We start from the raw sequence: 113,871 nt of genomic DNA on the forward strand, positions 1-113,871 counted from the left end.
CAGGCCGCCGAGGGCACGTACCGCAGGCAGACAGTGTCATTCGTGCGCCGCGGCACGCGGCTGCAGGGCAAGCGCCAGAAAGCCTGGGACGATCACTCCGCTTACCTAGCCGTGGATATCCCCCGCCATATCGCCGACACCTCCGTCCACCCGGAGTACGCCTTTGACGCCGCAGAGGAGTTCGGCCGCACGGCCCCGCTCGTCGTCGAAATCGGCTCCGGCCTGGGTGATGCCATTGTGCACGCGGCCAAGGAGAATCCTGACAAGGACTTCCTCGCCGTCGAGGTTTACACGCCCGGCCTGGCCCAAACCATCCAGAAGCTCGTCGCCAACAAGATCAGCAACGTCCGCGTGGTTCAGGCGAACGCACCCGAGGTCTTGAGGACCATGCTGCCGACAGGTTCGGTGAGCGAAGTCTGGGTATTCTTCCCGGACCCCTGGCACAAGACCAAGCACAACAAGCGCCGCATGGTGAACGACAACTTCGCCCCCCTCGTGGCCCGCGTCCTTGCCCCCGGCGGAACCTGGCGCCTCGCCACCGACTGGTCCTCCTATGCCGAGCAGATGCTCGAAGTTGGCGCGGCGGCGGAGGAGTTCACCAACGTGCACGACGGCGAACACACCGGTTCCGAGAGCCCCCTCACCGCGGCGCGGCTCAGCGGAGTGGACTGCGAACAAAGCGACGAACCCGATGAGGTGGGAGGTTGGGCCCCCCGCTTTGACGGGCGCATCCTGACTAGCTTCGAAAACAAGGCGCACAAAGCCGGCCGGGTCATCTTCGATTTGTCCTTCCGCCGGAACTAAACGCCATGCCCGGCGAGCCACAGTTCAAAACGTGGCAGGAAATGCTGGAGCACAACAGGGGGTTGTTGCTGCGCCGGACCGGCCATGATGTGGCGTGGTGGCTGGCCGAGGCGCGGGCCCAGGCCAGTGCTTCTGAAGCTGACACCCGCCGCTGGTTGGTCGAGAACGGGGTGTCCGGCTATGCCCAAAACCCGATCATGTGGGAGTTGTACGGGTATCCAGATTTTTTCTTGAAGGATGCCGTGGAGCTGCTGGATGGGCAGTATGCCGACCGTCCGGCGCTACGGCCCATAGCCGACGCCGTGATTGCGCTGACGTTGGCGTGGGCCGAAGACGGAACCGCGAACACCCAGATTCAACTGCGGAAAACCTATTTTTCGCTCACCACTCCGCGGCGGAAATTCGCGCAGGTCACGCCGGTGAGTAAATCCGCGGTGGATATTTTCCTGCGCCTGGATGATCCTGCCGCCGGCCGCCTCGAGATCGTCAAGGTCAGGGCCGGCGACCCGTTCCAACGCAAGGTCCGGCTGCGTGAGGTGGGCGATGTTGATGCAAGTTTGGCCGAAATTCTCTTACGCGCCTACGCCGCCAATAGCTAATTTCGCGAGCAATGGCGCCGCCATTGGCCTGTTGGGGCATCTCAACGACTCTAAAAGATGAAAGTGATGCCCAAAGCCGCCTAAGATTGATAGATGTGGTTCGCAATCTTGAGCCGCCCTCAACCGACAGGTGGAAAAGTTCCGTGACGCACTCCTCCGCGGGTTCTCGTTTGCTGACGCGAATCGCCGAGTTCACCGACAATTCCATTGCCGCCGGCCGCGTGTACGCCGACGAGGGCAGGGTCAGCGAAATAACGCTGGAACCGGCCACCGGTTTACTCTCCGGCAAAGTGACCGGCAGCCAGGTCTACCGGTCCACGTCGAAGCTTGTCCGCGAGCACGACGGCGTCATCGCCTGCCGCGTGGGCATCTGCAACTGCCCTGTGCGGCAGAACTGCAAACACGTGGTGGCCCTGATCGCTGCGGCCGAAAGCGACCCCGCGTTCACCGACTTCTTTGTCCCCGAAGAGGCCCCTCGTGAACCAACGTTCCTTGAAACGCTGCTGGCAAAGGCCAAGGACGGCAAGTCCGCAACTGCTGCTCCGGCAAAAACAACAACGGACGAACCCGTTGATTCATGGGAGGCCGCGCTCTCCGCCCTGCTGCCGCCGGCCGCTTTCGCCCCCAGCGCCGACACCCCTGCTTTGGGTCTGCAATTTGAACTTCATGTACCCCCGCCGCGTTTCTCATACCGTGGCCGCGGCAGCACCGTCCCCTCGGAGCCGGTACTGAACGTGCGCCCCGTGGTCATGGGAACGCGCGGAAAATGGGTCAAGACCGGCGTCAGCTGGGCCACTTTGGGCTACCTGACGTACGGTGGCGCGCACGATCGCACGCAGCTGGAATGGCTCAGCGAATTTCTTTCGTCTCACAGCCCCCGCCAGTTCAACCATGGCAATACCGGCTCTTGGCTCTCGCTCAACGACTTTGCCGGGCGCAACCTCTGGCAACTGCTTCATGGCGCTCACAAAAATGGTGTTGCCCTGATCCAGTCAGGCAGCGGAGATCCGGTCCGGGTTGTTGACCAAAACGCCATGTTGCAACTCGATGTCACGCAGGGTGAAGATGGTGGCCTTGATGTTGGGCCGCTAATCGAGATCGACGGCGTGCCCGTCACCGCGGGGATCGTGGGCCGTGTTGGCAACCCCGTCAACGGGCTGTTTTTCTCTGATCAGGCCGAAACCGCAGCGTCCGGGGCCACCGCCGCCCCAGGCAGCAACGCCGTCGTGCGTGGAAACATCACCCTGGCACCCTTGCCGGCCGACGCCTCGACGCAAATGCTCGATTTTGCCCTCCGCAAGGAACGGGTTCACGTGCCGGAGCAGGCGCGCGATAAGTTCCTGACCCAGTTTTATCCGCAGCTCAAGCAGGCCGCCCAGGTGGTTTCGGCGGATCATTCGGTGGAACTGCCGGCCTACGTTGAGCCCACTTTGTCGCTATTGGCGGCGTACGGAACCGATCACACGGTGCGACTGCACTGGGAGTGGCATTACCCTGCTGGCAGCCGGGTGACGTCATTGCCGCTGTGGCCCGAGCTGGGCGAGCACGCCGTGCGTGACACAGGTGCCGAGGCGCGGTTGATCGCCAGTGTTGGCCAGCCGTGGGAAGACATCACTGACATGGGTGTCGCGGCGAACCACGCCTGGGGCGAGCCCTCGCTGGCAGGAACCGCGGCGCTGAGCGGCCTGGACACCCTCACGTTCACCGAGACCGTGCTGCCGAGGTTGCAGAAGCTGCCCGGCGTGGAGGTTGACACCTCGGGTGACATCGCCAGTTACCGCGAGGTCACCGAGGCTCCCATTGTGACCATCTCCACCAAGGCCACCGATGAGCGTGACTGGTTTGACCTGGGCATCGTGATCACGCTCGAGGGCCAGTATGTCTCCTTCGCCGCTGTATTCTCCGCGCTGGCCGCCGGCAACTCGCGCATGTTGCTGCCCAGTGGCGCCTACTTCTCCTTGGATCGCCCCGAACTGCACCAGCTGCGCGCCTTGATCGATGAAGCCCGCAGCCTCAATGACAACAAGGACGGCGAGCTGCGGATCAGCCGCTTTCAGGCCGGCCTGTGGGACGAGCTGGCACAGCTGGGCATCGTTGACGAGCAGGCGCAGGCCTGGCGCAACACAATTTCCGGACTGCTCGACGGCGGACCTCCCGTTCCGCTTGCGGCACCCGTCGGGTTGGATGCAACCCTGCGCCCTTACCAGTTGGATGGTTTTAACTGGCTGCACTTCTTGTACAGCCTTGGCCTTGGCGGCGTCCTTGCTGACGACATGGGCTTGGGTAAAACCGTCCAGACTCTCGCCTTGATGTGTCAGGTCAAGGCAGATGCGGCGGCAGGAGTGGGAACCGACGCCGCTGCCGAAGCAGGCACCGGTGACAGCGTTGGCCACGGCTCGGGGTCTGGCAACAGGCCGTTCCTCGTGGTTGCTCCCACGTCCGTGGTGGGCAACTGGGCCAGTGAAAGCATTAAGTTCGCTCCCGGGCTGAAGGTTGTCACGGTTTCCGAGACGTTCGCCAAGAGTGGGCTGAATTCCGCGAAGTTCTTTGGCGGAGCGGACATCGTCATTACCTCGTACGCACTGTTCCGCATCGATTTTGCTGAATACGGGATGCAGCCCTTTGCCGGGCTGATCCTCGATGAGGCGCAGTTCGTCAAGAACCACCAGTCGAAGGCTTATCAGTGTGCCCGGAAGTTGAAGGCCCCCTTCAAACTGGCTGTCACGGGTACCCCCATGGAAAACAACCTCATGGAGCTGTGGGCCTTGTTGTCCATTGTGGCTCCCGGCTTGTTCCCCAGCCCCAAGCGTTTTGCCGAGTTCTACCAGCGCCCCATTGAAAAGAACGCGGACTCCGAGCTGTTGGCCAAGCTGCGGGCCAGGGTCAAGCCACTCATGCTGCGGCGCACCAAGGAACAGGTTATTGCGGACCTTCCTGCCAAGCAGGAACAGGTGCTCGAAGTTGAGCTGAATCCGCGCCACCAAAAGATCTACCAAACTCATCTGCAACGCGAGCGTGCCAAGATTTTGGGTCTGCTGGAGGACGTGAACAAGAACCGCTTCACGATCTTCCAGTCCCTGACCCTGCTGCGCCAGCTGAGCCTTGATGTTTCGCTGGTGGATGAGGGCCAGGCCGGGGTGCGCTCATCGAAGTTGGACGTGTTGTTTGAACAGCTCGAGGATGTGGTCAAGGAAGGCCACCGTGCACTGATATTCAGCCAGTTCACTGGATTCTTGGGCAAGGTGCGCGATCGCCTCGTCGCCGAGGGCATCGACTTCCAGTACCTTGACGGTGGCACACGCAACAGGGCCGCCGTGGTGGATGAGTTCAAGAATGGTGATTCGCCGCTGTTCCTCATCAGCCTCAAGGCCGGTGGATTCGGCCTCAACCTGACGGAGGCAGACTACGTATTCATCCTTGACCCCTGGTGGAACCCGGCCTCGGAGGCACAGGCAGTGGACCGTACCCACCGCATTGGCCAGAAGAAGAACGTGATGGTTTACCGCCTCGTTGCCAAGGACACCATCGAGGAAAAGGTCATGGCGCTCAAGGCCAAGAAGTCCCAGCTGTTCTCCGATGTGATGAGCGGGGACTCCTTGTCCAGCGGCGCGTTGACGGCCACGGACCTGGCCGGCCTCTTCCGCGACTAAGGGCCTCGCCTGGGCACAGAATCTGCAGAAAACGGCGACCGCTCAGCACTTTCGCTGAGCGGTCGCCGTTTGCTTTGGCCCACACCGGCAGGGTTGCGGCTAGCGCACTGCCCTCAAAGTGCGGACCTCGAAGGGTCGCAGGAACAGCTCGCCACCGATGCGAGCGTCCTCAAGCGGATCCTCAATGAGCGTTGCCTCGCGCAGCTCACGGTGCTCGAAGTCCGCCGTGATGGTGCCTGTGGTGCGACGGCCGAGGGATTCATAGACGCGCACAATGACATCGCCTGAGCCGTCGTCGGCCAGTTTCACGCCCGAGACAATGATGCCTTCACCCTCGAGTGTGAACAATGGGGCGACATCCTGCCCGCCACGCACAGTTGTTGGGGGCGTATTGAGTTCGATGCCCGCACGAGTGGCCTCTGCCGGCCCCGCCCCGATGACCATTCCTGTGCTAATCACGTGCCGGCCGTGATCGCTGTCCGGATCGGGGAAGCGTGGCGCACGAAGCAGCGACAGCCGCACGGTGGTGGTGACCGAGTCGCCGTCGACGTCCCGTGTGGTGTCATATCCGTAGATGGAGTCATTGACGAGAGCCACACCGAAATCATTTTCACGCACCAACACGAACCGGTGCATCGACGTCTCAAATTTCGCAGCCTCCCAGCTGGTGTTCGTGTGCGTCACCCGGGACTGGAAGCCAAACTGTGTTTCGGCCTCGGTATGAGAGGCCTGCACGTCCAGCGGGAATGCCAGCTTGAGCAGTTTTTCCGTCTCCTGCCAGTCAATGTCGTTGACGATGCGCAGGGTTCGCTCCCCCGGGGCCAACGTGAGTGTCTGTGTGACCGTCGATTGGGAGAATGCACGCTCGATGACCACCTCGGCCGTGCCCTCAACCAGACGTGAGCGGATGCCGGTGACTTCGCGCAGGTCGGTGACCCGGTTGCGATAGTAACGGTCGATGTCCCAGGCATCCCACATGTTGGGAAAGTCCTGGTGCAGCTGCAGGAGATTCGCGGCCTGACCCTCGGCCACAGCCTCGCGTCCGGTGCTTCGATCGACGGCGGAGACAATGAGACCCTCGTTCGAGATGCGCACCGTGACCAGCCCGTTCTCCAGGACGAGGTGGTCACCAGAGGTGTCCAGCGAGACCTGATCGGTCGATGCTGCGGGCGCTGTGGCACCGAGGGGTGCCGGGCCCGCCACCGAGACCGGTGAGAACACGAGTTCCCGGTCGCCCTCGCCCGCGAGCGACCGGCGTGCACCATCCGAGATGGCCCGTGCCCGTGCGATGACGTCCTCCAGGACGCTGACAGCTTCACGATGGACCCACGCGATGGAGGTGCCGGGCAGAATATCGTGGAACTCATGCAGCAGGACCTGCTGCCAGAGCTCATCCAGTTCCTCCTGCGGATAGGCGGCACCGTTGCGCACAGCATCCGTGGTGGCCCACAGCTCTGCCTCAACCAGTGCGTGCTCGGCCCAGCGGTGGCGCGACTTGGTGCCGTGCTGGCTGGTGAGCGTGCCGCGGTGCAGTTCCAGGTACAGCTCCCCCACCCAGACGGCGGGATTCGGAAGCTCGGCCTTGGCCGCGTCGAAGAACGTGTCCGGGTGCTCCCATTCGACCCTGGCGCTGCCCTCAAGGTCGTTCATGCGCGCGGCACGGCCAACCATTTCGCGTGTGGTGCCGCCGCCGCCGTCGCCCCAGCCAACCGGGGCAATGGACCTGGTGGCCACGCGGTTTTCCTTGAACTGTCGGGACGCCTTGGCCACCTCCATGCCCGAAAGCTGCGAGTTGTACGTGTCCATGGGCGGGAAGTGCGTGAACATCTGCGAACCGTCGATGCCCTCCCACAGGAAGGTGTGGTGCGGGAAGACGTTTTGCTGGTTCCAGGAGATCTTCTGCGTGAAGAACCATTCAAAGCCGGCTCGACGCATCAGCTGGGGCAGTGCCGGGGAGTAACCGAAACTGTCGGGAAGCCAGACGCCCTTGGACCGGATTCCGAATTCGCGCTCGAAGAACCGCTGACCGTGGGAGAACTGGCGCACCAGCGACTCCCCGGTGGGCATGACTGTGTCGGATTCAACCCACATGCCACCCAGCGGCAGGAAGCGGCCCTCGGCGACGGCTGCCTTGACGCGCTCAAACACTTCGGGGCGGTGCTCCTTGAGCCACGCATACTGCTGAGCACTGGACATGCCGTACTGGAATTCAGGCTGCTCATCCAGGAGTGCAACCATCGACGACGATGTTCGGGCCACCTTGCGGACCGTCTCGCGCAGCGGCCACAACCAGGCCGAGTCGATGTGGGCGTGGCCGATGGCCGAGATGCGGTGGGCGCTGGCGTCGGCCGGGGAGGCGAGCACCTCGACAAGCTGGGCGCGGGCGTCCCCTGCAGTCTCCACAATGCGCTGCAGGTCAAGCTCATCGAGGGCGTTGTCGAGGGCCTGCAGAATGCGCATGCGTCGCGGCGCCGTGGCGGGAAGCTCGGCCTGCAGCTCAAAGAGCACCTCGAGGTCCAGGGCAAGTTCAAAGACCTCGGGCTCGAAGACGGCCAGGTCCATCCGGCGCGCACGGTACAGCTTGTCCTTTGAGGAGGTGAGGATGTCACCCTCCTGTGTGGGGAGGAAGGGGTGGTAGTCAAGCAGCACGGGATTGGCTGCGGCCTCCAGGAAGAATTCCACCAGCTCCTCACCCTCGGCGGCGTCGGCGATGGGCAGCCACTGGTTGCGCGGGTTGAGGCTCTTCACCGGGGTGCCATCGGGCCGGTAGGCAAGCGCCTCGCACTGGAATCCGGTCATGTTGACGTCGAAGCCGAGGTCTATCAAGGCCTCAACGCGGCGCCCGGCCCATTCTGCCGGAACCGCCCCGGTGAGGCGGAACCACGTGGTTCCCCACGCTGGGCCCCAGTCGTCACCCACCCGCGCAGGTGTGTATTCGAGCGCGAGGCCCTCGACAGGGGTGATCGGCTCGCCTGGCAGTTCGTGGCACTCGATCGTCAAGGGCACTGATGCCGAGTGGACGGCAGGGCGGATGCGCTCCTCGAGTACGCGTTTAACGCGTCCGATCGTGAGTGCTGTGTCGTCATGCATGGATGATTCTCCCGGGGCTTGAAAGTTACTAAAACGCTCTAGTAAAAGAGTCTAAAACAATGTCTGGCGGAATCGACACCCGCCGGCGAAACCAAGTGACGGGCCAGGGGAACCGAAGCCCCATCAGCCCTTGACTCCACCTTCTTCCACGCCGCGGAAGAAATGCTTCTGCAGCGCTGCGAACAGCAAAATGATCGGGATAAGTGCGATCATTGTCCCTGCCGCGATGACTCGCGGATTGGCGGCGAAGTTTGAGTTGAGGTACTGCATCCCCACCGTGAGCGTGTAGTTCGCAGGGTCGGAGAGCACCACGAGCGGCCAAAGGAAGTCATCCCATGCACCAATGAAGGAGAACAGCGCCACAACAGAGACCATGCCGCGAATGTTCGGCCATACAATATGGCGCAGCCGCTGCATGGTGTTTGCGCCGTCGATGGTCGCCGCATCCAGCGTGTCCGGATGGATCATCCGGCAGGCCGCCATCATCAAAAGCACATTGATCGCAGCGATTGCACCTGGCAGGAACACGCCCCACAGGGTATTGGCGAGTCCGAGCGATTTGATGGTCAGGTACTGGCTGGTCAACGTTACCTCGCCGGGCAGCAGCAAGGTTGAGAAGAAGATGGCCAGAATGACCCACTTGAAGCGGAACTTCATCGTCCCCAGTGCGTAGCCACCGAGAGTCGCAAACACGACGTTGGTAATAACTGTTCCCACGCCGATGATCAGGGAATGCCACGCGTAGTCGAGCACGGGGATGGTGCGGAAAACCTCACCGTAGTTGGCCAGGGTGGGCTCCGCAGGAATGAGCGACGGCGGAAAGTCGTAGATGTTCTCGCCGGCACCCTTCAGCGATGTCGACAGCTGCCACAGGAACGGGAACACCATGATCACGAGCACGCCGAGCAGGAGCCCGTACTTGCCAATGAGACCACCCAGTGACGGTTTCATGATGTCTGCCGAGCCGCGTGCGCGGTACGCCTTCTCGCGGGGAATCTTCATGTCATGTTTGGACGTCTTGATGGTCATCGCACAAGCTCCTTCAAGTCCTCAACTGCAACTTCGGGCACCGCGGCACCAACCACCGAGGTGGGGGCCGGGGTCCGCTTGGCGAGCCTGGCTGCTCGCCGGCTGGCCAGGGCGTCCCTGATGGTTTCGCCATTGTTGACGACGGCGACGATCGACAGGGGCACGAGCGTCAGCAGGAACAGGACCAGCGAGATGGCTGAGGCGTACCCAACCTGCCCGTTGAGGCCCTTGCCCATTTCCTGGATCATCATGACCATGCTCATTGCCTGGCCACCAGGTCCCCCCGATCCGTGGGAGAGTACATAGAGCTCGGTGAAAACCCGCATGGCGCCCACGCAGACCAGGACCGAAACAAGCATCATCGGCCCGCGCACTCCAGGAACCGTCACCGCCCAGAAGCGGCGCCAGCGTCCGGCACCGTCCATCGCGGCAGCCTCATGCTGCTCTCGCCCGACATTGCCGAGGGCGGCAAGGTAGACCACCATGTAGTAGCCCACCCCCTTCCACACCGTCAGCCCGATTGCACACCCGATCAGCAGCCACCGGTCCGAGAGGAACTCGATGGGACGGTCGGCAAGCCCGAAGTAGCTCAGGGCCGAATTGACGGTGCCGCTTCCCGAGAACAGGAACTCCCAGACAATCGCGACCACTACCGCCGATGCAATCACAGGGAAATAGAAGGTGGTGCGGAAGAATCCGATTGCCGGCACCTTGCTGTTCACCAGGAGCGCGAGGAGCAGGGGCAGGAATGTCAGCAGCGGAACGCAGACGATCACATACACAATCGAGGTAGTCAGCGCGTAGCTGAACCGCTCATCCTCGAACATTTTCTGAAAGTTTGCCAGCCCCACAAACGCTGCGGGACGAAGTGGGCGTGCATCCGTGAACGCGAGGACAATCGTGTTCAGGAACGGCCACAGGGCGAACACAAACACCCAGATCACGCCCGGCGCTACGAGCAAATATGGTGTGTACCAGTTCTGTCGTCTCATGGTTATCTATTGCCCCTTCGTCCGTTGCCGACTATTAGTCGACGACGTTCTGCTCTGCATAGGTCACTGACTTCGTGAGTGCTTCCTCGGCCGAGATCTCACCCTTGACCGCGAGTGCGATCTGCTGCTGGGCGTAGTTGTTCATGGCTTCCGTGAACTGGGGCGCGCCCAACATGCGCGCGTCGCTCATCTGCGACGCTGCCAGCTCGTTCGCCGTCTTCTGCATGTCGTTCTTGGCACTCTCCGCAAACACCGAGACGTCCTTGTTGGCCTCGATGGTTCCGGGGAAGAAGCCGACGGCGAGCTTGACGAAGTCGATCTGGTTCTCCGTGTTGGTGAGGAACTCAGCGAAAGCCAGCGCCGTGGCTTCGTTCTTCGACTTGCCGGACACGCTGATGCCCTGCACAAACAGCGGCGGGTTGCCGAAGCCGTTGGTGACGTCAACATCGGGCAGGAGCTTGGGCGCGTTCACGGCAATGTCCTTGTCGATGTAATTGGGTCCGGCGGTGGCCCAGGCGACGGTTCCCTTGTTGAAGTTGGTGATATTGGAGTTCAGGGTGCCGGCGCCCTGGAGGGCCTCCGGCGAGACGGCGCCAAGCTTGTACAGCTCCGCGTAGCGTTCGATGACTGCCACGGCCGCCGGGGTGTTGAATACGAACTTGCCGTCGACGTAGACGTCCTGGGTGTCGCCGCCGTCCGAGACCAGGCTCTGCAGGGACTTCGGGCTGGGAACGTCGGAGATGGACTGGATGCCGGCACCGGCGAGCTTCCCAGCCGCGTCGAGCATCTCATCCACGTTTGTGGGTGTCTTGTCGACGCCACCCTTGGTGAGCAGTGCCTTGTTCCAGTAGTTCAGTTCGGTGCCCAGGTACCAAGGGAAGCCAAAGGATCCGTCGACCCCGTCGTAGGTGTAGGCGTCCACGCCACCCTCCACATAGTCGCCCAACACCTTTGAGGACTTGGACAGATCGAGCAGCTGCCCTGCCGAGGCCAGCGAGTAGCCGTATTCCGGGGGAAGGTTCAGGACGTCGGGAAGTTCTCCAGACCCGGCCTGCTGCAGGATCTTGTCCTCATACCCGTCAGCGGGCTGGTCGATCCACTTGACGGTGGTGCCGGGGTTTGCCTTCTCAAAGGCATCAACGACTCCTTCAAAGTACGGCGTGAACTTGTCGTTTTTCAATGACCAGGTCTGGAAAGTGATCTCACCACCGATCTTGCCGTCCCCGGCAGCGTCACCAGCTGGTGCGGCTGTGCCGCCCGTGCAGGCACTGAGAGCCAGCACGGTTGCCACCGCGATGCCTGTTGCGAGAATGTTACGAATCTTCATGGACGGTTCCCCTTCGAAGTGGTCCAGGTGCCGCGGCTCTGCCAGAGGCGGCTATCACAATTCATTACTAAAACGATATAGTGAACATAGCATGCCACACCGAACTCCGGCTCGTCTAGTACTGAATGAGACTCGCTCGGCAACGATTCCCTGGAAGGAACACGATGACTCGCCTCACCACCCCCTTGCGCTTCGGCGCCAACTACACGCCAAAAACCGACTGGATGCACGCATGGATGGAGCTGGATCTTGACGAGGTGCGTCGCGACTTCGCGGGGCTGGCCGAGATCGGCCTGGACCATGTGCGACTCTTCCCGCTCTGGACACTGCTGCAGCCGAACCGCACACTGATCAGGGAAAAGGCCCTTGACGATGTCCGCGCCATGGTGGACGTAGCCGCCGAGTTTGGCATGGATGCCAGCGTCGACGTCATTCAGGGACACCTCTCGAGCTTCGATTTTGTCCCCTCCTGGCTGCAAACCTGGCACAACAAGAACATGTTCACCCACCCGGAGGCCCTCAGCGGCCAGGTGGAACTGGTAACCCGCTTGGGCGAGCGGATCGGCGGGGCGAAGAATTTCCTTGGCTTCACGCTGGGCAACGAGACCAACCAGTTCTCGGCGGCGAACCACCCCTCACCGTGGCCTGTGACCCCAGACCAGGCCGCGAACTGGATCACCACCCTGCTGGACGCCGCCCAGGCATCCGCGCCGAACCAGGAGCATGTGCACAGCGAGTATGACGCCGCCTGGTACATGGACGGGCACGGATTCACCCCGGTGCACGCCTCGCGCCTGGGCGCCATGAGCACCGTGCACTCCTGGATCTTCAACGGCACCGCACAACGCTATGGCGGCCGCTCCATCGCCTCAGACCGTCACGCAGAGTACATGATTGAACTTGCTCGAGCATTCGCCACAGACCCGGAGCGCGCCATCTGGCTACAGGAGGTTGGGGCGCCGTCCAACTGCCTCACCTTGGAAGAGACACCAGGGTTTCTGGAGGCCACGCTGCGTTCCGCCGCACAGACAGAGAACCTGTGGGGCGTGACTTGGTGGTGTTCGCACGACGTCAGCCGGAAGCTCGCCGACTTCCCCGAACTCGAGTACACACTCGGACTCGTCGATCAGGACAGCAACATCAAGCCGATCGGCCGCCGCTTCGCCGAACTCATCCCCGAACTGCGCGAGCGGCAAGCGCATCCGGCGCGCACGCTGGGCATCGTCATAGAGATTGACGAAAATGAAACGCCGATCAGTCGAGGCGCCATGAGCCCCGGCGGCTCGATCTTCCAGGCATGGGTGGACGCCTGCACCGCCGGCGCCAACCCGGCCTTCGTCACCTCCCTGGATGCCGAAAAGCCCGAGGCCCTCGCCGCACGCGGCATCACAGAACTACTCCGGCCCGCCGTAACCCGCGGGTTGGAGTACTCCTCCCAGAACACCATCGTCCCCGCCTGACAAAGGGTCCGACCCGCTCAGTGGGGCGTCGCGGAGCACCGCCTCGCCCCACTGTTCGCGGAATATCAGCTCGGCGCTGCCGTGCTCTCACGAACTGTGAGCTGTGGCAGTGCGCCCATCCGATCCGGCAGCACCTCCCCAGCGTCGATTTGCTCCCGGAGGAAGTCCGCCGCATCCGAGCCAAGGCCGAAGGTGTCACGGGTGATGCAGGTAATCGAGGGGCGAACCAGCCCGGCGACTACTGAATCGTCAAAGGAAGCGATGGAGAGGTCCGCCGGCACAGACAGGCGCATCTCCTGGGCAACGCGGAGGCCGGCAATGGCCATCATGTCATTGTCAAAAACGACCGCGCTTGGTCGCTCCGCGCGGCTGAGAAGACGGCGCATGGTCGCTGCTGCCGCCGCTGGAGAGAAGTCCGTCGCGATCACCTCACCACTGACGCCACGCTCACTCAAGGCGGCAAGGACCTCTATGCGCATCCGCGTGTGCTGGAACTCTGCCGGACCGGAGACGAAAGCGATCGAGCGGTGTCCGAGTGCGGCTAAGTAGTCGAAAAGCGTGTGTGCAACCTGGCTGTCATCGAGCCAAATCGTGGCAGGGTGTCCGGGATCGGAGGTATGGCTGCCAATAACCACCGCCGGTAGAGACATCTCTTGCAGGGCCGCGAGCCGGGGATCGTCATCGCGCGGGTCGATCACGATGACTCCGTCCACCTGGTTGGAGCTGCTCCAGTGGCGGTAAGTAGCCACTTCCTCCTCGATGGAGCTGACCAGCACCATCTGCATCGCGATGCGGTACTCAGCCAGAGCGGACTGCACGCCGGCGATGAGGTCGGTGAAGAACGCCTCCGTGCCGAGTGTGCTGGCCGAGCGGTTCACGGCAAAGCCGATCACACCGGCCCGCGACCCAACCAGGGCGCGAGCAGCGGAACTGGGCACCCACTGATGCTCCTGCGCGATACTAAGGACGCGGCGGCGAGTCTCTTCGCTGACACCGGGCCGACCATTCAGGGCGAAAGAAACCGCGCCAGGTGACACTCCGGCCAACCTTGCAATGTCCGTGATGGTCACGCGCTTTGCTTTAGGCATCTGTTGATCCTCATCTGCTGAGGTAATTTCAGCCTCATGCTCCATAAACCGGCTTTCTCCGGTCTTGGAGAAAAACAATAAGTACGCCAACGCGGATACTACAACTGCACCCGACACCACAATATCCGACGCCGCAGATGGTCAAGTCTGGGGCAGCGAACCGCCCCGGACCACATTTAGCGTGAAGGTATCTGAGGTTCCCGCCCGAGCCCGCACTCCGTCAAAATGTCCTCGTTCATGAACTGCGCAACATCGAAGGACTTCGCAGCACCCGAGATTCTGAGTCAAAGCTATCGTTAGCGGACGATCTAGTCAATCGTTTTAGTTGAATGTTCCATGAGGCGAACAAAATACGCCTGCGCCGAGCTGGACAGCCCAATCCTGCACCATGCTAAATCGACACCTATTCCTGCCGTTACCGACACAGGGCCGAGCCAGCCGGCCCGGAGGTCCGTCATGTTCGCTCTCATTTTCCATGTGACCCTTGGCATATCGAAGGTCGCCAACTACCATCGCTATATCGCTTTAGTAAAGCGATACTGCACCCGCACCACTCGGTACTACAACACGACAGGGAAGTCATGTTCACTAAACGCCGCCTCATCGGCTCAGCCGCCATCGTCGCAATATCCGCACTAACGAGCGCCGGGATGCTGACGCCAGCTTTCGCCAAAGACGCCGCACCCTCCACATCAGTGGGCAGCATGGCCCACTGCCAGAGCGATCCGCTCATGATGGCCTACTACCGCACGTGGCGGGACACCACCGTGCCGGAGAGTGCCAACTCCAACCTGCCTGACAAGAACGTCATCTCGATGGACCAGATTCCCAAGGGTGTCGACGTGGCCATGGTGTTTGACGCCGGCGCCACCAAGGACACGGATTACTGGGAAACCCTGGGGAAGCACTACGTTCCGAAGCTGCACAAACAGGGAACACGCGTTGTTTACACGCTGTGGATCGACCAGTTCGCCAAGGCCGATGTGGCGCTCAATGACGAGGCCTACGCCGCGTATGCCCAGTGGATCATGGATACCTATGTCACTCCCTACGGGATCGATGGCATTGACGTCGATGTCGAGTCGTACCCGCAGGGCGACGGTCTCACCCGTTCGATCGGCATCTTCAACGCTCTGGGCAAGCTAATCGGCCCTAAGTCCGGCACCGACAAATTGTTTATCTTTGACACCAACCAGACCGGGTCGACGCCGCTGTTCTCGGCCGTCTCGCACAACTTCTCCTACGTACTGCTGCAGGCTTACGGTCGCAACATCACCGGCATGCAGAACACCTGGAGCACCTTCGCCGACAAGATCAACTCTTGCCAGTTCTTGATTGGTTTCTCCTTCCCCGAGGAGCAGGACCGCACCAACTGGAACGATGCCGCAGGCCCCTTCAGCGAAGAGGCCTTCTCCACCAGCCGGGCACGCGACTACGCGCTGTGGCAGCCAACGGGCGGCCAGAAGGGTGGAGCCTTCGTCTATGCAATTGACCGCGATGGCAAGGCCTGGAACGAGAACACCATCTCGCCCACCAACTTCGCTTGGACCAAGGCAGTGATCAAGGCACAGGATGACGCCGCGGGCATCAAGACCCCCGGCCAGGGCAACAACCCCCACAACAACAACGGCAACGGCAACGGCAACGGCAACGGTCATGATAACGGCCAGGGGCACGGCAACAACAAGTAGATCAGCTGGCCCCTGCAGCACTGGCGAAGGGATGCGGCCGTTCAAGCCCACACCCCTTCGCCAGTGCAGTGCTGGAGGACCGCTTCTGCGGGAGAGCCTCAATAATGTGAATGTCCCGGGCAGACAAGAGGCGGCCCGATATTTTTATCGGGCCGCCTCTTGGACGTTATTTCTTTTTGGGCGATATGGCTTTTGGTCGCCAGACCACCATGGCCTGGCTGCGCGGGCGCGGGCGCTGGCCCCGGGCAAGGGCCACAATGTCCCCGCCCATCAGGCCCGCCGCGAACACGCGGCTGTTGGTGCGTGGCGGCCGCGATTCCATTTCTGCCGTTACGGCTTCAAGCTGTTCACTGAGTTCCATGACCTTTGATCGCAGTGCATCGACCTGGTTCTGAAGCTCCATGATGCGTCGAATACCTTCAAGTGAAACGCCTTCCTGCGAGAGGCGCTGAACTTCTCGGAGCATGCTGACGTCATGCTGCGAGTACCGCCGCGATCGTCCGGGTGCCCGGCTGGGTTTCACAATCCCCAGCCTGTCGTACTGGCGCAGGGTTTGAGGATGCATGTCGGCCAGTTCGGCCGCCACGGAGATCACGAAAATCGGTGAGTAGGGATCGACGATCATGGCGCCTACAACTTAGCTTTGTCCGCCAGCGCAGCGCGGGGGTTGCCGTCTGCCGTAGCTGCCGCAAAGGCACGAACGGCTTCTTCGGCTTCTTGACTGAGCTTTTGCGGAACAGCCACGTCGATCGTGACCAGCAGATCGCCGTCGCCCTTCTTCGTCTTCACACCAGCACCCTTGACGCGCAAGGTACGGCCCGACGGCGTTCCGGCAGGCACGCGGAGGCGCACAGTATCGCCGGCCAGCGTGGGGACGCTGATATCCGCGCCGAGGGCTGCCTCAGGGAAGGAGACTGGTACGTGGACGCGGATGTTGTCGCCGTCGCGGACAAAGAAGTCGTGCGGCTTGACCTTGACCGTAACCATCAGATCGCCGGGGCCTGCAGCGCCGGGCTGGCCCTTGCCCTTGACGCGGACCTTCTGCCCGTCCTTGATGCCTGCGGGAATGCGAACATCGATGACGTCGCCGTTGGGCTCGCGCAGCGCAATCTTGGTTCCGTTGATGGAGCCGCCGAAGGAAATGGTGGTACTGGCGCTACGGTCTGCACCCTTGGTGGGTTGGGGCTGGAAGCCGCCAAAACCGCCTCCGCCGCCACCTCCGCCGCCGAACAAATCGGCAAATTCCGGCGGGAGGCCTGAACCGCTAAAACCGGGGTTGCCACGGGGCGTGCTGCGGCCACCTCCGAAGAGGTCGCCGAAGACGTCCTCAAAGCCACCGCCGCCATTGTGTCCGGTGCCTCCTGCACTGAAGCGGGCACCGCCACCCATGGCGCGGATGGCGTCATACTGTTCGCGATCTTCCTTGCTGGAGAGCACGGAATACGCTTCGGAGACGTCTTTGAAGGTCTTTTCCGCCTGCGCATCACCGGAGTTTGTATCCGGGTGGTACTTGCGGGCCAGCTTTCGGTAGGCCTTTTTGATATCGGCTTCGGTAGCATCCTTGGATACCCCAAGAATCTTATAGAAGTCTTTTTCTGCCCAGTCCTGACTTGCCAAGACGTCTCCTTTCCAAAGTTTGTGGGTGATGCTAAGGGTCGGGCACCCAGTTCCGGGCGCCCGACCCAAGGACTTGTTACTCCGGTACGGCCACGATTACCTGTGCGGCGCGCAGAATACGCTCACCGGACTTGTAACCATTGCGCAGCACCTGGCTGACGGTGTCAATCTCCACCTCTGCCGAAGGCTGCTGGATGAGCGCCTCGTGCACGGTCGGATCGAAAGGAACGCCTGTGGCGTCGATCTTTTCCAGTCCATAGGTGGCCAAGGCTGCTTCCAGCTTGGTTGCAATTGCCGCGAACGGGCCATCGACAATGTCGCCATGGGTACGCCCAGCATCAATGCCGTCCAGGACGGGAAGCAGCGAGTTCAGGACGCCAATGACGGCCATCTGCCCGGCTACTGCCCGGTCCCGTTCAACACGCTTGCGGTAGTTGACGTACTCGGCCTGCAAGCGAAGAAGGTCATTCTTCAACTCGGCGGCCTCATCGACCTCAACACCTTGAGCGACTGACTCGTCGGCCGGAACCTCAACACCGTTGAGAATTTCCTCGGCCTGGGAGAGTGCATCACCATTGGTCTCGGCAGGCTCGGCCGCCGGATCCACTGGATCCACCGGCTTGCCCTCTTCGGGGTTTACGGACTCAGACATGCTTACTTCTTCTCGTCTGCGTCTTCGTCGACAACTTCAGCGTCAACGATGTCCTCGTCGGCAGCGGAAGCGTCGGCACCCTCGGAAGCTCCGGCGTCGGCCGTTGCACCCTCAGCCTGGGCTGCGGCGTAGATGGCCTCACCCAACGTGGACTGTGAAGCCTGCAGCTTCTCGAAGGCAACCTTCACGGCGTCGTCGTCATCGCCGGCAAGAGCGGTCTTGAGCGCTGTGACATCTTCCTTGACGGGGTTCTTGACCTCGTCGGAAAGCTTGTCATCGTTGTCGACCAGAACCTTGTCCACCGAGTAGTGCAGCTGCTCGGCGCTGTTGCGCAGATCTGCTGCCTCGCGGCGGGCCTTGTCCTCGGAAGCGTGCTCTTCAGCATCGCGAACCATGCGCTCGATGTCTTCCTTGGAGAGCGAGGAACCACCGGTGATGGTCATGGACTGCTCAACACCTGTGCCCTTGTCCTTGGCGGACACGTGCACAATGCCGTTGGCATCGATGTCGAAGGTGACCTCAACCTGCGGGACGCCGCGAGGAGCAGGCGCAATGCCTGTCAGCTCGAACGTGCCCAGCGGCTTGTTGTCACGGGTGAACTGACGCTCGCCCTGGAAGACCTGGATGGCCACTGACGGCTGGTTGTCATCAGCGGTGGTGAAGGTCTCGCTACGCTTCGTGGGGATGGCCGTGTTGCGCTCGATCAGGTGCGTCATGACACCACCCTTGGTTTCAATACCCAAGGACAGCGGGGTGACATCGATGAGCAGAACGTCCTTGCGCTCGCCCTTCAAAACGCCAGCCTGCAGTGCGGCACCAACGGCCACAACCTCATCCGGGTTGACACCCTTGTTGGGCTCCTGGCCGCCAGCCAATTCCTTGACCAGTTCGGAAACGGCGGGCATGCGGGTGGATCCGCCGACGAGCACAATGTGATCGATGTCCGAAACCTTGATGCCGGCTTCCTTGATGACGTCCGTGAACGGCTTCTTGGTGCGCTCGAGCAGATCGGAGGTCAGTTCCTGGAACTTGGCGCGGGTCAGCTGCTCGTCCAAGTGAACCGGACCGTCAGCGGTCACGGAGAGGTACTGCAGGGAAACGCTGGTGCTGGAGGCCGAGGAGAGTTCCTTCTTGGCCTGCTCAGCAGCTTCCTTCAGACGCTGCAGGGCGATCTTGTCCTTGGACAGGTCGATTCCCTTGACCTTGAGCTGGTTCAGCAGGTAGTCAACAACGCGCTGGTCCCAGTCGTCGCCGCCGAGGCGGTTGTCACCGGCGGTGGAGCGAACCTGAATGGTGGAGAACTCGTCTTCGTCCTTGCCAACTTCGAGCAGGGAAACGTCAAACGTTCCGCCACCGAGGTCGAATACCAGGATGAGCTCGTCTTCCTTGCCCTTTTCCAAGCCGTAAGCCAAAGCAGCCGCGGTGGGCTCGTTGACAATGCGCAGCACCTTCAAGCCTGCAATTTCGCCAGCTTCCTTCGTGGCCTGGCGCTCAGCATCGTTGAAGTAGGCCGGGACGGTGATAACAGCGTCGGTGACCTTCTCACCCAAGTATGCTTCGGCGTCGTTCTTGAGCTTCATCAAGATACGTGCGGAGATTTCCTGAGCCGTGTACTTCTTGCCGTCGATGTCGACGTTCCAGTCGGTGCCCATGTGGCGCTTGACGGAAGCGATGGTGCGGTCGATGTTGTTGACGGCCTGGCGCTTGGCGATTTCGCCGACCAGTACTTCGCCGGACTTGGAGAAGGCAACGATCGAGGGGGTGGTGCGGCCACCTTCGGCGTTGGCGATAACGGTGGGCTCGCCACCTTCCAAGACGGATACAACAGAGTTGGTGGTTCCGAGGTCAATACCTACGGCACGTGACATAAGTGGTTCCTTTCATGAGCCGCTGCGTGAACTTGTCCGTCACCGGGATGGTGGTCGGGTCGCTCAACCAGCGGTATTGAGCGTTCTGCACTCAACTTTACTCAGGCTCGTTTTGTTGTCAAATGAAGTTGAGCGTAGTTGACTCAACTTTCACGTTGGGCGAACAAGATCGACGCCGGATGGCAGGTTTCAGTGCCCCGCGTCACCTCCCGCGGAGGTGTGTTGGGGACGGACGCGTGGATGACGGCCGTCCACTCTCCAAGAAACTCTGGCCGCTGCCGCTCCGACGGGCGTACGCTCCATGCATGAGCGATCAAACGGGTCAAGAACAAGGCGACGTCTACACACACGGACACCACGAGAGCGTGCTGCGGTCGCACGCCTCACGCACGGCCGTAAATTCCGCGGCATATCTGATTCCGCACCTCAGTCATGGGCTCAAGGTGCTGGACGTGGGTTCGGGTCCCGGCACCATAACGGCCGATTTCGCCCAGCTGGTTGCTCCCGGCGAGGTCCTGGGGTTGGACCGTGCACCCGAGGTGGTGGCCGCGGCAACAGTGCTGGCCAGAGAGCGCCACCTGCACAACCTCAGCTTTGAGACCGGCGATGTCTACAACCTGGACTTCTCCGATGACAGCTTTGATGTGGTGCACGCACACCAGGTGTTGCAGCACCTGACGGATCCGGTGGAGGCGTTGCGTGAAATGCGCCGCGTCGCGAAACCGGGTGGCATCGTGGCCGTCCGCGACGCCGATTTTCATGGCATGTCCTGGTACCCGCAGCTGCCGGAACTCGAGGAGTGGATGGCGCTGTATCAGCAGGTGGCGCGGCACAACCAGGCGGAACCCGACGCCGGGCGACGCTTGCTCCACTGGGCCCAGGCCGCAGGATTCAGCGACGTCACGCCGTCGAGCGCCAACTGGTTGTATGCCACGGAGGAACAACGGGCCTGGTTGGCCGCCGTCTGGGCGGACCGAACCGTGGGCTCGGCATTTGCCGAACAAGCCGTGGCCTACGGTTTTGCAGACGCGGCTACACTGACCAGGATCTCTGCGGGTTGGCGGGCATGGGGCGCCGCCAAAGACGGTTGGTTCCTGATGCCCAATGGGGAGATTGTCGCCCGCGCCTGACACCGCCCTGCACAAACATGCTTTGTCCGCCTATGCGGCTATTGGCATGTGCACGCCCGTAAACTAGGCGGGTGCAATTCTCACTGTGGCTTGCCCTCGCGGGTGCCGGCGCCATGATTAGCCTGACTCCCGGCGCAGGCGCCATCAACACCATGTCCAACGCGCTCTCTTCGGGCTTCCGCCGGTCCATTTGGGGCATCCTGGGCCAGCAACTGGCGCTGGTTGTCCATGTGGTCATCGTGGCGGCGGGTGTGGGCATCATTGTGTCCAATTCACCCTTCCTGTTCATGATGATCCGCTACGTGGGCGCCGCTTATCTGGTGTATTTGGGTGTCCGGAAGCTGCTTGCCAAGGCTGAGAAGGTCGACGCCGGGGACTCGCCTGCCCCTGTTGAGTCCGGCTTCTCGATGTTCCGGCGCGGGCTGTGGGTTAACCTGCTCAATCCCAAGGCGATCGTATTCTTCTTGGCGTTCATGCCGCAGTTCATCCGCCCCAATGAGCCGCTGCTGCCGCAATACGTCATCCTGACAGCCACAGTTGTTGTCATTGACATCATCGTCATGTGGTTCATTTTCGCCGCCGGCGCCAAGCAGCTCAAAAACGTCACGGCCAGTGAGCGCGGCCAGCTGATCTTGAACCGCGTCTTCGGCATCCTCTTCATCGCCGTGGGTATTCTGCTGGCGTTGGCGTAGCGTCTTTTGCCGCCGCGGATAGAATGACCCCCATGAGCAATCCCTACCGGATCATGACCGTTTGCACCGGCAATATCTGCCGCTCCCCCATGGCTGAATTCATGCTGGCGGACGCTGCTGCCGAATCCGGCCTTGAGGTTGAGGTGGACTCTGCGGGAACCACTTCATGGGAGGCGGGGAAACCGATCGACCCACGGGCCAAGGCCGTTCTGGCTCGTCACGGTGTTGCCGCTGGCGACCACGCCGCGCGTAAATTCCAGCCGGCGTGGTTTGCCGAGCGTGATCTGATCTTGGCACTGGACACGGACCACTTCGATGCCTTGATCGCCCTTGCCCCTGACCCGGCGTCGGCCGCCAAGGTGCGCATGTTGCGGTCCTTCGATCCCGCCATGGCTCATGTGGCCACTGCCCAGCAGGGCATTTACGATCCTTGGTACGGCGACTCAAAAGATTTTGAGGCCAGCTGGAAGCTGATCGCCGCCGCCATTCCGGGCATCTTGGCGCACTCCACGGCCAACGGCACCGCGCGTGGCTGATCGTCCCGTCATCATCGCCGTGGACGGCCGTTCAGGCGCCGGAAAGACCACCATTGCGGTAGAGTTGGCGGCCTTGCTGCGCCGGCATCGTGCGGTTTCCCTGTTTCACCTTGAGGACATTTACCCGGGTTGGGATGGTTTGGCCGGCGGCGTGGAGCGCTACATCGACTCCGTGCTGCAGCCGCTGCGCGAGGGCCTTGCCGCCACGTGGACAGCGTGGGATTGGGAGGCCGCGAACGACGGCGCCGCCCGCACCACCGCTGTTGCCCCGGTGGTGCTTGTGGAGGGTGTTGGCTCCTCACATGGGCGTGCTGCCGATTTTCTGGACGCCGTGATTTGGGTGGACACCCCCAGCCAGGCCCGCAAGGCGCGCGCCCTGGCCCGGGATGGCGAAACATACGCACCGTTCTGGGACGCGTGGGCGGAGCAGGAAGAACAGCTGTTGGCCGGCTTGGCCTCGGCAGAGCACGCAGACATCTTGGTGGACGGAACCCACGGCGTGGCCAACGCGCCGGAGTCCGTGCTGGATGCCCTGACGCAACTTCCCGCCATGGAACATGTGCTTGGCCCGGAGCTGGCCAGGCGCCGCGGACTGGAGTTCTCGGCCATCCGCCTTGATGGTCTGCCACCTGCCGAGGACCTCTTCCACGCACTCTACGGGCAGGCTGAAAACGCGGTTTGGCTGGACAGCTCCATGGCAGGCGATGGCACGGCTGCAGCAACCAAGGAAGCGGCGGCTCGATCAAGGTTCTCCATCATGGCCGATAACTCCGGTGGTTTCGGCCAGCTTGCACGCCACAGCCGCGGCCTGACCACGGTGTGTTCCGGTCAGGTGACCGCCCGCATTCGCGGGCCGTTCTTCCGGTGGCTCGATTCGGTGTGGGGCCGCAAAGCCGTGCGGGCGCCACAACACTACCCCGGGGATTTCACCCTAGGCTGGCTGGGCTATCTGGGCTACGAGCTGAAGGCCGAAACCGGCGGCTCAGCTCGAACCGAGGAGAGCACCATTCCCGATGCCGCGCTGCTTTTTGCCGGCCGCGCCGTGGTCATGGACCATCAGGAAAACTGTCTCTACGCCCTGACCCTCAGTGGCCCGCACCAGCCGGGTTCACGCCTTGAAGCCGAAGACTTCCGCACGGCAGTCCGCACGGCCCACGCCGCAACTCAAGGGGAATTGGCCAGCACCGCCGGCCATCCGGCGTCGAGCATTCATGGCGCGGCACCGCATTTCACCGCGTGGGACGGAGAACGCCGCTACAAGGACATGATCGCCGCGTCGCAAGCCGAAATTCATGACGGCAACAGCTACGAGATTTGCCTGACCACGCAGCTCGAGGCGCACACGACTGAACCTGTGGATCCGTGGGTTGCGTACCGAGCCCTGCGGAAGCGGAATCCGGCACCGTTCGCCGCGTTCCTAAGGGTGTCCTCGTTGAGTGTTTGCAGTACCTCGCCCGAACGTTTCCTGCGCATCGATGCGGACGGGCGCATGCGTGCCGAACCCATCAAGGGCACGCGGCGCCGCGATACTGATCCCGGGGTTGATGCCGCGCTCAAGGCTGATCTTGCCAGCTCGCTGAAGGATCGGGCGGAAAATGTGATGATCGTTGACCTGCTGCGTAACGATCTCTCCCACTTTGCCCTGCCGGAATCACTCACGGTTCCGCGACTATGCGCAATCGAAAGTTACGCCACGGTGCATCAGATGGTCAGCACCATCGAGGCGCAGCTGGCGCCGGGCAGCTCCCGCGCGCAAGCCGTGGCCGCCGCATTCCCAGCCGGGTCCATGACGGGAGCCCCGAAGATCAGCACCATGGCCATCCTCGACACCCTCGAAGCAGGCCCGCGCGGCATCTATTCGGGCGCGATCGGCTACTTCTCACTCAATGCGGCCACGGATCTCTCCGTAGTGATCCGCACGCTGGTCCTCCAGGACAAGCACGACGGCGGCACCCACCTTTCCCTGGGAATCGGCGGCGCCATCACGGCCGACTCCGAGGACGAGGCGGAGTGGCAGGAAATTCAAGCCAAGGCCTACGGAGTCCTCTCCACCCTAGGCTCCGACTTCCCGCTGTAATCGGCGGCGGCCCGCCATTTTTCCGGCGACTATCCGACTCCTCGGCCGCGGGCGGCCTGCGGGTCTCCTTTACGTCGCCTACAAAAAATGCCGGCTCCGCCGCCTACTCCGCTCGAAGGCAGCCGAATCCGGTGTTCCCGTAGGTCGCGTAAAGGAGACGCCAAAGGCCGCCCGCGGCCGACGCGTCGGATAGCGACCGAGGGAATGCCGGATTCAGCTGCCACCCGACCACCGCTACTGCAGCGTGGCCGTCAGGCGTGCCACATTGTCCACGTAGCGTGCAAGGACGGGCCGGTTGACCCATTCGTCGAGTTTCAGTTCGCGTGAGACGGCCCGGTAGTGGTCCTCCACGGCGTGCATCTGTTCAACCACTTCGCGGTCGATCATCATGACTGTGACTTCAAGGTTGAGTGAGAAGCTGCGCATGTCCATGTTGGAGGAGCCGATCACGGCCACATCGGAATCCACGGTGAAGTGCTTGGCGTGCAGGACGAACGGCTTGGGGTACAGGTAGATCCGGACACCGGCTTTGAGCAGCGCTTCATAGTAGGAGCGTTGGGCGTGGTGGACCAGGAACTGGTCGCCTGCCTCTGAGACGAAGAGCTCGACTACAACTCCTCGTTGGGCGGCCGTGGTGATGGCGTAGAGCAGGGAATCGTCCGGCACAAAGTAGGGGCTGGAGATCGTGATGCACTCTTCGGCCGAGTAGAGCAGGGTGTTGAAAAGGCGAAGGTTGTTTTCTGTGACGAATCCCGGGCCGCTGGGCACCACTTGGCACAGGGATGCGCCTGCAAATGAATCCCAGTGGTAGGTTGCCAGCTGGTCTTCCAGGTTCTCTTCGGTCTCGGCGGACCAATCGGTGGCAAACATGATGTTGAGCGTTCCAACAATGGGCCCCTCAAGCCGAGACATGAGCTCGACCCATTTCCGGCCAATCTCTTGGTTCTTCTTCTTCCGGTACGAGGGTTCGATGATGTTCTGGGATCCGGTGAAGGCCACCCTCCCATCTACCACCAGGATTTTCCTGTGGTTCCGAAGGTCGGGTCTGCGCCACTGGCCTTTGACGGGCAGCAGCGGCAGCATGCGGCGCCACTGGATCTTGCTGGCCTTGAGTCTGCGGATCATTCCCCGGTAGCCGGGAACCCTGATCGAGCCGATGTGGTCGAAGAGCACGCGCACACGCACACCACGCTCGGCAGCAGCTTCGAGCTCGGTGAAGAGCCGGTCTGTACAACCATCGGAGCTCATAATGTAGAACTCGGCATTGACGAAGTATTCGGCACGGCTGACTTCATCGGCCATGGCGTCCAGTGACTCCTGGTAGCCCTGGATCAGCTGGACGCTATTGGCCCCCAAGGCGGGGAAGGAACCCAGGTTGCGGTTCAGCTCAATGGCGGATTTCACCCAGGCCGGGCCTGCATACTCAGGAACCAGGTCCGCGATCCCGCGGGTCCCTTCCACCACCCGTTGGTTGACGGCGTCCTGTGATTCCCGCCGTCGTCGTGAGAGCCGGAAGTTTCCAAACATCAAGAACAGGACCAGGCCAACATAGGGCAGGAAGAAGATGCACAAGAGCCACGCCATGGCCGTGGTGGGACGCCGGTTTCCGGGGATGATGCCCAATACAGCGATGCGGATGCCCAAATCCACGATCAAGAGAAGCACCGAAAGCCAGGCGCTGCCCGTTGGCAGGCTAAATGCCGTCCAGAACATCCGGTCGTCCCCCTATTTTTACCGGCGCGATGCCAACTCGTAGCTGGAAACCGCAATTGAGAACAGCCTATCGGCATTCCACGCGTCATTGGGGTTCCCCAGACCGCCTGTCATACACCGCACCGGACGGCATTAACCGGTTAGTCTGGGCATTAATTCACCCGCAGATCCGAAGGACATTCATAAATGAGTACTCCCGAAGTCACCATCGACACATTTGCCCTCGATCCTCACAAGCTCACCCAACAAGCCGTTAAGGGGTTGCGCATAGCATTTGCCGTGAGCGGCATTGCCGCTCTGGGACTTGGCGTGGTCCTTTTGCTGTGGCCCACCAAAACCTTGGCAGTTGTCGCCGTGTTCCTTGGCATCAACTTCCTCATCACGGGCGCCGTGAAGGTTGCCGTGGGAATTTTTAGCCACAGCCTCTCAGCAGGCATGCGCATTCTGGACGTGCTGCTTGGCCTGTTCATCCTGGTGGCCGGCATCATCGCCCTGCGTAACTCGGCCGCAACCGGTGAGGCCCTGTTGATCTTCACGGTCATCATGATCGGCATCGGCTGGATCATCGAGGGCGTCATCGCCATGGCTGAGGCCGGCAAGGGCTCCACCCGCCTGTGGGCCATCGTCTTCGGTGCAGTCAGCGTCATTGCCGGCGTCGTGGTCTTGGCAGTTCCCGGATGGACTGCCGCGTGGCTACTGCTCATGACGGCCATCATGCTGATCGTTTTGGGAATCGTGGGGCTGGTGCGGGCCTTCACTTTTGGCAAGCAACTGCTGGCGGGCCGCTAAGCTCTATCGCATGACAGTTTTGGTTTTCCTTGACCCCGCCCACCCCGCAGGCCGTTTGGTCGACGCCTCCTCCCCCGCCATTTTGGCCACGGACCAGGGCGTCACGCGGGGCGACGGGATCTTTGAATCCATGCTTGCCGTCAATGGCGTGCCGCGAAAAATCCAGGCTCACCTTCAACGCCTGGCCGGATCGGCCAGGACCATGGACCTCACCATCCCGCCTGCGGATGTGTGGCAGGCGGCAATTGAGACGGCGGTTGCCGCTTTTGGTGCTGCCGAAGGCCAGCATTCCGGCGCAGCAGTCAACGGCGAAAAGCAGTGCGTCGTCAAGCTCATTGCCACCCGCGGGCCCGAGGGTGGCAACACACCCACGGCATGGGTTCAGGTTTCGGCCATCTCCCCGGCATTGGCCGAACAGCGGGCCAAGGGCTTGGATGTTATTTTGCTCGAACGCGGCTACGACAGCGATATTGCCATCCGCGCACCGTGGCTGCTGCTGGGTGCCAAGACCCTTTCCTACGCCGTGAACATGGCCGCGCTGCGCCACGCACATGAGCAGGGCGCAGACGACGTGATCTTCACCAGTGGTGACTCGCTCGTGTTGGAGGGGCCGACGTCGTCCGTTCTGTTGGCGCATATCTCCGATGACTCGGGCGTCCCTGTGAAAAGGCTCATCACGCCGCACCTGGACACGGGCATTTTGCCCGGCACCACCCAAGGCGCGCTGTTCGCGGCCGCCAAGGAAGCTGGGTGGGAACTCGGCTATGGTCCTGTGACGCCCGCTGACCTGCTCGACGCTGACGCGGTCTGGCTGATTTCCAGCCTGCGGCTGCTGGCCCCGGTGAACACGATCGACGGTGCCGAAATTGGCACGGCCGCCATCCGGGAACGGCTCAGCGAAGAGCTCAGCGCGATACTGGCAACAACACTTTAGGCACGAGTGGGCGTAGCTTGTTGCCCAGGAACATGATGAGCAGAGTCATGGCAACAAATCCAACTGCAATGAGCACGCACGTCACCGCCACCGTGCCATAGCCGCCGTTGGCCGGATTGATGAACGGGTAGGCGTACCAGTTGATGGCCGCCCCGCGGATCAGGGAGTACGCCAGGTAAGCCAGCGGGAACAGTGCCGCCACTCCCACACGTTTGAGCGGGATACTGTGGCGTGGCGGCTGGATGAGCCAGTCTGCCACCACGGCAACCGGCATCACATAGTGAAGCCACGTGTTGATCCACGGCAGCAGTGATCCCAGGTCCACGTCGCGCAGCAGGGTGTTGAAGACAATACCCACCAGCGCCATGCACACCACTGAGATGCAGCGCAGCAACGCCCAGGCAGGGCCGCCCTCCTTGCCGCGCCATGTCAGCACGGACTCCACGAGCAGCACTACGGCGGCGAAAATATTGGAGAGGTTCGTGAAATAGCTGAAGAAGTTCACAATGCTGTAGCCCTCGCCGAGGTGGATGCCGAGCTGGGTTCCCACGGCAATCAGGGTCACGGCACCGAAGATAAAACGGACTGCGGCGAAGGCGCGGCTGAGTGTCATAGCTCCATAATGCCAGCCGCCCGCACTGTACCGGCGTAGCGCCACCACTTTTGCGCGGATCGTCATGTTGCGCCACACACGCATAGTTCCGGGCAGCACTGATGCCGCGTGTGTTATTTTCGAGGGGAGTAATGAGTGCCAGTATCAAGCCCTGACTTGCTGGCCGGCAACCCTCTTCCCGGCGGGGTGCCTCAGGTGAATACTCGGCAAACCCAGCTAACAACGGCTGATATTTGCAAGCGTGAACCCTTCAGCAGCGCCAGATCTGCCCCTTAAGCGCCGCGGCCAGCTCCGCTTGCACATGCCAGCCACGTGCAACGAGGAGACACCATGTCCACGGACGAATCCCCACTGGCTTACCGCCTGATCACCGGCCCCGACGACCGAAGTTTTTGTGAGCGCATCTCCGCCGCACTGGCCGAGGGTTATGTGCTGCACGGTGGGCCCGCCGTGACCGCCAACGGCGGCACCGTGATCTGCGCCCAGGCCGTCATCCTCCCTCACGCCGTGGCCAGCAGCGACGTGGCCGTCGCCAACGCCCTGGACGAGCTCGACGCCGATCTGGAATTCGACGGCGAGGGAATCGCGTGAGCTACGCCGGCGATCTGGCCCCGGCCACAGCATGGGATCACATAGCGGCAGGAGCCGTGTTGGTTGATGTTCGCACGGAGGGGGAATGGACCCACATTGGCGTTCCGGACACGTCTGCGCTGAACACGGAGCCGGTCTTCATCCAATGGAATCTGGCCAACGGCAGCAACAATCCACAGTTCCTGGCCGAGCTGCTTCAAGCAGTGCCTACCGAGAAATCACTGGTGGTGCTGTGCCGTTCGGGCGCACGCTCCATTGCCGCGGCGACGGCCGCAACGGCGGCCGGGTACACGGCGTACAACGTTTTGGAAGGCTTTGAGGGCGAACCTGACCGCTACGGCGACAGGGTGGTCAACGGCTGGAAGAACCGGAAGCTGCCCTGGCGCTAGCCGCTACGCACTTTTTGACGGACATACTGCACCACCAGCGAAAGCCAAGGATACGCAATTGAGTAACTTTAACGAGCATGCAGCCACCTGGGCGCCGGACACGGCGGCCGTGCGCGGCGGGCTTGACCGCAGCAACTTCCAGGAAACCTCCGAGGCACTGTTCCTGAACTCCGGGTTTGTGTACGAATCGGCCGAGGCCGCCGAGCAGGCGTTCACGGGCGAGGTGGACCGCTTTGTCTATTCCCGCTACGGCAACCCGTCCGTGGCAACCTTCCAGGAACGGCTGCGTCTGTTGGAGGGGAAGGAGGCCTGCTTCGCCACGGCCTCTGGCATGTCCGCAGTCTTCACAGCGTTGGGTGCGTTGCTGGCGGCTGGAGACCGGGTGGTTGCCTCACGCTCACTCTTTGGTTCCTGCTTTGTCATCCTGAACGAGTTGTTGCCGCGCTGGGGCGTGGAGACGGTATTTGTGGACGGGCCTGATCTTGATCAGTGGCGCGAGGCATTGTCCGTTCCCACCACGGCTGTGTTCTTTGAATCGCCGTCAAACCCGATGCAGGAAATTGTTGATATTAAGGCCGTCTGCGATCTGGCCCATGCCGCCGGCGCACAGGTGGTTGCCGACAACGTCTTCGCCACGCCGCTCCTGCAGCGGTGCGGTGACTTCGGCGCGGACATCATTGTCTACTCCGGGACCAAGCACATTGACGGGCAGGGGCGGGTCTTGGGTGGCGCCATCCTGGGCAGCAAGGAGTTCATCGACGGGCCGGTCAAGAACCTCATGCGCCACACGGGGCCCGCGCTGTCCGCGTTCAACGCCTGGGTGCTGACCAAGGGTCTGGAAACCATGAACCTGCGTGTGACTCATTCGTGCAACAACGCGTTGGCCTTGGGTGAATTTCTCGAGAAACAGCCGCAGATCGGCCGCGTCCTGTACCCGCATCTGCCATCGCACCCGCAATATGAACTGGCCAAGCAGCAGATGAAGGCCGGCGGAACCGTGCTGACCTTCGAACTGGCCGAGCCTGCTGGCGGAACCACCAAGGATGCGGCTTTTGCGCTGCTGAATGCCTTGCAGATCATCGATATCTCCAACAACCTAGGAGATGCGAAGTCGCTCATTACTCACCCGGCCACCACCACGCACCGCGCCATGGGACCGGAAGGCCGTGCGGCCATTGGGCTCACCGACGGTTTCCTTCGCCTGTCCGTGGGTCTGGAGGACCTGGACGACCTCAAGCAGGACCTCGCTGCCGCACTGGCTGCCATCTAGGGGCGCGACACAGCAGCAATAGCGAGGCCGGCGGCGTGCCAAACCCGCGGGGCGGGTGAAATTACACACGCCGCCGGCGGATTGGCACGCCGCCGGCGTTTGGTTTGTTCCGGAGCACGACAACGGCCGGTCACCTTCCCCTTGGAAGGTGACCGGCCGTTGTCGTGCTTGTTGCAGTTAGTCCTGGAAGTACTCGATCTCGGCGCCAACGGTGTTGAGGCGCTCGGCCAAGTCTTCGTAACCGCGCTCGATGACGTAGATGTTGCGCAGCTCGCTGGTGCCCTTGGCAGCCAGCATGGCCAGCAGGATACACGCGGCCGGACGAAGGGCGGGCGGGCAGCCAATTTCGGCGGCACGCCAGGCGGCGGGGCCCGTGATGTCGATGCGGTGCGGATCCAAGAGGCGGACGCCGGCGCCGAGGCGGTTCAGCTCCGTCAGGTAAATGGCGCGACCCTCGTAGACCCAGTCGTGAATCAAGGTGGTGCCTTCGGCACAGGAGGCGATCACGGCGAAGAAGGGCAGGTTGTCGATGTTCAGGCCCGGGAACGGCATGGAGTGAATCTTATCCGGCGCAGCCTTCAACTCAGACGGCAGCGTGGTGATGTCCACGAGCCGAGTTTTGCCGTTGCGGGCCATGTACTCGGCCGTCTTGAGGTAACGGAATCCCATCTGCTCCAGGACCTTGAGTTCAATTTCCATGAACTCGATGGGGACACGCTTGACAGTCACCTCGGACTTGGTCACGATGCCGGCGGTAATCAGGCTCATGGCCTCGATGGGGTCCTCGGACGGCGCGTACTCGATGTCCACATCAATCCGGGACTTGCCCTTGATGGTCAGCGTGGTGGAACCTACGCCTTCCACCGTGACACCCAGGCCCTGCAAGTAGAAGCAGAGGTCCTGAACCATGTAATTGGGGCTTGCGTTGCGGATGACAGTGGTGCCTTCGCGGTGAGCGGCGGCCATGATGGCATTTTCAGTGACGGTGTCGCCGCGTTCGGTGAGCACAAAGGTGCGGTCTTCGGTATCGCTGACAGGAGCCTGTACCTGGTAGAAACCGTCGTGAGCGTTGACGTTGAGGCCAAACTCGCGCAGGGCCTGCATGTGCGGCTCTACCGTGCGGGTACCCAGGTCACAGCCACCGGCGTAAGGAATGCGGTACGTGTCTTCCTCGTCCAGGAGGGGACCCAGCAACATGATGACACTGCGGGTGCGCTTGGCGGCCGCAATGTCCATGGCGGCCAGATCCAACACGGCGGGGCGGCGGATCTGCAGATCGTTGTCCTCGAGCCAGGTGCACTCGACACCGATCGAGGTCAGCAGCTCCACAATGCGGTTGACCTCTTCGATCCGGGCCAACCGGCGCAAGGTGGTGGTGCCACGGTTCAGCAGGCTGGCGCAGAGCAAGGCCACACCGGCATTCTTGCTGGAATTTACCTCGACACTGCCGGAAAGTTCACGGCCACCATGCACGCGCAGGTGAGTGACGGTGTTCTTGCTGACGGCTCCAACGCTGAACAGGTTGGCTTCCAACAGGGATTCCATGCGCTGGATCATCTTCAGGCTAAGATTTTGCTTGCCCAGTTCCATTCGGGCAACGGCACTCTGACTCGTCCCCAAGTGGGTTGCCAGTTCGCCCTGGGTCCAACCTTTTTCATTGCGCGCATCTCGCACGAGTACGCCAACGGTTTCTGCAGCTACTTGAGTCATAATTCTTTTATATCACGAGATGCATATTTGCAAGGGATGATATGACCTTTCGGACAGTCCTTGCGGAATCCGTGAATAAATAATCGCCACATGCGATAAATTCGGTGGCCAAAATGCGCTAAACACCGAGGTGCCACTTAACGGTACCCCGGACCCGAGGCTGCAGCGTGAACCACGCCCAAAGCGCCATGCCCTGGAGCTTGCGGCCAGCACCGCCTGCAGGCGATAGGCTGACCTCACACGATTTAGGAGGCACCATGGCACGTAAGGCCACTTCTCAGGACGTCGCCGACCGCGCGGGGGTTTCTCGCAGCGCCGTGAGCTTTGTCCTGAACGGCCGCGCCGATGGAAATATTGCCAAGGAGAAGCAGCTGCTCATCCTGGCCGCCGCCAAGGAGCTCAATTACACTCCAAATGCCGTGGCACGCTCACTGCAAAGCCAGCGCACCCACACCATCGGCGTGGTGACCGATGCCATCGCCGGCGGGCCTTTCGCCGGCAAGCTCCTGCAAGGCGCCAGCAGTGCCGCGTTCGATGCCGGATACCTTTTGTTTGCCATCGACACCCAGCGCAACGACGCCCGCGAGGACAAGGCCTTTGGCACCCTTATCAACCGCCAGGTTGATGCCATGATGTTCGCCGCGGAGAGTCTGCGCCCGCATCACCCCCGCCCCGCCATGAAGGGCATTCCGGCGCTGCTGGTTAATAGTTTTGACCCGGCTGGCGCCCAGCTCTCCATCATTCCTGACGAGATTGGCGGCGGCCGCCGCGCCGCCCAAATCCTGCTCGACGCCGGGCACACCTCCATTGCCTACCTCTCCGGCGGACCCGAGTTGGTGGCCACGGAACGCCGCACCCAAGGCCTTGACGCCGCAATTGCCAAGGCAGGGCTGCCCTCCATTGAGGCCATGGAAACCGGCTGGGAGATCAACGATGGATATGCCGCGGCCATGCGCCTCTTAACGGACGACGGCGGCCGCTCGCCAAAGCTTGACCGGCCCACCGGGGTTGTGTGCGCAAATGACAGGGTCGCCGTGGGCTTCATGATGGCCTGCGGACAGTTGGGGTTGCGGGTCCCGCAGGATGTGAGCATTGTGGGCTATGACGATGACGAGCCGCTTGCCAGGACTGTGGTTCCCGGACTGACCACGGTGGCACTGCCCCACCGTGAAATGGGCGAGAAGGCCATTGAGCTGTTGTTGGCGGAGCTGGACCACGGGGCAGCGAATCAGCCTGGCGGAACCATCCTCATTCCCTGCCCCGTGGTGATGCGCGGCTCGGTGGCGGCACCTTCAGGCGGCTCCCACTAAAGGGCCAGTGCGTTGACCACGGCTTCCCCGCGGACTTCAAAGCGCGAGGTAGCCGTGGGGTAGGCGCGAATTGTGCGTGCCGTGCCATCGGCAGCAAAGATCTCAATAAGCGAGCCATCAACGAGAATGCGTCCAGCCGTGATGCTTGCGACGACACGTTCGCTGCCGCCGTCCACCAGCACCAGCTCGGCCACACCGGCAGCCAGCACCTCAAAGGCTCGAGTTTGAACAGGCACGGTAAAGGTTTCAGCACCGTCAGACATGAGCGCTGCACGCAAGGTGTCAACCTCGGCAACCGGCGCCGACACCAGCGCGCCGTCACGGAATGACAGCTCCCTCGCGTACGTCAGCACACCGGCCCAACCGGAGGCGTGAATATCAGCCTCGGGACGGGACTTCTCCCAGCTCCAGCCCCACATGAGCGTTCGGGGCTCGGCTGCGGTCCCGGCAACCACCTGAGGGGCGTAAAAGTCAGGGCCATCGTCGATCAGTCCACCACCTGTAGGTAGGAATTTCAGCCCGGCACCTCCCTCGCTGAGTTCGCCGGTCAGGTAAGTGACCCGGTCCAGGTCATGGTTGTCGAGGTTCCACAGGGACAACATGAGCACCCACTGCCCGTCCACGCGAAACAGCTGCGGGCATTCCCAAATTTGCGCAGGCGCCCATTCGGCCGCGACCCCCGCGCCGCCCGTCACCAACGGGCCCAAGTACTCCCACTGAGTCATGGTGTGGCACCGGTACAGCAGAATCACGGGCGTTCCATCTTTGTACCCGGCACCTTGAATGGCGTATTGGCTGCCGTTGAAGGTGAAGAGGAAAGGGTCCCGTACATCGCCAATGTTTGGCTCCTCCGGCATACCCACTATGCCGTGCTGCTCTTGCTTCCATTCCAGCAAAGCCCTATTCGAAGTTGCTGTCATGACTTGGGACTTATGCTCGGTTTCTGCGATGCCGGTGTAATAGGCGGTAGGCACCTCGCCATCAAGGGCAATGACGCCTGACCAGACTCCTGCCGCGTCGGCGGCCCCCATGCGCGGGAAAAGGGCGGTGGGCTGCTGGGTCCAACGGACCAAGTCCGTCGAGGTGGCATGGCCCCAGTGAATGTTGCCGTGGGTGGGCGCGTCGGGGTTGAGCTGGAAGAACACGTGATGGGTTCCGTCAACGTAGATACAGCCGTTGGGGTCGTTGATCCAGCCCTGGTCCGGGCGGCCGTGCAGTGCCGGGAAGGCGGGGTCGGTGGTGCTCACAGGTAAAGCTCCTAGCTGGTTGACTATTGATGGTGCAGACGTGGAACTCATTTATTGATTCCTGCCGTCAGGCCCTCACGGAGGTAGCGCTGGCCAAAGAGGAAGACGACAAGCGCCGGGATCATGGACAACACCACACCGGCGAGGACTGTCGACACCGAGCCCGTGCCCATATTGCCTTGCAGCGACACCAAGCCCAGTGGCATGGTGAAGTTTTCCTCGCTGATGGTCATGATCAAGGGGCGGAAGAACTCATTCCAGTGGAAATTGAAGGCCAGGATGCCCACAATGGCCAGCCCGGGCCATGCCAGCGGCAGGTATACGGAGCGGAACGTGCGTAGGGGTGATGCGCCGTCGATCGCGGCAGCCTCGGCCAGTTCGCCCGGCAGGCCAATGAAGAATTGGCGCATCAGGAAGGTTCCAAACGCCGTCGGGATGGCCGGCAGGATCAGGGCCAGCAGGGTATCGGAGAGCCCCATGCCACGGATGAGCATGAACACCGGGACGATCGTGACCTGTGCGGGCACCATCATGGTGGCCAGCACAACGCTGAACAGGATGCCGCGGCCCCTGAAGTCGATGCGGGCAAACACGTAGCCGGCGAGCGCCGCAGTGAACATCTGGCCCGCCGCGATGATGCCGGTGACAAGGACCGAGTTCCAAATCAGCAGCCACATGTTTACCTGCTTGAAAACGTCAACGTAGGAACTAAAGTCCAGGCCACCGGAGAAGACGGAGCCACCGCTACCCAGGGATTCAGTGGGCGAGCGCATGGAGGTCATGACCGTCCACACCACAGGTCCAAGGGTGAGGAACGTTGCAACAACGAGGATTGCGGCACGGCCGCCTGTGCGGCCGGTGATGCGGATTTTCTTGCGGCGCGCAGGGGTGGTTTCGCGTCCACCTACCGTGGTGCTTTCTTTCAAGGAGTGAATAGTCATGGCACTGCTCCTAGTTGTAGTGCACGAAGCGTCGTGAGAGGCGGAATTGGATGGCAGTTACCAGCATGATTAACAGGGTCAGCACAATGCCGATGGCAAAAGCACGGCCAAAGTCGAGCTGCTTGAAGGCTGTTTCATAAATGACCATGACGGCTGTCCGGGTGGAGTCCCCTGGACCACCGCGGGTGATGACGTAGGGCTGGTCGAAGATCTGCAGGGCAGAGATGATCGCCATGACACTTGCCACCAGCAGGGTGGGGCTGAGCAGCGGCAGCGTGATGTTCTTGAACTGCTTCCAGCCGGTGGCCCCGTCGATGGAGGAGGCCTCATACATTTCGGTGGGGATGGAGCTGAGGCCACCAATGATGAGCAGGAAGGTGAAGCCGAAGTTCTGCCAAACGTAAACCAGGATGATGACCACCATGGCGCCGGCCTGCGACGTCAGCCACGGTACGGCCGGGATCCCCACCAATCCAATGACCTGGTTGACCAGGCCGAAGTTTTGATTGAACAGGTAGCTCATGATGATGGACACGCTGGAAGCCGAAAGCACCAGCGGAAAGAAGAATGCTGACCGGAAGAAGGTACGCAGCCAGCCCGGCATCTTGGACTGGACCAGCACGGCCAGACCAATGGAGACAGCGAGTTGCAAAGAAACCGCAACTACAACAAATCCCATGGTGTTAAGGAACGCTGTCCTGACGGTTGGATCCGCGCCAATGGCGACGAAGTTGTTCACCCCAACAAATTCCGGGGCACTGATGATGTCCCAGCGGAAAAATGCCAAGGTCAGCGAGGCGACGATGGGGACCAAGGTGAAAATGGCGATGCCGATGATGGTCGGTGCCAGGAAGACAGCTGCAAGGCGCCGGCCACCCTTGTCCTTGGCCTTGCTGGCGTTTCGGGCAGCCAACACCCTGGCTTCGGCGCGGGACTGCTTAAGCGTTGTTGACATTAGACCCTCCTCAGAGCCAGTTCGAGGTCCCGCTGCAGTGTAGACAGGGCCGGCCGGACATTGGCCGCGGAGCCGGTTACGGCGCCAAGGACGTTCTTGATCAAGGCGCTCTCAACGGCGGCCTGCTGGGGCGGGGCGGGGATGGGCCCGGAGCTGGGGAACTTGTCCAGGGTGTCGTAGAAGACCTGCCAGTGGGCTGGCCCCTTGCCCGAGTAGAGGGCCTCGTTCACCATGGACCGGCGGGTCGGCGTTGTGTTTGGGGTAGGGATGGCCAGCTCCATGGCCTCCTTGGAAGCGCAGAATTTGATCCACTCCCAGGCTTCGTCCTTGCGGGTGGAGGTCTTCATGATGGCGTAGCCCGCTGCGCCAAACTGGTGCCTCTGGGTTCGCCACTTGGGGAAGAACTGGACATCAAAATCGTTTTCGCCCATGCCCGCCTCGTGCAGACCCTCGACCCAATAGCCACCCGCCGGGGTTGTTCCAATCAGTCCGGAGGCGAACTGCGCCACGAGCTCGTTGCCGCCGCCTTGGGCGGGGCTGGTGCCAAGACCTTCGGAGACGAGGGTGCGCAGGAATTCAAAGCTCTCCGCCACGCGGGGATCCTCTGCATTGGGTTCCAGCCATTGGTAGCCACCGGAGCGCATGCCGCGCGTGGGGTCATTGGCGTAGAAGGAATCCCAGAACCAATTTCCGCCCGTACTGCGGGTTTCCTTGAGGAAGCTGGTGTCATTGGCGTAGAGCCACGGCACCACGCCGCCGAAGAGCCTGTTGGTCCAGTAATAGGGGACGAATGCCTTGCCGCCGGTCTTCTTCATGGCCGTCAGGGCATTGTAGAAATCATCATGGGTCCAGTTGTCCGCCGGCCGTGCGAGCCCGGCTTTTTGAAAGGCTCCGGTATTCATGTACATGTTGGCGCTATTGAAATCCAGTGGCAGCTGGAAAAGACTCCCCTGGTACATGAACGCCTCAACCAGGGACGGGTGGACGTCGTCGAAGTAGTCCTGCACATCAGTTTTGTCGCGCTTGATGAAGGCGTCCAGCGGTTCAGCTAGGCGTTCGGCGAATAGCTGGGCACCCTCCGTGGCCACCAAGACCACATCCGGCGATGTTCCTGCGGCGACCATGGTGAGGATCTTTGCAAAGAAGTCCCCCCAGTCCGCACCCTGAATGGCCTGAATCCTGACCTTGATGCCTGGATGGGCCGCGGAGAAGGCCTTCACCAAGTTGACCCGGCTTTCGGCGTCCTGGGCATTGCCCAGGATGGCGACATTGAGCGAATTCGTTCCCCGACCGGGGATGTCCGCTCCTGTCAGCCGGGGCCAGCTCGCCCCCACGGCGCCAACAGTGCCAGCGCCGAGTAGACCCAGCATCACCCGTCTTGATACGTCACTCATGTTGCCTCCTTGCAACTACCTAACTCGTGTTAGGAAGCATGACAGACTAGCCTAACGCGTGTCAAGCATGAGGCACGTCACATTTCAACCGGCGAGGTAACGGCCCGGAAACAGCGACGGCCCGCCCCGGTGCTGTATGCACCATGGACGGGCCGCTGCCACCCCGAAAGCCTAGCCAAACGCTGGATTCCACGTACCCAGTACGACGGCGGCACTCACCGACACCGCAGCAATCACCAAGCCCCCGGCCCCCACCCAGAGGTCCTGCCGGGAAAAAGCTGAAACCCGCGCCCAGGTGCGTGGCCCCGCACCGAAACCCTTGGCTTCCATGGTGACAGCCAGCCGCGTGGCACGCCGGACCGCCTGTACAAGCAACGCCATGGCCTGGCCCAGGTGAGCCTTGATCCCGCGAAGGAATCCGGGTTCGCCGCCCACGCCTCGGGCACGCCGGGCCATGCCGAGCGTTTGCCATTCCGCCACCAGGAGGCCGACCAGACGCATCGCGGCAAGCGCACCCAGGACAAAACGGTGCGGCAGGCGCAGCTTCTGCGCCAAGGCATCGGCCAAATCGGTGGGGTCAGTTGAAGCCAGCACAATGATTCCCGGCAACGCGATGGCCAGGCCACGCAGCGCGATGGCGACGCCGGCTTCCACGGATCCCGTGGTGAAGGCAACGGGACCCAGGGATAGCAGGAGTTCGCCCGTTTTGGGGGCCAACAGCGCCGTCCCGTATCCTCCCACAACGGCTGCGATCAAGATGGGCCAGCCCCGCATCAACAACATCCGCGCGCTCAAACCAGCCAAGGGCAACAGGGCAAATTCAAGCACCAAGGCTACGGTTGCCGACACCCAATCCACACTGATCAGCAGCACCAAAGTGACGGCCATGCCAGCCCCCAACTTTGCCAGCGGGTTGGCCCCGGCCAGCCATGCGGTGGAACGGGGTGTGGCAATAATGTCAACGCTCATCGTCGCACCCCCTGCACAACAGCTGCATCAGAGATCCGATGTGCTGCGCCGAGCTCCAGTTGCTTCCCGCCCAGCGCCGCACTGAAGGCGGCATCGTGTGTCACGGAGACAACCGCCGTTCCTGCATCCAAAAGTTCCGTCAGCAACGAGGCCAACTCCGCCCAAGTATTGGCGTCCTGCCCAAACGTGGGCTCATCCAAAATCAAGATCTGCGGACTGGCTGCCAAAACGGTGGCCACGGACAGCCTCCTTTTCTCGCCCCCGGAGAGTGTGAAGGGGTTCGCATCAGCCAGATGGTCAAGACGCAGCCGCGTCAGCAAATCATCCACCGAGTCGGCGCCGTGCCCCAAAAGTTTCGGCGCAAACAACAACTCATCACGGACACTATGGGCCACAAATTGATGTTCGGGCTCCTGAAAGACAGTGCCAATCCTGCTGATCAGCTGCCGACCACGCCATTTCAAGGGCGCGGCTCCCGCCCCGCGCGCCAGCTCCGGCAGCGCAAGCAATTCGCCGCCGGCCGGCGCAAGCAAACCCGCCAACGTCAACGCCAACGTCGACTTGCCCGCCCCATTCGGCCCGGTCACACTCAACGCCTCGCCAGCACGAACCTCCACGGAGGGCACCACGGCAACCGGTGCCACCGGATGGCGCCGCCGTCCCTTGGTGCGGGAGACGGCAAGAGCCGACGCCGTCAGCAAAAGGTGATTCCCGGCGTCGTCCATATCTCCGGATTGAGTTGCCCTGGGCCGGACGTGGGGAACACGTCCCGGCACCCAAATCCCGGCAGCAGCCAACAGCTCCCGGCTTTGCGCCATGACCGTTGCTGGCGGGCCATCGAAGAGGACACCGCCGGGCTCACCCATCCGGGAAGGGGCCAGGACCACAATCCTGTCCACCACCTCAAGCCACACAGAGACCCGATGCTCCACAACCACCAGGGTGGCGCCGGATTCATCCAGGCTGCGGCGCACGGCATCGCGCACCTCCACAACCCCATCCGGATCCAGATTGGCAGTGGGTTCATCCAGCAGCAGCAGTCCCGGGCGCATGGCCAACATGCCAGCCAGCCCAAGGCGCTGCTTCTGCCCGCCGGACAAGGCCGAACTCGGATGATCAAGGGGCAGATCCAAGCCCACGGACTCCAGTGCCGCACCCACCCGGTGCCAAATTTCCTCACGCGGCACGGAGAGGTTCTCCGCGCCGAACGCAACGTCGTCACCAATGCGCGAGAGCACCACCTGGGCGTCGGGATCTTGCTGCATCAGACCGGCCCGGCCACGGGATTCCGCCACAGGCCGGCCATCGATGAGCAATTCGCCCGTCTCATTGGCATCCTCGTCATCACCAAGCACACCCGCCAAGGCGTGCAGTAGCGTTGATTTCCCTGCGCCCGAGGGACCCAGCAAAAGAACCCGCTCCCCCGGTGAAATCTCCAGATCGAGATCCTGCACGGCGCGGCCGCCGCGGCCCGAATGCTGCCAGCCCCAGCCCTTGGCGCTAATGCGCACCGGCGCACCGGCATGCGCCGAACCCACAGTTACACCGCGCGTTCGGTGGCGGCGCCTCGTGATGGCAGGCTGGCAAGGGCGCCCGTCCGGGCCAGGCCACGCACGGCCAGCCAGGAAATCAGGCCGGCAATGACTGCGCCTGAAACCATGGCAAGGAGCACGTAGACGGCCTTCCATTCAAAGGCCCAGGCGACGTTCCAGACAATGCTGTCGTTGATGCCCATGGCCAACCCAGCCAGAGCACCAGCAAGGAGGGCTACGGGCAGGTTGAACTTCCGGTAGCGGAAGATGGCAAAGCCCAGCTCAGCACCAAGGCCCTGCACCAGGCCGGACAGCAGCACGGTGAAGCCAAAGTGTGTGCCCAAAAGGCCCTCGACCGTGGCCGCGATGAGTTCACAGTACAGAGCAGCTCCAGGCTTGCGGATGACCAATGCACCAAGGACGCCGGCGATCAGCCAGCCGCCACCGTACAGGGCTCCCAGTGGAGGGAATGCCACGGTGAGGGCGCTGACGACCCCGTAGCCGGCAGACCAAAGCCAGAAAATGACGCCCACGGCAACGCCAAGGACAGAGACCACAACAATGTCCACCACGCGCCAAGTGGACTTCTTGCTCTTTTGTGTTTCTTGCGCGGCGGATTCGCCCGCGAATGACTTACTCATGTTTCCTCCTTTTCAGGAGGGGCGGCCGCGGCGGTATTTCCGCGCAGCCGAAGAGAACTCGACTCCCTTCGCCGGTACTAGCCGGAGCAGGTTCGAGGGTCTGCGGCGAACCGCACTCTCAGCGCCGGATCCCAAGGTTAGGATGACGCTCCCCTGTCGTGTTTGAATTGCGGCTTAAGTTTACCCCTCGTCGCAACCCGGGAGCTAATGTCATGCGTCATGAGCCGCCGCAGTTTGCTGCAAGTCTCGTTTGCCGTGCAGCCTGTACCGGCTAGGCTGGCCTTAGGTTTCCGCCTTGTGCGGGCCGTGCCAAACACGTTAGGAGTCCTTCATGAACATTGTTTTGAAATTGCTCGGAACCGGGGTGAGCCTGGGTGCCGGGTTTGCTGCCAGCAAGCTCGTGGACACCGTCTGGGAGAAAAGCACCGGGAACAAGCCACCCAAGGACGGTGCCAACCTGGAGAACAGCCTTCGTTCGGCGCTGACGTTCGCACTGGTCTCCTCCGTGGTGGCGGCGATCATCCAGACCATTGCGGGGCGCACCACGCAGAAGGCGATCGCCCGCTTCAACAAACACCCCGAAGAAGTCTAGGCAGCATCACAAAAGGCCCCGTTCCGCGAGCCTGGGTTTTGAATCCCAGAACGACGCCGAACGGGGCCTTTGCGTGCAATCTTCAGTGATGCGGGGCTACTTCCGCGGGGACTCCTTGCGGGTATCGTCCTGGATGGCCGCGCCCACCACTTGATCGAGCTCGTCCACACTGAGCAATTCCGGGCGCCGATGCTTGGTTCGGTAGCCGGCACGGCCAACCATGTGGGCCGAGACCGGCACGGTGAGAAGCTGAAAAAGCCAGGCAACTATCAAGATCGGCAGGAGCGTCCACGAACGCATCTGCAGCCCAATGGCGGTCAGCATCAACAAGAGCCCCAGGACCTGGGGCTTGGTGGCCGCGTGCATACGGCTCATCAGGTCAGGGAACCGCAGCAGGCCGATGGCCGCAGCCAGGCTCATGAAGGCCCCAAGCAGCAATGCAATGGCGGTCAGGACATTGAGAAAAGTGTTCATCCGTCCTCCTTCTTATGTGCCACGAAGCGGGCAACCGTCACCGAGCCAATGAATCCGATCACTGTCAACACCACCAACAGGGCAAGATTGTCGGTGTGCTGATTCATGGCCATTTCGGTGGCCAGTGCGGCGCCGAAGATGGCCAGCAAAACATCGGCGGCAATCACGCGGTCAAGCAGTGAGGGCCCCTTGGCAATCCTGTAGATTGTGCCAGCTGCGGCGAGGGACAACAGAGCGGCAACAATAATGACAACAACACCCATGGCTTTTACTGCACCTCCCCAGTAGTTTCGGCTTTTCCAACAGTGGACTGCGGCGAGGTTGCATAGGTGAGGATGGCGGCTCCCGACCTCTCAGCTTTTACCAGGGCCAACTCTTCTTTTGTCCCCATAACTTGGATCAGCCGTGCCTCAATGTCCTGAATGCCCCTGCGGACCTTGTCCACGCTCTCCGGGGTCGGCGCATTCATGGCGTGTACGTAAAGGGTGGCGCAACCTCGATCGACCTCCACCACCAGCGACCCTGGAATGAGCGAAAGGACGTGGCCAACGGCTGTCATGAGTAGATCAGAGGGGCTTCGCAAGGGCACCGCGATGACGGCATTTCGGATCTTGGGCCCCTTGACCACCGACCAGAAGAGGACCTGGAAACTAGCTACCGTGACTTCCTTCAGGAACCACAGCGCCAACGTCGCTGCACGCAGCACGTTGAAACGGCCGCTCAACTCGATGGGCGGCAGGTAGAACATCTGAAAGACGGCTATGGCAATCAACGCGCCAAAGAGCAGGTTTCCGGCACTAAAATCCTGCCAGAGGGCACCCCACACCACTACCAGCCAGATCAGCAGCGGCAATTTCTGGAGGAAGTTGAGCTTGCGCCTGTAGTTCATGCTCTGACTCATGGAGTCACCGCCCCACTGCCCATCACGGCTTCAATGTACTGGGTTCGCTCGAGCATGCTGGTGGCTGCCTCATGACTGAGATCAAAAAGTGGTCCGGCGAAGAACGTCATGGCCAACCCCAAAAGCACCAGCCCCATGGTGGAGTACACCATCATCTTGGGCAGGATGGGGACCTCATTTTCGCCGGAGAAACGCCCCTCCGTTGCATCCACGTGCTTGCTGGTTCGCAACGCGCGCATGCTCGGTGCGCCCGAGGAATCCGGCGCGGTGGCCAGAAGCACGGGGTCTGGATCCTCGGCGTCAGCCGCACTGCGCCAGAACACGCGGTTCCACACGCGGGCCATGGCCAACAAGGTGAGCAGGCTGGCTACCACCCCGCCCACCACAACCGCGTAGGCCAGTGGTGAACCGTCTGCCACACCGGCTTGAAGCAAGCCCAACTTGCCGAGGAAGCCCGAGAAAGGCGGAATGCCGGCAAGGTTCATGGCCGGGATGAAATATAGGACACCCAAAATGGGAGACAACTTCGCCAAGCCACCCAGTCGTGTAATGGATGAGGTACCGCCACGGCGTTCAATCAGACCCGTGACCATGAACAAGCTGGTTTGGATGGTGATGTGGTGGATGACGTAGAAAATGGTGGCGGCAAGTCCCAGAACTGATGAAAGCGCAACACCAAAGATCATGTAACCGATGTGGCTCACCAAGGTAAAGGAAAGCATTCGCTTTATATCCGTCTGGGCCACGGCACCCAGAATTCCCACCACCATGGTTAGCAGGGCAACAACGAGAAGTGCGGCATTAAAATCTGCCGTGGGAAAGAGCAGCGTTTCCGTACGCACAATGGCATATACGCCAACCTTGGTCAGCAACCCGGCAAACACGGCCGTGACCGGTGCGGGGGCCGTGGGGTAGGAGTCGGGAAGCCAGAAGGACAGCGGGAAGACTGCCGCCTTGATGCCGAACGCCACCAGCAGCAGCACGTGCAACAGGTTTTGTGTGCCGGGGTCGAGCTCGCCAAGTTTCACGGCCAAATCAGCCAGTGTCACGGTTCCTGTGGCTCCGTAGACCATGGCTATGGCGATCAGGAACAGCAAGGATGACACCACACTGACAACCACATAGGTGATGCCGGCCCGGATTCGGGATCCCGTGCCACCCAGGGTCATGAGCACGTAGCTGGCGGTCAGCAGGATTTCAAAGCCCACATAAAGGTTGAACAAGTCACCGGCAAGGAAGGCGTTGGAAACGCCCGCAACCAGGATCAAATAGGTGGGGTGGAAAACGGAGACCGGTCCGCCTTCTTCCCCGTCGGCGGCACCCTGTCCGGTGGCGTAGGCCAGAACGGCCAGGCTGACGGCCGATGAAATGACAAGCAGCAGGGAGGAGAACTGGTCGGCCACCATGACAATGCCGAAGGGCGGGGCCCACCCACCCAAGTGCACCGCGATGGGACCTGATTGCCACACGCTCGCCAGAACCCAAACTTCCAAGAGCAGGGTGATGGTGATGGTGGCGAGGCTCACGCGGCGCTGCGCGCGTGGGTGCCTGATCAGGACGAAGGCAAGAGCCGCGCCGAGAAAGGGTATGACTACAGCGAGTGGGGTCATACTGGCGACGTTCATTCCTTGTCCTTTCCGGGAGTCACTGGGTGTACACCGTTTTCCTTGGTTGATGATTCAGGAGATCCGGACGTTTTCTTGGGGCCAATGCCTGGAACGGTTTCGCGCCTGGCCAGAGGCTGATCGTTCTCATGGAAGTCAGAAATTTCGACGGCGATTTCGGAGTCTTCCTCGTCGTCGTAGATTTCCTGTTTGGCAACGCGAATATCTTCCATATCCACCTGGATATGATCGGCCCTGCTCAGTAGCCAGGAACGGTAAATCAGGCTCAACATGAAAGCCGTGACAGCGAAAGAAATCACAATGGAGGTCAAGATAAAGGCCTGCGGAAGTGGATCATTGAATTCCGTGGACGGTATGTCTTTGCTGAAGATCGGCGCCAGCCCGGCATAGCCGCCTGTTGTCAGCAGCAGCACGTTCGTTGCGTTGGCCAGCAGCATCAGCCCGAGCAAAACACGGGTCAGGCTGCGCTCGAGCAGGAGGTAGATGCCCACGGCGTAGAGCACTCCCATGACCAGCAATAAGGTGAGGTTCACGCTCATCGTCCCACCTCCAGTGGCTCGTCGTCCTCGATCATTTCGATGCGCCCGGTCCCGTCTTCTTCGTGTTGGTCAATCTCAGAACCCAGACTGCGCAGGACATCGACCACAAGACCCACCACCACCAGATATACGCCGATGTCAAAGAGTGTTGAGGTTACAAATTTGACGTGCCCAAAGATGGGCAGGTCAAAGGCGATAATGGCGCTTTGGAAAACGTCCCCGCCAAGGAACAGCGGAATAGCACCCGTCAGGGCGGCCAGTGCCAAGCCCACACCCAGCAGCGTTCCTGCTGAGATTCGGGTGGCCTCGGCCAGCTCGAATCGTCCGCCGGCCAGGTAGCGAATTGTCAGAGCCAAGCCCGCCACGAGGCCGCCGGCAAAGCCACCGCCCGTGGCATTGTGGCCCGCCAGCAGCAGGTAGATGGAAAGAACAATAATGCTGTGGAAGACCAGCCGGGTAACAACCTCGATGATGATGGAGCGACGTTCCGGAGCCAAGGTGCGTCCGGCCACGAGCCACGGGTTGCCAGCCGATTGGGTGAACCGTTCGGCAAGCTTGATGGTGGCCTGTGAGGCGTCCACGCGAAGCTTGCCAATGCTGCCCGTTTCAACAGTTTCAGCCCGCGGCAGGGAGTTCCCTCGGCCGCGAACAAAGATCAGGCTGGCAACACCAGTGGCTGCGATGGCCAAGACCGAGATCTCACCAAACGTGTCCCAGGCCCTGATGTCCACGAGAGTCACGTTGACTACGTTGAGACCACCGCCACCTGCATATGCCAATTCAGGCATGTGCAGGCTGATGGGCTCATGGATCCGTGAACCCATGGCAACAATTGCCACGATGATCATGGTGACCCCAAAGCCGATGCCCAGAATCAGGCGGACCACCCGGTGGCTGCCCACTGATTTTCGTTCCAGCAGGCCCGGCGGCAGCTGGCGCATGGCGAGGACGAAGGCCACCAGAATGATGGTTTCAACCAGCATCTGTGTCAGCGCCAGGTCCGGGGCGCCCTGCAACGCAAAGATCAGCGCAATGCCGTATCCGGTGACCGAGACCATCAGAACGGCCATGAAACGCTTGCTGGCGCGCGCGGCAGATACCGCGCCCACAACAATGGCCACTCCGGCAATCATTTGGAAGGGCGAGCCCGGGTCAATGAAGTAGAGGGAGTCCGTCCAGTTCTGATCACCCAGGAACAGAACCACCAGGACGGAAGCCATGGCGGTGGACAGGATCACCGCGAGATAGAAGAAGAGTGAACCACGCTGCGTACGTCCAGTAATCCAAATGGCGACAATGTCCAGGACCACGATCAATTGCCGATAGGCCCGCTCAAAGTCCCAAGGGGCCCGGATGCGGCTTTGCAAGGCTTCCACCTTGTTCCGCAACAGGAACAAGCCAAGACCCGAGAGAACCACAATGGCGCTCAGACCCAATGCGGGCGTAAATCCGTGCCACAGCAGGAGGTGGAAACCGTGGGGGTCATAGGCCGGGAATAGATCGCTGTACGGCTTGATCCATCCCTCAACAATCTGCGGGAAGAATCCGTAGCCAAGCGTCAAGACACTCAGCAGCGCCGGTGCGGCAAGGAACAACCAACCAACCGGCTTGAAAACGGTGGCCATGCCCTTGTCCTTGGTGGAGAAGCCACCCCACATGAACCGGGCACTGTAGGCAAACGTCAGAATCGAGCCAAGCACCATGCCAACCAGTACGGTCCACCCAACCAAGGGGCCGGCCGAGCCGTGGCTGGCCGAGGCAATGAACGCCTGGAAGATGCCTTCCTTGGCAACAAAACCAGCCAACGGCGGCAAACCAGCCATGGACGCTACACCAATGAGTGCCACCACACCGAGTTTCGGTGCAGACTTGAAAACTCCGGACAATTCACGGATATCTCGCGTGCCACTCTGGTGGTCAATAATGCCCACAACCAGGAACAGGGAAGCCTTGAACAAACCGTGTGCCAGCACCATGGCCATGCCCGCCATGGCTGCTTCTTGTCCGCCCAAACCAACCACCAAGGTGATGAAGCCGAGCTGGCTGACGGTGCCGTAGGCGAGAATCAGTTTGAGATCGAATTGCCTAAGGGCGCGCCAGCCGCCCAACAGCATGGTGGCCAGTCCCAGCACCACAATCATGGGCTGCCAGTATTCGGTCTGCGCAAAGCCGGGGGCCAGCCGTGCCACGAGGTAAATTCCAGCCTTCACCATTGCGGCTGCGTGGAGATATGCACTGACCGGGGTGGGTGCCGCCATGGCTCCGGGCAGCCAGAAGTGGAAGGGCAGCAGGGCGGACTTGGTTACCGCGCCCACCAGCAGCAGGGCAACACCAATATCGAGCACAATCCGGAGACTTCCAGAGCTCGCCATGAGCTCCGGCGCCTTGGCCAGCACTGAAGAAATGCTGTACGTTCCCGCGCTCTCGCCAATCATGATCAGGCCCACCAGCATGGCGAGGCCGCCGAAGGTGGTCACAATCAATGCCTGGAGCGCGGCTCGTCGGGCCGCTATACGGGTGCGCGCGTAACCAATCAACAGGTAGGAAAGAACAGTTGTCAGTTCCCAGAAAACAAATAGGAGTATGAAGTTATCCGCGGTGACGAGTCCAAACATGGCCCCGGCGAAAGCCAACAGTTGGGCGCCAAAGCCGCCCAGTCCGGCGTCGTTTGTCTTGAAGTATCTGGCGCAGTAGGCCAGCACCAGCGCACCAACACCCAGCACCAGCAGCGACATCAGCCATGAAAGCTGATCCATCCGGAAGGAAAGGTTGAGGTCGAGGACCGGTATCCAATTGATCTCAAGCGATGGGCTCGGCAATGTGTCCGAGAACACATTTTCATATTGCGCAACAAGCCAAATGAAGCTGATTCCGGGAACGGCGGCGAGAACGTAGAACGCCGATCGGCCCCACCGGGAAAATAAAATGGGCGCAAAAATGGCAACGATGAAGTGCGCGCAAAGGACAAACAACACTGGGGGCTCCACATGTTTCGGGCTGGAAATGAGCGAATCACGGGGTTTAACGTCGGTTCCCGACCCCACCAGCCTATCAAGTGGCGGCCCCCACAGATGCCGCCGGAGCCACGCGCCACAGCGCCCCCAATCCGACTGCACCGTTGACGGCTTCGCTGCGGCCACGCAATGTTCACCCATATTGACCCCGAGGGACCAATGCGGGCGATAGCATGTGCCGTATGACTGAGTACCCGCCCGCCGCTGCCTCCTTGCCAGCCGCCCCGACCAAGACGCCGGGGACAACTGGGCAGATCGTTGCCTGGTCTTTGTGGGATTGGGGTGGTGCGGCCTTTAACTCCGTCATGACCACCTTCATTTTTACGGCCTTGTACCTGACGGGTGACGCTTTTGGCGGCGCCGACAAGGCAACGGCCACCCTGGCGTTTGCCATGTCCATTTCCGGATTTGCTATTGCACTGCTAGCTCCGGTGGCCGGGCAGCGCACGGATCACAGCGGCCGGCGCAAGTTGTGGCTGGGCATCAACACGGCGATTGTGGCGATGCTGACGGCGGCCTGCTTCTTCGTCCGACCGCACGAGTCATACCTACTCTTTGGCTGCATGCTGATCGCCGCCGGCCACGTTTTCTTTGAGATCGCAGGCGTCAATTACAACGCCATGCTTTTGCAAATTTCAACCAAAAAGACCATTGGCAAGATCAGCGGATTCGGCTGGGCCGCCGGATACTTGGGTGGCATCGTTGCCCTGCTCATTGTGTATTTTGCGTTGATCAAGCCCGAGGTTGGCATCTTTGGCATCACCAGCGCCGACGGCATGACCTACCGGGTCGTGGCACTTTTCTCCGCGCTGTGGATCCTGGTGTTCTCCATTCCAGTCATGTTTGCCATCCCCGAATCCAAGCCCGATCCGGATATGCCCAAAGTGGGATTCTTCCAGTCGTACAAGGAGTTGTACTGGACCATTAGGCTGCTGTGGAAGGCCGATCGGCACACCGTGTACTTCCTGATTTCCAGCGCCATCTTCCGCGACGGCCTGGCCGCCATCTTCACCTTTGGTGCCGTCTTGGCCGTTGGATCCTTTGGTTTCAAGACCGGCGACGTCTTGATTTTCGCCATCGCAGGCAACGTTGTGGCCGCCATTGGGGCTCTCTCGGCCGGTTTCTTCGACGACAAGTTTGGTCCCAAGGCCGTCATTGTCACATCCCTCGTGGGGCTGCTAGTTTCCGGCGGCGCATTGCTGTTCCTGGACGGCAAGAACGCGTTCTGGGTCTTCGGCTTAATCCTGTGTCTCTTTGTTGGTCCGGCCCAATCATCGGCCCGAACGTTCATGGGGCGCCTGGCACCCGAGGGTCAGGAAGGGGAACTGTTCGGCCTCTACGCCACAACGGGGCGTGCCGTATCCTTCTTGGCTCCGCAGCTCTTTGGCCTGTGCATCGTCATCTTCGGCGCTCAGCGCTGGGGAATCATAGGCATTCTTGCGGTACTCCTGTTGGGCCTGCTGCTGCTCCTGCCGGTCAAGGCCCCGCCGCACGGCGTCAACGCCTAGCTGGGAGCCATTGGGACGACGGCCCGCCGTCGTACGCCATCCGATCCCACTGCTCGCAGCGAGACCCTCGCCGTCTTGGGTCCGGGGACTAAATCTTTGTCTGGTGGAAGTTCAGGAACGAACGCGACGCCGTGGGGCCGCGCTGGCCCTGATAGCGGTTCTGGTGCGGGCCGGTGCCGTATGGGTTCTCGGCAGGGGAGGTCAGCTGGAAGAAGCACAGCTGGCCAATCTTCATGCCGGGCCACAGCTTGATCGGCAGCGTGGCGGCATTGGACAGCTCAAGGGTGATGTGACCGGAGAATCCCGGATCGATGAAGCCCGCTGTTGAGTGCGTTACCAGGCCCAGGCGGCCCAGCGAGGACTTGCCTTCGAGGCGTGCGGCCACGTTGTCCGGAAGCGTGACGGTCTCGTACGTGGAGGCCAGGGCAAACTCACCCGGGTGCAGGATGAAGGCCTCGGTCGAGTCAACTTCAACCATGCGGGTCAGCTCGGGCTGCTCCTCCGATGGGTCAATGTGGGCGTAGCGGTGGTTATCGAACAGGCGGAAGTACCTGTCGATGCGCACATCAATACTCGATGGCTGCACCATGGAGGGGTCATAGGGGTCCAAGACAATGCGCTTGGCTTCAATTTCGGCACGTATGTCGCGGTCAGAGATCAGCACCTTCTAAAAATAGCGTATCGAGGTGCCCTCGGGACTATTTGGGGGCAGTAATGCGTTGATGATAGGGGGATTTAGAGAATCACACAGCTAAGGTAAGAACCATGAATATTGAAGAGACGCCTCTTCCTGGAATTGGCGTACGCAGGGAGCTGCAGCTGGGCATCGGACGGCGGGTGGGGGTTGTGACACACCGTGACGGCCGCACCGAGCTGATCCTCTCCCGCGCCGACGATCCTGACGCGTGCGCGGCATCCATCCCGCTCACCGCCGAAGAGGCTGCCGGGCTCGGCCAGCTGCTGGGATCCGCGCAGCTCATTGCCCAGCTCAGCGCCGAGCAGGAAAACGTGTCAGGCATCAGCACGCACCAGATTTTGATTCGCAAGGGTTCGGCTTTTGCCGGACGAACCATGGGAGATACTCAGATGCGCACCCGCACCGGGGCCTCGATTGTGGCATTGCTGCGAGATGGTGACGTCATTGGTTCTCCCCGTCCCGATGAAGTGCTGCACGTTGGCGATCTGGTGGTCATTGTTGGTACTGACGACGGACTGGCCGAGGCCGCCCTGATTTTGCAGTCCAAAGCGTAATCACTCCATGGACCCAACCACCCTCTCCCTCATTCAGCTCGGCATCGTCTTTTTTGGGCTCGGATTTCTGGGGCGGTTGGCCGGGCGAATCGGCATGTCCCCGGTTCCGCTGTACCTCTTGGGAGGTTTGGCCTTTGGTCAGGGTGGGTTTGTCCATCTCGGCGGCATAGACGGCTTCGCGCATATAGCCAGCGAGATTGGCGTCATCCTTCTCCTACTTATGCTTGGTCTGGAATATACGGCCAAGGAGCTTGTCACGGGCTTGAAGCAGTCGTGGATGGCCGGGGTGGTGGACATCGTCCTGAATATGCTTCCCGGTGTTGCGGTTGCCTTGATTCTTGGCTGGGGGCCTGTTGGGGCGATGGTCATGGCAGGCATCACCTACAGCTCCTCCTCGGGCATCATCGCCAAGGTACTCGGTGATTTAGGCCGTCTGGGAAACCGGGAAACGCCTGTGGTCCTTTCCATTCTTGTATTTGAAGACTTGGCCATGGCGGCGTACCTGCCGATCTTGACGGCCGTGCTGGCGGGCGTTTCGTTCATGGGTGGACTGACCGCCGTCGGAATCTCCCTGCTTGTCATCACGCTCGTGCTGGTCGGCGCCCTGCGCTTTGGGCACGTCGTGTCCAATGTTCTGGACAGCCCGGACAGGGAATCGTTCCTGCTGAAACTTCTCGGCGCCGCACTGCTGGTGGCCGGTGTGGCCTCGGCCATGCAGGTCTCGGCAGCGGTGGGCGCGTTCCTGTTGGGCATCGCCATTTCGGGTGGCACGGCGGAGAACGCCACACGGGTTCTTGAACCGCTGCGCGATCTTTTCGCCGCGATGTTCTTCGTCGTGTTCGGCCTCAACACCGATCCAGGCTCGATTCCTCCCGTTCTGGGGGTGGCATTGTTGCTTTCTCTGGTCACCGCCCTCACGAAGGTGGCTACCGGCTGGTGGGCGGCACGGCGGCAAGGCATCGGTATTCCGGGTCGCGCCCGCGCCGGCGCTGCGTTGATTGCCCGGGGTGAGTTCTCGATTGTTATTGCCGGTCTGGCCGTTGCTTCCGGTGCGGTCCCGCCGGAATTGGCGGCGCTGGCCACCACCTATGTGCTCATCATGGCCGTCAGCGGCCCCATTGCCGCTCGTTACGTTGAACCTTTGACGCGCCTGTTTCAGGGCAAGCAGCCAGAACCTGCCATCTAGTCTTCATTGGCTAGGCACGACCCCGGACGGCCGCCTTCCTCTGATGTCTCCCTTGCCACCGGGCTGCTCAAGCGAGCAACCTACCCAAGCAGTCTCAGGCAACCTACGATGAGAGCAGCCGCATGCCATTGAGAAGGTGCGGAACCCACCATATTGGAGTTCACCATGGTTTTTGGCCGACGTAATCGCCCCTCGCTTCTCGGCACTGCCGCGCGAACGGCTGTCATCGCAGGGACCGCCACGGCTGCCAGCAATGCCGTCAACGCCAAGGCTGCGAATCAACAAGCCGCACAACAGCAGGCCGCGGCTGCACAGTTCTTGCCGACCCCGGTGGCCGCCCCGGCTCCGGTGCTGGCACCAACCGCTCCCGGTGAGGACTTGTTGAGCAAGCTCGAACGCCTGGCCGCCCTGCACGCCTCGGGCGCGCTCACCGATGCCGAATTCACGGCCGTGAAGGCCTCCATCATTGGCTAAACACCCCGGATCATCTTCGGCGGCGGCATCTGAACTTGTGCGTGTCATTGGTCAGAAGCACCCCGGGTCTCGGGCTAGAATCAATACCGGAACAATGCGGCGCCAAGCCGCAGAGATTCCAATGCGGGCGTAGCTCAATGGTAGAGCGCTAGCTTCCCAAGCTCGATACGCGGGTTCGATTCCCGTCGCCCGCTCTGTGTGAAGGTTGCCCCTGAGTATTAACTCAGGGGCAACAGTTCTTTAACTCCCGGTGCGTGTAGGGTCAGGCCATGGGGTCATTTTGGCCCCACCTTTAGGGAGCTGACATGGGCGACAAATCACCACGGCAAACCGCATCGAAGAAATCCAGCAAATCCATCAAGGAAAAGCGCGCTGACAAACGCGCTGGCGAAACCACGGCTTCGATCGCGGACAAACCCACGCCAGCAAAGAAGAAATGAGTCCCGAAACTACCGGGCTGCGTCTGGGCGTTCTAGGAAAATCACGCAAGCCTGACGAACGCCGCGCCCCCATTCACCCGGAACATTTCTCTCGCATGGAAGAGGAAGTCCGCTCCCGGCTCATTGTCGAAGAGGGCTACGGCGACCGCTTCGGAATGTCCGACGACGTCCTGGCCACGTTGGTGGGCAAGGTGGCCTCCCGCGAGAAGCTCATAGCAGAAGCCGATGTTGTCCTGCTACCCAAGCCGCAGGCTTCTGACCTGGCCGATCTCAGGGACGGCCAAATCCTCTGGGGTTGGCCGCATTGCGTGCAGGACCGCGCCATTACGCAACTGGCCATCGATAAGAAGCTAACGCTCATTGCCTTTGAAGCCATGAATCATTGGGCCTCCGACGGCGGCTTTGGGCTTCACGTGTTCCACAAGAACAACGAGATTGCCGGCTACTCCTCGGTGATGCATTCCTTGACCCTGACGGGTTCAACGGGCGATTATGGGCGGCGACTCAAGGCAGTTGTCATTGGTTTCGGCGCCACCGCCCGCGGAGCCGTGACAGCCTTGAAGGCCCTTGGAATCCACGACGTGCAGGTCCTAACGAGCCGCAATGTGGCAGCCGTGGCAGCCCCGATCCACTCGGCCGAGATGGTGCAGTTTGATTTTGCACCCGAGGCCCCCTATACGGGTTTTGTCATGGTGGAAGATGGTGATGTGCCGTTGAGTGTGTTCCTCGCCGAGGCGGACATCGTAGTCAATTGCACGTTGCAGGATCCCAACGATCCCATGACGTATCTGGCGGAGGCCGACCTTGACGCGTTCCGGCCCGGCAGCTTGATCGTGGACGTTTCCTGCGACGAGGGCATGGGATTCAGTTGGGCCCGCAGCACCACGTTCAACGATCCAATGTTTACGGTGGGGAACCATATCAACTACTACGCGGTTGACCACAGTCCCAGTTACTTGTGGAACTCGGCCACGTGGGAAATCAGTGAAGCCTTGTTGCCGTTCCTTGACACGGTCCTAGCTGGCCGGGAGGCCTGGACGGGGTCGGAGCCCATTGCCCGAGCCATCGAAATTTCCGACGGCGTGATCATCAACCCGGCCATCCTTGAGTTCCAAGGGCGCCAGGAAAACTACCCGCATCTGCCGCTGATCGAGGGATAACCTCAGATTCAGCGATATCGGCGTACCAACGGGCACTCAAAAGGGTCCGCGGCCGATAGGCCCACCCGGTTAAGGTAGCGCACCACGTGGGCATAAGACCGGAACAGTCCGGTTTCGGTGAACACGATCCCGTTGTTCTCACACGCCTGACGGACCAAGGCATTGGCGCGGCGCAGTTCCGGCCGCGCCATGTCGGGGAACAGATGGTGTTCCACCTGGTGGTTCAACCCGCCCATCAAGGTGTCGATAAAGAACCCGCCACGGATATTGCGGCTTGTCACCACCTGACGGGTCAAAAAATCCACCCGGCTGCCAGTCTCCAGGACTGGCATGCCCTTGTGGTTCGGCGCAAAAGAGGCGCCCATGTAAAATCCAAAGACTCCCATCTGCACGCCAACAAAGGCCAGTGCCATGCCCCACGGAAGCATGACGAACAACACCGTCAGGTAACTGCCAAAGCGCAGGACCAGCAGCCCAATCTCCACGAAGCGGTACTTTACGCCGCGCCGGCCAAACAACGTCTTGGCCGAGTCAAGGACAAGACTCAAGCCCAAGAAAAGAATGAGCGGAAACAAGAGCGTGCCCTGGTGGCGGGTAATGGCAGCCGCAAATCCGTGCTTTGTGGCTGCACCTTCTTCATGGAACGCCACAATTCCGGTGTGAATGTCCGGATCCTTGCCCTTGACGTTCGGGTATTGGTGGTGCGCCGTGTGCTTCTTGACCCACATGGCGTAGCTCATGCCCACCAACAGCGGGCCCAGGATCCGCGCCGTCCAGTCGTTGGCACTTCCCGAGGAAAATACTTGGTGATGGGCGGCCTCGTGAGCCAGGAACGCGAATTGGGTGAATACCAACCCGAGGACGGCGGCTATCAGGAGCTGGAACCAGGTCTGTCCAAGCAACACGAATCCTGTGCCGGCGGCACCGAGAATCATCAACAGGACGGCAAATAAGAGTGCATAGAATGTCCGACGGCGGCGCATCAGCCCAGCCGCACGCACACTCTTTAGCAGCCCGGCATAGCTCTCAACAATGGGATTGGATTGATGTCGCATGGTGTCACCGGCTGGTCAGGGTCGACCGTCAAGCCGGCAAGATACCCGAAAAGAAGTTTTCGTACGTTAATTTTAGTCCTTGAAGGGGCAGGAAGCTCCTCCCCTGCCCCTTCAATTCATTTCCCTCCAACAAGCGTGCGCGTAGCATGGGTCCATGGTTGATTCACTGACCAAAGAACAACGCCACCGCGTCATGTCAAGCATCCGCAGCAAGGACACTCGGCCGGAAATGCTGGTCCGGCGGCTGCTGTTTGCTGAAGGCTACAGATACCGGCTGCACGCATCGGATTTGCCCGGCACACCTGACCTAGTTTTCCGCGGGAACCAGCAGGCCATCTTTGTGAACGGCTGTTTTTGGCACTCCCACGGTTGCTCCAACGGATCCCATAAGCCGGCAACGAATGCCGAATTCTGGGACGCCAAGCGGACGAGGACCGTTCAGCGGGACGGCCAGGCTCTGGCGGGGCTGGAAAGCCTCGGATGGAGGACGCTCACGGTGTGGGAATGCGAGCTGCACGACCTTGGGTCCGTGGCAGCCTCCCTTCACGATTTTCTGGGTCCGCCGGGCCACAGTCGAAAGCCCGCCTGAACCTGCTGGGCGTAGGGCTCAGCCCACCTTGGCCACAATAAAGACGGGGCGACGTGCACTGCGCAGATTCACCTGCAGTGTCAACTGCCCACGCTTTGCCAATACCAAGCCAATCACGACGGCGGCGAGCAACGGCATGCCGCCAGCAAGCACCATGGCCCACTGCACGCCCCAATTCTCGGCCAACCAGCCCATGAGCGGTCCGCCCACGGCCTGGCCACCCAGAAGTACCATGACGTAAAGGCTCATGACGCGGCCTCTGATGGAAACGTTGGTTGACATCTGCACCAGCTGATTGGCGCTGGTGAGGAATAGCAGCGAGGCGAATCCAGCCACGACCATGACCACTCCGAAGGTGACCATACTGGGTGCTGCCGAGGCAATAATCAGCAACACACCATAGGCGCCAGCTGCTGTCATGACTCCCCGCAGCCGCAACGTCGCAATCCTTGTCGAGGCCAGCGCACCACCCAGTGCACCGAGGGCAACGAGAGTATTCAGCAGGCCGTAGCCGCCGGCACCAACATCGAACACGTTGTTGGCGTAGGCGGCCATCAGTACGGCCAAGCTGAGACCGAACACGGCAAAGACGGCAGCCATGACGGCTGGCCAGAAGATGGTCGGTTTGCCCAACGCATACCGAACACCCTCCATGAGCTGGCCCTTGGCGCGCTTCACGGGCGGCATTCTCACCAGTTCCGACGAGCGGATCATCGTCAATGAGAGCACGGTGATGGTGCAGGCAAGTGCGTTGGCCGCGAAGGCCCAACCGCCACCGACCGCCATGATCAGGACGCCGCTGATCGCGGGGCCGATCATGCCGCCGAGTTGAAAAATAGAGGAGTTCAGGCTGATCGCGTTGCGAAGTTGAGTGGGCCCCACCAACTCGTTGACGAACACCTGGCGGGCGGGCTGATCAGCAACCACAACGAGCCCCAGAATGAAGGCAATGACGTAAATGTGCCACACCTCGAGGTGCCCGGTCAGCGCAAGCACGGCCATAAGAGTCGCCAGCACCGCTGCCGAACCCTGGCTGATCATGAGAATGAGCCGCTTGGAGTACCTGTCGGCAAGGATTCCGCCCAGCGGCATCAAGACGAGGGAGGGGATGAACTGCATGAAAACGGTAATGCCGACGGCGGTGACGGAGCCGGAAAGTTCCAACACCATCCAGTCCTGTGCCACTCGCTGCATCCACACAGCAATGACGGCCACAATATTTGCGGAAGCGAAAATGCGGTAGTTGCGGATCTTGAGCGAGGAAAAGGTCTGACTCCACGGAGGACGTGTTGTCACTAGGTTGATGGGTGCGGTCAGGGCAGCATTCATAGGTGCTGATGGGGGCGTCAACGCGTTCATCCTGGGTTTGGTGGGGCGGAAAGGGTCTACCTCTTCAACCCTAGGCTGAGCCGTCTTATGCGGAAATAGTATGGTGCTTATAAGTACTATTGAGTTTCGTAATACTTCCAGGGAGTCGCCCCATGTCAGATGCCCCAATTTTTGATCCCATCCAGCTCAAGAGTTTCCTGGCCGTGGCCGAAACCCACAATTTCACCCGCGCGGCCGAGCGCCTGGGCATTAGCCAGCCAACCGTCAGCCAGCATGTTCGCAAGCTGGAGCAGTCCGCCGGGCGCAGACTGGTCACCCGCGACACACGAGAGGTGCAACTGACGGACAACGGCGATGCCATGGCCGGATTTGCCCGCACCATTCTTGCCGCCAACGATGTTGCAACACGCTACTTCTCCGGTGCCGCCATGCGCGGACGCCTTCGTTTTGGCACGGCGGATGACCTGGCCATCACGGGGCTGCCCCGAATCCTGCGCGAATTTCGCCAGCTCTACCCTCAGATCAACTTGGAGCTCACCGTCAGCCAGAGCGATCACCTGCACCGCCGGCTCAAGGCTGGCGCCCTGGATCTGGTGTTCGTGAAATGGGTGTCCGGCGCGCAGGAAGGTGAAGTCGTAAAAACGGATACCTTTGCCTGGGTGGGTCTGGAGCAAACAATCTTGGAACCGGGAGCCCCCGTTCCCGTCATTGCGTATCCCGCGCCGAGCTTGAGCCGCAAGCTTGCCCTTGACGCCCTGGAGGACGCCGGGCGCACCTGGCGCGTCACGTGCACAACCAAGCAGATCAGCGGAGTTCTCGCGGCACTTCGGGCGGGCATCGGCATCGCCGTCATGCCGACGTCGTTGATTCCGGAGGATCTGAAGGTGATCACCAAACGCTTTGACCTGCCACCCGTGGGCGATGTGGACTTCACCTTGATCCGCAATCCCCTAGCGAACACGGAAGTAGTGGATGCCCTGACTAGGGCAATCATGGGCCGGAAGTTGACGCCGGTGGGGAGACGCTAAGCACAGCGGAGATGGGGTTCACAGCTTGCTCTTGACCCGGCAGCGGTAGACTTGTCCCGTTATGATCCGAACAATATTCAAATCCAAGATTCACCGCGCAACTGTCACCCACGCCGACCTGAACTACGTCGGCTCCGTAACAGTGGACGCCGATCTGCTGGACGCTGCCGACATTCTTCCGGGTGAACTGGTTTCGATTGTGGACATCACCAATGGTGCCCGCTTGGAGACCTACACCATCCCCGGCGAGCGCGGCTCCGGCGTTATTGGCATCAACGGCGCTGCCGCCCACCTGGTGGGCGTTGGCGACCTCGTCATCTTGATGACGTACGCCCAAATGACCACGGCCGAAGCCCTGGACTTTGTTCCCTCTGTGGTCCACGTCGATGCGAACAACAAGATCGTTCACCTAGGCACCGACCCAGCTGAAGCCGTCACCGAGGGCCTGCAGCGTCCGGCACTGGCGCAAACCACCTAATTCCCAGTCACATTTAACGCCTTTTTCTTAGCATGGGCATTCCCTGCTTAGGCTGGTGACGTGCCAACACCAAAAACCACAGCCATGACTCCCCCGTGCTAGCCGTCATCGAGGGGTTCTCGGTCGTATGGCTCGTGATCCTTGTTGGCTGGTTTGTAGGACGGCAAAAAGTCCTTGGTGAGAACGCACAACTCGTACTGAGCCGGCTCTCCTTCTTTGTGGCCAGCCCAGCCTTGCTCGTGGAGACCCTGTCCCGCGCCGAACTGAAAACCGTGTTCGCCGGCCCACTCTTGGTGGCCGCGGCCGGTGCAGTGATTACCAGTGGCATCTACCTGGTGATCGTCAGATTCTGGCTCAAGCGCCAGCTCGGCGAATCGCTGGTCTCCGCCATGTCGTCTTCCACGGCCAATGCGGCAAACCTCGGTATCCCCATCGCGGCCTACGTTTTGGGCGATGCCGCCCTGATCGCGCCAGTTCTGGTCTTCCAGCTGGCCTTCTACACCCCCGTATATTTGATGCTTTTGGACAGCATTACCAGCGGCCACCGGGCCACACCCGGACGCGTCCTGCTGCAGATCATCCGAAACCCCATGATCGTGGGCACGGTGGTTGGCCTGATTCTGGCCGCCACCGGCTGGCAGCTGCCAAATCTCGTGGCCGAACCCCTGCATCTGATCGCCGGCGCCGCCATCCCGGCCATCCTGATCGCCTTCGGCATGTCACTGGGCACCACCAAACCACTTTCAGCCGCGGATGGCAGGCGCCCCGACATCCTGCTGAGCACCTCATTCAAGCTGATCCTGCACCCGTTCGTCGCCTTCCTGTTGGGCCACTTTGCCCTCGGCATGAGCGGGGCTGCGCTGTTCGCCGTCGTGGTTGCAGCAGCACTCCCCACGGCCCAAAACGTGTACGTCACAAGCCAGCGGTACCAGGTGGGTGTGGCCGTGGCCAAGGACACCGTGCTGCTGACAACCATCCTCGCCATCCCAGCCATGTTCGCTGTGGCGTTCCTGCTGGGCTGAGCTGCGTACACGCCGCAATCAAGTGGCGTAATACGGCGCGCAGAATGTGGCTCGCGGTACGCTTTCGTCATGGCTACCAAAACACCATCAGAGTTGATTGCCGCCATTGCGGCCGGCTACACGTTCAGCGGTTCATCCATTGCCCTTGGCGCAGCCATGGCGGACGGTGCGGTTCATCCGGAGGCGCAGGTGTCCTTGCCGTTGGCCATGATGAACCGTCACGGCTTGGTGGCTGGAGCCACCGGAACGGGTAAGACCGTCACACTTCACATGATTGCGGAACAGCTTTCCACCGCAGGCGTGCCGGTGTTCATGGCGGATATCAAGGGCGATCTCACCGGACTGGCCACCGCGGCCGAGGGCAGCGAGAAGCTCACCGCCCGTACGCAGGCACTGGGCCAGCAATGGGAATCCAAGGCATTCCCCGTGGAGTTCCTTGCCCTGGGCGGCAACGGCAACGGTGTTCCCGTCCGGGCAACCATCACCTCTTTCGGGCCCATCTTGCTGGCGCGTGTTTTGGACCTGAATGAAACACAGGAATCCAGCCTCCAATTGGTGTTCCACTACGCGGACACCAAGGACCTGGAACTTTATGACCTCAAGGACCTGCGCGCAGTCATCCAATACCTCACCTCCGATGAGGGCAAGTCGGATCTGGACGAGCTCGGCGGGCTGTCCAAGGCCACGGCCGGCGTCATCCTTCGCAACCTGATCACCCTTGATGCCCAGGGTATGGGCGAATTCTTTGGCATTCCGGAGTTCGACACGGCCGAGCTGCTCCGCACCGCCCCCGACGGCCGAGGCGTCATCACCTGCCTTGAACTGCCCAGCATCCAGGACAAGCCGCTGCTGTTCTCCACCTTCCTCATGTGGCTGTTGGCGGACCTGTTCCGCGATTTGCCCGAGGTGGGAGATCTGGACAAGCCCAAGCTGGTGTTCTTCTTCGACGAAGCCCACCTGCTGTTCAACGGCGCCAGCAAGGCGTTCCTGACGGCCATCACGCAGACTGTCCGGCTGATCCGCTCCAAGGGCGTTGGCATCTTCTTTGTCACCCAGACCCCCAAGGATGTACCGGCGGATGTTCTGGCCCAGCTCGCCAACCGCATTCAACATGCCCTGCGTGCGTTCACCCCTGACGATGCCAAGGCACTCAAGGCCACCGTCTCAACCTTCCCCACCAGCGATTACGATCTCGAGGAAGTGCTCACAAGCGCCGGGATCGGCGAGGCCGTGGTGACGGTCATGAATGAGAACGGTTCCCCCACCCCCGTGGCCCTGACCCGGCTGCGCGCCCCTGGTTCGGTCATGGGGCCCAGCTCGGACCAGGCCGTCAAGGCAGTCATCTCTGCTTCAGCCCTGCTGCCCACCTATGGGACAGCGGTTGACCCCGTCTCAGCGTTTGAAAAACTTCAGACTCCCCCACCCGCCGCCAGCACGGGTCCCGCCGTTGGGACTCCGCTGCCACCACCGCCCCCACCGGTTGACCTGCCCTCGCGCGGAAACACCGACGGCGGCATCGCCTCAGACGTCATCGGCGCCTTGGGCGGGGCCTTGGGTGGCGGACTGAAAAGCATGGTCCGCTCCATGGGCAGCTCTCTCGGCCGCAACCTGATGCGTGACATGTTCGGCACGGCGTCACGAAAGCGCCGACGCTAGAATCGGGCCAGGTGATGAACCCATGAGAAGTGACGTAGCACCCCCGATTCAGGCCACCGAGCCCCAAGCCGGTACAGTGGACGGCGTGAACAACGGGACCCAAATCATCAAGATCGCCGCGGCCTGGCTCATGATCTTCATGCTGGGCATCGCCGCTGCCATTGTGACTATCACGCTGGTCAACAAGGAGGAGTTCGGCCCCAAGAGCACCGTCTCAAGCTATTTGGACGCGCTCAAGGACGGTAATGGCGCTAAGGCCATGGGGCTGCTGCACGCCGAGAAGCCGGGGGCCAACGCAGCCGCGCTGGACGGTAAGGCGCTGGCGTTGTCTCAGGAGAAGCTCAGCGATGTCAAGATCGCCGACCCCACGGACGCGCCGGACGGCCAAAAAAATGTCACGGTCAGCTACACCCTGGACGGCACGCCCCTGAGCACAGATTTTCGGTTGACTCCGGGATCTAAGCGGTGGCTGTTTTTTGACAGTTGGGACATGGTTCCCTCCAAGTTGCCCACCATCACCGCTTCCGTGGTCAACGCCAATCAGGCCAGCATCAACGGCGCCGCGGCCAACATGCCCGACGGCAAGAACTCCTTTGCCGTCTTCTATCCGGGCAGCTACGAACTGGAGTACCGCTCCGCGCTCTTTGCCGCTCCGCCCGTGACCCGGAACGTGAGCGGACCGGCCCAGCCGATTCCCGCCGTCGGACTTGCCACAGGGCCCACCAGCGACCTGCTGGCCCAGGTGGACAGCACCATTCATAAATATCTGGACGAATGCGCCAAGCAGGCTGTGCTGATGCCCACCGGTTGCCCCATGAGCGCCGCCACCAACAACCGTGTCACCTCAGACGTCACGTGGTCAGTCTTGGAATACCCGGCCATCACCATTTCACCTTTTGGCGGCCAGTGGATCCTGGCACCATTGAGTGTGAAGGCTGAGGTCTCCTACGAGGAGCAGGATCTGTTCACGGGGATCGTCGCCAAGGCCAAGAACGCCGAGGACTTTGGCTTCACTGCCAAACTGGCCATCTCGGGAACTACGGTCTCCGTGACACCGGTGGTCAGTTACTAGCTGCCGAGACAACCTTTTAGCAGCAGACAGAGAAAGGCCCGCCGGATAATTTCCGGCGGGCCTTTCTCTGTCTGCTGCTAGACGCCGCGCAGATCCAGCGCGAGCTCGGCAGCGCCGTCTGCACTGATCGTTACAGGGATGCCCCAGTCCTGCTGGTACAGGTGGCAGGCAGCATGGTCCGGGATCTCGCCGTTGGCGTCCTCCGGACCGTCGCAGGCGGCGGCACGGGCCGTCAGGTGCAGAACACCCTCGGGCACGTCACCGTTGAGAACGAGCGTCCGTGAGAGCCCGATGGAGGTTCCACCGCCGCTGATCAGCAACTCCGGAGGGGTGGAGGAGACCTTCAACTGGGTGGGATCTCCCCAACGGTCATCAAGCTTCTGTCCCGTGGGGGCCGAGAAGTTGATCGTGACCGCCAGGTCGCCTGGCGCAACGGCCGTCTTGGGACGCTGCGTCTGAACGGCACCCTCATCCACCTGGAGGGCGTTCTTGGGCAGCGGAAGGCGGACCAGCTGGTGCTTGTTGGCCTCGACCACAATCAGCAGCGGCACGTCTCCGGACTCGTCCAGCAACACATCGCTGGGCTCGGCCAGCCCGCGGGCAAGCGTGCTGACGGTGTTGTTGGCAGGGTCGTAGCGGCGGACTGCGCCGTTGTACGTGTCGGCCACGGCAACCGAACCGTCGGGCAATACGGCAACGCCCAGCGGGTGCTGCAAGCGCGACTGGCCGGCCTCGCCATCGCGGAAACCAAAGTCAAAGAGGCCCTCGCCGATGGCCGTCTCAACACTGACGGCGCCGTCTTCGGCGAACTTGAGCACGCGCAGGGCGGAGGTCTCGGAATCGGCAACCCAAATGTTGCCCTTGGCGTCCTCGGTCAGGCCTGAGGGCTGGGCGAACCAGGCCTGCTCGGCGGGCCCGTCCAAGAGGCCTTCCAAACCATTGCCGGCAACAACGCTCATGGCGCCGCTGGCGGGATCAAAACTGAAAATCTGGTGTGTCCCGGCCATCGCGATGAGGATCGCCTTGAGCGCCGAGGAGTAAGCAACATCCCACGGCGAAGACAACGCCACCTCGAACGGTGCTGTGCCAAGATCGGTCTCGGAGGCGGTTGCGCCGTCCTCCGTTACGCGAGCAGGTCCCGCATCCAGCAGGCGCTGAACGCCGTTACCGGCCAAGGTGCGCACCTCCCCCGTTGCCAAGGTGATGCCGCGGAGGCGGTGGTTGACCGAGTCAGCCACGACGACGTCGTACCCGGCTGCCGCTGCCAGTTCCGTCGGAAGCAGGGCCAGGCCCTGAGGCTCGTTGAACTGGGCATCGCCCGCGGAGCCGTCCAGGAAGCCCTTGGTGCCGGATCCAATGGTGCGGACCAGCGTTGTCAGATCCGGACCCATCTCCACGAGCCGGTGGTGGCCCGTGTCGGAGACGAGGAAGTTCCCATCCGCCAAGGGCAGCACCTTGCCTGGGAAACGCAGGTCGCGAGAAACAGCCTCGGGTGCAACGTAGGGGCCATCGCCGCGGTGCAGCGTGCCCTTGGCCTCATGCTCGGCAATCAGTTCGGGAATGAAAGAGGCCAGACCAGCCGCGTGCCCTTCACCGGAGAGGTGGGAGACAATGTAGCCCTCGGGGTCAATAACCACCAGGGTGGGCCAGGCGCGAGCCGAGTAAGCCTGCCACGTGATCAGTTCGGGGTCATCCAAAACGGGGTGGTGGATGTCGTAACGCTCAACGGCGGCGGCCAAGGCTACGGGATCGGCCTCGTGCTCAAACTTGGGCGAGTGCACGCCAACTGTGACGAGCACGTCGCGGTATTGCTCTTCCAAGGGGCGAAGCTCATCCAGGACGTGCAGGCAGTTGATGCAGCAGAAGGTCCAGAAATCCAGGATGACGATCTTGCCGCGCAACTTTTCCAGGTTCAGCTCGGCGCCGCCGGTATTCAGCCAGCCGCGGCCCTCAAGTTCGGATGCCCTGACCCGAACCGGCGTGGCGATGGCGGTGCTTGTTGTTGTAGAGGAATCCACTAGTTCGCTTCTCCTTGCGTAGCGTCCGGAGTATCCGGCCCGCCGATCTCGGTGCTGTTCTTGGTGCTGCTCACGTCTGTGCTGTGCTCGGTGCCGGGGGCACCCGAGGTGGGCTGGACGGCGTCGTGCTTGGCCTTGGGCAGGTGCGGCAAGGCCGGACCACGGTTGGTGGTGGTGGCATCACGCGCTGCGAGTTGGGCAAACATGTCATTGTAAGCGCCCAACTCGGCTTCCTTATTCCTGTCCGCCGCCCTGTCCTTGCGCTTTGTCTCCCGGGCATCGGACTTTGACCACATGTAGGCCACGCCCATGGCAATGGCAAGTGTGGGCACCTCACCCACACCCCAGGCGATGCCGCCGGCCGTTTGCTGGTCAACCAGGGCCCCATCACCCCACGGTCGGCCCATGTTGCCAAAGTACTCACCATTGAGCAAACCCGTGGCCATCATGAGCGAGACTCCGAAGAAGGCGTGGAAGGCCATGGTGGCCAGCAGGAGCAGCAACCTCAGGGGGTAGGGCGCACGCTTGGGCAGCGGGTCGGCACCGATCATGCTCTGGACAAAAATGTAACCCGTGAGCGTGAAGTGCACGATCATCAACTCGTGGCCCACGTGGTAAGTCATGGCCAACTTGAACGCCGGCGTGTAATAAAACAGGATCAGGCTGCCGGAGAAGTTCGCCGCGGCAAACAACGGGTGCGTAATGACCTTGGAATACCTCGAGTGCACCAGCACCAAAATCCATTCGCGGATACCGCGGGACCCGTCTCGGCGCGGCGTCAGCGCCTGCAGGGCCAGCGAGACAGGGGAACCCAGCGCCAGGAACAATGGCGCAATAACCATCAGCGCCATGTGTTCAACCATATGAGCGCTGAACATCACTGCACCGTAAACGGCGGTGCCGCCTGAGGTGATGTACACGAGCGACAAAAGGCCTGCAAACCAGGAAACGCTCCGCAGCACTGACCACTTGTCGCCGCGCTTACGCAGCTTCACGATGCCAGCCAGGTACGCCGCGCCCGCCAGGAAGGCGAAGGCCACCCAGAGCCAGTCCATGCGCCATTCGGTGAACCAGCGCGAGAATTCCAACTCCGGCGGCAGTGGGTAGCCTGTCAGGATCTCGGCGGGGCTCAGTGATTCCTGCACCAACTCACGCGACTGCGGCGGTGCGGAACGGCTCAGGCCCACGGCCAGGCCGCTGACGGCACCCATGATCAACAACTCAACGAAGATCAGCTGCCAGAGCAGGCGGCGGGTGTTGCCACCTGCTCCACCCTTGCCACCTTCAAGCCGGGGGATGATCCACTCGCGGTGCATGTAGCCAATCACGCCAAGCACAACCGTGGCGGCGAACTTGGCTAGGATCAGTTGGCCGTAAGAGGAGTAAAAAAGATCGTGCCAGTTGGTGATCCGAATGGCCGCGTTGATGATGCCCGAGCCCGTCACACCGGCAAAGGCAAAGATCGCCAGTGCTGAGAACCGCTTCAACGTCTGTGCCGTGATCTTGCCCAGCACACCGGAAACAACAACCAGGGCAATGATGCCGCCGACCCACAGCGATGCGCCCGTGACATGCAAGAACAGCGAGTTCACGGCGCCGGCGTGATCGGCGCTGGATGCCGAGTGGCCAATCAACGCCTGCGGTACGAAGGCCAACAGGGCAAGGACCAGGGGCACGGCCAGGGCGCTGATGTTACGCAGACCGATCACCAGCGTGGTCACGACGGCGGCAAGGATGGTGATCATCAACCAGGCCTGGCCCACCGGCAGTTCCGTCATGAAGAACACCAACATATTGGAGTAGTCGGCGTTGCCAGCCACGGCCAGCCCGGAAATGCTCGAATACGTCAAGACCAGAACGGCGATCGCGGAAAACGTCCACACGCCGCCGGCAACCATGGCCAAGGTCATGGCCCTTGCAAAGGCGGGGTGTTCCGGAACGTTGGGGGCTGGGGCGACTTTCGCCTTGCCTGTGTGCGGCCGGTGGCTCTTACGATCCTTGGGCAGGATCACCACGGCAAACACCAAAGCGCCAATGACGGCAGAAAGCGCCAGGTTATGGATCGTGGTGGCCACGGGCAATCCCCAGCGCGTAAACGCCCCGGGATCGGCCAGCTGCGCAACGGCCGTGGCGCCTGTCCACAGCAAGGCAAGGACGACGGCGATAATTGCAGCTGCCAGCCCCAACCACCACCAGCGGCTGCGAATGCCGTCGGCGAACGTGCCCCCATCAGAGTTGGGTGCAGCACGGACTGTGGCGGCGGGAGAAGAATCTACTGGTGGCACCATTCCATTGTCCTGCACCCAGTGAACATCGGGCGAATCAGGGAGTTCTCAGGAATGGACTGGCCAGATTCCCGAGTGCTGCGGCAGGGGTGGTTATTGGGATTTGCGCCGGGCAGACCACCCGCGAATGGCAACAACCACCACAGCGTCTTAAAAGCATGAAGGCGGTCGGCATGATGCCGACCGCCTTCATGTTGGTTCTGTGAAGAATTACTTCTTGACAGCAGCCTTCAGCTTGGAGCCAGCGGAAAGCTTCACGCTGTGGCCTGCTGCGATCTGGATGGTCTCGCCGGTCTGGGGGTTGCGGCCGGTGCGAGCTGCACGGTCGGTGCGCTCGATGGAGAGCCAGCCCGGGATGGTGATCTTGTCGCCGGCTGCAACGGAGCTCTCGAATACCGAGAAGAGAGCATCCAGAACGCCGTTTACTGCAGTCTGGCTGGTCTCAGCCTTTGCAGCAACTTCAGCAACCAATTCGCTACGGTTCTTTGCCATGTTTGTCCTCCTGGACGATCAAGTAATTCAAAATCCACGCGGTTGCGTGTCAACCACTGCTAGCGAACTTACCAGCAATTCCGCGTCATTCCGGTAAATTTCGGCGTTTTTCGACGATTTCCACGGCAAATTCCCCGGATTCTAGGGAGATTTCGCTCTCAGCCAAGTCATTTGGGGCCATTTTGGCCGCATTCTGGCACCGTGAGTGGGCCGCAAGTTCGCGAAAAAGGGGCCAACTCGCGAACCGCCCCACAACAAACGCCTTCTTCGCGAGTTTACCCCGTCTTCGCGGTTTGCAGGTCAATGCAGGCGAATTCGGGCAGCAAAAAGGGCGGCGACCCGAAGATCACCGCCCTATTTACAGCTGCTAGTTACCAGCTGGACTTCTTGATACCGGGCAGTTCGCCAGCGTGCGCCATCTTGCGGAAGCGTACACGGGAGATGCCGAACTTCTGGAGCGTTCCACGCGGACGGCCATCGATGGCGTCGCGGTTACGAACGCGTACCGGTGAGGCGTTGCGGGGGAGCTTCTGCAGGCCCAGGCGGGCCGCTTCGCGCTCTTCGTCGGTGGAGGCCGGGTTAACGAGGGCCTTCTTCAGGGCGAGACGCTTCTCGGCGTAACGCTCGACGATGACCTTGCGCTGCTCGTTCTTAGCGATCATGGACTTCTTAGCCATAGTCTTAGCGCTCCTCTCGGAATTCGACGTGCTGACGGATCTTGGGATCGTACTTCTTCAGAACCAAACGGTCCGGAGTGTTACGACGGTTTTTGCGGGTTACGTACGTGAAACCGGTACCCGCGGTGCTCTTCAGCTTGATGATCGGACGTACGTCCTTGTCTTTTGCCACTAGAGCTTCACCCCACGAGCCAGAATTTCGGCAACGACTGCGTCAATGCCGCGGACGTCGATGGTCTTGATGCCCTTGACGGACAGCTGCAACGTAACGTTGCGGCGCAAGGACGGTACCCAGTAGCGCTTCTTCTGGATATTCGGATCGAACCGACGCTTGTTGCGGCGGTGCGAGTGCGAAATGCTATGTCCAAAGCCCGGCTCGGCTCCGGTCACCTGGCAATGTGCTGCCATGATCACTCCTAATAAATGTATGGATACGGTCCACTGGTGCAAACCGTGCGAGTAGGCAGCGTCCGTCCTTGGACAGCATGATTCCCTTGTCGTCATTTACATGATGATGAGGAAGGTGCTGTCCGGCGAATACCCGAATGCACGCAACTTGAGCCCCTAACTACCGGCCAACGGGAGGATAATCACCGCAAACCGGAGCAATTGCACACGCTCCGCGCTACCTAGCGCCTACCCAGTCTAGATCCTTGTGCCGAATATGACTAATTGGCATACCATACCTGCCCCAGGAAGCGAACGGACGACGCCCTAAAAACAGAAGTAGTAGGAATAACCTCGCAGGGGGCCCATGTTCAAGCCAGTGAAGTTCTACTCAGCGGCCGAATCGAGCCCAGAGCGTGGGACACGTTCGAAAGGAAGAACCATGCAGACATTGGGAATCATTGGAAGCGGCAATATTGGATCGGCAGTCGCTCGACTCGCCGTTGCCTCGGGCATGAACGTGATCCTCGCAAACTCCCGCGGACCAGAATCTCTCCACGAGCTCACTCAAGAGCTCGGACCACTTGCCAGGGCTGGCACAGTCAAAGAGACTGCCAACGACGCAGACGCGATCGTGCTCGCCATTCCGCTACTCGCGGTCAAGGGGCTTCCTGCCGGGCTATTGCGCCACAAGCTTGTCCTGGACACGAGCAACTACTACCCGTTCCGCGACGGTCGCATCTCAGAACTCGATACCGAGATCATGACAACAAGTGAACTAGTGCATGAATGGCTTGCCGGCGCCCGTCACGTCAAGGCGTTTAACAATATTCTGGCCCACCACATCCCCGCTCTTGCACGCGAGAATGGCGCCACCGACCGCTCCGCTCTTCCCATCGCGTCCGACGACGTCGACGCTAAGGGTGAGGCGGCGGAAATCTTGGACCGGCTCGGATTCGATGCGCTCGACGCCGGAATGCTCTCCGACACGTGGAAATTCGAGCCCGAGTCCGCCGGGTACACGCGCGTGTACCTCGCCGACCCGAACACACCCGATAACCAGCTGCTGTCCTCCGAAGCAGGCGCAACATCAGCCGCTCAGCTCAACGTGGCACTAGCGCATGCCACTCGGGTGAAGGTCGCAGACCGCCTCGTCTAAGCCCCACCTTCGCCGCCGCCGTACTCGTTGTCGGGCTAATTTATGGCGTTACCGGCGAGCGCAGCGAAGGCCAGCGGGCGCTGAGGTTGTCTCCCGAGGAGACGCCGCGCAGGCGGCGGCTGACCCAGGGGCCCACGTACTCCTTGGTCCAGGTGGCGTTGTCCTTGAGGACTTCCGCCGTGGTTTTCATGGGGATGGGCGGAAGTTCGGGCATGGGGATGCGGACGGATTCCCCGAGCTGCTCGAGTACGCGGTTGGCCATGTTGATGTGGCCGGGGGTGGACATGTGCATGCGGTCGATCCCCCACAGGCGCCAGTCGTCGTACTCGCGGAAGCGCCAGTAGTCCACGAGTTCGCCGCCATGGCTCTCGACGACCTCGCGGAGCAGTTCGTTGTAGATGGCGGTGCGGCCGCGGATGCTGGCGAACACCTTGGAGGAGCTGGCGTCGTAACCGGTAAAGACCAGCAGGCGTGCGCCCGTGGCGGCGAGCCGCCCGAGGCCCTCGGAGTAGCGCCCGATCATGGCGTCAATGTCCACCTTGGGGCGCAGGATGTCGTTGACGCCGGCGTAGATGGTGACGAGCGTGGGTTGCAGGGCCACGGCCGCATCGATCTGCTCCGCCAGGATCTGTGTCATTTTCTTGCCCCGGATGGCGAGGTTGGCGTACCCCAGTGATTCCTCGGGATGGGCCATGGCGAGCTGTTCGGCGGCCCGGTCGGCCCAGCCGCGGACCTGGTTGGGCAGTGCCGGATCGGTGTCGCCCAGCCCTTCGGTAAATGAATCACCAAGTGCCACATACCGTGTTGAGAATTCCACAATGCTCCTTGCCATACCGACCGGCACATCACTGGCTCAAGTGGCGGTCATTTTTCGCCCAAATATTAACTAGGCTAATCCTATGACCCTGTACCGCCCCTTCTCCGCGTGAGCTCCCCCACCAGCATTTGGAGCGGCCAATTCCGTGGCGCCTCGCTGGGATTTTTTGGCTTGGCCTTCATGGTGGCGTATTCCACGGCGGCCATCACCACCGCCATGCCGCAGGCCGCCCGTGAACTAAATGGCCTGCCGCTCTATGGTTTGGCGTTTGGCATCACCATGGCCACCTCCGTGGTGTCGATGTCGCTCGCCGCGCTGTGGATCGACAGGTCAGGCCCGCAAAAACCGCTCATCGCCGGCGTGAGCATCTACGTTGTTGGAATGCTGCTTTCCGCGGCCGCTCCCACCATGGAGCTCCTTGTTGCAGCGAGGGCGCTGACGGGCCTGGGGTCCGGGCTCGACGCCGTTGCCCTCTATGTGGCCATTGCCCGGGTTTTCCCGGCCCACTTGCGCCCCAAAATGTTTGGTGCACTCGCAACAGCCTGGCTGCTGCCTTCGATCGTGGGGCCGGCACTGAGCGGCGTAGTCACGGACCACTTCGGCTGGCGCTGGGTGTTTGGCACTGTTCCCATCTTGGCACTGGTAGCCGTGGCACTCTTGTTGCGCGGCAGCCGCGGAACCGCGATGAACCTGCCTGTATCCGTGCCTGAAGCTGGCAGATCGAGACGTCTGTGGGTCAAACCCCTGTGGGCCGTGGTGGCATCGGCATCTGTTCTCATGATCAGCGACGCCGGAGCCCGCACCCACGCCTGGTGGCCCGCCCAACTGGGGGTCGCCGTCGCACTTCTTGCCCTGGCCGTGAACGTTCTGCTGCCCAAGGGCACATGGCGTTCCGCGCGCGGATTGCCGTCGTTGATCCTCATGCGCGGGCTCATGGGCACCGCCTTCACCATCGCGGACGTTTACCTGCCCCTGTTCATGATTGATCAGCGGCATTTGCCGGCGTGGCTTGCGGGTCTCTCGCTCACGGTGGGTGGGGTGACGTGGGCCGTAGGCGCGTGGCTGGCCGCCGGGGGCAAGTTGCAACCGCGGCAAAGCCTGCGTCTTGGCGCCGGGCTCATGGTGCTCGGAATGGTAATTTCGGCACTGGTCCTGCTGCCCGGTTGGCCCGTGTGGATTGCCTGGCTGGGTTGGTCCGCGGCCGGATTTGGCATTGGTTTGGCATATCCCACGCAGTCGGTGATGGTGCTCGCCGAGTCAGAGCCCCATGAGCAAGGCACCAACGCCTCGGCCCTGCAATTGAGTGAGACGCTGCTGACGGCCACGGCTCTGGGTGTTGTGGGTGCCGTGTTTGCCGCGCTTCTGACCGCGGGCGAGATGGGCTACGTCATGGCGTTTGGCGCGGCATGCGTGCTGGCCGCGGCCACTCTCCTGGTCTCGCGTCGGGCCGCATAAGTGCACATGACAGCAATATGGCCTGACGCTGGCGATACATCACCGCCGTCAGGCCACCTATGTGTCACTTCGCAGCGACGGAGCCTCAGCGCTACCTAACCGGTTCCAATTCGCCCTCAGCGTGCTCGCCTTCGCGGGCTGCCCGCAGTGCCGAGTAAGCGCCCCCAGCCTCGCTCAGCTCGGCCGGGGTGCCTACCTCGCCTAACAGCCCGCCGGTGAGTACGGCGAGCTGGTGGGCATCCTCCACAGTGGAGAGCCGGTGAGCGATGGTCAGCGTGGTTCGGCCAACAGCCAGGTGGTCGAGAGCCAGTTGCACGGCGGCTTCCGTGGTGTTGTCCAGGGCGGAGGTGGCCTCGTCCAGAACCAGTACACGCGGATTGCGCAGGATGGTGCGGGCAATGGCCAGGCGCTGCTGCTCTCCGCCGGAGAAGCGGTGACCGCGGGCACCCACCATGGTGTCCAGCCCCTCAGGGAGTCCGGCCACAAGGTCTGCGATTTGTGCAGAAGCCAAGGCCTTCCAGAGGGTGGCATCGTCGGCGGCCGGCGCGGCCAGCAGCAGGTTTTCGCGGATGGAGGCGTGCGTCAAGTAGCTCTCCTGGGACACGACGCCCACAATGCGAGCCAGCGTGTCCGGGGCAATATCGCGTACGTCAACTCCGTCGATGGTGACGCGGCCGGCCGTGACATCGTGCAGTCGCGGCAGCAGCGCACCCAGCGTGGACTTGCCGGAACCGGTGGGCCCAACCACTGCGGTGGTGGTGCCGGCGGCAAGCGCAAGGTTGATGCCGCTCAGGACTTCAGTGCCGCCGTCGTACGCAAAATGAACGTTCTCAAAGCGGACCTCGCCGCGAACCGTGGCTGGATCCAGCGCAACAGGCTTCTTCGGGGCGGTGATGTCCGGGACCATGTCCAGGTATTCAAAGATGCGGCTGAACAGGGCCATGGCGCTGACCCACTGGACGCCCAGGTTCAGCAGCCCCATGATGGGGCGGAAGATGGTGGATTGCAGGGCCGTGAAGGCCACGATCGTGCCGATGCTCAAGGTGCTCCCCGGCAGGCCGCCGGCAAAGTAGATCAGCGCGGGGATGGCGGAGAAGATGATGCTCATGGTGGCCATGCGCCAGCGTCCGGCCAGCTGTGACCGCAATTCCAGGCCGATCAGGTGTTCGGAGCTTTCGGTGTAGCGCGCGGCGTCACGGCCCGTGGTGCCGAGGGTTTTGGCCAGGCGCACTCCGGAGATGCTCAGCCCCTCCTCCACGTAGGTGTTCATGGTGGCGAGCTCGGCTTGCATGGTTGAGGTGATGTCACGCCGGAGCAGGGCCACGCGGCGAGAGAACCAGACCGCCGGTGGGATGACGATCAGCGAAAGCAGGGAAAGCTGCGGCGAGAGGACGATCATGGCGGCGGCGGTGGCCACGGCGGTTGTCACGTTGGACGCAATGCCGGTGGCCGTGGACGTGATGACGGACTGCATGCCGGAGATGTCGTTGTTCAGCCGCGATTGCACCTCGCCGCTGCGGGTCCGGGTGAAGAATGCGAGCGATTGTTTCTGCAGGTGCGTGAACAGCCGGGTGCGCAGCGTGTGCATGATTTTTTGCCCCATGCCGGTGGTCATCCAAGTCTGGATCACGCCGATGAAGGCGGTTGCGGCGGCCACGGCGATCATGGCGCCGGCCAGCAGGCCAAGCAGCCGCAGGTCTTTGTGCGGCAGCGCGTTGTCGATGATGCCGCGGACCAAGAATGGTTGCGCGAGCCCAACAATGCTGGACACGCTGATGAGAATCACGACGATGGCGATGGTCGCCTTGTGCGGTGTGAACAGGGCCGCGATGCGTTTCAGGCCGACGGGGTGCAGCTTGAGCTGCTTTTTGTCGGCTGGGTTGATTCGGCCGGGGCCGCGGCCGCCAAAGGCTTCGCGGCTGTTGACGTTAGGAGTGCCGGTGTCTTCACGGCCAGGTTGTTGAGTTCGGGTTGTCTCCCTCATGGGCGCCACCTCCAATGGTGTGCGGGGTGCGGGACTCGCACCAACTAATACAGAGGTTACCTCACTATGTGGTTAGCTGTCAACTTTAGTATGCTGGTGCCATGGCCCCTCATGATGACTCACCCGATCTCGGCGAACTGTTTCACGCGGCATTCCGCGGTTTGCGCCGCACCTGGGCCGAACAATTGGCGCCCTGGGAGCTGACCCCTCATCAGTGGCGGGCGCTCATGACGCTGATGCGGCATCGGCCCGAGGCAGGCCCATGCGATGTCCGGCTCAAGGACTTGGCGGAACGCCTGCGCATAGCTCCGCGGTCAGCCACCGAGGTTGTGGATCAGCTGGAAACAAAGGGACTGGTACGCCGCGACCCCGATCCCACCGACAGGCGGGCCACCCTGATTGTGCCCACCGAGGCCGGGCTGGAGCTGTACAACAGCATCCGCATTGAACGCCGAGACAAGTCCAACGAGTATTTTGCGCGGCTCGGCGACGAGGACCGGGCTGAACTGGCCCGCATATTGGATCAACTGCGGGGCTAGCTCTTGAGCTCTCAACGAAGACGGGGCCACCCCGCGAGAACGGACATTCAAACACCCGTTTTCGCGAGTTGACCCCGTTTTGGCGGCTTCTCGTTTAGTGGCGCGACTACGCCTGAGGCGCTTCGGCGATGTTGACGAGCCACGGAACACCGAATTTATCGGTCAGCATGCCGAAGGTGTCGCCCCAGGGAGCCTTGGTCAGCTGCTCGGCGATGGTTGCGCCGTCGGCCAGCTTGTCCCACCAGCCACGGAGCACGGCTTCATCGTCACCGGAGAGGGACACACTGGAATTGGGTGAGAACTCCATGTGTGAGGGGACATCGGCACCCATAAGGACAACGTCGTTGTCACCCGTCAGCATGCCGTGCATGATCTTGTCCTTCTCCGCCGGCTCCTGGGTGGCTTGGAAGTCGCCGAACGTACTCAGCTCGAGCGTGCCACCAAAGACGCTCTGATAGAACTCCATGGCGTCGCGGGCGGTGTCCTGGAAGTTCAAATACGGGTTAAGTCGCGTGGTCATGATGCTGCTCCTTGATGTATTCGTGGAGAAAAGGAAAACCCGATCGGGATGAGTGAAATTATGCCTCGATTGGTAGGCCCTGTCAGCAGTTGTCCACAACTTGCCCTAGGAAAGCGCTTGGCCTTTGCGCCAGTAGCCCATGAACGCCACCGCGTTCCTGTCCATGCCGACATCACGGACCAGATAGCGGCGCAACTCGCGGATGGTTGCAGCTTCCCCGGCAATCCAGGCGTACAGTCCATGGCCTGCCGCCGCAACGGGGGTTTCCCACAAAATGGTGGCGTCAACATCAACGTCCTCGGGCTCCTCGCCGAGCTCGCAGGCGGCAGGGGCAATCAGTGCCCGGACCTGCCGGGACAGTTCAACACCGTGGTCCATCCCGTCACGGGCCAACCAACGAATTTCCATGTTGGCCGGCGATGAAATCGCCAGGAAGTCGCCCTTCGTAGGGACCTCCAAAACTGCGTGGCCGCTGACGTGGGCCGGGAGTGTTTCGAGAATCGCGGCAATGGCAGGAACTGCCGTCTCATCCCCTACCAGCAACAAGCGCTCCGCCTCCCCCGGCGCAAACTCAATGCCGAGGCAGTCTCCCCAGCGCGCGCACGGGCCAACGAGCATCAACGAGTCCCCGGGAATTGCTGCGGCGGCCCATTCGGCGGCCGGCCCGGACCCACCGTGGAGGTGCAGCACAAAGTCAATGTCCATTTCCGCCGCAATGGCGGGCTGGTCCCCGTGAGCAGGTACCGCCGGACGCAGGGCCCGGGCCGTGTAGGTGCGCATGACTCCGCGCACCGACTCATCCACAGCGAGCCAGCTTTGGTACCAGTCGTCCTGCAGCGAGCCGCGAATGTTACTCAATTCGGGCAGCGCATGACCCGGTGCAGGAATCATGACCTTGACGCGCAGATCCAGCGTCTGGCCCTCGGCATTGGAGCCAAACAGGGCAAGATCGGTGCCGGTAAAGGTGATGCGCCGGAAGTGTTCGCTCAATTGAGTCACTGCGCTGACCTTCAGATCGAAGGCCCGCATGGGCTTAATGGGGTCGTCCTCGAGAGAGCCGATGGAGGCCGCCTCTAGGCCAGTGGCGTTGTTTTCCAGGATTCCTGAACTCATGCCTGTGCTCCTTCTGCCGCAGGGGTCAACCGCGGCTCAACATCTGAAAATTTGTTTGCGGCGGCGTCTGCCAGCAGGGCCGCCCGGCGACCAATCGGGACCACCATGGGCGTGCCAACCACCGGGTCCGCAACCACTACCGATTCCAGCCCGAACACGTCCTGCACCAGCGCGGCGGTCAACACCTCGGCCGGCGCCCCTTGGGCCACGATGGCCCCGGATTTCATGGCGATCAGGTGGTCGGCGTAGCGTGCGGCCAAGTTCAGGTCGTGCAAGACAATCGCCACGGTGATCCCGCGGCGGGCGTTGAGCTCGGACACCACATCCAAAACCTCCACCTGGTGTGCCAGATCAAGGTAGGTGGTGGGCTCATCCAACAGCAGGACATCCGTCTGCTGGGCCAGCGCCATGGCAATCCACACCCGCTGACGCTGCCCACCGGAAAGCTCATCAATGCTGCGCCCAGCCAGCTCGGCCGTGCCGGTGACGTTTAGCGCTGCGGCCACGGCGTCGTCGTCGGCCGGGGTCCACTGCCGGAACCAGCCCTGATGCGGGCTGCGTCCGCGTCCCACCAGATCTGCCACGCTGATGCCGTCCGGGGCAGTGGGGGTCTGCGGCAAGATGCCCAGTTCGCGGGCAAGTTCGCGTGTGGGGACCTTGTGGATGTCAGTCCCGTTCAGATGCACGACGCCGGCGCTGGGTTTGAGAAGCCTGGCCAGACCGCGCAGCAAGGTGGACTTGCCGCAGGCGTTGGCTCCCACAATGATGGTCACCTTGCCCGCGGGTAGCTCAACGGTGAGGTCTTGAACAATGGAGCGCTCACCGTAGCCCAGTGACAAGTCTCGGGCGGAGAGCGTTGCGGCAGGCTTCGCTAAATGAGCGGCATGAGCTGAATGGTCTGTCATCTCAGCCTCCTTGATTGGCGCGGTTGGATGAGATGAGCAGCCAGAGCAGGAAGGGTGCACCCAGTGCGCCCGTGACCACTCCGACGGGAAGCGAGGTTCCAGGAATGGCGTTGATGGCCGCGAAGTTGGCGGCAAGGACAATGGCCGAACCCACCAGGGCTGACAGCGGCAGGCTGGCCGCTCCCCCGTTAAGGCGTTTGGCAATGGGCCCGGACAAGAACGCCACGAAGGCGATGGGGCCAGCAGCCGCTGTGGGGAATGCGGCCAACAGCACGCCAACGATCGTCAGCATCAGGCGTGCCCGCGGGACATTGAGGCCCAACCCGGAGGCGGTATCGTCCCCCAGTGCCAGCCCGCGCAGATCGCGCGATCCCCCGGCAATAAAGGGCAGCAGCAGCGCCATCGCGACGGCCAGAATGCCTGTCCGCTCCCAGTTTGCCGAGTTCAGTGATCCCGTCAGCCATACCATGATGTCCTGGGCGTTGGTGATGTCAGCACGCGATAGCAGAAAGGTGACGGCCGCCTGCATGAAGGCGGCCGCGCCAATGCCGATCAAGATCAGCCCGGTTCCGCCGCGCCCGCGAGCCAAGGCCGTAATCAGCAGGGCCACAAGCAGTGCGCCAATGATCGCCGCAACGGATACGCCCGCACCGCGCACACCGAAGAGCACCATGGCGGCAACGGCCGTGGCGCTGGCACCGTAGCTGATGCCGATGATGTCGGGGCTGGCGAGGGGATTTCGCAGCATGGACTGAAAAATGGTGCCAGCCATGCCGAAGGAGGCGCCGGCCAACAGGCCCAGCAGCGCCTGCGGTAGCTTGTTTTCCATGACAATGAAGCTGGCCCCGGGAATGGTTTTCCCACCGAGCATGGCGAAGAAGTCGGGGATTGTGACGGTGTAGCTGCCGAGCAGAATATTGACGGCGAGCAAGGCAAATACCAGCAGGCCCAAGGTTCCGGTCACTAAAGTTCGACGCCGGCGGGGAGCCTTCCGCGCCTCACGCACCCAAGCGCCAGTGGCCGGAGCGGCAATGGTTTTCTCAAGCATGCTCATAGTTCTGCCCGCTTTCCGCGGCGCACTACGGCGATGAAGACTGGGGCGCCGATGAGTGCCGCGACAATGCCGGCGGGCACCTCACCGGGAAGCAACACCACACGCCCCAGAACATCGGCCAGCAGCAAGATGGACGGTGCGGCGAGCAGTGACAAAGGCAGCAGCCAGCGGTAATCCGATCCCACCAGCCCGCGCAAGAGGTGCGGGACCACCAGCCCAATAAAGCCAATGGGTCCGGCCAGCGCGGTGGCCGATCCGCAGAGCAGCACAATGCCAATAGCCGAGATGGCGCGGCCCAGCCCGGGGCGTTGACCCAGCCCGCGGGCCATGTCATCTCCCAACGCCAAGGTGTTCAAGAGCCGCCCGGAGCTCAGCAGGATAAGCGCGCCAATCACCACAAAGGGCACGACAGCGAGTACGGATTCCCAGGATTTTCCGGCCAGTGCACCCACCTGCCAGCTGCGGAACAAATCCAGCGAGTTTTGGCTCGTGACCAGCATGGCGCTCATGAGTGATCCCATGCCTGCTGCCATCGCGGCCCCGGCCAGCGCCAACTTTACGGGCGTTGCGCCGCTGCGACCCAAACTAGCCACCGAGTACACCACCACGGCGGCAACAGCGCTGCCGATGAACGCAAACCATAGGTAGCTCGAGACGCTGGCCGCGCCGAAGAAGAAGATGCCTGCCACCACGGCCAGTGAAGCGCCGGCGTTGACCCCAAGGATGCCGGGATCGGCCAATGGATTGCGGGCCACACCCTGCATGGAAGTTCCGGCCAGGCCAAGGGAAAGGCCAACCACCAGGCCCGCCACGGTTCGTACGATGCGCGAGGCAACCACGGCGTGATCACCATTGGTGGGGTCAAAACTCAGCAGGGCGTCCACAACGGTGGGTAGTGGAATGCTGCGCGCACCAACAGCAAGAGAGAGCAGGAAAATCAGGACAAGGGCAGCAACAAGCGCCGCAAGCCACGCGAGGCGGCGGCGGTCGCTGATCGTCTGGGGACCGGCGGTCACCGTTGCGGCGCTACCTCCGGCAAGCCCCGCGGCCGCGAGGGAAGAGCGCGACGCCGTTTCCGGCGTCGTGCCTTTCCTCGCGGCAGCTGGTGCGCTTGTCACGAATGAATCCTTAGGCCTTGTCTGCTGCCTCTGCCAACTGAGGCAGGAACGCGTCCAGGGCCCAGGGCAGGCTCAGGGGAGATGAAGCCGAAATGGCCAGGGTCAGCATCTCGTCGCTGTCGGCAACGAAGGCGCCGCTCTTGACGGCAGGGATCTGGCCCAGGAGGGGATCCTTGGCGATGGCTTCCTTGGTCTTGTTGTCCGGAACCCAGCTGACGAATACCTGGGAATCAAGCTCGTTGGCCTTTTCGGCGGACCACGGGAGGTAGAACTCCTTGGTGCCCTTTTCGGCCGCCACCACAACAGGTGCCAGCTTCATGCCAATGCTCGTGAGGAACTTGGGACGGTTGTCGCCGGAAAGGTAAACGTTGACGCCGTCGCTCTTGGCCGGCTCAAGGTTGCCGTAGATGAAGGTCTTGCCAGCGATTTGCGGGTACTTGGCAGCCTGATCGGCAATGGTCTTCTCGGTCGCTGCGATGAGCTCCTTGGCTGCTGCCGACTTGCCCAGAGCTGCGCCGATCATGGTGGTGGAATCCTGCCATGAGGTGCCGTAGGCGGCCTCCGGGAAAGCGATGACGGGGGCGATCTTGCTGAGCTTGTCGTAGTCTTCCTGCGTCAGACCCGAGTAGGCAGCGAGGATGATGTCAGGGGTGGTCTTGGCGATCTCGGTGAAGTTAATGCCATCAGCCTCGGAGTACGTTGCCGGTGCCTTGTCGCTGCCAATGGCGGCCCCGGCCTTTTCCAGCGCGGCGTCCTTCCACGCGGTGGAGAACTGCTCATTGCCGCCCCATTCGTTCTTGGGCATACCCACGGGGACAACGCCCAGGGCAATGGCAACATCGTCATTGACCCAGGAAACGGTGGCCACGCGTACGGGGGCGGCCTTGATGACGGTCTCACCGTAGATGTGCTTGACGGTGACGGGGAAGGTATCGGCAGATGCCTGCGTGCCCTGCGAGCCGGATTCGCCCACGGCGCCCGTTGAGCAGCCGGCCAGGCCCACTCCCAAGGCCGCAACCGATGCAAAAAGGCCCAGCTTCAGAGACTGACGACGTGAAAATTCCAATGCATTTCCTAACGGTGACCTAAGACGAAGGCTTGCCATGCTTAGGCAAGCCTTAGCTACACTACGGCATTAAAATCCATTAGGAAACATTTTGCTGCCCTATTGTAACTATGGGCAATGTCACACTTTCCTAGGGTGCCGGGGTGCGCAGCGTCCAGTGTGATTCATCCAGGCCGCGGATGAGCTTGGTGCCTATCCGGGCCAGATCGGCCACATCCTTGGCATTGAGCTGATCGAAAACCACGGCTCGGACCGACTCCACATGCATGGGCGCCAGCGTGCGAATGAGGTCAAGGCCGACGCCGGTAATGGTCACCACCGTGACGCGGGCGTCATCCACGTGCACGGAACGCTCCACATAGCCGCGGCCCTGCAGCTTCTTGACAACATGCGAAAGCCGCGACAGGGATGCACTTGTCCGCGCGGCAAGTTCACTCATGGGCAAGGTTGCCTTGGCCTCCTCGGAGAGCATGGCCAAGACGTTGTACTCAAAAAGGGACAGCTTGGCTGCCTGCTGAAGCGGGGACTCGAGCGCCCCGGGCAGCAGCGTGGTGGTGGACAGTAGCGCCAACCATGCGGCTCGTTCCTCGGCGCTCAGCCAGCGCGGTTCCAACTCGTTCATGGCGCCATCTTTTCACGATTACCTGAGTGCAGTGGCTTCATCTAATATTTTTACTTGACACTTCAACTAAGTTGATTTACGCTTTAGTTGTAGCTTCAAGTAAATGACTTCCAGCCACTCCCAATGAAAGCAGGATCATCATGAACACCATCACCATCATCGGTACCGGAAACATGGCACGCGGCATTGCAACCCGAACCCTCGCAGCTGGTCGAAACGTTGAACTTCTGAACCGTGACGCAGACAAGGCAGCCGCATTCGCCGCCGAGTTCGGCACCAACGCAACTTCTGGCACCGTGGGCCAGGCACCCGCCGGCGACATCGTTGTTCTGGCCGTTCCGTTCGACGCCGCCAAGGAAATTGTTTCCTCCTACGGCGCCGCTCTCGCCGGCAAGACGGTTATTGACATCACCAACCCAGTGAACTTCGAGACCTTCGATTCCCTGGTTGTTGCGCCCGGCACCTCCGCCGCCGAAGAAATCGCCGCACTGACCCCGGCCAATGTAGTCAAGGCCTTCAACACCACGTTTGCCGGCGCCTTGGTAGCTGGCGAAACCGAAGGCCAGATCCTGGACGGCTTCATCGCCGGCGACAACGCAGAAGCAACGGCCGCCGTGGCCTCCCTCATGGCCGACGGCGGAATGCGCCCCATCGTGGTTGGCCCGCTGAAGCGTTCACGTGAGCTGGAAGGCTTCCAGTTCCTGGTCATGACCCTCCAGGCCAACCCCGCCTTCGAGACCTTCAACTGGAACACCGGCCTGAAGATCGTCGGCTGACTTTTCCCACGGTGACGGGCGGAGAAGCCGGTATTTCCGTAGGCGACGTAGAGGAGAGCTAAAGGCCGCCAGCGGCCATAGCTCGGATAGTCGCCGAGGGAATGCCGACTTCTCCACCCGTATGCCGATTATTGACTCTGTCGAAATCAGTCGTGCACAGGACGCGTGGGGGCCGTGCCGTTTCCGAAGGGGCTTCCGCCCAGGGACTCGCGGCCGTGCGCCGTCGTCCAACCGGCGGTGTCCGGACCCTTGGGGATGATCTGGGTGGGGTTCAGATCCTCATGCACCACGTAATAGTGTTCCTTGATCTGTTCAAAGTTCACGGTGTCGCCAAAGCCGGGCGTCTGGAAGAGGTCGCGGGCGTAGGCCCACAGCACGGGCATCTCAACGAGTTTATTGCGGTTGCACTTGAAGTGTCCGTGGTAGACGGAGTCGAAACGCACCAGCGTGGTGAAGAGACGCACATCGGCTTCGGTGATGGTCTCACCCATGAGGTAGCGCTGCGTGGCGAGGCGTTCCTCGAGCCAATCCAGGGCGGTGAACAGGCGGTCATAGGCTGCGTTGTACGCTTCTTGGCTGCCGGCAAAGCCGCACCGGTACACACCGTTGTTGACCTCGGTGAACACGCGCTTATTCACAACCGCCATCTCTTCACGCAGCGCCTCCGGATACAGATCGGGGGCTCCTTCGCGATGAAATTCGCCCCACTCAGTGGAGAAGTCGAGAGTCATTTGCGGGAAGTTGTTCGTCACCACGGCGCCACTTGCCACATCCACCATGGCCGGGACCGTGATGCCCCGCGGGTAGTTGGGGGTGCGCTTAAAGTAGGCGTCCTGCAGGCGTTCAATGCCCAAGACCGGGTCCACACCGCCCTCGTCCAGATCGAACGTCCACGATCGCTGGTCATGCGTGGGGCCGCACACACCAATGGAGATTGCGCCTTCCAGCCCTAGTAGCCGGCGGACAATGGTGGATCGATGCGCCCACGGGCAGGCGCGCGCCACCACTAAGCGGTAGCGCCCAGCTTCCACGGGATATCCATCGAGTGCATCGGCGGTAATCCGGGTTTCAATGTAGTTGGTGTCACGGGTGTACTCGCCGCCTGTAACGTAAAGTCCCTTGGTGCTGAAGTCAGTCGCTGCCGTGGCGTTTGTGTCCATGGAGCCAGCCTAAGACACCCGACTCACCCCTTGAGGCGCTTTACGTGGCAATTGTGGCCTGACTATGATCAACAGGCACCAGGTGAACGATCCACAAGAGCGGCACCCACAGTGAGGACGAACCCCATGACGGCCCAAGACTCCACCGTCGAAACCCAGTCCACCAGCATGCCCGGGCAGAATTTGGCCGAGCGGACTGGCCGCGCCATGGTTGAATTCCGTGGGGTCAGCAAGATCTACCAAACGGGCAACCCGGCAGTCGATAACCTCAATCTCAGCATTGAAAGCGGCAAGATCACCGTGTTTGTTGGCCCATCGGGCTGCGGCAAAACCACGTCCCTTCGGATGATTAACCGCATGGTTGAACCCACCTCCGGCACCATCACCGTTGATGGCCGCGATGTCAGCACCATCCCCGCCCACGAGCTGCGCCGATCCATGGGCTACGTCATGCAGCAGGCAGGATTGCTGCCGCATCGTACCGTGATCGAAAACATTTCAACCGTGCTGCGACTGAACAAGGTTCCGCGAGCGCAAGCCCGCGAGCGTTCCCTGGAATTGTTGAAGACAGTAGGTTTGCCCGAGTCCATGGCCAACCGCTACCCCAACCAACTGTCCGGCGGGCAGCAGCAGCGCGTAGGTGTTGCCCGGGCCCTGGCCGCGGATCCTCCAGTCCTGCTCATGGACGAGCCCTTCTCCGCTGTTGATCCGGTGGTGCGGGCCGAGCTTCAACAGGAGTTGTTGCGGCTTCAGCGAGACTTGGCCAAGACCATCATTTTTGTCACGCACGACATCGATGAAGCCACCATCCTCGGTGACCGTGTGGCTGTTTTTGCCGTGGGTGGTCGAGTGGCCCAGTATGCACCGCCGGAAGAAATTCTCCGCGCCCCCGTCGATGATTTCGTGGCCAACTTTGTTGGCCGCGACCGTGGCTTCCGCCGGCTTTCCTTCAGCACGGGCGAGTCCGTGCCCATTCACCCCGCCAATGCCGTGCTGTGGAACAGCGCTTCCCCAACGAACGACGTCGAAGCTGCCGCAGCCCCACGCGATTCCAACGCCTCACGCTGGGCACTGGCAGTCGACGCGGATAATCACCCGCTGGGCTGGCTGGCCCACGGTTCCACTTCGGGACCCCTCATACCCGGAGGATCGCTCTTCCATGCCGGCGATCCGCTGCGCAATGCCTTGGACGCTGCATTGTCCTCCCCGTCGGGGTTGGGCGTCGCCGTGGATGCGGACGGTCAGGTCACGGGCCTGGTCAAGGCTTCCGAGGTGCTCGCTGCCATCGAGTCCGTCCGTGAAGGCCTCAGCTGATGCAGTGGTTTCTGGCTAACCTGCCGCAGGTCCTCAACCTGACCGGTTACCATCTGGTCCAGGCCGTGGTGCCGCTGGTGCTGAGCGTCATCATTGCCGTGCCGTTGGCGCAGCTGGCGCGCGTCAATAAGGTGGCTGGCGGCATTATCTTGTCTGCCGGATCGTTGCTGTACACGGTCCCCTCGCTGGCTTTGTTTGTGATTTTGCCATCCGTGCTGGGGACCAAAATTCTGGATTTCACAAATATCATCGTGGCTTTAACCATCTATGCCGTGGCTCTCTTGGTCCGTTCCACCCAGGACGCGTTGAACTCTGTGGACGATTCCCTCCGGCAATCGGCAACCGCTATGGGGTTCAGGCCCCTGCAGCGCTTTATGAAAGTGGACCTGCCACTGTCCATCCCAGTCCTTTTTGCCGGGCTGCGAGTCATCTCCGTCAGCAATATTTCCCTTGTGACTGTTGGTTCTCTGTTGGGCATTCCCAGTCTGGGCTTTCTCTTCACTGACGGCTTACAGCGCAACTTCCCCACTGAAATCGTGGTCGGAATCCTCGGCACGCTGGTCTTGGCACTGCTTATGGATGTGGTGTTGGTCATGCTGCAGAAGCTGCTGACGCCATGGCTGCGGACCAGCAAATCTGCGCCGGCAATGCAGCGCACGGCGGCGGTGTCGGCATGAGCATCCTCGCCCTGGCACTGCCCCTGGCAGCACGCCCAAGCACCACCTACACGGCCAAGGACCCTTTTAGCCAAGGCTGGCAGTGGCTGACCGATCCACTTAACTGGCAGGGGCCCTTGGGCGTTCCCGTGCGGATTGTTGAACACCTCGGCTATGCAGGACTGACCTTGCTGATCTCCCTCGCCATTGCGGTCCCCCTCGGCCTGTACGTGGGTCACACGGGCCGGGGACGCGGCGTGGTGGTTTCACTGGCAGGGATGTTGCGGGCCCTTCCGACGCTGGGCATCATGACGTTGTTTGCACTGCTTGCCACCTCCTCCCTCTCGCTCATGCCGGCCATCTGGTCGTTAGTGCTGCTGGCCGTGCCGCCGATCTTGACCGGCACGTACGCCGGCATTGCGGCGGTGGATCGCGAAATTGTGGACGCCGCGCGCAGCATGGGCATGACCGAGCGGCAAATCCTCTTTGGTGTGGAGGTGCCAAATGGCTTGTCCGTCATGCTTGGCGGCTTGCGCTCGGCTGTGCTGCAGATCCTCTCAACCGTGGCGGTCGTGGCCTTTATCAGCCTCGGCGGGTTGGGCCGGTACATCATTGATGGACTAGCCGTTCAGGACTATGGTCAAGTATTGGGCGGGGCCGTGGTGATTGCCGTTCTAGCCATCGCCATTGACGGGCTACTGGCCTTGCTGCAACGGGTTGTGGTTTCACCGGGTTTGCGAAGCGTCAGAGTAGCCTCCGAGCAGGAGCTCCCTGTTCTTCCATCGATTTCTTAGCAATGAAACAAACTACAGGAGTCTAAACATGAGCAAGAATTCTTGGTCCTCACGCCGCGCGTTCCTTGGTGCTGCAGCCGGGCTTTCGGTGGCACTTGCCGTGACGGCGTGTGGCGGCGGCGACCCGCTCGGTGCAGCCAGTTCCAGCGGCGGTGCCGCAGGTGGTGGCGCCGTGGTGGTCGGTTCGGCCAACTTCCCGGAGAATGCCATCTTGGCCGAAATTTACGCGGGAGCCCTGAACGCGGCTGGCGTGAACGCCTCCACCAAATTGAACATTGGCGCCCGTGAGGTCTACATGAAGGCGCTCGAGGACGGGTCAATTGACGTGGTCCCCGAATACACTGGCAACCTGCTGGGCTACCTTGACACCAGCAACACCGTAGTTGACGGACCCGGCATTTTGGCTGCTCTGCCGGCCAAAATGCCAACAGGGCTAAGCATCCTGGATGCGGCTTCTGCAGAAGACAAGGACGCCATTGTTGTGACGGCAGAAACGGCCGCTAAATACAGCTTGAAGTCCATCGCAGATCTGACCCCCGTATGTGGGGAGTTGACGCTCGCGGCGCCGTCGGAATTCCAGACCCGCCCGTACGGCCTGCCCGGCTTGAAAAAGCTGTATGACTGCGTTCCCAAGAGCTTTGTGCCCTTTAGCGCCAGCAGTGAGGCACTGAATCTCAAGGCACTGCTCAACAATGAAGTGCAGATGGCCGATATCTTCACCACGTCCCCCGAAATCACCGCGAACAAGCTGGTGGTTTTGGATGATCCCAAGGGTTTGATCGGCGCCCAGCAGGTGGCGCCTGTCGTCAAGACGGACAAGCTCAGCGATGCCGGAACAACGGCATTGAACAACGTCTCCAAGCAGCTCACAACGCAGGACCTGATCGCCTTGCGCACCCAGGTTGAGGGCGATCAAAAAATGGATCCCAAGGCCGCCGCAACGCAGTGGCTCAAGGACAAGGGCATCACCAAGTAAGGAGCTTTCCATGGCCGCCGCGGAAGAAGTCGATGTTGTTGTGCTCGGAATGGGTCCCGGCGGCGAGTCGGTGGCCGGGGAACTGGCCGCCGCCGGCCTGAGTGTGGTGGGGGTGGAAGCCAGGCTCGTGGGTGGCGAATGCCCCTACTACGGCTGCGTGCCGTCCAAAATGATGATCCGGGCCGGCAATGTGGTGGCCGAGGCGCTGCGGGTCCCTGGGCTCGCCGGCACGGTGCAACTCACCCCCGATTTCTCCAAAGTGGCCGGGCGCATCCGTTCCGAAGCCACCGACAACTGGGATGATGCCGTCGCGGCCAAGCGCTTCACCGACAAGGGCGGGCGCTTGGTGCGGGGCACCGGTCGGCTCACCGGCTCGCTCGAGGTTACGGTTTCAACGTCCGACGACGGGGATCTCATCTTTCGGGCCCGTCTGGCGGTCGTAGTCAATCCGGGCACCAATCCGACCATCCCGTCAGTACCGGGGCTGGAGGGCACACCGTTCTGGACTAATCGGGAAGCCGTTCAGGCTGAGTCGGCACCCAAATCGCTGGCAGTTCTCGGTGGTGGTCCCATTGCCGTGGAGCTGGCGCAGGCGTTCACCCGGTTCGGCACCAAGGTGACCATGGTGTTGCGGGGTTCCTCATTGTTATCGCGTTCGGAACCGGAGGCCGGCGAACTGCTGGCTCAGGTCTTTCGCAGCGAGGGCATCAAGATCCTGCACAACAAGGAGGTCACAGGTGTTGTGCAGTCCCGCGGACGGTTCCGTCTCGCGTTGGCTGATTCTTCCTCTGGTAAAGCTCCCGGTGACGGAGCTCGCGGCTCCGGAGTGTCCCAGCTGTCAGCAGAAAAATTCCTGGTGGCCACCGGTCGCACCGCGCGGCTCTCGCCCTTGAATCTGGCCGCGGCAGGTGTCGAGTGGGACGGCTCGGTTGCGCCGGCTGTGGACCCGCACATGCAACTTACCGACGGCGTTTATCTGATCGGTGACGCCGCAGGAGAGGGCGCTTTCACGCACATGTCCATGTATCAGGGCAACATTGTGGCCGGCCACATCCTCGCCCGGCATGCACAACAGCAGGGTGATTCGCAGCCGCCCGACAGAGGCGCCACCGAATCCCATGCCGTGCCCAACGTGACGTTCACCGATCCGGAGGTAGGATCCGTGGGGCTCACGGAAAAGCAGGCCAGGGACGCGGGACTGAGTATCCGGGTTGGCCTTACGAAATTGGACGCATCTACGCGTGGCTGGATCCACAAGTCCGGGAATCAGGGCTTCATTAAGATCATTGAAGACACCCAAACCGGAGTTTTGGTGGGGGCAACGTCCGCCGGTCCAAGTGGCGGAGAAGTTCTCTCCGCATTGGTATTGGCCGTACACGCCCGCATTCCCGTCGCCACACTGAAAACGATGATCTACGCCTACCCTACGTTCCACCGTGCTATTCCCGAGGCTCTGGCCGCCCTGAAATAGCACCCGAAGTCACTGGCGGCGGCTCAGCTGGGAGGCCCAGCCCAGGCGAATCTATCCGGCCAGAATGGCTCGGCGAACTGCGGCGCTGAGCTGCATGCTGCGGCTGGCTGTGCCACCCTCTTCATTCCAGGCCGGGACGTAGCCAAAGCCAACCCCGTACAGCGGGTCCGCAAATCCCAGTGCTGCGTTGGCGCCGTCGTGCCCAAAAGCCTGAGCACTGCCAAAATCCATGCGCGGGTTTGCTTTCATGAACGTCACGGCAAAGGAACTCATCTCGCAGAACACCCGGTCCAGCCCCCACACCTGTTCCTGGCTCATGAGTCCAATGGTTTCCGATGTCAGGTACGGCGGCAGGCCGTCGATGCCCGTGAGAGCACCGGCGTACACGCGAGCCAGTCCATCGGCCGAACCAACCCCGGCACCGCTGCAGCTGCCAGCCGCGCGGACGCTGCGAACGTTGGGCAGTTCCAGCAGGTTTCCGGCCTGCACGTTGCCGGACACTCCGGCAATCGAGCCGGGGTCAAGGAAGAACGGTGCGGGTGCCTCATCGAAGAGCACGGGGCGGAAGCGCGGCTCCTCGGTCTCTGGAAGTCCCAGGAACATATCGGCCGCGTACGGTGCGCGGATACGACTCTCATAAACATCCTGCAAACGCAGGCCCGTCACCCGGCGGCACAGTTCCTCGAGGAACACGCCCATGGTGAGCGCGTGGTAGCCAAACGTACCGCTTCCGGGGCGCCACATCGGGGGCAGCGCGGCCAGCCGGGCCGCCACCGCGGGCACATCGTTGTAATCCTCCATGGCGAATCCGCCTTGCACACCCACCAACCCTCCCTGGTGCGAAAGGAGCTGACGGACCGTCACGGCGTCCTTGCCGTTTTGCGAAAATTCGGGCCAATACGTGGCTACTGTGGCGTCTAGATCGATCAACCCGTCCTGCACCAGCAGGCTGAAGGCGAGCGCCGCTACTCCCTTGGAGCAAGAAAACACGCCCGTGAGCGAATCTGCGGCGCAGTCCGGCCCTCCCACCAGATCCACAACCTTGCTTCCCCCAACATAAACGGCCAGCTGCGCGCTGTAGCGGGGATCGGCGTCGAGCATTGAATCAAAGAGCTCCCGCACGCCTGCGAACTGTTCGGTGATAAATCCTTGGGATCTGCCGGTGTCCGGCTGCTGTGAGATCGTCATGGATCCACTCTAGGGAATTCCGGCCGCGCGCAGGAATCCCCAACCCCTCCCGTCTCTGGCGCGCACGTCGCACTAGACTGACAATTGCCCCTCCTCCCCCGTTCTGGAAGGCTCTTGCCCATGCATGACAAACACGGCCTGATACAAAACCGGCTCAAACGAGTCCTGACGGAACGGATCATCCCGGCCATCCACACCCCCGTGGCTCCCTTGGAACTTTCGGCGTGGCACGTAGATGGAGGACAGGGCGAACCGGTCTCCCCTGCCGTGGCCCTGCCCACCTCCAACCCTTCCGACGATGCACGCTATGCGCCCTTTTCCGTGGGCGAAAAGTGGGGCCCGGCATGGGGCACCAGCTGGATTCATGTAACGGGCACTGTTCCGCCGGAGTCCCGCGGTGCCAAGGTGGAGCTGGTCGTGGATCTGGGGTTTAGCCAGTCCTGGCCGGGCTTCCAGGCAGAGGGCCTCGTCTACCGCCCCGACGGCACCACCATCAAGGCGCTGAACCCGCTCAACACCTGGGTCCCCGTAGCCGAAACCGCTCAGGGCGGGGAAACCATCGACCTCTACGTTGAGGCCGCAGCAAACCCCTTCGTCTTCACCGACAACCCCTTCATTCCCACGCAGTTGGGTGAAAAATTCACCGCCGGCGACGCCCCGCGCTACACCATGGCCCGCGCCGACATCAACATTTTCAACACCGAGGTGTGGGAACTGGTCCAGGATCTTGAGGTGCTGGACCAGCTGGCGGCCGAGCTGGATTTGGGCAGCCCCCGCCGCTGGGACATTCTCTATGCGCTGGAACGCGCGCTCGACGCCGTATCCCTCACCGACATACCCGGCACTGCCACCGCGGCCCGCGCCCTGCTTGTGGGTGTTTTGGCACAGCCGGCCAACGCCAGCGCCCACCAGATCACGGCCATTGGGCACGCCCACATCGACTCGGCATGGTTGTGGCCCGTGCGCGAAACGGTGCGCAAGGTGGCCCGTACGGCCTCCAATATGGTGAATTTGCTGGACGAAAATCCCGAGTTTCAGTTCGCCATGTCCTCCGCCCAACAATACGAGTGGCTCAAGGAGCACCGGCCTGAGGTGTTCGCCAGGGTAAAAGACGCCGTGGCGCAGGGCCGTTTCGTCCCGGTGGGCGGCATGTGGGTGGAGTCCGACACCAACATGGTGGGCTCCGAGGCCATGGCCCGCCAATTCGCCTACGGCCAGCGTTTCTTCAGGGAGAACTTCGGCATGGAGTGCCAGGAGGTGTGGCTGCCGGACTCCTTCGGCTACTCCGCCGCGCTGCCGCAAATTGTGAAGCAGGCCGGCGCCAAGTGGTTCCTGACGCAGAAAATCTCCTGGAACACCGTCAACAAGTTCCCGCACCACACCTTTAATTGGGAGGGCATTGACGGCACTCGCGTGTTCACGCACTTCCCGCCGGTGGACACATACAACTCCCAGCTGTCCGGCGCCGAACTGTCCCATGCCGTGAGCAACTTCCGGGACAAGGGGGCGGCGAAGAATTCGCTGGTTCCCTTTGGCTGGGGCGACGGCGGCGGCGGGCCCACGCGTGAAATGCTGGCCCGCGCCAAGCGCACCAAGAACCTTGAAGGCTCCGCGCAGGTCACCATCCAAACCCCCGCAGAGTTCTTCACGGCCGCCCAAGCCGAGTACCCCAACGCCCCGGTATGGAAGGGCGAGCTGTACCTTGAACTGCACCGCGGCACCTACACCTCGCAGGCGCTGACCAAGCAGGGCAACCGAAGCAGCGAACACCTGCTGCGCCAGGCGGAACTGTGGAGCGCCACCGCCGCCACGCGCGGGCTGATCGACTACCCCTACGAGGAACTGGACCGTCTCTGGAAACTGGTGCTGCTGAACCAATTCCACGACATCCTGCCCGGCTCCTCCATCGCCTGGGTGCACCGCGAAGCCGCCGAAAGCTACGCCCGGATCGCCAGCGATCTCGAAGCCATCATCAGCCCGGCACTGCTCGCCCTGGCACCGTTTGCCGAACCGCTCGACCCCGGGTCGGAGCAGGATTTCGCGAACACCACGCTCTTCAACGCCTCTCCCTACCCGCGCCGCGGCATCGCCCCGCTCAGCGCGGGCGTCGCGGCGCCACACACCACCAAGGTGACGGCAGAGCGCAACGGCGCTGACGTCGTCGTGCGCAACGGCCTCATCACAGTGCGTTTCGGCGCGGACGGCGTCATCAGTTCCATCGTTGATGTGGCGGCTGACCGTGAGCTGGTGCCGGCCGGGCAGGGCGCCAACCTGCTGCAGCTGCACGCCGATTTCCCCAACATGTGGGACGCCTGGGACATTGACGAGTTTTACAAGAACACGGTGACTGACCTTCGCGAGCTGGATTCGATGGAGGTGACCATGCTGGGCGAGCAGCCCGAGATCACCATCAAGCGCAGTTTCCGAAGCTCGCACATCACCCAGCGCGTGCGCATTTCCCCCGACTCCAAGATCATCACTGTCTACACCGACGTCGACTGGCACGAGCAGGAGACACTGCTCAAGGCTGCGTTCCCGCTCGATGTGCACGCCGATCATGCCCGGTTTGAGACGCAGTACGGGCACATCCAGCGCGCCACGCATGAGAACACGTCCTGGGACAACGCCCGCTTTGAGGTCTGCGCGCACCGCTGGGTGCATGTGGGCGAGCCCGGATTTGGTGCGGCTGTCATCAACGACTCCACCTACGGCCATGATGTGTCCCGGCACCCCGGCGCCAACGGTTCCAGCTTCACCACCGTGCGCCTGTCGCTGCTGCGCGGGCCGCGCTTCCCCGACCCGGAGACCGACCAGGGGCAACATTCCTTCAGCTATGGGCTCGTGGTGGGCGCAGAGGTGGCGGACGCCGTGGCCGCCGGCTATGCCATGAACCTGCCGTGGCGTGGCACGCACAGCTCGGGCGACGCCGTCGAACCCCTTGTCGGCACCGATTCTCAGGCAGCCCTCATTGAGGCCGTCAAGCTAGCGGACGACCGAAGTGGCGACGTCATTGTGCGCCTGTACGAGCCCCTGGGCGCCCGTGCACAGCTCACGCTGAACGCCTCCTTCCCCATTGCTTCCGTGGTGGAGAACAACCTGCTTGAACAGCCCTACGACGCCGGATCCCTCACCGTTCGTGCCGCCAACAGCGAGAACACCAGCCAGGTCCGTCTTCTGTTGCGTCCATTCCAGATTTTGACTCTCCGCCTGCGCCGGGAAGCCAGCTAGGAGCCATTTCACCGCAGTAAAACTCGCGTCTGCTACTACCCAGATAAACCGCTTATCACATATGGCACTTTCCTGCTTCCCTTACGGAACTATCCAAGAAGACAGCCATAAGGCCGGACCTTATCCAAAAGGTAGGGCCTGGCCCATGCACCTTTCCAAAGATTCACAGCCCTGGCCTCAAAACGCCGGCAATAAGTTTGAAAATCGCCTGCGCTGCTCCAATAAACCCATCGTCTGGCTTAAAATTGCCAGGCAATCCCACCTGACGAATCATCCAAATGGATAGGGCGGGCATTCAATAATTTACATGAAATTAATTAATACTTACTTTCGCTTCTCCCCGCGCCCCCGAATACTCGGGGCGTCGGTTACGCAAGAAATCAAGGAATGAGCAGATCACGGCGGCTTACGTCCCTAGAAAATGGGCGAATTCTTTATGACAGAGATTTGTCATGATCCAAATACTGCACATTGCAGGGACTTGAAGCAGTCCAAGATTTTAATAAACTAATGATGCACGCCGATCTATTACTAATTGGTAAGGATCTGATTTCAACGACTACACGAAAGGGCCGAAAAATGTTGACTAACCTTCTTGACATCATCATTGCACTCCTCCGCTCACTGGGCCTGTAAGTCTAAAGGCGCCTTGCAACGTGACTGGCGGGAATCAAAGAATCAGCCTTTGATTCCCGCCAGCAGTTTCTTAGTCAATTATTATTCCCTTTATTGGAATAATTCGACAAGCCCCTTCTCCTTTAGTCTCACTTGCGCCCGGCACGCGCACCCCTAGCCGCCACTCCTACCGAGTAGTAGGCTCGCAGCTATCGAGCTAATCACCGGAGCTGCAAGCCGGCAGTGTCTACGCCGCCGGCGGAGATGAGGACGGCATGCCAGAGGGCAATCAAGTCACCGCCGAAGACGCCAGAAATGCTGCCGAGGCGGCCCGTGAAACGTCATGGGAACGCCCCAGCTTCGCCAAGGGCCTGTACCTGGGCGACTTTGACCTGAGCCTCATTCACCCCCACCCGCAATCCTCGTCCGAGGACACTGAGCGGGGCGAGGCGTTCCTGGAAAAAGTTGAAGCCTACGCCAAGGCCATGGACGGCGCACGCGTTGAGCGGGACGCAAAAATTCCCGATGAATACTTGCTCGGACTAGCGCAGCTTGGGGTCTTTGGCATGAAGATTCCCCGTGACTACGGCGGTCTTGGCCTGAATTTGACCTACTATGGCCGTGCACTGGCCATTCTTGGCAGCGTCCACCCAGCCTTTGGCGCTTTAGTTTCTGCCCATCAGTCCATTGGCGTGCCGGAGCCCGTGAAAGTATTTGGCACAGACGAACAAAAACAAAAATACCTCCCCCGCTGCGCGGCCGGTGCTGTGACCGCGTTCCTCTTAACGGAACCGGACGTGGGTTCCGATCCCGCCCGGATGGGCTGCCAGGCCGTCCCCTCCGAGGACGGCACGGAGTACATCCTGGATGGCGTCAAGCTGTGGACCACCAACGGTGTCATCGCAGAACTCGTGGTTGTTATGGCAATGGTTCCCTCCCGCGGACTTGACGAGTCAGGGCACAAAACCGGCGGGATCACGGCCTTTGTAGTTGAGGCGGATTCCCCCGGCATCACAGTTGAAAACCGCAACGCGTTCATGGGTTTGCGCGGCATTGAAAATGGCGTGACACGCTTTCACCAGGTGCACGTTCCGGCGGCGAACCGTTTAGGCCTCGAGGGCCAGGGCCTGAAGATCGCGCTGACCACCTTGAACACGGGGCGCCTGTCCATCCCGGCAATGGCTGCCGGCGCTGCCAAATGGTCTCTCAAGATCGCGCGTGAGTGGTCCGGTGCCCGCACACAGTGGGGTCAAGCGGTGGGGCGCCATGAGGCTGTTGGCAAGAAGTTGGCATTTATGGCCGCAACCACCTTCGCCCTGGAATCTGTCTTTGAACTTTCGGCTGCATTGGCCGACGCCGGCATGAAGGACGTGCGCATTGAGGCCGCGCTGGCCAAATTGTGGTCCTCCGAGTTCTCTTACAAGTGTGCCGATGAATTGGTCCAGATTCGTGGTGGCCGCGGGTACGAGACGGCTGCATCGCTGGCCGCCCGCGGTGAACGGGCAGTTCCGGCTGAACAACTTTTGCGGGACATGCGCATCAACCGGATTTTTGAGGGATCCACCGAGATCATGCATCTGCTCATTGCCCGCGAAGCCGTCGATGCGCACCTCGCTGCGGCAGGCGATCTGGCCTCCACCACAGCCACGCTGGCGGAAAAAGGCAAGGCCGCAATGGAGGCAAGCGGTTTTTATGCCAAATGGTTGCCCCAACTGGTGGTTGGCAAGGGCATGGATCCCCGCTCCTATAGCGAATTCGGCCCGTTGGCCAAGCATCTGCGCTATGTGGAACGTGAATCCAGAAAGCTGGCACGTCAGACGTTTTATGCCATGGGCAGGTGGCAGGGAAACCTTGAATACAAGCAAGCGTTCCTGGGCCGAATCGTTGATATTGGCGCCGAGCTTTTCGCCATTTCCGCCTGCTGTTCCAGAGCTGAAATGCTTAGGCTCAAGGATCCCAACCAGGGGCGCTCGGCCCTGACATTGGCTGATGCTTTCGCCGCGCAGTCGCGGCTTCGCGTGGAGGCCTTGTTTGACGATCTCTGGCACAACACCGACGATTCGGATAAATCCCTAACGGAAGAATTGCTGGCCGGTAACTTCATGTGGCTGGAGGAGGGGGTTCTTGACCCCTCCGAGGGGACCGGCCCGTGGATTGCCGACGCCTCCCCCGGCGCCTCAAAACACGAGAATCAACACCGCACGTACCGCTGAGCTGGCAGCGCCAGGAGACTCAGAAGACACAAAACCCCCGCAGCATCAAGCACTGCGGGGGTGTTGGGAACCGGAAGGATTTAGCCGTCGGTCTTTACGATGTAGACATCGCACGGAGCGTTGTGTGAAACAGCGTTGGCAACCGAACCCAGGACGCGGGCCAGGCCCTGCATGCGAACGTTTCCAACAACGATCAGCTTGGCGTTGAGCTTGGTGGCCTCTTCGAGCAGGACGTCGGCAGGCTTGCCCAGTGCCGAGGAGTATTCGGTCTTGACGCCGCTGATCTTCAACTCTTCAGCTACGCGCTGAGCGACGCGCTCAGCCTCGTCGGCGGTGGACAGGAACCACTCGTCATTGCCAATGGCAACCTTTTCGGTCTTGTCCTCGCCAAAAGCGGTGACAACGCGCAGCGTGCTGCCCGTGGCCTTCGCCAGCTCCGCAGCAACGCGGGCAGCCTTCATGGACGTTGAGTTGCCGTCGACGCCGACAATGATGATTTCAGCCATTTGTTCATCCTTTATATTCGATCCAAAACATCAATGCCCTGAGCATCAATGCCACGCTTGTCCCCTACTTTAGCCACAAATGGTCACATTTAGGCCTAAACGTGCGCGAACTTACCTTGGCTATTACGCCGAAGGGGTTTTCACGGCGTCGGCAAGGATCTCCAGCACATGCCGGTAGTCCTCCCCCGTTGCCCGGCTCATGCCCAGTTCACAGGTCCGGTTACAGGACGCGTGAGCGTTGGCACCCATCACCGCTACATCGGCCGCTTGCGCTGCCGTGGCCGACTCCGTCAGTTCCGGATGCAACATTCCACGGTCACCGGCAAAGCCGCAACAGCCCCAGTTCTCTGGGACCTGCACCGATTCCGCCACCGCGGCGGCCACCTTCGTCAACGAAGAATTCAAGCCCATTCGCACGGAGGAACACGTGGGGTGCAGTGCCAGCGAATCCAGCTTCGCCCATCCCTCCCCCAGCAATGGCAGCAGACGCTCAGCGGTGAACTCCACAACATCCACGACCCGCAAAGGTTTCTGGCCTGGTACCAGCACCTCGCTTTCAATGGTGTGCAGCAGACCCTCGGTGCAACTGGAAGCGTCGCAAATAATGGCCAACTCGCCATCACGCGTGGCCTGACGTAACAGCGAAAGCGTCCGCTGATGCATCTGCGCCAACCCGGCACTCATTCCCTTCGAGGACCACGGCGTCCCGCAACACGCCTCCGAAATGCCCTCCGGGACCAACAACTCAACGTCGGCAGCCGCGCACAACTGCTCAAAACTCGCCTGCACGCCGGCCGAACCCGCTTCGGCAGGCCCGAACATCACGTTTACACAGGCGGGGAAATACACGGCCGCCGCTTCTCCCACAGGCGCGGGCCGGCGTCGCGTCGCACCTCCCGCGGGCAATTCCGGCGAATACAGCGGAAGCGTGTCCTCGCCTAGGAGTTTCCGGCCAAGTCTATTGACGGGAAGTACGACGCCGGCGGGCACCTTCGCAGCCACGCCAAGTGCCAGCCCGGCCCCTGGGTGACGGCACCCCAGTGCTTGGCGGCCGCTCCCCAGACTCCGTTTTCGATGGGTCCTGCTGCCTCGGCACGCAGGCGCTTAACCATGGTTCCGGTGTTGATATCCACAGGGCACGCAGTTTGGCACATGCCGTCGACCGCGCAGGTGTCCACACCCGCATAGTCATAGTCCGCAGCAAGGGCATCGGCCAGTGCCGTGTTCCCGTCGCGGCGGGCCGACTCCATGTCACGCAGCGTGACAATGCGCTGGCGGGGAGTCAGTGTCAGGTCCTTACTGGGGCACACCGGTTCGCAGTAGCCGCAAGAGACACATCGGTCCACCTCCGGATCCACGGCCGGTGGCGCTGACTTAATATGGCGCAGGTGTGCCACGGGATCGTCGTCGAGGAGAACCCCGGGGTTCAACATGCCCGCGGGATCGAACAACGCCTTGATGCTGCGCATGACCTCGTACAGTTCATCGCCATACTGGCGTCGCACAAACGGGGCCATGACACGGCCCGTGCCGTGTTCGGCCTTGAGGGATCCTCCCTCACCAAGCACCACATCCACCATGTCTTCGGTGAACGCCTCGTAGCGGTCCAGCTCGTTCTTGCTGGCGAATTTATCCGTCAGCATGAAGTGGATATTGCCGTCCTTGGCGTGCCCAAAAATTACCGAGTTCCGGTAGTTGTACTTCTCGAACAACGTCCCCAGCGCCACGCAGGTCCGACCCAGAACTGGCACCGGCACCACCACGTCCTCCAGCAGTGCGGTGGTCCCTTGCGGGCGAGCGCCAGCCACCGAGGTATACAGACCCTTGCGCAGATGCCACAGCTCGGCCCGGGTGGTGGCGTCCGTGCTGAACTCCGGGCCCTTGTCCAAGCCCAGCGTTCCCGCCAGGGCAACGGCCTTGGCGTTGAGCCCGGCCAATTCCTCGACAGTGCCGCCTTGATACTCCACCAACAGTGCCGCGTGTGCGTCCACGCGCAAATCCCGGACGACGCCGGGCACCTGGCTCAGCCCTTGCCCCACCTTGAGCGAAAGCGCATCCATCAGTTCAACCGTGGCGGCACCACTGTCCACGAGCGCAGGCAACGCTGCGTTCGCGGCTTCCAGATCCCGGAAGATCAGAAGTCCCGATGTGGCGTGCGCCAACTTCGGCACGGTCCTAAAGACTGCCTCGGCGACAAAGCCGAGGGTGCCTTCACTGCCAACCACCAGGTGCGCCAGAATATCTACCGGATCATCAAAATCCAGCAACGAGTTCAGCCCGTATCCCATGGTGTTTTTCATGGCGAATTGATGCTCAACAATGGCGCGGGATTGCGGATTGCTGCGCACCCTTTGCGCCAATTCGCCGAGGCCCCGGAAAAGTTCGGGTTCCAAGGAACGCAGCCGGGCCGAGGCATCCGCGGCACCCGTGTCGATCACGGTGCCACTGGGCAAGACAAGAGTGAGTGATTCCAAGGTTCGGTAAGCGTTGTCGGTGATGCCGCAGGCCATGCCCGAGGAGTTGTTCGCCACCACGCCACCAATGGTGCAGGCCGCTTCACTGGCCGGGTCGGGGCCGAATTTGCGCCCGTACCGCAACAGCCGGGCGTTCAAATCCCGCACTGTGACACCCGGCTGCACGCGGACCCGGGCCCCGCCGTCGAGCACTTCAATGGACCTGAAGTTCTTGCGCACATCAACCAGCAGCCCGCCACTGACCGCCTGCCCGCTGAGGCTGGTGCCTCCGGAACGCAGGGTCAGCGGAAGGCCGCGTGCGGCACTGACCTGCATCAAATTGGCCACCTCTGCCGCACTGGCGGGGACGGCCACGGCCTGTGGAATAAGGAGAAAGTGGGAGGCGTCGTGCGCGTTGGCATGGCGGTCCAGGGCGCCGGTTTTAGTCTGCGCGGGTGCACCCATGGCTTGGGTGACGTCTCGTAGCAGGGCGCCCGCCAATGCTGAATTGTTGCTACCTTCGCCTGTACGCGCCGACATTCCTGCCCCTTTATTGATGGTCCAACACCCTACGGAACATCTGGACGCGTGGCGGCTGGATGTTCGCCCCTCATGCTATCGCTGAAGCCATACGCCCAGTTATGCTGGCCTCACCATCCACTACCGCTGGGAGCTCCATGTCCATCTCCACCGCTGATCTCTACGATGAACGCGGCACCGAACTTGCCTCCGTCGCCCTGCAATTTCGGGATTTTGGTGGCAAGCTTTCCTTCAGTGGCCCCGTACGGACCGTCCAGTGCCACCATGACAACGCCTTGGCCAAAGCCTTGTTGAGTACGCCCGGGGAGGGCGCCGTCTTGATCATCGACGGCGGTGGATCGCTCCAACGCGCACTCATGGGCGACATGATTGGTGAATCGGCCGTGAAAAACGGCTGGGCCGGCGTCATCATCAATGGTGCCGTTCGCGACAGTCTTGCCCTCGCAACTCTCCAGCTGGGGGTCAAGGCCTTGGGCACCAACCCGGCGAAGAGCGCCAAAGATGGCGCAGGCCGTGTTGATGTACCCGTCCAGCTAGGTGACGTCACGATCCGCGTAGGCGATGTGATTTATGCCGATCCGGACGGAATTCTCGTGGCGCCCGCTAGCTAGCTTCTGACACAGTGATCACCACGTCTGATTCAGCCCTCAGGTAGGCACCATCATGGGCTGTGGCCGTGGCAGACATGGCACTGACAATGGGACCCCCGGCGGCAATATCCGGCAATGCGATCTGGTACTGAAAGTTCCATTTGACGTATGCTCCCGGCAAGAGCGCTGCGGTGGTGAGTTCTTCTTCCTTGAACCTATTGATGTAGCTCAAGTGTGCCATAGCGGCATTATTGAGGGACACCGGCACCAATCGGACATCTAAAAGCGCCTGAGTTCCCTCGTTCAAGATGTAACTGGTGAACGTGACTACCTCGCCCAGCGTCGCCGCTGAGTCCTCCGAAACCTGCAGAAGAGTTAGTCCGCCACCTTGCCCTTGGGCATTTATGCGTTCCATACAAACACTCCTCACGCGAAATACTACCCTCTAGTGTGTGAGTAATCTCCCGGGCCACTATGACGCCAAACTTTAGTAACGTCTCCGCACGCTAAAGTCCCTATGCTTTAAAGTTGGCCGGACCCTTCAGTTTTTCCAGCTGCGCTTTCTTCTCCGCGCCCAGCCTCACCAGAGTTGAGCTGGGTTCGTGAAAGAACGCCAGAACCGTTTCGGCAATGACGCATTTGGTGTCCGTCACGGGATCAAAAATGTCATAGGCCACCGTGAAGCTGGCGCCCTTCACGGCACTGATCCAGATGTGCACAACGGCAGGAATATTGCGGTAGTTCAGAGGAGCAACGTACCGCACCCGGTGTTCCACCACAAGAGCCTGGATATCAGCATCCAGCTCAGAAAAGATGGGCCGCGCAACCTCAATTCCAGGCAGCCCGGTCCCGGCCGGTGGCCCAAAGGCGTGAACCCGGGCCTCCTCCAGAATCCGCAGCACCTCCACGTTGTTGATGTGCCCGTAAGCATCCATGTCTCCCCAGCGCATGGGGACGTGCAGCGCAAGCGGCATCTCGCCGTCGTGCATTGACTGCTGACCGGTCATGACAATTCATCTCTTTCCTGGGGCATTGCTGACAATACTTGAGCCGGCCATTCACGGTTCAAGATCGCGTAGTGATGCAGGGTGATCCATTCGCCCTTGCACCAATCAGCTTCAACGAAGGTCGCCTCCAGCCGCATGCCCAGACGTGTCATCAAGGCCGCGGATTTTTCATTCCGGGCATCGCAAATACCCTCGACCCTATGCCACCCAAAATGGTTGAAGGCAATGTCCAGTGCGGCCTTGCAGGCGGCAAAGGCAATGCCCTTCCCCTGAACGTCTGGACTGAAAACGAAGCCAATCTCGCCGCAGCGCCAATTCGCAGAATCCCATTTTAAGAGAACCTCGCCAACAGCCTGATGGGAGCTCCCAAGTTCAACCGCAAGATCCAACCACTGTCCGGGCGAGGTCAATTTCCGCTGGGAAGTCATCGAGGCCAGGGTCAGCTCGGTATCGGCCAGGCTGTGCGGCGGATGCGGCAGGTAGCGCGCCACCTCAGGCAAGGATCTGTACGCGTTCACCGCAGTTACATCCACCATGGCAACGGGGCGGAGCCGGACGCCGTCGGAGACAAAAGGGTAGTCCGGCTGCGCCGGAATGGGGACTTTAGCAACGTCGGAAGGCATGTTCAGATCCTAGTGCGGAATCTGCGTGCACCAGGAAGCAGGTCGCCGCCGGTGGCACTCTTCGGCGCCGAAACCCAGGCTGGGCGTCGGCGATATTGGTACGGATGATTAGGGTCCCGGTGTGCGGGGAGTTCGCGGCAAACAGTCAGAGTCATTCGATAACATTGCTCCATGCCCGCAGTCCCTCTTTCCCGCCGCCGCGTGGAATTCGTCCTGGTCCCCCTTGTTGCGGCCTTTTGCATGGCCTTCATCATCGGCGCGCTAGTGCTTGACCGGGACAGCCGGCCGTGCCCGCAACCAAACTGGAACAATCAACTTTCGGTTTCCCTTTCCGGCAGTTTGGAGAGCACCTCCAACGTTTCTGCCATTACAGCCTGCGCCGGCACCAGTTGCACTCCCGCAGAGCCAACGTTCGCAAAAGGATCCTCCGGCAATACCAGCGTCCTCGTGCACCAACAGGATGGAACCTGGCTCTTGACGCTGGGTGCGCAGCCGCCGTCGGCCGTCAGCTTCAGGTTGTTCGATGAAAACGGCACCGTTCTCGCCGCCCAATCAACGGCCCTGAATTGGACCCGCGTAACCGGCGACGAACGATGCGGCGGGCGCATGGCAGGCATCAGCCTGATGCTCAACGTTCCCTAAGTCGGCGCCATGTGGCGGCCTGTGGCGGTTAGCGGTTCAGGAAGTAAATCAGCACCCCCGCTGCCCACGTACCGGCTGCCAGTGAGGCAAAGCCAAACTCGGCCAGAATCCCCAAACCCGTAGCCTTCAGAGCAGCCACGGACGAGGACACTGCAGGGCGAACTTCCTTCTGGCGTGCCAGCTCCGAGAGAAACAGCCCCACGGCGAACCCCACCAACAGCCCCACCACGGGAATCACAAAGAAGCCCACCACACCCAGCACCAAACCAATCACCACGGAACGTCCAGGGATGGATCGTTCCTTCATGGCCCGGCCCGTCAAAACCGCGCTTGAGACCATTCCGGCGGCAACGAAGAGCGCACCGATACCAAAAATGATCCACCCTAACGGCGACCCCAACACGAGCGCCCACGCAAGCAGACTGATGCCAATTAATATGCTGCCCGGCAGCACCGGAATAATGACACCCGTTACGCCCACCACGATCGCCAAGCCGCAAACAATGGTCCAAATGATCTGTGCATCCATGCTGCCATGGTGTCACCAATTCATGCCCGACGCCGGTTCGGCCGTCGGTGGCCGCGCACGACGGGGCTCAGTGGCTTTGGCTATGCGCAGTCACAGTGGATTGCGTTGCGCTGCTGTGACTGCTGTTCCGGGAGAGCACTCCAGGTGTGCGCATAACTAAAGGCTCGAACATGTCCGCGGCAGCCGAGCCCCTCTCACAATGCTCCGCACTGCCCGGCTGCGGCCTAGACTTTCCCTGTGACCACTGAGCAGAAACCCAACCCCCTGGCCAGCTCGGCGCCGACCATTTCCGCGCGACTGGCCGATTTCCGTCACGCTGCCACCACCCCGCTGGCGTTGGCCGGGATTGTCGGCGTGCTTGCGTTATCTGTCTACTCCTTGTTTTCGTGGCTGCAATGGAGAAGTTTCGCCATCCGCTCGTGGGATTTGGGTATCTTCACCCAATTAGCCAAGGACTACTCCAAGCTGCAGCCACCCATTGTGAGCATCAAGGGTGACGGTTACAACCTGCTCGGCGACCACTTCCACCCACTTCTGGTGCTGTTGGCCCCGATTTACCGTCTTTTCCCCAGCGCCTACACGCTGCTCGTGGCCCAAAACCTGCTCCTTGCTATTTCCGTCGTGGTCATCTGCCACTTCGCTATTAAGCGGCTTGGACCCATCACGGGCGCCTGCCTGGGTGCGGCCTACGCCCTGAGCTGGGGACTTCAATCGGCCATCGATTCCCAATTCCATGAGGTTGCCTTCGCGGTGCCGCTGTTGGCGCTTTCACTCGTTGCCTTGCTGGAGGAGCGGTGGCGTTCGGCCTGGATATGGGCGTCACTCCTAGTTTTCATCAAAGAGGATTTGGGGCTGACGGTCTTTGTGATTGGCCTGGTCATGGCGTGGCGGGCCCGTACCACCGCTGGCCTGTGGCTCTCGGCGTGGGGCGTCACGTGGTTCGTCTTGGCCACCAAAGTCATCTTGCCTGCTATGAATCCGGGCGATCAGTGGGCCTACCAAAGCCAACTTAACATCAGCGGACTGCTCAGCAATCCAGCCTCACTATTCCAGGCCGACAAGGTCACCACGGTGATCCTACTGGCGGTCATCACGGCTGGTTTGTGCCTTTTCTCGCCGCTAACCTTGATTGTCCTGCCCACCCTCGCATGGCGCTTCCTCTCAGACCTGCCCGTGTATTGGGGCCAGGAATGGCAGTACAGCGCGGTCCTCATGCCGGTGGTCTTTGCCGCCGCCATCGATGCCCTGTGCCGCCGCAAGGTGCTTAACTCGGCACGGCTCAGGCTCCTCTTGGGAACCAGCATTCTCTTGGCATCCGTGGTTTTGACCAGCCAATACGCCTTCGGCAAGCTGTCCGACACTGATAAGTTCTTCCCGCTCACCACGGCCGAATCCTCGCACAATGCCCTGGCAGCCGTGCCCGACGGCGTCACCGTGGAAACCGATATCTCCTTGATGAGCTATCTGGTGGACCGCACCGAGGTCTACTGGATCGGCAACAGCAATAACCCGGCGCCGCAGTACGTTCTCATCGATATCTCCGCGCGACCCGGAACCGCACCAACCGCTGTCGCCACGGAGGCCGCCAAACGCTTCCCCGGCGCCACCTACATCACGGTCTTCGCCGACGCTCGCTATCAAGTGGCTCAGAAACGGTAGCCACAAACTCAGTAACCGGGCCACCAAGGCGGCAGGAATGGACGACGGCGGCACCCAAGTGCCGCCGTCGTCCATTCCGTTTTGCAGTGGCTAGGCAGCCATGGCCTCGCCACGAGCCACGGCCAGGTCCACGAAGACGGCTCGGTTGAGCTCAAACGATTCGGCCGCAAACTTCAAGATTGCGTCCTTTTGGGCGCGGCTAAAATTACTCGTATCGAGAAGCTCCCGGTAGGCGTCCTTGTACAGCTTGGGCTTGGCGATGGCGTCAAAAGCGTAGAAGTTCAGCCCCTCATCGGCGATGCCGTAGTGGCGCTGGACCATGCGGGAGATGATCAAGCCGCCGGAAAGATCACCCATGTATCGCACGTAGTGGTGGGCCAGCAAGAACTCGATCGATTCACTGCCCAGCGCGGTCAAGGTCTCGGCATAGGCCGCCGTGGCGGGGACAATGACGATCCTGCCGTCGGCAAGTTTCGCCTCCCAATCCGCTCCGTGGTGGTAGGTCATGTCCTTTTCGAGAGCGCTGACGCGGGCGAGCCTGGGGTCGATGAATGCTCCAAGTTGCGGGTGGTCAACATGTTTGGCCAACGCCGATTCCAGGGCGCGGTAGATGACAAGGCTTTGATCTAGCAGGCTCACCAAGGCTGCAGAGTCCAGTTTTCCACCCATCAATTCCGCAACAAAGGAAGATTCTTCGGCGGCCGCGTGGGCTGCTGCGGTGTGGGACTTGAGCTCACCGGAGAGCGCTTCGGGAGTCTCTGGCACTGCGGTATTTACGGCAATTGAGGACATGATCGGCTCCAGGATTAGGTAATGATAACCTTAGCTAATCAAAGTTAGTGACACTGTGTCAATAGTTAATGACACAGTGTCACCGAAGCTGTCACATCGCGCGTACCTCACTCAGCGAGCTATTGAACACCCTTGATCTTCACAACAAAGACCGCACCCAACAGCCCGATGATCGCGGCAACAACATAGAGCGTCACGTATCCGCCAAGGAGGGTGACCAGCGGCCACGCGATGAGCGGAGCAATGACCTGGGGTAGGGAATTCGCCACGTTGATCACACCCATATCCTTGCCACGGCTTACCGCGGATGGCAGGACCTGTGTGAGCAGGGCAAAGTCCACTGCGAGGTAGACGCCGTAACCAATGCCAAGAACGGCAGCTCCCGTTACGGCGCCAATCCAGGTCGGGAAGAAGGCCAGAATCAGGGCGGCCAAGGCGATGATGGCCGAGGATGCAATGACGAACGGTTTGCGCTTGCCCACCTTGTCAGTCCATCGCCCACCTATCACGGCGGTAATCAATGTCAGCACGGCGTAGACGCCAGTAAGGATCAGGACGCCGAATTCCGGGTTTTCATAACCCACGGCGTCGGTGAGGAAAAACAGCAAATACAGGGTCACCAGGTGATTTCCAACATTGACCAAGAACCGCGTAATCCAAGCCCAAGCGAAGTCTGGGTACCGCCTCGGTGAGATCCAAAAGCCCTTGGCGAAGTTGAGCCAGGTGAATGGAGGCCTGGCTTGAGCGGGCAGCACCTGGTCATTGGAGAAAAACAGATACGGCACCATCCCCACCAAAAGTCCCACGGCACAAATAATGAAGCCCAGTGAGAAGTTCCCTGCTACGACGGCTGCAATGGCGGCACCCAAGAGGATGCCCACCACGGTGCCCATGGAGGTAAGCCCGCCGATGCTCCCACGTTGACGCACGGGCACCTGGTCGGGAATGGCGGCCGTGGTGGCTGCGAGCGCACCATTGCAGCCCAATTGCACCAGGCACCACAGCAGCGTCATGGCAGCCACGGTTGGTGCGCCGGCCAAGCCGATCAAGCCGATGGTTCCCAGGAGCGCCCCGATGAAGACCCACGGGACTCTTCGACCAAACCTGGAAATGGTCCTGTCACTAAAGGAACCAAAGAGCGGATTTGCAACAAGGGAGACCGCTGCTCCGGCACCCGTGACCAGCGCCAGGATCCCCTCTTTGTCGGCTTCACTGAAATGTGCGGCCTGCTGGCCCAACAAGACTTGAATGGGTCCGAAGAAGGCGGCGTTGATGCCGATGTTGACCAAAACGACCGAGACGGTCCACCGGTGCCGCACATTAACTGTGGGTTCTTGAAGCGCCACGCTGTCCGCCTGCTGCGGGGCAGTGCCTTCGGTTTGATTACTAGTCACAGTGGCTTTCGTCCCCCAGTCATTGCGTTTTCAGGTCTTACGTGGGCACCAGCTTACGCGTCGGCCTCTGCCGGCGGCAGGTGACGTTACCGTGCGCTCCGGATTCGTTCAATGATCCGCAACCCGGCAATGGCGTCCGCAGGATCTACCGGCACCGGGGCACCGTCAAGTATGGCGGCGGCAAGCAGCTCGTAGAAGCGGGAAAAATTCCCGGGCTCGGTGGGCACAGCGACAGTGTCATTGCCACGCCCAAGGAGGCCCCAGTTGTCCTCGGGTTCAATGCCATAGCCGGCACTGTTGGGCAAAATGCCTTGCCGGATCTGACTCTCCTGAACGTCGGCCCCGTACTTTACGTAGGCAGCCTCCGAACCCAGCACACGAAAGCGTGGGCCGTTGTGAGCGGCGCAGGCGTTGAGCCACAGGTGCGATGTCACGCCACTGACATGCTTGAGGGCAATGAAGACATCGTCTTCGGCCTGCTCCATGGGGCGGCGTGCCTCAAGCTCGCCGTAGACGTTTTCCACGGGCCCGAACAGCTGCAATGCCTGATCAATCAAGTGCGTGCCAAGATCAAAGAGGAGCCCGCCACCGGTAGCAACGGTGGCTTGGATCTTCCATTCTTTAGTGATTTCGGGCTGCCAGCGCTCGAGACGAGACTCAAAGCGGCGAACGTCTCCCAGCGCACCCTGCGCCAGCAGTTTCGTCAGCGTCAGGTATTCACCATCCCAGCGCCGATTTTGGTAGGTGCTCAGAATCTGACCGTGTTCCTTGGCCAAGGCAAGCAACGCCTCACCCTCGGCGCTGGTCAAGGCGAACGGCTTGTCCACAACTACTGCGCAGCCGCCCCTGATCGCCGCGGCAGCGAGCTGGCCATGACTTGCCGGCGGGGTCGCCACAACCACCAGGTCAATGTCGCTGCGACTTCCAGCCCACTCGTCCCGGCTGATGACCTGGGCCTTTGGGTGGGCTGCCCGGGCTTCTGCTTGGCGCCCAGGATCGGAGGCCACAATGACGTCTAGGGAGTACTGGTCTAAAAGATCCAACGAGGGACCGTGAAATACACTTCCAGCCAGCCCGTAGCCCAGGAGTGCCGTGCGAATCTTCTGTGTCATATTTTCCAGCCTACCGTCCGCGCTACTATGATTCCCATGACATTAGATGCCCCCAAAGTCAGTTCTCCTCTGGCTCCCGCAGCGCAGGAAAAGCTGGCCCGAACACTTGCCGACAGCAATGATGTGACGGTGTTTGTGGATGGCACGGCCCACCGCCTGGACGACGACGCACGGGAGGTCGTGGTTGATCTCCTGCTCCGTCTCTCCCGCGGGGATGCGGTGAGCGTAGCGAGTGTCGCTGACCTGCTCACCACCTCACAGGCGGCTGAATTGGCGGGCATCTCGCACACATTCCTGCGCAACCTCACCGACAGGGGCGAGATTGCGGTCCAGTACCGCGGTTCTCACCGCCGTATCCGGAGCCAGGACATCATGACGTGGCTGGCCGCCCAAAAATTGGCAGCCCCTGCCACGGAAGCCTAGTCAGAACGCCTTCATCCATGATTCAGAACTAGCCATGTTGGAATTCGCCGCGATATTTCTTGCAGGCTTTTGGGCCGGAATGATCAACGTTGTTGTTGGCTCCGGAACGCTTGTCACGTTTCCTGTGCTGCTGCTCTTTGGTTATCCGCCACTGACGGCCAACATCTCCAACAACATTGGCTTGGTGGCTGGTGGATTGTCGGGAACTTGGGGCTACCGCAAGGAACTGGCGCCGAACTTAGCCATGCTCAAACGGCTCTTGCCAGCCTCAACTGCTGGCGGGCTGGCCGGTGCCATCCTTTTGTTGATGCTGCCACCTTCGGCCTTTAGAACGATTGTGCCAGTGCTGATCATCATCGGCATCCTGATGGTGGCGTTTGGACCGGTGGTTCAAAGGCGCTTGGCCCTGCGCCAACGTACCGGTCCGTCTCGGAGTGCCGCCGGCCTTATTGCAGGGATTTTTGTGCTGGGAATGTATGGCGGGTATTTCGGTGCGGCCCAGGGAATCTTGATCGTGGGGCTGATGGGCATTATGACCCGGGTGGCGCTGCAGCAAATCAACGCGGTCAAGAATGTGCTGACCACTGCCGTCAACGGCATTGCGGCCATCGCTTTCATGGTTTTTGCTTGGGGGTACATCAACTGGCAGGTGACGGCGTTGATCGCGTGCGGTTCGCTTCTTGGCGGCCTGGTTGGCGCAAGATTCGGCCGGAGGCTCCCACCAGTAGCCTTGCGCGTGACAATCATCGTGGTTGGCACGGCTGCGCTGGCGAAACTAGTGATCTTCAGCTGAGGCAAGAAATTCATGGACACACCAGCGCAACGGCAGTAGCGTTCCTTTCAGTAATTCGCACGTACCCACTCGCCACGCGGAATCCAGCAAGGAGCCTGTCATGAGCCTCTTCGTTACATCAGACGACGGAACTCGCATTGCCTATGACTCCCAAGGTTCAGGCCCAGCGGTGATTCTTGTTGCCGGCGCCATGCAATTTAGGGCATTCGATCCGGGCACGGCCGCTATGGCCACCCTGCTGTCGGCACAGGGATTTACGGTCATCAATTTCGATCGGCGCGGCCGCGGCGAAAGCGCAGCGGCGCCATCTTTCACGCTTGCCAACACAATCGATGACCTCCGCGCCCTGATCGAAAAAGTTGGTGGACCGGTGGCGCTGGTGGGCAATTCGTCAGGGGGTTCCATCAGTTTGGCGGCCGCTGCCGAGGGGCTTGACGTTTCCGCATTGGTGCTCTTTGAGGTGCCACTGCGTGAAGAGCTTGGCAATGAAGGATCCGATTTCCTGGACGGGCTGCGCGAGAAAATTGCACATGGCACGCCCGATGAAACCATTGAATTCTTCATGAAGGACATGCCGCCTCAATGGCTCGCCGGCGCACGCAGCAGCCCCGGATGGTCAACCATGACGGCAATGGCACCTTCACTGGAGGCGGATTCCGAGTCACTCGCTTGGACGCAAAGCGCCCCACGAAGCGGACTCTTTGCCGACATCACCGCGCGCACGCTGGTACTGGTGGGTGAGCAAACACTGCCCATCATGGCCCCTGCCGCACAGTCCATTGCCGACACCGTTCCGAACGCACGTTTTGAGCGAATTCCGGCCGCAAACCACAGCTGGGAGCCTACCGTTTTCGCTGAACGTGTGGCTCGCTTCCTCAACGAGAACGCCTAAGGGGAAAGTACACCGTGGGAATTGTTCAAGCCGGGATTGCCATGTCACTGGATGGTTACGTTGCCGGACCCCATCAAAGCCTCGATCCGCCTTCGGGGAGGGCGTGGATGGGCGCCTGCATCATGGGCAGGAACATGTTGGCCCGGGCAGGGACTCCTGGGATGAATCGTGGCAGGGCTGGTTGGGCCTAATCCGCCATATCACGGCCCCGTTTTTGTGCTCTCACATTTTGCGAGAGACCCGCCCCCGATGGAGGGTGGCACCACATTCTTCTTTGTCACGGAGGGGGTCAAGGCCGCACTAGAGCAGGCGAGGTCCGCCTCAGCGGGCGCAAATGTTGCCATTTCCGGCGGCGCCCAAACCCTCAACCAATACCTCGCCGCGGGTCTGGTGGACGAATTCACGGTGAGCCTTGTCCCCATCACCATCGGCGCCGGAGAGCGCCTTTTTACTGATGTGGGCAGCATCAAATGCGAGCTGATGGACACACTCAACCGGACTCGCAACTCATCTCAAGTACAAAATATTGCCACGGCAGGTGGGGCACCCCCGCCTCGTAACCGAGCCGCGATGATGTTGCAATTCCGCGCCCTTTAGTCGCGGCCACTACCTCCTATTGCCCAGCGGTCGTAGCGTGGTCATTGGGGACACCTTAGTCCTTTTGAGCACACCTGGAGGCTGTCATGAAAGGGTCCGCGATCTTGGCCATCGTGACAGGGGCAGCATTCCTCTTGGGCGGCTGCACGGGAGGCACTCCCTACGGTGCCCCACCAGCAACCTCGAGCCAGGCCCCCGCGCCCAGCACCACGACCAGCGGCGGGAGTTCCAGCCCCGGTCCAACCTCGTCCCCGCCCGAGCCAACCGTCCTGCCAACCAACGCCTCAGTCATCACCTACTACATTGCCGTGGGCGACGGAGGTACGGCCGGTCCCCTGGTCGGCTGCGGTGACAGCGCCGTCGCTGTGACGAGCCAGTCGGTCAGCTTCACCGATCCTGTCGAGGCGGCATTGCGGACGCTGTTGGCCAGCCACACCGAAGAGCTTGGGCAATCGGGCTTGCGGAACGCCCTCTGGCAATCCACCTTGGCGGTGACAAGCATTGACCGCAACGGCAGCGCCATTACGGCGCATCTGGACGGCACCCTGGCCGTGGCCGGAGAGTGCGACAATCCCCGCATTGAGCAGCAGCTCCTCCTCACGGCTCAAGAGGCGGCCGCCGGACCGGTGTCTATCACTATCAACGGAAAAACGTTGAGTGAGGCCTTGAGTTTGAAATAGCGGACGATCCTGAAAACATTTGATGCCTATTCAGCAACAATGGTTATATCCTGAGCACGTGAACACTCCAGCCTCTGACGCCAACGCCGCCGCCGAAACCCTGTCCGAAGAAGCCGTCGACGCCCTGTCTCGAGCCTCATCCATCGCCGCACCCGCGGGTACCCACAGGCACGAGACCTTGCTGTCAGCCCGCGCCGCGAACATCAAACAGTCCGCCGTGCGCGATGTTTTTGAAATTTCCATGCAGCCCGGCCTGGTCTCCCTTGCCGGCGGAAACCCTTATTTGCAGTCGCTGCCGCTTGACCGCCTGGCCGCCACAGCCGCGTCCATTATTTCCGAGCACGGCCTGGAGGCCCTCCAGTACGGTGGGGGGCAAGGCACCTTGGAACTGCGAACCCAGATCTGTGAGGTCATGGCCGCCGAGGGCATCCTCGACGCCGATCCCGACAACGTTGTCATCACGGCCGGTTCACAATCGGCCCAGGACGTTGCCGCCAAGGTTTTCTGCGATCCCGGCGACGTGATCCTCCTCGAGGACCCCACCTACGTTGGCGCCCTGAACACCTTCGAGGCCTATCAGGTGGACGTCCAGCCGGTGGCCGTCGACGAGCACGGAATTGTCCCGGCACAGCTCCGGGAGCGCATCGCCGCACTCCAAGCCGAGGGCAAGCGCATTAAAATGCTGTACACGATCCCCAACTTCAACAACCCCTCGGGGGCAATGCTGGCCCCGCAACGTCGTCAGGAAATCGTCGACATATGCCGTGACGCGAATATTTTAGTTCTTGAGGACAACCCGTACGGGCTGTTGAAGTTCGACGGCGTCCTGCCGGAGCCTCTGCGCGCGGCCAACGCCGAGGACGTCCTGTACCTAGGCTCGTTCTCCAAGATCTTCGCCCCTGGCCTGCGCATTGGATGGGCGCTGGTGCCGGCCCACCTCAAACAGCGCTACTACTTGGCCAGCGAAGCCGTAACGCTGTGCCCGCCCACTTTCAATCAACTCCTGGTCAGCGAATACCTGCGCAATTATGACTGGCAGGGGCAAATCGGCACCTACCGGGCCATCTACGCTGAACGTTGCGCGGCGCTTCTGACAGCGCTGGAGGAGTTCATGCCGTCCGGTGTCAGCTGGACCCGCCCGGAAGGCGGCTTCTTTGTCTGGCTGACGCTTCCCGAGGGCATTGATACATATCCGCTGCTGCACAAGGGGATTGACGCCGGCGTGGTCTTTGTTCCGGGCGCCGCATTCTCCGCGGCCGGCGGGCCCAGCAACAAGCTGCGCTTGGCGTTCAGTGCCGTACCCCCGGAGACCCTGCGGGAAGGCGTCAAGCGCCTGTCCACAGTTCTCGCGGAGGCCGTCGCAGCCCATTAGAAAAATGCCGCCGTTGCCGACTTTCGCCGCCGTTAAATCAGCGGCGAAAGTCGGCAACGGCGGCATTTTTGCTTTTGGCTAGTCCAGCAGCAGCGCCGGTTCCTCCATGATGGCCGCAACGTCGGCCATGAAGCGGGCCGAGAGGTCGCCGTCCACAACGCGATGGTCGAAGGATCCGCCAAGTGTGGTGATCCAGCGCGGAATGACTTCGCCGTCCAGCACCCAGGGCTTTAGCTTGATGGTTCCAAAGGCCACGATCGCCACTTCGCCCGGGTTGATGATGGGCGTTCCCGTGTCGATGCCCAGTGCACCAATGTTGGTAACCGTCAGCGAGCCGCCCTGCATGTCCGCGGGCTGCGTCTTGCCCGCGCGGGCCGTGGTGGCCAGCGCATTCAGCGCAATGGCAAGTTCCTTCAGGGACAGGTTCTGTGCATCCTTAATATTCGGGACCATGAGCCCGCGCGGCGTTGCCGCGGCAATGCCAAGGTTCATGAAGTGCTTGATGATGATCTCATCGCCGGTCCAAGTGGCATTGACCGATGGGTTGCGCGCGGCCGCCCAAATGACAGCCTTCGCGAGGATCAACAGCGGCGAAACCTTGATGCCCTCGAAGTCGCGGGAAACCTTGAGCCGCTTCACGAATTCCATGGTGCGCGAAGCGTCCACGTCGACAAAGATGCTCACGTGCGGTGCCGAGAAGGCGCTCTCAACCATGGCCTTCGCTGTTGCCTTGCGCACCCCCTTGACCTTGATGCGTTCAATGCGCGGATCGTCGGCCAGGCCGGTGCCCGTGGCGGGAGCCCAGAACGTGCCGGCGCCGTCCTGTTCGGCCGTGCGCTGGTCCTGGTAGCTGAGCAGGTCCTTCTTGGTCACTTCGCCGCGCAAACCTGTTGCAGAGACCTCATTGAGGTCGATGCCCAGGTCCTTGGCGGCCTTGCGGACCGGCGGCTTGGCCAAGACACGGTTGGACTTAGGCGCAGCCTTCACCTGCGTTGGAATGCTCGACGCCGGAGCCTGAGCGGGTGCCATGGCTACGGGAGCGACCGGGGCAACCAAAGGGGCCGGTGCACCCACCCGCGGGCGGCGCTTGACGGCGTCGGCCTTGGGACCGGAACCAACCAGCGGCTTCATCACTTCCGCCTCCGGGGCGGCCGGCGCCGTCTGCTGGGCCGGCACTGCAGCAGGCGCCGAAACCTCGGAACCAATGGCAATGATGGGGGTTCCCACGTCCACCGTGTCACCTTCGGCCACCATCAACTGAGCCACCATGCCCGCATAGGGCGAGGGTAGTTCAACGATCGACTTGGCGGTTTCAATTTCCACGATGACGTCGTTGACGGCAACGGTGTCGCCCAGCTTGACCTTCCAGGAGACAATTTCAGCCTCGGTGAGGCCTTCGCCAACGTCGGGCAGGTTGAAATATGACAGCTTCGACATGGTGCTGGCCTTCCTAGTATGCGAAGGCGCGGTCCAACGCCTCCAGCATGCGGTCAATGTCCGGGAGGTAGTGCTCTTCAACGCGGGCCACAGGGTAGGGCATGTGGAAACCGCCCACGCGGATGGCCGGGGCCTCGAGCGAGTAAAAGCAGCGTTCGCTAATGCGGGAGGCGATCTCCCCGCCAATGCCACCAAAGGTGGGGGCCTCATGAGCCACAACCAGTCGGCCGGTCTTGTTTACGGATGCTTCCACCGTGTCGAAGTCGATCGGCGAAATGGACCGCAGGTCAATGACCTCAACGCTGTGACCGTCTTCGGCAGCCGCGTTTGCCGCCGCGAGGGCCACGGGAACCAGCGGGCCGTAGGCCACCAGAGTCGCGTCGGTTCCTTCGCGCACCACGTGGGCCTTGAAGGGATCGCCGGGTGAGTTTTCGGTGTCAACTTCGCCCTTGAGCCAGTAGCGGCGCTTGGGCTCGAAGACAATGACCGGGTCCTTGCATTCAACGGCCTGCTGAATCATCCAGTAGGCATCGTT

The 113,871-nt window shown here is 61.5% G+C and carries 104 protein-coding genes, 1 tRNA gene, 1 pseudogene and 2 riboswitches (2 of these 108 only partly in view); of the genes and pseudogenes, 50 read left to right on the plus strand and 56 right to left on the minus strand.

All coding sequences use genetic code 11. The features are described 5' to 3' along the window. The 3 genes from trmB to BLV41_RS14710 form a co-directional block, all read left to right on the plus strand. Positions 1 to 804: the 3' portion of a tRNA (guanosine(46)-N7)-methyltransferase TrmB gene (gene trmB, locus BLV41_RS14700; RefSeq protein WP_083360797.1), read on the plus strand. It extends 144 nt beyond the left edge of the window; the window shows 804 of its 948 coding nt (coding positions 145–948); its start codon lies off the left edge, out of view; it ends in the stop codon at positions 802 to 804. A 5-nt stretch (positions 805 to 809) separates the two neighbouring features. Continuing rightward, entirely contained in the window at positions 810 to 1,403 is a 594-nt protein-coding gene (locus tag BLV41_RS14705; protein ID WP_074712287.1) for a hypothetical protein, read from the plus strand. 143 nt (positions 1,404 to 1,546) lie between these two features. Further along, on the plus strand, positions 1,547 to 5,053 hold the full coding sequence (locus BLV41_RS14710) for a DEAD/DEAH box helicase (RefSeq protein WP_074712288.1): 3,507 nt from the start codon (positions 1,547 to 1,549) through the stop codon (positions 5,051 to 5,053). 99 nt (positions 5,054 to 5,152) lie between these two features. On the opposite strand, the gene BLV41_RS14715 is transcribed toward BLV41_RS14710, so the two are convergent. From BLV41_RS14715 to BLV41_RS14730, 4 genes are all read right to left on the minus strand, one after another. Beyond that, complete coding sequence (locus BLV41_RS14715) at positions 5,153 to 8,143, minus strand: alpha-mannosidase (protein ID WP_074712289.1); 2,991 nt, start codon at positions 8,141 to 8,143, stop codon at positions 5,153 to 5,155. Between the two features lie 123 nt (positions 8,144 to 8,266). Then, on the minus strand, positions 8,267 to 9,172 hold the full coding sequence (locus BLV41_RS14720; RefSeq protein ID WP_074712290.1) for a carbohydrate ABC transporter permease: 906 nt from the start codon (positions 9,170 to 9,172) through the stop codon (positions 8,267 to 8,269). After that, a complete protein-coding gene (locus BLV41_RS14725) occupies positions 9,169 to 10,164 on the minus strand; it encodes a carbohydrate ABC transporter permease (protein WP_074712291.1) in 996 nt (331 codons plus the stop codon). The genes BLV41_RS14720 and BLV41_RS14725 overlap by 4 nt, the downstream gene beginning before the upstream one ends. A gap of 34 nt (positions 10,165 to 10,198) precedes the next feature. Next, positions 10,199 to 11,491, minus strand: coding sequence for an extracellular solute-binding protein (locus BLV41_RS14730; protein ID WP_074712292.1), 1,293 nt, complete (start codon positions 11,489 to 11,491; stop codon positions 10,199 to 10,201). Positions 11,492 to 11,655: 164 nt separating this feature from the next. Here BLV41_RS14730 and BLV41_RS14735 point away from each other — a divergent pair, with 164 nt between their 5' ends. After that, positions 11,656 to 12,951, plus strand: a complete 1,296-nt coding sequence (locus BLV41_RS14735; RefSeq protein ID WP_074712293.1) for a glycoside hydrolase 5 family protein — start codon at positions 11,656 to 11,658, stop codon at positions 12,949 to 12,951. Positions 12,952 to 13,016: 65 nt separating this feature from the next. Here the strand turns inward: BLV41_RS14735 and BLV41_RS14740 are convergent, their stop codons facing one another. After that, positions 13,017 to 14,039: a LacI family DNA-binding transcriptional regulator gene (locus BLV41_RS14740; protein WP_074713348.1), complete on the minus strand. Its 1,023-nt coding sequence runs from the start codon at positions 14,037 to 14,039 to the stop codon at positions 13,017 to 13,019. Positions 14,040 to 14,620: 581 nt separating this feature from the next. Between BLV41_RS14740 and BLV41_RS14745 the strand changes: the two genes are divergently transcribed. Continuing rightward, entirely contained in the window at positions 14,621 to 15,730 is a 1,110-nt protein-coding gene (locus BLV41_RS14745; RefSeq protein WP_074712294.1) for an EndoS/ChiA family endoglycosidase, read from the plus strand. A gap of 166 nt (positions 15,731 to 15,896) precedes the next feature. On the opposite strand, the gene BLV41_RS14750 is transcribed toward BLV41_RS14745, so the two are convergent. The 4 genes from BLV41_RS14750 to dnaK all read right to left on the minus strand — a co-directional run bounded on the left by BLV41_RS14750 (position 15,897) and on the right by dnaK (position 19,867). Then, positions 15,897 to 16,355, minus strand: coding sequence for a heat shock protein transcriptional repressor HspR (locus BLV41_RS14750; RefSeq protein WP_074712295.1), 459 nt, complete (start codon positions 16,353 to 16,355; stop codon positions 15,897 to 15,899). Positions 16,356 to 16,360: 5 nt separating this feature from the next. Continuing rightward, positions 16,361 to 17,347: a DnaJ C-terminal domain-containing protein gene (locus tag BLV41_RS14755; RefSeq protein WP_074712296.1), complete on the minus strand. Its 987-nt coding sequence runs from the start codon at positions 17,345 to 17,347 to the stop codon at positions 16,361 to 16,363. Between the two features lie 76 nt (positions 17,348 to 17,423). Then, positions 17,424 to 17,999 (minus strand): nucleotide exchange factor GrpE, encoded by a 576-nt coding sequence (locus BLV41_RS14760; RefSeq protein ID WP_074712297.1) that lies wholly within the window; start codon positions 17,997 to 17,999, stop codon positions 17,424 to 17,426. Positions 18,000 to 18,001: 2 nt separating this feature from the next. Further along, on the minus strand, positions 18,002 to 19,867 hold the full coding sequence (gene dnaK / locus BLV41_RS14765; protein ID WP_074712298.1) for a molecular chaperone DnaK: 1,866 nt from the start codon (positions 19,865 to 19,867) through the stop codon (positions 18,002 to 18,004). A gap of 305 nt (positions 19,868 to 20,172) precedes the next feature. Here dnaK and BLV41_RS14770 point away from each other — a divergent pair, with 305 nt between their 5' ends. From BLV41_RS14770 to pabB, 4 genes are all read left to right on the plus strand, one after another. Beyond that, positions 20,173 to 20,997 (plus strand): class I SAM-dependent methyltransferase, encoded by an 825-nt coding sequence (locus tag BLV41_RS14770; protein ID WP_074713349.1) that lies wholly within the window; start codon positions 20,173 to 20,175, stop codon positions 20,995 to 20,997. Positions 20,998 to 21,068: 71 nt separating this feature from the next. Continuing rightward, on the plus strand, positions 21,069 to 21,689 hold the full coding sequence (locus BLV41_RS14775) for a LysE family transporter (RefSeq protein WP_074712299.1): 621 nt from the start codon (positions 21,069 to 21,071) through the stop codon (positions 21,687 to 21,689). A gap of 32 nt (positions 21,690 to 21,721) precedes the next feature. Further along, positions 21,722 to 22,225 (plus strand): low molecular weight protein-tyrosine-phosphatase, encoded by a 504-nt coding sequence (locus tag BLV41_RS14780; RefSeq protein WP_342028203.1) that lies wholly within the window; start codon positions 21,722 to 21,724, stop codon positions 22,223 to 22,225. After that, positions 22,218 to 24,302 (plus strand): aminodeoxychorismate synthase component I, encoded by a 2,085-nt coding sequence (gene pabB, locus BLV41_RS14785; protein ID WP_074712301.1) that lies wholly within the window; start codon positions 22,218 to 22,220, stop codon positions 24,300 to 24,302. Before BLV41_RS14780 ends, pabB begins: the two co-directional genes overlap by 8 nt. Before the next feature lie 234 nt (positions 24,303 to 24,536). On the opposite strand, the gene cls is transcribed toward pabB, so the two are convergent. Next, a complete protein-coding gene (gene cls, locus BLV41_RS14790) occupies positions 24,537 to 26,015 on the minus strand; it encodes a cardiolipin synthase (protein ID WP_074712302.1) in 1,479 nt (492 codons plus the stop codon). A 186-nt stretch (positions 26,016 to 26,201) separates the two neighbouring features. Here cls and BLV41_RS14795 point away from each other — a divergent pair, with 186 nt between their 5' ends. Together BLV41_RS14795 and BLV41_RS14800 are read left to right on the plus strand one after the other, a co-directional pair. Beyond that, entirely contained in the window at positions 26,202 to 26,804 is a 603-nt protein-coding gene (locus BLV41_RS14795; RefSeq protein ID WP_074712303.1) for an HdeD family acid-resistance protein, read from the plus strand. A gap of 10 nt (positions 26,805 to 26,814) precedes the next feature. After that, positions 26,815 to 27,738, plus strand: a complete 924-nt coding sequence (locus BLV41_RS14800; protein ID WP_074712304.1) for an aminodeoxychorismate lyase — start codon at positions 26,815 to 26,817, stop codon at positions 27,736 to 27,738. Here the strand turns inward: BLV41_RS14800 and BLV41_RS14805 are convergent. After that, on the minus strand, positions 27,710 to 28,351 hold the full coding sequence (locus tag BLV41_RS14805; RefSeq protein ID WP_044571021.1) for a Pr6Pr family membrane protein: 642 nt from the start codon (positions 28,349 to 28,351) through the stop codon (positions 27,710 to 27,712). The two genes, BLV41_RS14800 and BLV41_RS14805, sit on opposite strands and share 29 nt — an antisense overlap. Before the next feature lie 127 nt (positions 28,352 to 28,478). Next, positions 28,479 to 28,599: riboswitch (SAM riboswitch) on the plus strand. A gap of 82 nt (positions 28,600 to 28,681) precedes the next feature. Between BLV41_RS14805 and BLV41_RS14810 the strand changes: the two genes are divergently transcribed. Genes BLV41_RS14810 through BLV41_RS14820 form a run of 3 tightly spaced genes read left to right on the plus strand, consistent with a single transcriptional unit; the run spans position 28,682 to position 30,601 of the window. Continuing rightward, positions 28,682 to 28,942: a DUF1737 domain-containing protein gene (locus BLV41_RS14810; RefSeq protein WP_044571024.1), complete on the plus strand. Its 261-nt coding sequence runs from the start codon at positions 28,682 to 28,684 to the stop codon at positions 28,940 to 28,942. Further along, entirely contained in the window at positions 28,939 to 29,331 is a 393-nt protein-coding gene (locus tag BLV41_RS14815; RefSeq protein WP_044571028.1) for a rhodanese-like domain-containing protein, read from the plus strand. Before BLV41_RS14810 ends, BLV41_RS14815 begins: the two co-directional genes overlap by 4 nt. Positions 29,332 to 29,389: 58 nt before the next feature. Further along, the gene (locus tag BLV41_RS14820; protein WP_074712305.1) at positions 29,390 to 30,601 is read left to right on the plus strand and encodes an O-succinylhomoserine sulfhydrylase; all 1,212 of its coding nucleotides are present in this window, start codon (positions 29,390 to 29,392) and stop codon (positions 30,599 to 30,601) included. Positions 30,602 to 30,778: 177 nt separating this feature from the next. Here BLV41_RS14820 and BLV41_RS14825 read toward each other — a convergent pair whose 3' ends face one another. After that, positions 30,779 to 32,311 (minus strand): UDP-N-acetylglucosamine 1-carboxyvinyltransferase, encoded by a 1,533-nt coding sequence (locus BLV41_RS14825; protein WP_074712306.1) that lies wholly within the window; start codon positions 32,309 to 32,311, stop codon positions 30,779 to 30,781. A gap of 257 nt (positions 32,312 to 32,568) precedes the next feature. Here BLV41_RS14825 and BLV41_RS14830 point away from each other — a divergent pair, with 257 nt between their 5' ends. Then, positions 32,569 to 33,621: a LacI family DNA-binding transcriptional regulator gene (locus tag BLV41_RS14830; RefSeq protein ID WP_074712307.1), complete on the plus strand. Its 1,053-nt coding sequence runs from the start codon at positions 32,569 to 32,571 to the stop codon at positions 33,619 to 33,621. Here the strand turns inward: BLV41_RS14830 and BLV41_RS14835 are convergent. From BLV41_RS14835 to BLV41_RS14865, 7 genes are all read right to left on the minus strand, one after another. Next, positions 33,618 to 34,868, minus strand: a complete 1,251-nt coding sequence (locus tag BLV41_RS14835; RefSeq protein ID WP_170835481.1) for a glycoside hydrolase family 32 protein — start codon at positions 34,866 to 34,868, stop codon at positions 33,618 to 33,620. The genes BLV41_RS14830 and BLV41_RS14835 overlap by 4 nt on opposite strands. 47 nt (positions 34,869 to 34,915) lie before the next feature. Then, a complete protein-coding gene (locus BLV41_RS14840) occupies positions 34,916 to 35,809 on the minus strand; it encodes a carbohydrate ABC transporter permease (RefSeq protein WP_083360800.1) in 894 nt (297 codons plus the stop codon). 10 nt (positions 35,810 to 35,819) lie between these two features. Next, positions 35,820 to 36,764, minus strand: coding sequence for a carbohydrate ABC transporter permease (locus tag BLV41_RS14845; RefSeq protein ID WP_083360801.1), 945 nt, complete (start codon positions 36,762 to 36,764; stop codon positions 35,820 to 35,822). Then, a complete protein-coding gene (locus BLV41_RS14850) occupies positions 36,764 to 38,158 on the minus strand; it encodes an extracellular solute-binding protein (RefSeq protein WP_083360802.1) in 1,395 nt (464 codons plus the stop codon). Before BLV41_RS14850 ends, BLV41_RS14845 begins: the two co-directional genes overlap by 1 nt. A 171-nt stretch (positions 38,159 to 38,329) precedes the next feature. Beyond that, the gene (locus BLV41_RS14855; RefSeq protein WP_074712308.1) at positions 38,330 to 39,127 is read right to left on the minus strand and encodes an energy-coupling factor transporter transmembrane component T family protein; all 798 of its coding nucleotides are present in this window, start codon (positions 39,125 to 39,127) and stop codon (positions 38,330 to 38,332) included. Continuing rightward, on the minus strand, positions 39,124 to 40,665 hold the full coding sequence (locus BLV41_RS14860) for an ABC transporter ATP-binding protein (RefSeq protein WP_074712309.1): 1,542 nt from the start codon (positions 40,663 to 40,665) through the stop codon (positions 39,124 to 39,126). The genes BLV41_RS14855 and BLV41_RS14860 overlap by 4 nt, the downstream gene beginning before the upstream one ends. Positions 40,666 to 40,667: 2 nt before the next feature. Further along, positions 40,668 to 41,300, minus strand: a complete 633-nt coding sequence (locus BLV41_RS14865) for an ECF transporter S component (protein ID WP_074712310.1) — start codon at positions 41,298 to 41,300, stop codon at positions 40,668 to 40,670. A 46-nt stretch (positions 41,301 to 41,346) separates the two neighbouring features. Then, positions 41,347 to 41,465: riboswitch (TPP riboswitch) on the minus strand. A 166-nt stretch (positions 41,466 to 41,631) separates the two neighbouring features. Between BLV41_RS14865 and BLV41_RS14870 the strand changes: the two genes are divergently transcribed. Further along, positions 41,632 to 41,892 carry a DUF4235 domain-containing protein gene (locus tag BLV41_RS14870; RefSeq protein ID WP_044571048.1) on the plus strand — a complete coding sequence of 87 codons (261 nt, stop codon included), beginning with the start codon at positions 41,632 to 41,634 and terminating at the stop codon, positions 41,890 to 41,892. A 96-nt stretch (positions 41,893 to 41,988) separates the two neighbouring features. Here the strand turns inward: BLV41_RS14870 and mnhG are convergent, their stop codons facing one another. The 6 genes from mnhG to BLV41_RS14900 are packed head-to-tail and all read right to left on the minus strand — an operon-like array spanning position 41,989 to position 48,406. Beyond that, on the minus strand, positions 41,989 to 42,366 hold the full coding sequence (gene mnhG, locus BLV41_RS14875; protein ID WP_074712311.1) for a monovalent cation/H(+) antiporter subunit G: 378 nt from the start codon (positions 42,364 to 42,366) through the stop codon (positions 41,989 to 41,991). Continuing rightward, entirely contained in the window at positions 42,363 to 42,629 is a 267-nt protein-coding gene (locus tag BLV41_RS14880; RefSeq protein WP_074712312.1) for an MrpF/PhaF family protein, read from the minus strand. Before BLV41_RS14880 ends, mnhG begins: the two co-directional genes overlap by 4 nt. Positions 42,630 to 42,634: 5 nt before the next feature. Next, positions 42,635 to 43,267, minus strand: a complete 633-nt coding sequence (locus tag BLV41_RS14885; RefSeq protein WP_244516922.1) for a Na+/H+ antiporter subunit E — start codon at positions 43,265 to 43,267, stop codon at positions 42,635 to 42,637. Beyond that, complete coding sequence (locus BLV41_RS14890) at positions 43,264 to 44,892, minus strand: Na+/H+ antiporter subunit D (RefSeq protein WP_074712314.1); 1,629 nt, start codon at positions 44,890 to 44,892, stop codon at positions 43,264 to 43,266. Before BLV41_RS14890 ends, BLV41_RS14885 begins: the two co-directional genes overlap by 4 nt. Beyond that, a complete protein-coding gene (locus BLV41_RS14895) occupies positions 44,889 to 45,431 on the minus strand; it encodes a Na(+)/H(+) antiporter subunit C (RefSeq protein WP_083360803.1) in 543 nt (180 codons plus the stop codon). The genes BLV41_RS14890 and BLV41_RS14895 overlap by 4 nt, the downstream gene beginning before the upstream one ends. Continuing rightward, the gene (locus tag BLV41_RS14900) at positions 45,428 to 48,406 is read right to left on the minus strand and encodes a Na+/H+ antiporter subunit A (protein ID WP_074712315.1); all 2,979 of its coding nucleotides are present in this window, start codon (positions 48,404 to 48,406) and stop codon (positions 45,428 to 45,430) included. Before BLV41_RS14900 ends, BLV41_RS14895 begins: the two co-directional genes overlap by 4 nt. Positions 48,407 to 48,627: 221 nt before the next feature. On the opposite strand from BLV41_RS14900, the gene BLV41_RS14905 reads away from it, so the two are divergent. Continuing rightward, positions 48,628 to 49,953, plus strand: a complete 1,326-nt coding sequence (locus BLV41_RS14905; RefSeq protein WP_074712316.1) for an MFS transporter — start codon at positions 48,628 to 48,630, stop codon at positions 49,951 to 49,953. A gap of 88 nt (positions 49,954 to 50,041) precedes the next feature. Here BLV41_RS14905 and dcd read toward each other — a convergent pair whose 3' ends face one another. Beyond that, entirely contained in the window at positions 50,042 to 50,617 is a 576-nt protein-coding gene (gene dcd / locus BLV41_RS14910; RefSeq protein WP_074712317.1) for a dCTP deaminase, read from the minus strand. A gap of 101 nt (positions 50,618 to 50,718) precedes the next feature. Here dcd and BLV41_RS14915 point away from each other — a divergent pair, with 101 nt between their 5' ends. From BLV41_RS14915 to BLV41_RS14935, 6 genes are all read left to right on the plus strand, one after another. Further along, entirely contained in the window at positions 50,719 to 51,204 is a 486-nt protein-coding gene (locus BLV41_RS14915; RefSeq protein WP_074712318.1) for a cation:proton antiporter regulatory subunit, read from the plus strand. Positions 51,205 to 51,211: 7 nt separating this feature from the next. After that, positions 51,212 to 52,390 (plus strand): cation:proton antiporter, encoded by a 1,179-nt coding sequence (locus BLV41_RS14920; protein WP_074712319.1) that lies wholly within the window; start codon positions 51,212 to 51,214, stop codon positions 52,388 to 52,390. 165 nt (positions 52,391 to 52,555) lie between these two features. Next, positions 52,556 to 52,864 (plus strand): SHOCT domain-containing protein, encoded by a 309-nt coding sequence (locus BLV41_RS14925; RefSeq protein WP_044571065.1) that lies wholly within the window; start codon positions 52,556 to 52,558, stop codon positions 52,862 to 52,864. A 123-nt stretch (positions 52,865 to 52,987) separates the two neighbouring features. Continuing rightward, a tRNA-Gly gene (locus tag BLV41_RS14930) sits at positions 52,988 to 53,058 on the plus strand. Between the two features lie 111 nt (positions 53,059 to 53,169). Further along, entirely contained in the window at positions 53,170 to 53,304 is a 135-nt protein-coding gene (locus tag BLV41_RS22820; protein WP_275425683.1) for a hypothetical protein, read from the plus strand. Continuing rightward, positions 53,301 to 54,464 carry a N(5)-(carboxyethyl)ornithine synthase gene (locus tag BLV41_RS14935; protein WP_074712320.1) on the plus strand — a complete coding sequence of 388 codons (1,164 nt, stop codon included), beginning with the start codon at positions 53,301 to 53,303 and terminating at the stop codon, positions 54,462 to 54,464. Before BLV41_RS22820 ends, BLV41_RS14935 begins: the two co-directional genes overlap by 4 nt. An 8-nt stretch (positions 54,465 to 54,472) precedes the next feature. On the opposite strand, the gene BLV41_RS14940 is transcribed toward BLV41_RS14935, so the two are convergent. After that, positions 54,473 to 55,519, minus strand: coding sequence for a fatty acid desaturase family protein (locus BLV41_RS14940; protein WP_074712321.1), 1,047 nt, complete (start codon positions 55,517 to 55,519; stop codon positions 54,473 to 54,475). A gap of 154 nt (positions 55,520 to 55,673) precedes the next feature. On the opposite strand from BLV41_RS14940, the gene BLV41_RS14945 reads away from it, so the two are divergent. Beyond that, a complete protein-coding gene (locus BLV41_RS14945; protein ID WP_074712322.1) occupies positions 55,674 to 56,108 on the plus strand; it encodes a very short patch repair endonuclease in 435 nt (144 codons plus the stop codon). Between the two features lie 18 nt (positions 56,109 to 56,126). Here BLV41_RS14945 and BLV41_RS14950 read toward each other — a convergent pair whose 3' ends face one another. Beyond that, a complete protein-coding gene (locus BLV41_RS14950) occupies positions 56,127 to 57,467 on the minus strand; it encodes an MFS transporter (RefSeq protein ID WP_074712323.1) in 1,341 nt (446 codons plus the stop codon). A gap of 137 nt (positions 57,468 to 57,604) precedes the next feature. On the opposite strand from BLV41_RS14950, the gene BLV41_RS14955 reads away from it, so the two are divergent. The 5 genes from BLV41_RS14955 (at position 57,605) to BLV41_RS14975 (ending at position 62,693) form a co-directional block, all read left to right on the plus strand. Further along, on the plus strand, positions 57,605 to 58,465 hold the full coding sequence (locus tag BLV41_RS14955; RefSeq protein ID WP_074713353.1) for a LysR substrate-binding domain-containing protein: 861 nt from the start codon (positions 57,605 to 57,607) through the stop codon (positions 58,463 to 58,465). Between the two features lie 61 nt (positions 58,466 to 58,526). Continuing rightward, entirely contained in the window at positions 58,527 to 58,943 is a 417-nt protein-coding gene (panD, locus tag BLV41_RS14960) for an aspartate 1-decarboxylase (RefSeq protein ID WP_074712324.1), read from the plus strand. A 95-nt stretch (positions 58,944 to 59,038) separates the two neighbouring features. Further along, positions 59,039 to 59,965, plus strand: coding sequence for an AEC family transporter (locus BLV41_RS14965; protein ID WP_044570120.1), 927 nt, complete (start codon positions 59,039 to 59,041; stop codon positions 59,963 to 59,965). Positions 59,966 to 60,034: 69 nt separating this feature from the next. Further along, on the plus strand, positions 60,035 to 61,621 hold the full coding sequence (locus BLV41_RS14970; protein ID WP_074712325.1) for a helicase HerA-like domain-containing protein: 1,587 nt from the start codon (positions 60,035 to 60,037) through the stop codon (positions 61,619 to 61,621). Positions 61,622 to 61,643: 22 nt separating this feature from the next. Continuing rightward, positions 61,644 to 62,693 (plus strand): zinc ribbon domain-containing protein, encoded by a 1,050-nt coding sequence (locus tag BLV41_RS14975; RefSeq protein ID WP_083360804.1) that lies wholly within the window; start codon positions 61,644 to 61,646, stop codon positions 62,691 to 62,693. A 77-nt stretch (positions 62,694 to 62,770) separates the two neighbouring features. On the opposite strand, the gene BLV41_RS14980 is transcribed toward BLV41_RS14975, so the two are convergent. From BLV41_RS14980 to rpmB, 6 genes are all read right to left on the minus strand, one after another. Beyond that, entirely contained in the window at positions 62,771 to 64,711 is a 1,941-nt protein-coding gene (locus tag BLV41_RS14980) for an NHL domain-containing thioredoxin family protein (RefSeq protein WP_244516924.1), read from the minus strand. Then, positions 64,711 to 66,999, minus strand: coding sequence for a bifunctional copper resistance protein CopD/cytochrome c oxidase assembly protein (locus BLV41_RS14985; protein WP_074712326.1), 2,289 nt, complete (start codon positions 66,997 to 66,999; stop codon positions 64,711 to 64,713). The genes BLV41_RS14980 and BLV41_RS14985 overlap by 1 nt, the downstream gene beginning before the upstream one ends. Before the next feature lie 207 nt (positions 67,000 to 67,206). Further along, on the minus strand, positions 67,207 to 67,488 hold the full coding sequence (locus tag BLV41_RS14990; protein WP_044574612.1) for an HU family DNA-binding protein: 282 nt from the start codon (positions 67,486 to 67,488) through the stop codon (positions 67,207 to 67,209). 371 nt (positions 67,489 to 67,859) lie between these two features. Beyond that, positions 67,860 to 68,165, minus strand: coding sequence for a 30S ribosomal protein S14 (gene rpsN / locus BLV41_RS14995; RefSeq protein WP_038465689.1), 306 nt, complete (start codon positions 68,163 to 68,165; stop codon positions 67,860 to 67,862). Between the two features lie 4 nt (positions 68,166 to 68,169). Further along, positions 68,170 to 68,337 (minus strand): 50S ribosomal protein L33, encoded by a 168-nt coding sequence (gene rpmG, locus BLV41_RS15000; protein WP_044574616.1) that lies wholly within the window; start codon positions 68,335 to 68,337, stop codon positions 68,170 to 68,172. Then, positions 68,337 to 68,573 carry a 50S ribosomal protein L28 gene (gene rpmB, locus BLV41_RS15005; RefSeq protein WP_038465685.1) on the minus strand — a complete coding sequence of 79 codons (237 nt, stop codon included), beginning with the start codon at positions 68,571 to 68,573 and terminating at the stop codon, positions 68,337 to 68,339. Before rpmB ends, rpmG begins: the two co-directional genes overlap by 1 nt. Before the next feature lie 346 nt (positions 68,574 to 68,919). On the opposite strand from rpmB, the gene BLV41_RS15010 reads away from it, so the two are divergent. Then, positions 68,920 to 69,711: an NADPH-dependent F420 reductase gene (locus BLV41_RS15010; RefSeq protein WP_083360805.1), complete on the plus strand. Its 792-nt coding sequence runs from the start codon at positions 68,920 to 68,922 to the stop codon at positions 69,709 to 69,711. Between the two features lie 40 nt (positions 69,712 to 69,751). Here BLV41_RS15010 and BLV41_RS15015 read toward each other — a convergent pair whose 3' ends face one another. Then, positions 69,752 to 70,528: an SGNH/GDSL hydrolase family protein gene (locus tag BLV41_RS15015; protein WP_074712328.1), complete on the minus strand. Its 777-nt coding sequence runs from the start codon at positions 70,526 to 70,528 to the stop codon at positions 69,752 to 69,754. A gap of 108 nt (positions 70,529 to 70,636) precedes the next feature. On the opposite strand from BLV41_RS15015, the gene BLV41_RS15020 reads away from it, so the two are divergent. Then, positions 70,637 to 71,983 carry an MFS transporter gene (locus tag BLV41_RS15020; protein ID WP_074712329.1) on the plus strand — a complete coding sequence of 449 codons (1,347 nt, stop codon included), beginning with the start codon at positions 70,637 to 70,639 and terminating at the stop codon, positions 71,981 to 71,983. A 91-nt stretch (positions 71,984 to 72,074) separates the two neighbouring features. Here the strand turns inward: BLV41_RS15020 and BLV41_RS15025 are convergent, their stop codons facing one another. After that, positions 72,075 to 73,967 (minus strand): ABC transporter ATP-binding protein, encoded by a 1,893-nt coding sequence (locus BLV41_RS15025; protein WP_083360806.1) that lies wholly within the window; start codon positions 73,965 to 73,967, stop codon positions 72,075 to 72,077. A 101-nt stretch (positions 73,968 to 74,068) separates the two neighbouring features. Between BLV41_RS15025 and BLV41_RS15030 the strand changes: the two genes are divergently transcribed. Further along, positions 74,069 to 74,506, plus strand: coding sequence for a MarR family winged helix-turn-helix transcriptional regulator (locus BLV41_RS15030; RefSeq protein ID WP_074712330.1), 438 nt, complete (start codon positions 74,069 to 74,071; stop codon positions 74,504 to 74,506). A gap of 106 nt (positions 74,507 to 74,612) precedes the next feature. Here the strand turns inward: BLV41_RS15030 and BLV41_RS15035 are convergent, their stop codons facing one another. From BLV41_RS15035 to BLV41_RS15065, 7 genes are all read right to left on the minus strand, one after another. Beyond that, positions 74,613 to 75,026, minus strand: a complete 414-nt coding sequence (locus BLV41_RS15035; protein WP_074712331.1) for a VOC family protein — start codon at positions 75,024 to 75,026, stop codon at positions 74,613 to 74,615. 105 nt (positions 75,027 to 75,131) lie between these two features. After that, on the minus strand, positions 75,132 to 76,139 hold the full coding sequence (locus BLV41_RS15040; protein WP_083360807.1) for a siderophore-interacting protein: 1,008 nt from the start codon (positions 76,137 to 76,139) through the stop codon (positions 75,132 to 75,134). After that, positions 76,136 to 77,044: an ABC transporter ATP-binding protein gene (locus BLV41_RS15045; protein WP_083360808.1), complete on the minus strand. Its 909-nt coding sequence runs from the start codon at positions 77,042 to 77,044 to the stop codon at positions 76,136 to 76,138. The genes BLV41_RS15040 and BLV41_RS15045 overlap by 4 nt, the downstream gene beginning before the upstream one ends. A 1-nt stretch (position 77,045) precedes the next feature. After that, positions 77,046 to 78,092, minus strand: coding sequence for a FecCD family ABC transporter permease (locus tag BLV41_RS15050; protein ID WP_244516925.1), 1,047 nt, complete (start codon positions 78,090 to 78,092; stop codon positions 77,046 to 77,048). Between the two features lie 2 nt (positions 78,093 to 78,094). Continuing rightward, positions 78,095 to 79,216, minus strand: coding sequence for a FecCD family ABC transporter permease (locus BLV41_RS15055; RefSeq protein ID WP_074712332.1), 1,122 nt, complete (start codon positions 79,214 to 79,216; stop codon positions 78,095 to 78,097). A gap of 10 nt (positions 79,217 to 79,226) precedes the next feature. Continuing rightward, the gene (locus tag BLV41_RS15060; RefSeq protein ID WP_074712333.1) at positions 79,227 to 80,321 is read right to left on the minus strand and encodes an ABC transporter substrate-binding protein; all 1,095 of its coding nucleotides are present in this window, start codon (positions 80,319 to 80,321) and stop codon (positions 79,227 to 79,229) included. A gap of 91 nt (positions 80,322 to 80,412) precedes the next feature. Next, positions 80,413 to 80,904, minus strand: coding sequence for a MarR family winged helix-turn-helix transcriptional regulator (locus tag BLV41_RS15065; RefSeq protein ID WP_044574653.1), 492 nt, complete (start codon positions 80,902 to 80,904; stop codon positions 80,413 to 80,415). Positions 80,905 to 81,044: 140 nt separating this feature from the next. Between BLV41_RS15065 and BLV41_RS15070 the strand changes: the two genes are divergently transcribed. After that, on the plus strand, positions 81,045 to 81,680 hold the full coding sequence (locus tag BLV41_RS15070) for an NADPH-dependent F420 reductase (protein WP_074712334.1): 636 nt from the start codon (positions 81,045 to 81,047) through the stop codon (positions 81,678 to 81,680). A 146-nt stretch (positions 81,681 to 81,826) separates the two neighbouring features. On the opposite strand, the gene BLV41_RS15075 is transcribed toward BLV41_RS15070, so the two are convergent. Continuing rightward, entirely contained in the window at positions 81,827 to 82,840 is a 1,014-nt protein-coding gene (locus BLV41_RS15075) for a glutathione S-transferase family protein (protein ID WP_074712335.1), read from the minus strand. Between the two features lie 207 nt (positions 82,841 to 83,047). On the opposite strand from BLV41_RS15075, the gene BLV41_RS15080 reads away from it, so the two are divergent. Genes BLV41_RS15080 through BLV41_RS15100 form a run of 5 tightly spaced genes read left to right on the plus strand, consistent with a single transcriptional unit; the run spans position 83,048 to position 88,051 of the window. Further along, positions 83,048 to 84,154, plus strand: a complete 1,107-nt coding sequence (locus tag BLV41_RS15080) for an ABC transporter ATP-binding protein (RefSeq protein ID WP_074713359.1) — start codon at positions 83,048 to 83,050, stop codon at positions 84,152 to 84,154. Further along, the gene (locus BLV41_RS15085) at positions 84,154 to 84,831 is read left to right on the plus strand and encodes an ABC transporter permease (protein ID WP_074712336.1); all 678 of its coding nucleotides are present in this window, start codon (positions 84,154 to 84,156) and stop codon (positions 84,829 to 84,831) included. Before BLV41_RS15080 ends, BLV41_RS15085 begins: the two co-directional genes overlap by 1 nt. Further along, complete coding sequence (locus tag BLV41_RS15090; protein WP_244516928.1) at positions 84,771 to 85,604, plus strand: ABC transporter permease; 834 nt, start codon at positions 84,771 to 84,773, stop codon at positions 85,602 to 85,604. Before BLV41_RS15085 ends, BLV41_RS15090 begins: the two co-directional genes overlap by 61 nt. A 28-nt stretch (positions 85,605 to 85,632) precedes the next feature. Further along, a complete protein-coding gene (locus tag BLV41_RS15095) occupies positions 85,633 to 86,580 on the plus strand; it encodes an ABC transporter substrate-binding protein (RefSeq protein WP_074712337.1) in 948 nt (315 codons plus the stop codon). Positions 86,581 to 86,590: 10 nt separating this feature from the next. Next, the gene (locus BLV41_RS15100) at positions 86,591 to 88,051 is read left to right on the plus strand and encodes a dihydrolipoyl dehydrogenase family protein (RefSeq protein ID WP_074712338.1); all 1,461 of its coding nucleotides are present in this window, start codon (positions 86,591 to 86,593) and stop codon (positions 88,049 to 88,051) included. A gap of 51 nt (positions 88,052 to 88,102) precedes the next feature. Here BLV41_RS15100 and BLV41_RS15105 read toward each other — a convergent pair whose 3' ends face one another. Further along, positions 88,103 to 89,239 carry a serine hydrolase domain-containing protein gene (locus tag BLV41_RS15105; RefSeq protein WP_083360811.1) on the minus strand — a complete coding sequence of 379 codons (1,137 nt, stop codon included), beginning with the start codon at positions 89,237 to 89,239 and terminating at the stop codon, positions 88,103 to 88,105. A 120-nt stretch (positions 89,240 to 89,359) separates the two neighbouring features. Between BLV41_RS15105 and BLV41_RS15110 the strand changes: the two genes are divergently transcribed. Next, entirely contained in the window at positions 89,360 to 92,467 is a 3,108-nt protein-coding gene (locus BLV41_RS15110) for an alpha-mannosidase (RefSeq protein WP_074712339.1), read from the plus strand. Between the two features lie 890 nt (positions 92,468 to 93,357). Then, positions 93,358 to 95,295 carry an acyl-CoA dehydrogenase family protein gene (locus BLV41_RS15115; protein ID WP_074712340.1) on the plus strand — a complete coding sequence of 646 codons (1,938 nt, stop codon included), beginning with the start codon at positions 93,358 to 93,360 and terminating at the stop codon, positions 95,293 to 95,295. Positions 95,296 to 95,375: 80 nt separating this feature from the next. On the opposite strand, the gene BLV41_RS15120 is transcribed toward BLV41_RS15115, so the two are convergent. Together BLV41_RS15120 and BLV41_RS15125 are read right to left on the minus strand one after the other, a co-directional pair. Further along, a complete protein-coding gene (locus tag BLV41_RS15120) occupies positions 95,376 to 95,801 on the minus strand; it encodes a universal stress protein (protein ID WP_044574674.1) in 426 nt (141 codons plus the stop codon). A gap of 123 nt (positions 95,802 to 95,924) precedes the next feature. After that, positions 95,925 to 98,719: pseudogene (locus tag BLV41_RS15125) on the minus strand (FAD-binding and (Fe-S)-binding domain-containing protein). 212 nt (positions 98,720 to 98,931) lie between these two features. Here BLV41_RS15125 and rraA point away from each other — a divergent pair. Then, positions 98,932 to 99,405, plus strand: coding sequence for a ribonuclease E activity regulator RraA (gene rraA / locus BLV41_RS15130; protein ID WP_170835482.1), 474 nt, complete (start codon positions 98,932 to 98,934; stop codon positions 99,403 to 99,405). Here rraA and BLV41_RS15135 read toward each other — a convergent pair. The 3 genes from BLV41_RS15135 to BLV41_RS15145 form a co-directional block, all read right to left on the minus strand. Then, on the minus strand, positions 99,398 to 99,799 hold the full coding sequence (locus BLV41_RS15135; protein WP_074712341.1) for a hypothetical protein: 402 nt from the start codon (positions 99,797 to 99,799) through the stop codon (positions 99,398 to 99,400). The genes rraA and BLV41_RS15135 overlap by 8 nt on opposite strands. Before the next feature lie 100 nt (positions 99,800 to 99,899). Then, a complete protein-coding gene (locus BLV41_RS15140) occupies positions 99,900 to 100,391 on the minus strand; it encodes an acyl-CoA thioesterase (RefSeq protein ID WP_244516929.1) in 492 nt (163 codons plus the stop codon). Next, positions 100,388 to 101,014 (minus strand): GNAT family N-acetyltransferase, encoded by a 627-nt coding sequence (locus BLV41_RS15145; RefSeq protein ID WP_074712342.1) that lies wholly within the window; start codon positions 101,012 to 101,014, stop codon positions 100,388 to 100,390. Before BLV41_RS15145 ends, BLV41_RS15140 begins: the two co-directional genes overlap by 4 nt. 171 nt (positions 101,015 to 101,185) lie before the next feature. Here BLV41_RS15145 and BLV41_RS15150 point away from each other — a divergent pair, with 171 nt between their 5' ends. Then, positions 101,186 to 101,656 carry a hypothetical protein gene (locus tag BLV41_RS15150; protein ID WP_074712343.1) on the plus strand — a complete coding sequence of 157 codons (471 nt, stop codon included), beginning with the start codon at positions 101,186 to 101,188 and terminating at the stop codon, positions 101,654 to 101,656. Between the two features lie 28 nt (positions 101,657 to 101,684). On the opposite strand, the gene BLV41_RS15155 is transcribed toward BLV41_RS15150, so the two are convergent. Then, entirely contained in the window at positions 101,685 to 102,185 is a 501-nt protein-coding gene (locus tag BLV41_RS15155) for a DUF456 domain-containing protein (RefSeq protein WP_074712344.1), read from the minus strand. A gap of 237 nt (positions 102,186 to 102,422) precedes the next feature. Between BLV41_RS15155 and BLV41_RS15160 the strand changes: the two genes are divergently transcribed. Continuing rightward, positions 102,423 to 103,844 (plus strand): DUF2079 domain-containing protein, encoded by a 1,422-nt coding sequence (locus tag BLV41_RS15160; RefSeq protein WP_074712345.1) that lies wholly within the window; start codon positions 102,423 to 102,425, stop codon positions 103,842 to 103,844. A 90-nt stretch (positions 103,845 to 103,934) separates the two neighbouring features. Here BLV41_RS15160 and BLV41_RS15165 read toward each other — a convergent pair whose 3' ends face one another. The 3 genes from BLV41_RS15165 to BLV41_RS15175 form a co-directional block, all read right to left on the minus strand. Continuing rightward, positions 103,935 to 104,636 carry a biliverdin-producing heme oxygenase gene (locus BLV41_RS15165; protein WP_074712346.1) on the minus strand — a complete coding sequence of 234 codons (702 nt, stop codon included), beginning with the start codon at positions 104,634 to 104,636 and terminating at the stop codon, positions 103,935 to 103,937. 119 nt (positions 104,637 to 104,755) lie between these two features. Further along, positions 104,756 to 106,030 (minus strand): MFS transporter, encoded by a 1,275-nt coding sequence (locus BLV41_RS15170; protein ID WP_074712347.1) that lies wholly within the window; start codon positions 106,028 to 106,030, stop codon positions 104,756 to 104,758. Between the two features lie 86 nt (positions 106,031 to 106,116). Further along, complete coding sequence (locus BLV41_RS15175; RefSeq protein ID WP_074712348.1) at positions 106,117 to 107,142, minus strand: Gfo/Idh/MocA family protein; 1,026 nt, start codon at positions 107,140 to 107,142, stop codon at positions 106,117 to 106,119. A 36-nt stretch (positions 107,143 to 107,178) separates the two neighbouring features. On the opposite strand from BLV41_RS15175, the gene BLV41_RS15180 reads away from it, so the two are divergent. The 7 genes from BLV41_RS15180 to BLV41_RS15205 all read left to right on the plus strand — a co-directional run bounded on the left by BLV41_RS15180 (position 107,179) and on the right by BLV41_RS15205 (position 111,899). Then, positions 107,179 to 107,565, plus strand: coding sequence for a helix-turn-helix domain-containing protein (locus BLV41_RS15180; RefSeq protein WP_074712349.1), 387 nt, complete (start codon positions 107,179 to 107,181; stop codon positions 107,563 to 107,565). A 34-nt stretch (positions 107,566 to 107,599) separates the two neighbouring features. After that, positions 107,600 to 108,358: a sulfite exporter TauE/SafE family protein gene (locus BLV41_RS15185; RefSeq protein WP_074712350.1), complete on the plus strand. Its 759-nt coding sequence runs from the start codon at positions 107,600 to 107,602 to the stop codon at positions 108,356 to 108,358. A gap of 100 nt (positions 108,359 to 108,458) precedes the next feature. Continuing rightward, positions 108,459 to 109,250 (plus strand): alpha/beta fold hydrolase, encoded by a 792-nt coding sequence (locus tag BLV41_RS15190; protein WP_050070240.1) that lies wholly within the window; start codon positions 108,459 to 108,461, stop codon positions 109,248 to 109,250. A 14-nt stretch (positions 109,251 to 109,264) separates the two neighbouring features. Further along, positions 109,265 to 109,441 (plus strand): dihydrofolate reductase family protein, encoded by a 177-nt coding sequence (locus BLV41_RS22585; protein WP_244516931.1) that lies wholly within the window; start codon positions 109,265 to 109,267, stop codon positions 109,439 to 109,441. 58 nt (positions 109,442 to 109,499) lie between these two features. Continuing rightward, a complete protein-coding gene (locus tag BLV41_RS22590) occupies positions 109,500 to 109,847 on the plus strand; it encodes a dihydrofolate reductase family protein (RefSeq protein ID WP_244516932.1) in 348 nt (115 codons plus the stop codon). Between the two features lie 86 nt (positions 109,848 to 109,933). Continuing rightward, positions 109,934 to 110,527 carry a GerMN domain-containing protein gene (locus tag BLV41_RS15200; protein ID WP_083360812.1) on the plus strand — a complete coding sequence of 198 codons (594 nt, stop codon included), beginning with the start codon at positions 109,934 to 109,936 and terminating at the stop codon, positions 110,525 to 110,527. A gap of 22 nt (positions 110,528 to 110,549) precedes the next feature. Then, a complete protein-coding gene (locus BLV41_RS15205) occupies positions 110,550 to 111,899 on the plus strand; it encodes an aminotransferase-like domain-containing protein (RefSeq protein ID WP_074712352.1) in 1,350 nt (449 codons plus the stop codon). A gap of 78 nt (positions 111,900 to 111,977) precedes the next feature. Here BLV41_RS15205 and BLV41_RS15210 read toward each other — a convergent pair whose 3' ends face one another. Beyond that, complete coding sequence (locus BLV41_RS15210; RefSeq protein ID WP_074712353.1) at positions 111,978 to 113,336, minus strand: dihydrolipoamide acetyltransferase family protein; 1,359 nt, start codon at positions 113,334 to 113,336, stop codon at positions 111,978 to 111,980. A 13-nt stretch (positions 113,337 to 113,349) separates the two neighbouring features. Continuing rightward, positions 113,350 to 113,871 carry the 3' portion of an alpha-ketoacid dehydrogenase subunit beta gene (locus BLV41_RS15215; protein WP_044574702.1) on the minus strand. 453 nt of this gene lie beyond the right edge of the window, so only the last 522 of its 975 coding nucleotides appear in the window; the start codon falls outside the window, past its right edge — the gene reads right to left on this strand; the stop codon is at positions 113,350 to 113,352.

The sequence above is a fragment of the Arthrobacter alpinus genome (assembly GCF_900105965.1).
In the GTDB taxonomy this organism is placed as follows: domain Bacteria; phylum Actinomycetota; class Actinomycetes; order Actinomycetales; family Micrococcaceae; genus Specibacter; species Specibacter alpinus.

Excerpts from the sequence above, each read along its gene's own strand:
- dnaK (WP_074712298.1), bottom strand. The coding sequence starts at position 19,867 with ATGTCACGTGCCGTAGGTATTGACCTCGGAACCACCAACTCTGTTGTA.
- BLV41_RS14970 (WP_074712325.1), top strand. The coding sequence starts at position 60,035 with ATGGCTACCAAAACACCATCAGAGTTGATTGCCGCCATTGCGGCCGGC.
- BLV41_RS15135 (WP_074712341.1), bottom strand. The coding sequence starts at position 99,799 with ATGGAACGCATAAATGCCCAAGGGCAAGGTGGCGGACTAACTCTTCTG.
- BLV41_RS14890 (WP_074712314.1), bottom strand. The coding sequence starts at position 44,892 with ATGAACGTCGCCAGTATGACCCCACTCGCTGTAGTCATACCCTTTCTC.
- BLV41_RS14990 (WP_044574612.1), bottom strand. The coding sequence starts at position 67,488 with ATGGCAAAGAACCGTAGCGAATTGGTTGCTGAAGTTGCTGCAAAGGCT.
- BLV41_RS14885 (WP_244516922.1), bottom strand. The coding sequence starts at position 43,267 with ATGAGTCAGAGCATGAACTACAGGCGCAAGCTCAACTTCCTCCAGAAA.
- BLV41_RS15140 (WP_244516929.1), bottom strand. The coding sequence starts at position 100,391 with ATGACCGGTCAGCAGTCAATGCACGACGGCGAGATGCCGCTTGCGCTG.
- BLV41_RS15045 (WP_083360808.1), bottom strand. The coding sequence starts at position 77,044 with ATGACAGACCATTCAGCTCATGCCGCTCATTTAGCGAAGCCTGCCGCA.
- BLV41_RS15025 (WP_083360806.1), bottom strand. The coding sequence starts at position 73,967 with ATGAGGGAGACAACCCGAACTCAACAACCTGGCCGTGAAGACACCGGC.
- BLV41_RS15180 (WP_074712349.1), top strand. The coding sequence starts at position 107,179 with ATGACATTAGATGCCCCCAAAGTCAGTTCTCCTCTGGCTCCCGCAGCG.
- BLV41_RS14905 (WP_074712316.1), top strand. The coding sequence starts at position 48,628 with ATGACTGAGTACCCGCCCGCCGCTGCCTCCTTGCCAGCCGCCCCGACC.
- BLV41_RS15110 (WP_074712339.1), top strand. The coding sequence starts at position 89,360 with ATGCATGACAAACACGGCCTGATACAAAACCGGCTCAAACGAGTCCTG.
- BLV41_RS15030 (WP_074712330.1), top strand. The coding sequence starts at position 74,069 with ATGGCCCCTCATGATGACTCACCCGATCTCGGCGAACTGTTTCACGCG.
- BLV41_RS14845 (WP_083360801.1), bottom strand. The coding sequence starts at position 36,764 with ATGTCAACAACGCTTAAGCAGTCCCGCGCCGAAGCCAGGGTGTTGGCT.
- BLV41_RS14850 (WP_083360802.1), bottom strand. The coding sequence starts at position 38,158 with ATGAGTGACGTATCAAGACGGGTGATGCTGGGTCTACTCGGCGCTGGC.
- BLV41_RS14825 (WP_074712306.1), bottom strand. The coding sequence starts at position 32,311 with ATGACTCAAGTAGCTGCAGAAACCGTTGGCGTACTCGTGCGAGATGCG.
- BLV41_RS14880 (WP_074712312.1), bottom strand. The coding sequence starts at position 42,629 with ATGGGTGTTGTTGTCATTATTGTTGCCGCTCTGTTGTCCCTCGCCGCA.
- BLV41_RS15070 (WP_074712334.1), top strand. The coding sequence starts at position 81,045 with ATGAACACCATCACCATCATCGGTACCGGAAACATGGCACGCGGCATT.
- BLV41_RS14920 (WP_074712319.1), top strand. The coding sequence starts at position 51,212 with ATGGACCCAACCACCCTCTCCCTCATTCAGCTCGGCATCGTCTTTTTT.
- BLV41_RS15010 (WP_083360805.1), top strand. The coding sequence starts at position 68,920 with ATGTTCAAGCCAGTGAAGTTCTACTCAGCGGCCGAATCGAGCCCAGAG.
- BLV41_RS22820 (WP_275425683.1), top strand. The coding sequence starts at position 53,170 with ATGGGCGACAAATCACCACGGCAAACCGCATCGAAGAAATCCAGCAAA.
- BLV41_RS14800 (WP_074712304.1), top strand. The coding sequence starts at position 26,815 with ATGACAGTTTTGGTTTTCCTTGACCCCGCCCACCCCGCAGGCCGTTTG.
- BLV41_RS14840 (WP_083360800.1), bottom strand. The coding sequence starts at position 35,809 with ATGACTATTCACTCCTTGAAAGAAAGCACCACGGTAGGTGGACGCGAA.
- BLV41_RS14735 (WP_074712293.1), top strand. The coding sequence starts at position 11,656 with ATGACTCGCCTCACCACCCCCTTGCGCTTCGGCGCCAACTACACGCCA.
- BLV41_RS15105 (WP_083360811.1), bottom strand. The coding sequence starts at position 89,239 with ATGACGATCTCACAGCAGCCGGACACCGGCAGATCCCAAGGATTTATC.
- BLV41_RS14830 (WP_074712307.1), top strand. The coding sequence starts at position 32,569 with ATGGCACGTAAGGCCACTTCTCAGGACGTCGCCGACCGCGCGGGGGTT.
- rraA (WP_170835482.1), top strand. The coding sequence starts at position 98,932 with ATGTCCATCTCCACCGCTGATCTCTACGATGAACGCGGCACCGAACTT.
- BLV41_RS14855 (WP_074712308.1), bottom strand. The coding sequence starts at position 39,127 with ATGAGCGTTGACATTATTGCCACACCCCGTTCCACCGCATGGCTGGCC.
- BLV41_RS14945 (WP_074712322.1), top strand. The coding sequence starts at position 55,674 with ATGGTTGATTCACTGACCAAAGAACAACGCCACCGCGTCATGTCAAGC.
- BLV41_RS15065 (WP_044574653.1), bottom strand. The coding sequence starts at position 80,904 with ATGAACGAGTTGGAACCGCGCTGGCTGAGCGCCGAGGAACGAGCCGCA.
- BLV41_RS15095 (WP_074712337.1), top strand. The coding sequence starts at position 85,633 with ATGAGCAAGAATTCTTGGTCCTCACGCCGCGCGTTCCTTGGTGCTGCA.
- BLV41_RS15205 (WP_074712352.1), top strand. The coding sequence starts at position 110,550 with ATGCCTATTCAGCAACAATGGTTATATCCTGAGCACGTGAACACTCCA.
- BLV41_RS14760 (WP_074712297.1), bottom strand. The coding sequence starts at position 17,999 with ATGTCTGAGTCCGTAAACCCCGAAGAGGGCAAGCCGGTGGATCCAGTG.
- BLV41_RS22590 (WP_244516932.1), top strand. The coding sequence starts at position 109,500 with ATGGAGGGTGGCACCACATTCTTCTTTGTCACGGAGGGGGTCAAGGCC.
- BLV41_RS15155 (WP_074712344.1), bottom strand. The coding sequence starts at position 102,185 with ATGGATGCACAGATCATTTGGACCATTGTTTGCGGCTTGGCGATCGTG.
- BLV41_RS14780 (WP_342028203.1), top strand. The coding sequence starts at position 21,722 with ATGAGCAATCCCTACCGGATCATGACCGTTTGCACCGGCAATATCTGC.
- BLV41_RS14740 (WP_074713348.1), bottom strand. The coding sequence starts at position 14,039 with ATGCCTAAAGCAAAGCGCGTGACCATCACGGACATTGCAAGGTTGGCC.
- BLV41_RS15120 (WP_044574674.1), bottom strand. The coding sequence starts at position 95,801 with ATGGCTGAAATCATCATTGTCGGCGTCGACGGCAACTCAACGTCCATG.
- BLV41_RS15165 (WP_074712346.1), bottom strand. The coding sequence starts at position 104,636 with ATGTCCTCAATTGCCGTAAATACCGCAGTGCCAGAGACTCCCGAAGCG.
- BLV41_RS15075 (WP_074712335.1), bottom strand. The coding sequence starts at position 82,840 with ATGGACACAAACGCCACGGCAGCGACTGACTTCAGCACCAAGGGACTT.
- BLV41_RS15040 (WP_083360807.1), bottom strand. The coding sequence starts at position 76,139 with ATGAGTTCAGGAATCCTGGAAAACAACGCCACTGGCCTAGAGGCGGCC.
- BLV41_RS14745 (WP_074712294.1), top strand. The coding sequence starts at position 14,621 with ATGTTCACTAAACGCCGCCTCATCGGCTCAGCCGCCATCGTCGCAATA.
- BLV41_RS14725 (WP_074712291.1), bottom strand. The coding sequence starts at position 10,164 with ATGAGACGACAGAACTGGTACACACCATATTTGCTCGTAGCGCCGGGC.
- BLV41_RS15090 (WP_244516928.1), top strand. The coding sequence starts at position 84,771 with ATGGCTGCGGACCAGCAAATCTGCGCCGGCAATGCAGCGCACGGCGGC.
- BLV41_RS15200 (WP_083360812.1), top strand. The coding sequence starts at position 109,934 with ATGAAAGGGTCCGCGATCTTGGCCATCGTGACAGGGGCAGCATTCCTC.
- mnhG (WP_074712311.1), bottom strand. The coding sequence starts at position 42,366 with ATGAACACTTTTCTCAATGTCCTGACCGCCATTGCATTGCTGCTTGGG.
- rpmB (WP_038465685.1), bottom strand. The coding sequence starts at position 68,573 with ATGGCAGCACATTGCCAGGTGACCGGAGCCGAGCCGGGCTTTGGACAT.
- BLV41_RS15100 (WP_074712338.1), top strand. The coding sequence starts at position 86,591 with ATGGCCGCCGCGGAAGAAGTCGATGTTGTTGTGCTCGGAATGGGTCCC.
- BLV41_RS14805 (WP_044571021.1), bottom strand. The coding sequence starts at position 28,351 with ATGACACTCAGCCGCGCCTTCGCCGCAGTCCGTTTTATCTTCGGTGCC.
- BLV41_RS14975 (WP_083360804.1), top strand. The coding sequence starts at position 61,644 with ATGAGAAGTGACGTAGCACCCCCGATTCAGGCCACCGAGCCCCAAGCC.
- BLV41_RS15080 (WP_074713359.1), top strand. The coding sequence starts at position 83,048 with ATGGTTGAATTCCGTGGGGTCAGCAAGATCTACCAAACGGGCAACCCG.
- BLV41_RS15115 (WP_074712340.1), top strand. The coding sequence starts at position 93,358 with ATGCCAGAGGGCAATCAAGTCACCGCCGAAGACGCCAGAAATGCTGCC.
- BLV41_RS14870 (WP_044571048.1), top strand. The coding sequence starts at position 41,632 with ATGAACATTGTTTTGAAATTGCTCGGAACCGGGGTGAGCCTGGGTGCC.
- panD (WP_074712324.1), top strand. The coding sequence starts at position 58,527 with ATGATCCGAACAATATTCAAATCCAAGATTCACCGCGCAACTGTCACC.
- BLV41_RS14715 (WP_074712289.1), bottom strand. The coding sequence starts at position 8,143 with ATGCATGACGACACAGCACTCACGATCGGACGCGTTAAACGCGTACTC.
- BLV41_RS15035 (WP_074712331.1), bottom strand. The coding sequence starts at position 75,026 with ATGACCACGCGACTTAACCCGTATTTGAACTTCCAGGACACCGCCCGC.
- BLV41_RS14720 (WP_074712290.1), bottom strand. The coding sequence starts at position 9,172 with ATGACCATCAAGACGTCCAAACATGACATGAAGATTCCCCGCGAGAAG.
- BLV41_RS15210 (WP_074712353.1), bottom strand. The coding sequence starts at position 113,336 with ATGTCGAAGCTGTCATATTTCAACCTGCCCGACGTTGGCGAAGGCCTC.
- BLV41_RS15085 (WP_074712336.1), top strand. The coding sequence starts at position 84,154 with ATGCAGTGGTTTCTGGCTAACCTGCCGCAGGTCCTCAACCTGACCGGT.
- BLV41_RS14750 (WP_074712295.1), bottom strand. The coding sequence starts at position 16,355 with ATGATCGTCGATCCCTACTCACCGATTTTCGTGATCTCCGTGGCGGCC.
- BLV41_RS15050 (WP_244516925.1), bottom strand. The coding sequence starts at position 78,092 with ATGCTTGAGAAAACCATTGCCGCTCCGGCCACTGGCGCTTGGGTGCGT.
- BLV41_RS14705 (WP_074712287.1), top strand. The coding sequence starts at position 810 with ATGCCCGGCGAGCCACAGTTCAAAACGTGGCAGGAAATGCTGGAGCAC.
- rpsN (WP_038465689.1), bottom strand. The coding sequence starts at position 68,165 with ATGGCTAAGAAGTCCATGATCGCTAAGAACGAGCAGCGCAAGGTCATC.
- BLV41_RS14925 (WP_044571065.1), top strand. The coding sequence starts at position 52,556 with ATGGTTTTTGGCCGACGTAATCGCCCCTCGCTTCTCGGCACTGCCGCG.
- BLV41_RS15190 (WP_050070240.1), top strand. The coding sequence starts at position 108,459 with ATGAGCCTCTTCGTTACATCAGACGACGGAACTCGCATTGCCTATGAC.
- BLV41_RS15060 (WP_074712333.1), bottom strand. The coding sequence starts at position 80,321 with ATGGCAAGCCTTCGTCTTAGGTCACCGTTAGGAAATGCATTGGAATTT.
- BLV41_RS14770 (WP_074713349.1), top strand. The coding sequence starts at position 20,173 with ATGAGCGATCAAACGGGTCAAGAACAAGGCGACGTCTACACACACGGA.
- BLV41_RS15185 (WP_074712350.1), top strand. The coding sequence starts at position 107,600 with ATGTTGGAATTCGCCGCGATATTTCTTGCAGGCTTTTGGGCCGGAATG.
- BLV41_RS15150 (WP_074712343.1), top strand. The coding sequence starts at position 101,186 with ATGCCCGCAGTCCCTCTTTCCCGCCGCCGCGTGGAATTCGTCCTGGTC.
- BLV41_RS14985 (WP_074712326.1), bottom strand. The coding sequence starts at position 66,999 with ATGGTGCCACCAGTAGATTCTTCTCCCGCCGCCACAGTCCGTGCTGCA.
- BLV41_RS15175 (WP_074712348.1), bottom strand. The coding sequence starts at position 107,142 with ATGACACAGAAGATTCGCACGGCACTCCTGGGCTACGGGCTGGCTGGA.
- BLV41_RS14895 (WP_083360803.1), bottom strand. The coding sequence starts at position 45,431 with ATGAGCGTGAACCTCACCTTATTGCTGGTCATGGGAGTGCTCTACGCC.
- BLV41_RS14795 (WP_074712303.1), top strand. The coding sequence starts at position 26,202 with ATGAGTACTCCCGAAGTCACCATCGACACATTTGCCCTCGATCCTCAC.
- BLV41_RS14865 (WP_074712310.1), bottom strand. The coding sequence starts at position 41,300 with ATGAGTAAGTCATTCGCGGGCGAATCCGCCGCGCAAGAAACACAAAAG.
- BLV41_RS14950 (WP_074712323.1), bottom strand. The coding sequence starts at position 57,467 with ATGAACGCGTTGACGCCCCCATCAGCACCTATGAATGCTGCCCTGACC.
- BLV41_RS14935 (WP_074712320.1), top strand. The coding sequence starts at position 53,301 with ATGAGTCCCGAAACTACCGGGCTGCGTCTGGGCGTTCTAGGAAAATCA.
- BLV41_RS15145 (WP_074712342.1), bottom strand. The coding sequence starts at position 101,014 with ATGCCTTCCGACGTTGCTAAAGTCCCCATTCCGGCGCAGCCGGACTAC.
- cls (WP_074712302.1), bottom strand. The coding sequence starts at position 26,015 with ATGTTCTGGACGGCATTTAGCCTGCCAACGGGCAGCGCCTGGCTTTCG.
- BLV41_RS14810 (WP_044571024.1), top strand. The coding sequence starts at position 28,682 with ATGTCCACGGACGAATCCCCACTGGCTTACCGCCTGATCACCGGCCCC.
- BLV41_RS14940 (WP_074712321.1), bottom strand. The coding sequence starts at position 55,519 with ATGCGACATCAATCCAATCCCATTGTTGAGAGCTATGCCGGGCTGCTA.
- BLV41_RS14915 (WP_074712318.1), top strand. The coding sequence starts at position 50,719 with ATGAATATTGAAGAGACGCCTCTTCCTGGAATTGGCGTACGCAGGGAG.
- BLV41_RS14730 (WP_074712292.1), bottom strand. The coding sequence starts at position 11,491 with ATGAAGATTCGTAACATTCTCGCAACAGGCATCGCGGTGGCAACCGTG.